Raw genomic sequence first — 86935 nt, 5'->3', positions numbered from 1 at the left:
CGGTCGTTATCAGAAATATGTAGTGGCGATGATGTTCTCATGCGGCCATTGTACTACAATCTTTTTAATTACTTAACTTTCCGCATGGCCCACTAGGCCGGTATTAGATGTGTGCCTTAAGTGTGGAAGTTAGCAAATCTGATTGGCCGTATAGCCACTTTCTTTGAAATCCTGCAATGCCATTATTGCTGAATTAACCATATCTACAGAGGCCTGACGTGTGAAGAATGAATGGTGCGTTGTTATCTGGACGTTATCCATGTTTAACAGTGTGTTAAGGCTCTTGTGAGTGATTTCTTTTTCGCTATAGTCATAACGGAAAAAGTCGAGTTCATCTTCAATTACATCCAGTGCAGCGGCTGATACTTTTCCACTTTTCAGTGCATTAATTAATGCTTCCGAGTCAATTAACTCCCCGCGGGCGTTATTGACGATGCAGACGTTATCTTTCATCGTCTTGAACGCACTCTCATCCAGAAGGTGGTATGTCGATTCAAGCAATGGAGCATGCAGTGTTATTACGTCAGACTGTTGCAGTACTTCCTGCAGAGGAAGATATTCCACTAAGCCCTTAACTTCGTTGCTCTCATGTAGGTCATGCGCAATGATTCTGCAACCGAAACCAGAAAGCCTTTTTACGACGCTTTGGCCTATCTTTCCCGTTCCTATGACGCCAACTGTTTGGTCGTGGAGTTCTCTGCCTTCTAAGCCAAACAGGGTAAAGTCTTTTCTTCGTAATTTACTTTGAGAAAAAGATAGTTTTCTTAGCGACGTTAAAATCGACATCACGGTAAATTCACCCACTGAATGTGGTGAATAGCTGGAGTTGCTAAACCTGAGTTCGAGTTCTTTGCAGGCTTCCACGTCTAAGTTTTCATAGCCGACTGCTTTTGTCGAAATATACTTAACGCCGTAGTGCTTCAGCTGAGTCAAAACATCTCTGCCCAGATTGCACTTTCCAGCACAAGATATCGCTTCATACCCTTCAGCAAGGTGTACGTTTTCCATACTAAGCGGCGTATTGACAATATCAACCTCGACGCCACGTTGTGCTGCAATCTCTTCAACGTCAGCTATTTGGTTTTTGAATACGCTAAAAAATAGTATCTTCATTTGATCTCCTTAAGTGCAGAAACCAGTATTTTGTTTTCGCTCTCAGTACCTATTGTAATGCGAACAAACTTACCCATTGGTCTGATAATGCAGCCTTTTTTAAGTAGCTCTTCGTAGATGTGGCTTGCTTCAGCCTTCATGTCTACAAACAGGAAGTTGGCTTCTGAAGGAATAATATCAAAGCCCATGGCGCTAAACTCTTGAGTTAAGAATTTCTTGCCAACTTTGTTTACTGTGTTTACTTCTTCCAAAAACTCATCATCGTCTAGTGCGGCTTCCGCCGCTGCCAGTGCTGGACTACTTGTAACGAATGTTTGATGAGCCTGGTAAAGGGTATCTATGATTTGCTTACAGGCGAGCCCATACCCGATTCTTAAGCCTGCCAAGCCATAAATTTTGGAGAAGGTTCTTACAATGAGTAGGTTATTATGCTGTTTTAACCCCTTAAGTGAATCTGCCTGATCTCTGTTTTCTACGTACTCAATGTAGGCTTCGTCTACTATAATCAGAATGTCTTTAGGTACTTGCTTCAGGAATTTTTCGATTTCGGCAAAGGTAAGAATTGTTCCGGTGGGGTTATTAGGGTTGCAAATAATAATCAGCTTTGTTTTTTCTGTAATGGCTTCTGCCATGCCAGCTAAGTTGTACGCGTAATCTTTGGTCAGAGGAATTTCGACCGGAATTCCTCCATTTCTGACAGTATTGTTGTAATAGGCAGGGAAAGTTGGTTTGCTGTATACAACTTCGTCACCTTCCTCAATCAGTATTTCGGTTACTAACCTTAAAACACCACTGGCACCATTAGATACAATGACTTCATCTTTTGAGACTCCAAGCTTACGACCAATGGCCTCTCTTAAAGAAACAGCGCTTGGATCTGGGTATATGTTAACAACATTAGCCATGTTGTTGAGCGCTGCTATACCCTTTGGTGAAACGCCAACCGGATTTTCATTAGATGCGAGTTTAATCAGAGATTCTAATCCGTACTCCTCTTTCTTTTGGTCAATATTGGCGCCGGGAATATAAGGGCGCACTTTAGAAAAAGCACGATTTGTTCTTTCAGTTATCATATTCATTGTTCCTAAATTCTTATTGGTGGTTAATGTAGTCGTGCCATATAGCTACATTTGCAGATCGATTAACTTGGCTAGACACTCATCTATAGCGTTCATCTGCTCGATTTCGATAAACTCGTTGGCTTGGTGCGCCTGGTTAATACTTCCGGGGCCAAACACGACGGTAGAGAAACCTGCCTCCTGGAAGTGGCCTGCTTCTGTACCAAAACCCACTGCACCTGAAGGTCTTGGGCCTACCAGAAGTTCACAGATTTTTACTGCCTCGCTGTTCTCTTCGGGCTTAAACGCTGGAATGTTATTTTCGATAACCACTTGGGCTGAGCATTCTGGCGCGTGATTCTGCATTCGCTTTTCAACATCAGAAACGATTCTTTCAAATTTAAGTTTGTGAGTGCCTACTGTTTCTGTAGGCATGAATCGTGTAGCCAACGTCATTTCGCAGTTTTGCGCGAAGACATTTGGTGCCGTTCCGCCAGAGATCAACCCCGTATTGATAACCGTATAGTTTGGATTAAGGGCACTATCTTTATACGGGCTGGCCTTTAATTCGTCAGCATATTCCGAAAGGCCCTGTAATACTTTTCCTGCGTAATGGATGGCACTAACCCCCAGGCTTGGTTGGCTCGAATGGCCCGCTTTCCCGGTTAAGCAGATCTTGCTCCGGAACGAGCCCTTGTGCTGGGTTATTGGTTGCATCTCGGTTGGTTCGCCGATAATTACGGCTCTCGGGCGCGGAATTATATCGGCGATGTCGTCGATTAAACGCGGGACACCCAGGCAACCAATTTCTTCATCGTATGAAAGAGCAAGGTAAAGTGGTTTAGAAAGGGGTTGTGCACTGGCTTTTATCAACGCGGCCAACGCTGAGGCAATAAACCCCTTCATATCGCAGGTGCCTCGTCCGTACAGTCGGCCATCTCGTTCGGTTAACGTAAATGGATCGCTTTTCCATTCCTGACCCACTACAGGAACAACATCGGTATGCCCACTTAAAATAACGCCACCACTAACCCGTGGACCTACGCTGGCAAATATATTTTGCTTTGTGCCTTCATCATTTGTGGTTAGGCGATATTCGATACCATGTTTACCCAGCAACTCGGTCACCCAGGAAACAAGTTCTAAATTAGACTTGCTGCTGACCGTATCAAACGAGACAAGTTTTTCTAGCAATTTGATACTGTTCATTTAAGCCTCTTCTGGTTGTAGGTTTTCGTTGAATTCTGGTTCGCTTTTACTTTCTTTCGGCTGCTTAGGTTTGTTGTTTTTTTTTCGTATGTTTAGCCAATAGACTGCAAAAACAGACATTCCGAACAGAACCAATGCAACAGGGTGGTTAACGAGGCGCAGTGGGTCTCCCCGTAGAATGGCAGCAGACTGACCGAGCGCCAGTTCAAACCTAGGGGCCAGGAAGAAGGCTATTATAAAAACAACAACAGGATAATTTAGCGCAGTCATGACAAGACCGATCAGGGCGAAAATCAACATGATGTAGACGCCAAAAATACCACCGGTCGCTAGGTAGACACCGGCTACACAGAAAACCATTGCTGCTGAAAAAATCAGAGATTCGGGCGCTGTAATTAGTTTTGCCCATATACGTAAACCAAATAGACCGATGATGAAATTGCACAGATTCGCCATTAGCATCGCGCCAAACAACCCGTAAACAAGCTGCCCTTGAGATTCAAACAACAGTGGACCCGGCTGAATGCCTTGGATAAGAAACGCACCGATTAACATCGCTGATGATGCGGAGCCCGGCAGCCCAAGAGTAAGCAGAGGCATCATGTCGGCCCCGGCGACAGAGCTGTTGGCACTTTCAGTTGCTGCAATACCGCGTATATCGCCTTTGCCGAATTTCTCAGGCTGCGCAGAAGATTGCTTCGTAGAGGCATAGCTCATAAAGGCGGCTGCAGTGGAGCCCATGCCGGGTACCGCCCCGATGCCGGTTCCAATTAAGGCGCCGCGTAACAATACAAACTTACAACTCCAATATTCCTTGAAGCTAATGCGCTTGTCTTCCCGCGGTTGGTCTTTAGGGAAATTTACTGCTGGTCGAATTTCACCTGTCATCGAAATAAGGCGACGGATGATTTCCGCAAATGCCAGTGTGCCAATAGCAACTGCGGCTATCGGGAACCCATCGTAAAGGTCGTAAAAACCGAATAGAAACCTCGGGGTCGAGTGTTCAGGGTCTAAGCCCACCGTCGCGGCTAACAGTCCCAATGCTGTGGCAATGATACCTCGGGTTACAGAGGCACCGATCAATCCGGAAATCAGTGAAAAAGCAAAGACCATCAATGCGAAGACTTCGACAGGCCCCATTTTTAGTGCAATAACCGCCAATGGTGCAGCAACGGTAATCAGAACAATATCACTGAAGGTGTCTCCGGTGACTGATGAGTACAATGCCATCTTCAATGCTTTTAATGGCTTTCCCTTCTTGGAAAGAGGGTGGCCATCAATTGCTGTTGCGGCTGCGTCGGGTGTACCGGGCGTATTAATTAGAATGGCCGGTATAGCGCCACCAACCAAGCCGCCTTTGTTGATCCCGATTAACAGACCAATGGCAGGCAGCGGATTTAAAACAAAGGTGAACGGTACTGCAATGGCCATTGTCATTACCGGGCCAATGCCGGGCATTGCACCAACAAATTGCCCTACAATGACACCCGCAATCACATAGAGCATGTTTGTTAGTGTGAGTGCGTCTGAAAAGCCTGCGAGAATTACTGAAAAGTCAGTCATGATTCACTCCTACATTAAAACCCGGTCAAGTACATTTTCTACCAGTAGCCAAACAGAAATAGGAATCACTGTGCTGCCCAGAAAAAGCCAGTGCAACCGACGTTCACCAATACCCAGCATGACACCAAGCGCCAGAATGGGGGCTCCGTACTCGAACCCGAAACGCGTCATGATGGTGATGCTGGTAATAACAAAGATCGCGAAAATTGCCGCGCGCAAACAAAGAGTTGGGTTAAATTTGACGCTTACCTTGGTCGAAAAAAGCTGAAATACTGCCGCGATAATGATGATCCAAATTGAGATCGTTGGAACTGTAGCGGGTACGATTCGGGCGTTTTCAATATGGTCGATTTGCCCAGGCATAATGACGAAATAGAGAAAAAGCATCCCCAGAATAAGTATGACTGTCTGCAATCGTTCTAACGTCATTGACATGGTCTCCTGCATAAAAAGGGGTTGCTGCGCAGCGAAGCGCAGCTATTTTGTTTACTTAGAATCTGCAACTAGCTTGGTCATCATTGCCAGGCTGTTTTTCAGCTCGGCCTCGGTGCCAGCAGGGCCAAGGTTTTGCGCCTCTGTTTTCATGGTGTTTTCGATCAATTCAATGACGGCTTCAGATTTAAGTGCTTCCTCCAGCGCTGCTGAAAGTGCGGCTTTAACGTTCTCTGGCAAGCCTTTCGGTGCCGTCAGATAGAAATATGGGTTCAATGAGTAGTTAAAGCCCTGCTCGATAAGAGAGGAGGTTTCAGGTGAATAGGGCTGTCGCACATTAGTAGCCACGGCCAGCATTTTTAAGTCACCAGACTTCAGGTATTCAATATGAGCGCCCGCTCCAAAACCCGCCTGTATTTGCCCACCGAGCAGGCTTTGAATTTGCTCAGAGCCGCTTTTATGGCTGACTGTCACAATATCAGCGCCGGTATCTGCATTAATGGCGTTGATGATTAGCTTTTGCGGTCCACCATCGAACCCTACTAAATAGCCGCCGTTGGCTTTCGATTGCTCAATAAACTCAGCAAATGTATTAAAAGGTGCATCAGCACGGGCGATGACGGCTAAAGGACTGGTGACAACCGTACCGATGTAGTCAAAGCTATCTAAGTTGAATGGCAGGCTGTCACCACGGGTTGCGATATTCATCAGTGTTGCCATCGTTACGCCCAAGCCTATTTTTGTACCATCGGCTTTGTCGCGCGCTAAACCAGAGAGCATTGCCACACCACCACCGCCGGGTTTGTTTTCAACAATGACATCCCAACCGTTGTTAGTTTCAATGGCCGAGGCGATTACACGACCGATAACATCAGTGGCACCGCCTGGGCCAAAGCCAATTTTCAGTGTAATGGGGCCACTCGGAGTCCAATCACTTGCTATTGCTACCCCGGAAAGCAAAAGTGATGTCGTTAGTACGATTTTTTTCAACAGGTGATTGATCTTCATTTTTTTTCCTTCAATTTAAATATGAACAGTCGGATTGGCGTTGCGTCACGATTCAGATTGTTCGTTGTTTGAATGATTTTTTGTCGCGGCTTTGGCTACCTTTGCGCTGAGGCTAACAAAGGTTTCAAGCTCAGATTCTGTAAGTGCGGCCGTCAGTTCGTCATGGAAGTTATCTATGATTACACTGAGTTTTTTGTGGTAAGAGATACCACGTTTGGTAATTGAAAAACTCCATGTGCGTTTGTCATGAACTGATCGTTGAGAGGTTACGAATCCTTTTTTCTCTAAGTCTGAAAGCGCCCGGCTCATTTGGCCTTGATCAACATTGGCGAAAATGACCAACTCTTTTTGCGATGAGCTTCCAAACGTAGACAGCCCTCTAAGGGCGCGCCAGCTGGCTAAATTAAGGTCTGAATTATTTTTAATAAGGCATTCAAGTTCAGACAACAACAGGTTCGATAGTTTGTTAGTAACATGTGTGACGACGGATGTGCCAGGGGTATGGCCTCTGCCTATCGAAGGTGTTTTTTCTAAAATATCTTGAATTGACGTGTTCATGACTTGTCCATGTAAATATATATGTGTTGACATACTATGTATCAACATATGTACAATTCTCATGCCAATTGCGGGGATGCCTTTAAACGTGGACGTTAAGGTCTTTGATGAGTCAAAAGGAGTCGTCAGGTATTTTTAAAATGATAAATATTGATGCAAAGGATTACCCCCAGTGCACAGTATTAGATCAATATCTGGCAGTAATACTTTGCTGTGCTGGCCTCTGGTGGGTAAGCAACCGGTAAGGCCGTTCCGTTAAGAGTCGGCTTGGCTTTAAAGGTGCAGACAGAGGGTTCTGAGTTCTTAGATTCTCGAAAATCGATAAGTACCGACCAGCTATTTCCGCTATCGTATCTGTGTTTGCGTATGCTACAGGAGCATAACCATGCTAAAAGTCTTAATCTACGGCGCTACCGGCATGATCGGCTAGGCGGTGTTGCGTGAGGCGGTGAACGCTGAGGATGTTACCCAAATTCTCTGTGTTGGCCGCAGTGCGGTAGAGCACGCCAGCCCCAAAGTCCGGTCGCTGGTTCTGGCGGATTTGTTTGATCACTCGGTCATTGCCGATGAGCTGGTAAACTTTGATGCCTGCTTTTATTGCCTTGGCGTTTCTTCGGCGGGGCAAGCGGAAGAATTTTACAGTCGCATCACCTACGACCTTACCCTGAGCATTGCCGATGTACTCGAACCCCGTAACCCAAACATGACCTTTGTGTATATGTGCGCCCAGGGTTCCGACCCTACCGGCAACAGCAAGGTGATGTGGGCGCGGGTGCGCGGCCGTCTGGAAAACAGTCTGTTTGAGCGTAGCTTTAAAAAGGTGTATTCATTGCGGCCGGGTTACATTCAGCCGATGGATGGTATTAAGTCGCGAACAGCGCTGTACCGGGTAGCGTACGATGTTTTTGGTTTTATTTACCCGTTGCTCACCAGGCTCATCCCGGATTCGGTAACGTCGACACGCGCCATCGGAAAAGCCATGCTGAACTTGGCGCGTGGTTACGAAAGTCCGGCAGCCTTGGCACCGGCCGATATTAATCGCCTGGCTAAGGCTGAAGAAAATTGAAATAAAAGTATGCACCGTTATTCATGCATATGTATGTGGTTTTTACTTTGTCTGCCAGTGTATTGTTGGCTTTGAACGACGAATTAGGCTAACTCCTTTTTTGCATGTAACCAATGCAAAATGACTCGCTAAATTTGACGTGCATTCTTTAAGCTGTCGCTCATAGCCAGCGACCTTAAAAGGCTCTCTAAATTTAGTGAAGCTAGTTATTCAAACACAAGTTAACTCCACATTTTTCTATTCGTGTCTTCCTTAAATTAATTAAGAATAGATGCCCCAAAATAATTAGGCTTAGCTTAATTCCGCACCAAAATGAGGTGATAATTTAAATCGACTTATTTCGATATATAAACTAGAGATTTGCATGAATATTTATGAAATACTGCCAAGAGACAGATTGGCTAAACAGTAATGAATTGAGGATGGAATATGAAAAAATTTAAATCGCTTTTAGTTGTTGCGATGACAGCTCTACCTATTTTTGCAAGCGCCAGTGATCACAGAACACTTGTTGTTTCTACCTGGGATTACGATGTTGATGCTCTTAAAGAATTCCTTTTCACTCCTTTCGAAGAAAAGCACAACGTCACCATTGAGCTGGATTTGGGGCGTGATAGCGACCGATACACTAAGTTGCAAAATGAGATTTATATTACAGACATTGATGTATTTCTTGCGACTCAAGCCACTGCGCAAAAAGCGATTAATGATGGTCTTTTTGAAACAATGAATAAGGCCGAGCTGAAAAACTATGGTAGTCTTTTTGAACAGGCTAAAAATCCTAATGGCGAGAATTACGGCCCAAGCTATACCATAAACAGACTCAGAGTTGCCGGAAATTCAGAAGTCATTCCTTCAACCTGGGCGGAAATCCTTGCCGACAAAGACAGCAAGATTGCCATTCCCCATATGACGTCAACTTTTGGCCCAATGGTACTTTATGGAACAGGTGATGTTTCTGGTGACGCTTCAGCAAATGTTGAAGCCATTGAAAGTTGGGTATCCAGTGGGAAGGTGAGTGCTTATGTCAGTACGTTCAGCACAAGAAAAGCCGTCATTAATGGTGAGTTTGATTACGCCTTACTGGCAGACTTCGGATACACGCCAGACCTAAACTGGGGCGACCTGGATAAGGTTATGCTTAATAGCAATACAGTTAACATCGTAAAGGGTAGCAAGAACGCAGACCTGGCTATGGAATTTATTGACTTCTTACTTTCTGTAGAAGTTCAGAACGAATCACTCGATCGCGGCATCGATTCTCCGGTAAATAAAAATGTTCAATTTGAAGAGGGTCAGGAAGATGCCAAAACCAATCTTGCCTCTTTCCCTGATGCAGTGAGCACAGATATTGATCTGGTCAATAAAAACAGAGCAGCCTGGGTTGCTAAATGGAACGAGCTGTTTACAAGATAATCTATGAAAACTCTAATCAAGAATATAACCATTGTTACAATGAATGATAATCTTGATATTTTAAAGAATGCGAATATCTCTATCGTCAATGATGAGATATCTCGCATTTTTTTTAATGAAATATCAGAAGATTATGATCAAATCATCGATGGAACAGATAAGCTGCTGCTGCCGGGTTTCATCAATACGCATACCCACGTACCTATGACTATTTTTAGAGGGCTGGGCGATGATATGAAAGATCGCCTGACAAGACTTCTGTTTCCTCTGGAAAATTCATGTCTGAATGACGAAATCGTGCACGCTTCCTCTCTTCTGAGCCTTTCTGAAATGCTGTTGAGTGGAACGACATGCTTCGCAGATATGTACACCTTTACCGACGCCACCGCCAGAGCTTCAAATGAGCTGGGAATAAGAGCCTTTATTGGTCAGGGCATCACAGATGAAAGATCAGGGGAGCAGCTGAACGCCGACCATGGGTTTGAGCTATTTGAAAATTTCATTGAAAAGTATCGGAATGACCCTCTAATTAACGGAGCCTTAGCGCCTCACTCTGTGTACATGAGCTCTGAACCTTTGTTGCAGCGCTGTAGAGAACTCTCAGATAAGTATGAGGTTCCTTTCCTTATACACCTGGCAGAGCAGCCTTGGGAAGCCGACCCCTATTTAGAAGAGCATGGTTCAGTCGTTAAATACCTGCAGAACATCGGTGCATTGAACAACAGATTCATTGGGGCCCATGGCATTCTGGTGAGTGATGAAGATATGAAGATTCTTGCGAATGTGGGGGCTTCTATTTCTCACTGCCCGGCAGGTAACAGTAAGAGCGGCAGACCTATTGCGCCCATACATGAATATATGCAGGAAGGCGTGAATATTACTCTGGCAACAGATGGCCCCATGAGCGGAAATCATATGGACATGATGAGCGTGATGAATTGTGCGCCTAAGATGCAGAAGGTCAAATACCAGAATAGGGCGCTTTGTCCGGCCAGTGAGATTCTGAAAATGGCCACGATTAACGGGGCAAAAGCCCTGAATATAGATCATCTCGTCGGCAGTGTTGAAGTAGGTAAGAAGGCAGACCTTATGGTTGTTAACCCTCAAACCCTAAACATGCTTCCTCTCTACGATTACTATGCCGCCATTGTCTATGCCATGCAGCCGAACAACATTCAACATGTGTTTGTTAATGGCGATTTGAAGGTTAAGGACTCAAAGCTCGTTCATACAACGGAAGAGGACGTTATACAGAAGTTTTCGGTGGCCTATGACTTTGTGGAAGCAGAAAGCCGGGAATTATTGAAGAAGGCAACTCAGAGTGAATAAAGAGAAGTTAGTTATTTTTTTACCCAGCTTGTGCCTGATAGTCGTATTGGTTTTTATCCCGTTACTTATGCTCGCCCAAAAATCGCTCTCTGTTGACGGTACAATAAGCTTTGCAAATTACCTGGAGCTGTTCGGAGACTCAACGTTCAAAAAAGCCTTGAAAAACACCTTTTCTATATCCTTTTTTGTCGTATTCGCCACTCTGTTAATCGGTTTACCGACGGCCTACTTTATTTCAAGAACGCAGGGCCGTTTGAAAAATGTACTCCTGCTTTTAACCCTCTTTCCGCTTCTGACCAATGCGGTTGTACGAAGTATTTCATGGATGATTATTCTCGGATACGACGGAATTCTAAGCAGGTTAATGAGTGATCTGGGGTTAATAGATGAACCTATTAGCCTTATGTACTCCAAGCTTGCCGTTATTATTGGCTCAACCTATATATTCCTTCCCCTTATGATCGTCTCCCTTATCGGGGTTATGGATAACATCTCGCAAGAGATAGAGGATGCCTCAATAAGCCTTGGCGCATCGAGACTTCAAACTTTTTTTAATGTGATCATTCCAAACTCAATGGCTGGCATTATTGTGGGGGTTGTTCTGGTTTTCACGGCAACACTCACCGCCTATACCACCCCTAATATTCTGGGAGGAACAAGAACTGTCGTGCTGGCTACTCTGGTGCAACAGTATGGAACAACGCTCGGGCGTTGGGAGCTGGTCTCGTCTATCTCAATTTTCCTGTTTGCGTTAACCGTGGTGGTCATCACTCTGATTAATAAATCTGCAAGCCTGGTCGGAGGTAGAAATGAAGAAAAGTAAAGTGCTCACTATTTTCGTCTGCCTTGTGTTTTTCTATCTTCTATTTCCTTTGTTTATAACGGTTGTGGCATCTTTTAACAGCAAGGATATATTGACCTACCCCATCGATGGGTTTTCTTTAAAGTGGTACAAGAGCGCTTTTAGCAGCAGTTACATATCGGGTTTTGCTATCAGCTTCCAGGTAGGGGTTGTGGCAACAATCATCTCTTTGTGCTTTGGTGTTCCGGTTGCTTACGGTTTGGCAAAATACAAAAGTAAATTTACTCGGGCAATAAAAAATGTCTTTTTCTCTCCTGTACTCATACCGGGTATTGTGCTGAGTTATTCACTTTTTTTGGGCTGGGTTTTTATTGCGAAAGAGTTTGATACTCGGTTACCGAAATTACTGGTGTTGATGTTGGCTCATATTATCGTCTTATTTCCCTACACCATCAGGGTGATTGGCGGCGCTTTTGAGAAGTTCGACTTCACTATAGAAGATGCAGCAGAAAGCCTGGGCGCAACCAAGAAAGATTTCATTCTGCATATATTACTGCCGAGTATCACTCCGGCCATAATATCGGCATCGGTCCTTTCATTTATTACATCATTTAACGATATTCCCATTTCAATCTTTCTCTACGGAAGAGGGTCCACTCCGCTTCCTATCATCATGATGCAAGATGTTGAAAAGTATGGTGACCCATCAGTAGCTGCGGTGTCAGTTGTATTACTGTTTATGACCATCGGCATAACATATCTCATTGAAAAGACTTTGGGTCTGAATAATTACGGAAGGTAAAAGAACAATGGCAAGACTGGTACTCAATGATTTAAAGGTATCTTATGACGGCAAAGTCAATATCCTGGAAGACTATAATCTAGAAATTGAAGATGGAAAGCTGGTTTCCATTCTAGGCCCTTCGGGTTGTGGAAAAACAACCACTCTGAAGGCTGTCGCCGGATTTTTACAGTCAACCGGGGGCGAAATTCTTATTGGTGATGAGGATTACTCCAAGGTACCTGTTAACAAACGAAACTTCGGCATCGTCTTTCAATCCTACGCGCTGTTTCCAAATATGACAGTTTTCGAAAATGTATCTTATGGACTGAAATTAAGAAAAATACCCAAGGATGAAATTGAAAAGAAGGTATTGGATATCCTTGAGACGGTTGAGCTCATCGCGCTGAAAGACAGAAAGCCTGAAAACCTAAGCGGTGGGCAAAGACAAAGGGTGGCTCTTGCCAGGGCGCTGGTCATTTCTCCTAAGCTACTGCTGCTGGATGAACCCCTTTCTAACCTGGATGCCAAGTTACGTATTGAGATGAGATCTCAGATTAAAAGGATGCAGCAGAAGTTTAATATAACAACCATCCTGATTACCCATGACCAGGAGGAGTGCTTTTCTATCTCAGATAAGGTGGCCATTATGAATGATGGCAAGATAGAACAGTACGATACGCCGGAAAATATCTACAGTAACCCTAAATCCATCTTTGTAGCGGATTTTGTCGGCTTTAAGAATCTTCTTGATGTGACCCGAATAAGCCCTGGGGTATACAGACTCAGCAATGGTAAAAATATTGAGGCTGAAGATGTAGAGAATGCGAAGAAGATTGCGATCAGACCCCAAAACATAGCCGTAGGCCAGAGTAGTGATTCTTTTATTGAGGGAACTATAAAAGTTAGAACCTACCTGGGCGAAGACTATCAATACGAGGTCGATACGGATTTAGGTGAAATTGTCGTCAGCACGAGTAAGGCGATCGCTCTCAATACCGGCGACATAATCAAGCTGAACTTTCCTAAAGATGGTATTTGCGTACTGGCGAGCTAAAGTAGCCTGCTGAAGCGAATTGAAATAAAAAGTACACGTCGTTATACATAGGTATGTGATGTGTACTTGTTGATTTGCACAGGAATTTAATCAACCTGTTGTAACTAAAGTTGAGCCTGAAAAACTAGAATATCACTATTGATTTCAGTGGATTAAAGAGTAATAGGTGGGTCAAATAATCAACGCAATTCGATCCGAAGTGGGTCAATCCTGCATGCAAATCAACAGGTGCCATTGTTAAGGTGTACTCTAAATTAGCGAGATAGGCCTAAACCCATGTGCCGCGCGCTGCAGTTAAAGCACCAGCCGCGGGGTAACGAAATCCAGAAATGCCTGTATTCTGGGTGAGAGCGCAGTATTACGGTAGTACACGGCGTTGATCTGCTCTCGCTGATTGCCACTGGTGATGAAGCCGGGCATGGCGTCTATTAGCTGTCCGTTTTCGAGGTCTTGCTGAATCATAAAGCGTGAAAGCAGTGCCAAACCCTGCCCTTGCAAACAGAGCTGGCGTACCACCTCGCCATTACTGCTGCTGATTGATGGCGTTACATTGATGCTGTTGTTTTTCGCATAGGGGCAGTTTACCGGCCAGCGGTTCAGCTGTGGCGATTGTGAAAAGCCGATGATGCGATGTTGTCGAAGTTCTGTGGAATTGTTTGGTGCTTTGCTTTGTTGCAGGTAGCCGGGGCTTGCGACAACCATCAATGGGCTGTTGCCTAGGTGGCGGGCGTGCAGGTTTGAATCACTCAGCGGGCCAATGCGAATTGCCAGGTCGGTTCGCTTTTCGATTAAATCAATAAAGTTTTCGTTGCTGACCAGCTCCAGCTCTATTTGCGGGTAGGCGCTATTAAACGCCTGCAACAGCGGAACCAGCTGGTGCAGCATAAAGGGCGTTGCAGCATCCACTCTCAGTCGGCCACTCGGTTGGCCCTGCAATACCTTCAGCTGCTCTTCGGCCTCGCTTAGTACCTGCAGGCTTTCACGAACCTTTGCGCTAAATACTCTGCCTTCCTCCGTGACCTCAAGTTTACGCGTGGTGCGGTTGAGTAGTGAGCAGTTCAGTTCGCTTTCCAGCCGACTGATTGCGCGCGATACCCTAGCCACCTGTATATCCAGGTTGCGTGCCGCGGCAGATAAGCTGCCGCTGTCTATCACTGCCAGCAGAATTTCCAAGTCTTCCGTCCGGGAGGTTATCGTCATGGCGATCTTTGTCGATTATGTAAAGAAGATTTGTTGATTGTGCTGTTTTTCGAGAAAATAGCAATCGGCATACTGCGCGCCAACTTCTCGCATGAATGGTCATGCTGGTTATTTGGAGATCTGTTATGCCTATTGCTTTACTGGCGCTGACGCTCAGTGCATTTGCCATTGGTACTACCGAGTTCGTAATTGTCGGGCTGGTGCCAACCATTGCTATGGATTTAAACGTAACACTACCTTCGGCTGGCCTGCTGGTCAGCTTGTATGCCCTGGGCGTTGCTATTGGCGCGCCTGTACTGACGGCCTTAACCGGACGTTGGCCACGCAAAACGGTTTTGCTGGTTGTTATGACTCTGTTTGTAATCGGTAATCTGTTGGCCTGGATGGCACCGGGTTATCAATCGCTGATTGTTGCCCGTATTCTCACTGGGCTGGCGCACGGGGTGTTTTTCTCGATTGGTTCTACCATCGCAACAAGCCTGGTAAGCAAGAACAAAGAAGCCAGTGCCATTGCGATTATGTTTACTGGGCTGACGGTAGCACTGGTTACAGGTGTGCCATTAGGAACCTGGATTGGTCAGCATTTCGGCTGGCGGGCAACCTTTATGGTGGTTGCTGTGCTCGGGTTGATTGCGCTGATCGGCAGTGCTTTGTTGGTGCCAAAAAACCTTAAGCAATCTGCGCCGGCAACGCTTGCTCAACAGCTGCAGGTTTTAACGCAACCGCGCTTGCTGCTGGTGTACGCCATGACAGCAGTCGGTTACGGCGGTACCTTTACGGCCTTTACCTTTTTAGCGCCTATTCTTGAGGATGTTTCTGGCATTCAGCCTGGTGCGGTGGGTTTAATTATGCTGGTTTACGGTGTGTCTGTTGCCATTGGTAACATCTGGGGAGGTCGCTTAGCGGATCGCCTTGGCCCGGTAAAAGCCCTGTACATTATTTTTTCTGCACTTGCGTTAATCCTGCTTGCTTTTACCTTTACCGCGGCAAACTCGGTTACTTCGGTGCTGACCATTCTGATCTGGGGCGCCTTTGCCTTCGGTAATGTACCCGGGCTTCAGGTTTATGTTGTTCAGCTGGCAGAAAAATATACGCCTCAGGCCGTTGATGTCGCCTCGGGTTTGAACATCGCAGCCTTTAATGTGGGTATCGCACTGGGCTCTATTTTGGGCGGTGTAATTATTGAAGAGATGAACATTATGGATACCGCCTGGATCGGCGCTCTTATTGTGTTGCTGGCGCTGGTGCTGACTCGTTTATCTGGTGCACTCGATCAGCGTGCTAAGCCTGCTACCTGCTAGTAAATCCTCAATCCAGCCTGTCACTTTTTATTTAGTTGTTTGAAAGCAAAAGGCCAGCGCTTTAAGCCGCTGGCCTTTTTTAGATTTCAGAACCGGCACAACCTTACTGCGGCCGCTTCTCGCGCTTCACAAAGTTCCCCCAACCCGGTTCTCCCACAAAATCACCATGATCATAAACCAGCCGGCCACGGGAATAGGTTTGCACCGGGTAGCCTTTCACCTGAATGCCTTCCCAAATGGTGTGGTCGTAATCTGAATGCATGTTATCCACAGAGATCGTGAAGTCGACTTCCGGGTCGTAAATAACGATGTCGGCATCTTTGCCTACAGCGATGGTGCCTTTCTCGGTACAGCCGAAAATTTTTGCCGGGTTTCTCGAGCAAAGTTCAATGGCGCGGTTAAAGGAGATTTTGCCTTGGTTCGCCGCCGAAAGCATATAAGGGTATAGGTTTTCCACACCGGCGCAGCCATTGGGGATTTTAGTGAAGTCATCTTTGCCCCAGTCTTTTTCGTACGACTGGAACGGGCAGTGGTCGGTGGCAACAACGTCAATGCCGCCATTCTTAATGGCTTTCCACAACGCGTCCTGGCTTTCCTGACCTTTCATGGGTGGCGAGCAAACAAAGTTGCGGCCGTCTTCGCGCTTGTAAACATCGCAGGTGAATTCCAGATACTGCGGGCAGGTTTCTACAAATAGATTGGGGTTGTCTTGTTTGGCTTCCAGCAGCGCTTCCAGGCCTTCTTTATCGGCCATGTGTACCAGGTAAAGTGGGGCCTGGTAATGCTTGGCCCAATGGACGGCGCGTTTATCGGCCTCGGCTTCAACGTGTTCTGGCCGGCTTAAATAGTGATACCAGGGCGAGGTTTTACCCTCGGCCAAAAAGCGTTCAATGTTGTAGTCAATCAGATCCGGGTTTTCGGCATGCAGGTTAATCATTGCGCCCACTTCTTTTGCCTTCAGCATCAGCTGCACAAAGGTGCCGTCATCGACCATCATGCCTTCTTTTTTATACACGAAGAAGCATTTGAAACTGGTAATGCCCTCTTCAACGGCCGATTCCATCTCATTCAGAATGTCACCGTCGTTCAGGTCGGTGATGATGCAGTGATAGGCGTAGTCTACGCAGGCATCCTGCTCGCAGATCGCCTTTTTAGAATCGATCACTTCCTTGATGGTCATACCCTTGCGTTGCATGGGGTAGTCGAAGACGGTGGTTACGCCGCCACAGGCCGCCGCGCGCGTGCCCGCTAAGTAGCTGTCGGCAGATACGGTGCCACCAAAAGGCATGGCCAGATGGGTGTGTACATCAATCGCGCCGGGAATCACCAGTTTGCCGTTTGCGTCAACCACTTCAGCGCCATCAACATTGAGGTCGCTGCCCATGGCGATAATCTTGCCATCCTTGATACCAACGTCCGATTTAAACGTTTCACTGGCGGTAACAACCGTACCGTTCTTAATGATTAAATCCATTTCTTGCTCCTTCGTTTTTTATTTTATTCGGCATCGGCTTTTAACATGGCGTTCAATAAGACTGTTGCGCCTGCGGTGCATTGCTCTGGCGATGAATACTCCGGCTCGCAGTGAGAGAGGCCGTCTTTCGACTGCACAAAGATCATCGTCGTCGGCATCATGTAGGCAACAAACTGCGCATCGTGCCCGGCACCGGAATGAACAACCTGATGGGAAACGCCGCTCTCTTTCGCAGCTTCGCTCACATAGCTCACCAGGGTTTCATCCCAGTACACGGTATCGCGGTTCCACATACGCTCAACGTGACAGCGGCAACCGGCCCATGGTTTTTCCGTGCAGGATTTCACTATGGCTAATACCTTTTCACGCACTTCGGCACTTTCGTGACGAACGTCGATGCAAAAGTCGACTTCATCCGGCACGCAGGTATGAACGTTCGGGTGGCATTCAATTTCACCGGTGGTGTAAACCAGGTCGCTGTAACCCAGCTTGTCGATTTCTTCATGTAAATAACAAAGCGCCTGCGAGGCTGCGAACAGAGCGTCCTGACGCTTTTGCATTGGGAAGGTACCGGCGTGAACGGCCTGGCCGTAAAAACGCAGTCGGTAGTTGAACATGCCCAGAACACAATCGACAATTCCGATGTCTTTGCCGGCATCTTCCAGGATGGGCCCCTGTTCAATGTGAACCTCAAACATGCATTTGTAGTTTTCCGGCGACAAGCGGTTGGCAATGTCGCCTTTAAAATCGGAAGCCTCCAGTGCGTCACCAAAGGTGGTGGTTTTATCCAGAACACTTTTGGATTGCAGCATGTCTTCGTATTTAAATTTGCCTTTTACGGTTTCGGGCAGATAGTCGTAACAGAGAATGCCAGAGACCATCATCGCAGGCGGGTACAGCGAGCCTTCTTCGTTGGTAAAGATCATCACGGTCATCGGGTGTTTATGCGGAATATTTTGCTCTGCAATGGTTTCCAAAACTTCCATACCCGACATAACGCCTAGTATGCCATCGTAGTTGCCGCCGTTTTTAACGGAATCGGAATGCGAGCCGGTGACAATGCGTTTCGCGGTTGGGTCGCTGCCGGGCAGCGTTGCATATACGTTGGCAACATCGTCTACTTCGATAATCGCGCCGATGGCTTGCATGCGTTTTATAAATTCGTTTCTTGCCAGAACGTCTTCTTCAGAAAGGGTGTAGCGAGTAATACCGCCGTTGCCGGCGTCACCAAATTTGCTGAAGGTGGTGATCTTGTTGGTCATTCTTTCTAAGCTGCATTGATACATTTTGACTCCTTAGCGTTTTGTTTATCCGAGCTCATTGCCTGTGGTCCGCAATAACCACCGGTCGCACTTTTCAAAGGGCGCTCAAGCACATCCATGTGGCGCTCAGCGACAGACCTCCTGTCTGTCGATGCCTTTGAAAAGTGCGACCGATGTCTATCGCTGTCTGATATGGCTTACGATGTTCTGGTTACAAAATTCCATCCGCAATCTCGAACTCATTGTTTGCAACAATTTCCTGCCAGGTTTTTACGGAACTTGTTTTCGAGACATCAATCATTTTTATGCAGTCCCGCGGGCAAACCAGCGAGCACAGGTTGCAGCCTTTGCAGGTGTCGGTGTTGATCTCCGGAATCGGGTCGCCGGTTTTTGCTTTTCTGCTGGAGATGCTGATGGATTGATAAGCGCCATCATTACAGGCGGTGTAGCACTTGCCGCAGCCGGTGCATTTTTTCTCGTTAATATCGGCGACCACCTTATAGTTCATATCCAGATCGCCCCAGTCTTTGTACTGGTTCAGTGCTTTGCCGCGCAGCTCGTTGACGCTATTCATGCCTTTGGCATCGAGGTATTTCGACAGGCCATCAATCATGCCTTCCACAATGCCGAAGCCGTGGTGCATCACTGCGGTACACACCTGTACCGAGGTGCTGCCCAGCGCGATAAATTCAGCACAGTCTTTCCAGTTATTAATGCCGCCAATGCCTGAGATGGGCAGGTTGAACCAGTCGGTTCGGCCCAGCGAAGCCAGCATGTGCAATGCAATCGGTTTAACCGCTGTGCCGCAATAGCCGCCGTTGGTGGAGCCGTTTCGGCCTTTCGGGTAGGGGATGAAATCGTCCAGATCAACGCCGATGATCGATTTAATGGTGTTGATCAGCGCTGCACCATCGGCACCGCCTTCCACGGCAACGCGGCCCTGTACGGTAATGTCAGAAACGTTCGGGGTGAATTTCATCAGCACCGGCAGGGTGGTGGCATCGCGCACCCAGCTCATGATTTCAGCGGCAACTTCCGGCTCCTGGCCAATGGCCGAACCCAGGCCGCGTTCGCACATGCCGTGCGGGCAGCTGAAATTGAGTTCCAGGCCATCCACGCCGGTATCTTCAACGCGGCGGATCAGTTCTACCCACTCTTCACGGTTGCCGGCCATAATGGAAGCGATCAGCGCCTGCTCCGGGTATTTCTTCTTCACCTCGGCCATTTCTTTCAGGTTGATGCTCAGGCCGCGGTCGGAAATCAGCTCGATGTTGTTCAGGCCAATAATGCTGCCTTTGCCGCGTTTTAAAGCAGCATAACGGCTATGCAGGTTTTTTACCGGGTTGCCCACGGTTTTCCACACCGCGCCGCCCCAGCCCTGGTCGAAGGCGCGCATAATCTGGTCGCCGGTATTGGTGGGCGGTGCCGAGGCTAACCAGAACGGGTTAGGGCTTTTAATGCCGCTGAAATCAATCTCTAAATCTGCCATGTGCTCACTGCCTTTCAGTAACGGGTTGGGTGCGCGTTGTTCGATTTACCATTCGGTAAAAAAGACGCGGAATAAATTAATGACTGGTAACTCTATGGCAGAAAATGTGCCTGTTTTGACCATTTGGTAAAAGCACAGTGGGTGTAACTGAAGTGCTTGAAATACAAGGCCTGCAGGGCCGTTCTAAGGGTATTGACGTGACTCGGGCGGGGCGTTTGTTGTGCAGCTAACAGGGTGGTTTGTGTTAAAGCCAACAAAATGTCGTGAAACGCACCACGGCGTGGGCGGATTATTTTGGCGGACAAATTCCGTTCAGAATCATCTCGGCCAGAAAGTCGCTGGCGCGGTCGAAATCGTCTTGATCCAGTGCTGGCTTACCCATCATCAACCCAATCTGCACGGCAAAATCGGCGTAGGTTTGGGTCATCGCCCAAATGGCAAAGAACAGGTGTTCCGGCTCGGTGGCAGCTAACTGACCTTCATCAACCCAGTGACGCACCAGCTCAACGTCTTTGTCGAACAGTGGCTTCAGGTGCTGCTTCAGGTAATCACTGATCACCGGCGCGCCGGAGATGATCTCTTGAGCGAACACCTTGGAGGCGCAGGGGTAATCACGCGAAAGCTCCAGCTTGCCGCGAACGTAAGCGCGAATGATCTCTTCCGGGGAGGCATTTACATCATTGATGAACGCCATGCGCTCCAGCCAGATATCGACAATGTTCTGCAGAACGGTGCGGTAAAGCGTTTCTTTTGAGGAAAAATAGTAGAGCAGGTTTTGTTTCGAGATGCCGATCTGCTCGGCAATGCGGTCCATCGCAGCGCCGCGAAAACCGGCCTCGGCAAACACCTGTTCTGCACCGCGAAGGATTCGGGATTCCATCGCCTGGCGTGCCGGTGTGGTTTTGGCGGACGATTTTTTTTGCACAAGCTTCTGAGATTTCGGCACTGCTGAGGTTGCTCCTTGCTGCGTTTATCGTTTAAGCCGTTTGGCTTTTTGATTGAAACATCAAGTGGCCGATTCTCAGGGAATCTGCGTTGATTCTCAACTTGAAACCCATAAAAACAGAAAAGGCAGCCGAAGCTGCCTGATTGAATGAGCGCAGTCGGTGCCTACAGCTTACCCGTATAGAACTGAGCCTCACCGAAGCCGAAGCTCCAATCATTTTTGGTGTTCAAAAAGAACGATATCATCAAATCATTCCCCAGAATGCCGCATTCAGCTTCCAGGCGGTCGGCCAGCTTCTGCATGAACTCGACCTTCATTTCCTGCGTGCGCGGGCTACTGAAGACGCGCAGCATAATCAGCTTCTCAGTACGCTCAAAGCCAAGCCCGGTATCCTGAAAAATCATATTGGCGGGCTTGTGTTCATAAACAATCTGGTAACGGTCGCGCTCCGGTACCTTGAAGACTTCCAGCATCACCTCGTGGGTTACGTCGAGGATGGCCTTCATTTCAGCTTCGCTGCGGCCTTCGATTACGTCAAATTGCATTAATGGCATAAGGGTTCCCTAACTTATTTCGGTTTTATGTGTGGTGATAAATTTTTATCGCTGCTGAGCCGGCTTTCGGTAATCGCGTTACTCAGCGTTTTTAATCGATTCGCCCATGGCATTGATCAGGCTGTCGATCTCGTGGCTTTCGGTAATAAACGGCAGACCAAGCTGCAGGGTATCGCCGCCATAACGTACGTAGAAGCCTTTTTCCCACAAATCCATCGCGATCTTATAAGGGCGAATGGCCGGGTCACCGTCTTTATGGGCAATGCTTAAACCGGCGGCAAAGCCGTAGTTACGAATGTCCAGAATATGCGCAAGGCCCTTCAAGCTGTGAATGGCCTGCTCAAAGTACGGAGCCATTTCGGCGACGCGTGGAATCAGCTGATCCCGCTCCAGTAAATCGAGCGTGGCGAGCGCCGCAGCACAGGCCACCGGGTGACCGGAATAGGTATAACCATGCGGCAGTTCAATGTTGTGCTCGGCACCGCCGGCTTCCATAAAGGCGCGGTAGATTTCATCTTTAATCAGCACCGCGCCCATCGGGATGACGCCGTTGGTAATCTGTTTGGCGCAGCAGATCATATCCGGCACCACATCGAAGGCATCGGCGCCAAAGGTGGCCCCGGCACGGCCAAAGCCGGTAATCACTTCATCGAAGATCAACAGAATGTTGTGCTCGGTACAGATTTCACGCAGACGTTTTAAATAACCGACCGGCGGGATGATCACGCCCGCCGAGCCGGAAAAGGGTTCAACAATCACCGCCGCAATGTTCGAGGCATCGTGCAGGGCAATGCGGTCAAGCAGTTCATCAGCGCGCTCGGCACCGTCTTCCGGGCTGCCCTGAGTAAAGGCCTGCTCGGGCCGCCAGGTGTGGTGAATGTGGTCGGCATCCAGCGCATGGCCCCACAGTTTGCGGTTATTGCCAATGCCGCCAAAGCTGATGCCGCCCCAGCTGGCTCCGTGATAGCCCTTGGCGCGGCCGATCAGACGGGTTTTATTGGGCTGGCCACTTTGACGCCAGTAAGCGCGGGCAATCTTGGTTGCGGTATCGGCCGCTTCCGAGCCGGAGTTCACATAAAACACGCGGTTGAGATCGCCCGGTGCCATCGCGGCCAGGCGCTCAGCCAGTTCAAAAGCCTTGTTGTGACCAAACTGAAACGCAGGGGCGTAATCCAGCTCGCCCAGCTGCTTGCTGATGGCGCTGCTGATTTCGGTGCGGTTGTGCCCGGCACCGCAGGTCCAAAGGCCAGAGAGGCCATCGAAAATCCGGCGGCCACGATCATCCATGTAATAAGCACCTTCGGCGCCGGTGATCATGCGCGGGTTGGCTTTAAATTCCCGGTTGGAGCTGTAGGGCATCCAGTAGGCGTCGAGCCCGGCTTGTGTGGGTTGTGTACTCATTTAGGGTTGCTCCTGATGCCAACGCCCGAATTGGGCCGCTGGTTTGACTGTCTAACTTGAGCGCCACTTTAAGCCGGGAATTTTGTTTGATAAATTACATCCTATCGAATTAAAGATGCAGGTTTACGAAACTATGAAGGCATTATTGGGTCAGCTTTCGGATGCGGATATCCGCCTGTTGCGGGTGTTTATTGCGGTGGTGGAGTGCGGCGGCTTGAGTGCCGCCGAAATGGAGCTCAACATCGGCCGATCGACCATCAGCCGGCATCTGAAAGATTTGGAAGTGCGCCTTGGGCTGGTGCTGTGCCGGCGCGGGCGGGGCGGGTTTTCGCTGACCGCCGAAGGTGAAAAGATATTTAACGGTGCCCGGCGGCTGGTGAAATCGATTGAAGACTTCCGCCACGAAGTGAACGACATGCACCGCACGCTGCAGGGGCGGCTGGTCATTGCCATCTTCGATAAAACGGTGTCTAACCCGGCGTGTCATATCCCTCAGGCCATCGCGCTATATACCGAAAAGTTTCCTGATGTGTTGTTGGATATTCACGTTTTGCCGGTGAATGCCATCGAAAAGGGCATTCTTGAAGGCCAGCACCATGTTGGCATTATTCCGCCGCACCGGCGCTCTGCCAGCCTGGAATACATGCCGCTGTTTGGCGAACAGATGTCGCTCTATTGCGGTAAAGGTCATGCCTTTTATGAAACGGATGCGCCGGTCAGCGACGATCAGGTTCGTGCCGAACCCTATGCTGGCTTAAGCTTTTCCAGCCCGAACATGGAGGTCAGCCAGGCACTGGAGCTGCAAAAGGTTGCGGCCGCGAACGATCAGGAAGGCATCGCCACGCTGATCTGTTCCGGCCGTTACATCGGTTTTCTGCCCGATCACTACGCCAAATCGCTGGTGGCCGATGGCTACGTGAAACGGGTGAATAACGAGCGCTTCGGCTATCACTGTGAATTTACGCTGATCCACCGTAAATCGCCGAAGCCGACGCGGCTGGTGCAGGAGTTTTTAGCCGCGTTGCAGCAGGTATCGCCGGCTGCTTAGCGGTTCAGGCCGCCCATGCACAGGTACTTAATTTCCAAATAATCATCCAGGCCATATTTGGAACCTTCACGCCCGTTGCCGGATTGCTTGACGCCGCCAAAGGGCGCTGCGGCATTTGAAATGATGCCTTCATTGATGCCGACCATGCCGTATTCCAGGCCTTCGGCAACGCGCCAGATACGGCCGATATCTCTGGAATAAAAATAAGCCGCCAGGCCATAGTCAGTGTCGTTGGCCATGGCAATGGCATCCGTTTCATCTTCGAAGGCGATAATGGGCGATACCGGGCCAAAGATTTCGTTTTTAGCGATGGGCATCTCGTTGGTCACGCCGCTGAGAATGGTTGGCTGATAAAAGGCATCGCCGGAGCCGTCTTTCGCACCACCAAGAACCACTTTTGCACCGGCAGCAACCGAGGCCTGAACCAACGCTTCAACATCGCTGACGGCATCTGAACTGATCATCGGCCCAACCTGTGTGCCTTCTGCCAAGCCATCGCCGGTTTTTAACGCCGCTACGGCAGCGGTAAATTTTTCAGTGAACTCGTTGAGCACACCTTGCTGAACCAGAATGCGGTTGGTGCACACACAGGTCTGGCCGGCATTGCGGTACTTCGAGACCAGGGCCCCGTCAACGGCGGCGTCAATGTCGGAATCGTCGAACACGATGAAGGGCGCATTACCGCCCAGCTCCATCGAAACCTTTTTTACGGTGGTCGCGCATTGGCTGATCAGCGCTTTACCAACCGGCGTTGAACCGGTGAAGGTGAATTTAGCGATGTCCGGGTGCTGAGTCAGTACCTTGCCCATGCCTTTGGCGTCGTCGCCGATGACCACATTGAAGACCCCGGCCGGAATGCCGGCACGCTCCGCAAGCTCGGCCAGAGCCAGCGCCGATAACGGCGTTTGTGTGGCGGGGCGAACCACAAAGGTACAACCGGCCGCCAAGGCCGCGGCTGCCTTACGCGCAATCATCGCATTCGGGAAATTCCACGGGGTAATGGCCGCGACCACGCCGACCGGTTGTTTGATCACAACAATGCGTTTGTCACCCGAAGGCGCCGGAATGGTATCGCCATAAACACGCCTGGCTTCTTCTGCAAACCATTCAATAAAGCCTGCGCCGTAGGCGATTTCGCCCTTGGCCTCTGCCAGCGGTTTGCCTTGTTCCAGTGTCAGCAAGCGGCCTAGATCGTCCTGGTTTTCCATGACCAGGTTGAACCAGGCTCTCATTAGGGTGGCGCGTTCGTTTGCCGTTTTTGCGGACCAGGCCTTAAAGGCGTTCCTGGCGGCACTCACGGCCAGTTCTGTTTCGGCAATGCCGGCGTTACTGACTTCTGCGATCACTTCGCCGTTAGCGGGGTTAGTGACCGCAAGTGTCGGCTCGCTGTGGTGCCAGCGGCCATTGATATAGGAACAGCATTTAAGCAGTTGCGGGTCGCGTAGTCCGGTATCTTGTAGGGTTTGCATTGTCTGCCTCCAGCAGGGTTTGGAACATTGAATACCAAACTCGCATTCTGTTAAATAGCGCCATTGGCTGATTCTTACAGCGAAGCTGTTTAGCGTGTGTCAGGAGTCAGTGCCGTTAGTTGATCTTTTGCACTATTCGCCACCGGTGCATTGGGTATACTGTGCCTCATAATTAAGGCATTTCTAATATAGTCTATGAAGCCAAAAACATCCCAAGCCATGCTCTCGCTGATCGGCCAGATACGCAGCCACATTCCGTTCGATGAAATGAACGAAGCGCGGGTCTGTGGCGGCTTGTGTATGGGCTGCCCGAAAAAGCTGCTGGAGTATTTAGAGCAGGAAGTCGAATGGTGGGAGGGCTCGGTCAATGCCGGTGATGAGCCATCTTTGGGCGATGTTGAAAAGCTGGCCCGCAGCAGCAAGAAAATCTATAAGGTGCTGCAGAAAAATCAGGTTTTGTGAGTGGGTTTTCAGGCCTCGTCGCCGTTAATGGCTCAATGCATAAAATGGACAACTTCACATATTTAAAATTCTCCGCATTTGCGCAATTCAGTAGCAAGAATTTTGCGCACCAACCCCCAAAATGCCGCCTCTGCTTTTCTTAAACTCAACACTCCTTGCTGGAGTTGAATAATGTTTTTGCTGTTGAGTTAATTTTCAAATCCTGCTTTCTGTTATTCACGGTTATTTCATTTACACGCACAGTAAATATAGAAATATAGGCACCTGTATGAACTCTATTCCATCCGCAGTACCCACGCACAAAAGACACCTTTTAGGGCTGGCCATAGCGGCTGCAGCCTCGCTACTGCTTTACAGCTGTAATTCTGAAACCAGCGCTGAGTCTGTAATCAGCACCTCGGATGACGCCGACGTTTCTGAATCTGAAGCAACCTATGAAGACTTTATAGAATTGACTCTTGAAGAGTCGGATGAAGAAGACACTGCAAAAGCCCTGACCAGTGACGATGAAGCTACGAGTACATCAGATGATGATTTTGAGGTCTACACCGCAGCGGTCTCCAGCTTGTCGTTCAGTGTTGGCCCGGGTTCTGAGGTTAGCCTGGTAACCAACCTGGCCGAGTACGATGCAACGACTGAGTATCTTTTGGTCTCTGAGCAGTCTGAGGGTAATGCCCATACTTACAGCGTTGTCTGGCAGGGTGATGACTTAGACGGAGATGGCAGTAACGATACGGTCTCGTTTGATCTGATTGTAAAAGGCTTCAGCGACTCTGTTTACAGCTACAGCGAAACCGAAGGTGAATCGTCGATGACGGCCTACGGTGATGAAGCCGACGTCGTTGAAAACGATGGCTACTGGAGTATTGCAGATAACGACTTCATCGACGAAGGCGAAACGATCACCTTTACCATTGAGAATGTCTATACCTCGGCTTACGACACGGAACTTGCGTTCACGGGTATTGCCTCGGCTACTCTGTACGAGCCCAGCGCGGGGAACAACCATGCCTTTGTTGTAGGAGAGGGCACCGACCTTGATAGCTTCAGCTTCAGCGCGGGTAGCAGCGAACAAAGCTTTGACGATACCGAGCAGTTAATCCTGACCGGCGCAGGCAGTGGAACCTGGCGGAATGCTGCGGTAGCGGACGTTACTGTTGAATTTGAGATCGTTGAAGACGATACCTGGATGAGTTACCTGTCAGAATTTATGGATGAGCGAATCGGTGGTTTTTCCTGGGATACGCCGCAAAGCTTGGTGTACATTCGCAAAACCGGCACCTGGACGGAAGATGAGATTGACCTGGTGGCTAATTTCTCTTCGCTTTTGGGTGTAGATGATAAAACCGAATTTTCTGAAAAATACCCGGATAAGCTCTACGGTGTGGGTTACATGAACCTGGAGAAGGACTACGGCAGTGGTGATCTGGACAGTGGCCACTACCTGACGAATCCAGAGCACTATCTGTACAACGAAGATGGCTCCGTGGTGACCGGTAATGGTTACCCATACTTCAACCTGGCCGTACCGGAAATGCGAGAGTACTGGTTAAGCGAAGTTGAACGGCAAATTGAAGAGAACAAAGAGCTGGGCTTTGATGAACCGGGCTATTCATTCTTTATTGATGGCTTGTTAAAAGCATACGATGTTGGCAACAGTTTGTACGTCGATTACTGGGGCGAGCCGGTGTCTGATACCTATCGTGAAGAAGCCCTGAAACCTCTGTTGGCTCAAATGCGCGATATGTATGCCGATCAGGTAACCCTCGTGGGGAATTTTTTAAGGCCGAACCGCCCGAACGGCATGATGGATTATGTTCACAGCTATATTCACGGCTCTTACATGGAGCTGTTTGAGCGCTTCACGACCGGTTACGTAGAAAATGCCAATTTGGGTATTCAATACATGCAGGAAGCCGCAGCTGCAGGCAAAATGCTTCAACTCTCTTTAACCAAAACCAAACCAACGCCAGTCACTGAATTAACGTTGGATGAAATGCGTGAAAAAGCCAGTGCTGCCATGCCCGAGTTTTGGGCGCAGCTGGAAACCGATGAACAGGATGAACTGGCGGAAATGTATGCCTACTTCGACTTTAAGCTGGCGCTGTTTCTGATGGGGGCGGGTGAATATTCGTATCTGAAATTCATCGATACACCGCTGGCGAATAGTGCCGGTACCGACTTCTTCAAAAATATCACACCCTTCCCTGAGTGGGATATGGCATTAGGTGAGCCGCTGGAATATGCGCAACAGGAGGGTAATGTTTGGACTCGCCGCTTTGAATATGTCGATATCATTCTGGATTTAGATAACGGTACTGCAACCTATCTCGACCCGGGCTCGCTCGACGCTATGGAAGCGTCAGCTGAATAGAAACGTCACAGGGTTTTAAGCAAAAAAAAGAGCAGCCAAGGCTGCTCCAGACTGATGACAAAGCTACCGCAGCTTTCGAGACGGTGAAAAGGTATCACTTAAATGGACGTCGAAAACATGGATGTTTTCGTCGAGCGTATCAGGTGGTCCGGCATTCCGGCGATACTTGCAGCGGTCCATTTAAGTGATACCTTTTCGGCGGCGGGGTTTATCGACAACCGGGAGCAGCCAAGGCTGCTCTTTTTTGTATTCGTGGCTTGCTTATTAGCTGGCCGCCAGTGCGTCAACAGAAACGGTTGCGGTTTCTTTCTTGCTTGGCTCACCAATAGGCAGAACAGTGCGGCCGTGCTGCTCGTTAATCACCTCGGCCATGGCCAGGTAAATAGCGCTGCTGCCGCAAACGATGCCGACCCAGCCAGCAATGTGACCAATCACTTCCGAGTGCGTGAAGTTGTGAATCGCCAATAGGGCAAACAATACGGTCAGGCTGGCAAACACGAATTGCAGTGTTTTGTTGCCTGGCAGAGTGCCGACCCACATGAAGGCGGTGAAGATACCCCACATTGCCAGGTAACAGCCCATGAACTCAGCTGAGCTTGCTTCTGCCAGGCCCATTTTAGGCATGACCAGCAATACCACCAGGCTGATCCAGAAAAATCCGTAAGAGGTGAAGGCTGTCAGGCCGAAAGTGTTGTTCTTGCGGAACTCCAGAATACCGGCAATAACTTGCGCGGTGCCGCCGTAGCAAAGGCCCATGGCCAATACCATCGCGCTGAACGGGAAGAAGCCCGCATTGTGGATATTTAATAAAACAGTGGTCATGCCAAAGCCCATCAATCCTAATGGGGCCGGATTCGCCAGTTGGTCTTTCATGATTGCAATACTCGCCTTGTGAGTGCTGAAAAAGTGCGCGGAATTTACCAGCAGTTTTTTTTCTGTGAAATAGGGCACGCTCGCTTAATTGTATTACAAATGGTAAATTTTTTGTTTACATTGTGAATTTGACCACTTGTGTACAGGCCGCGATACTGTCTAGCGGTAGTGCTGACTGTCACGTTCGTGAGTTATGTTTATGTAAAGAGCGTGTGCTGGCTCCTAAATTTCAACGACGCTCGAAAATTTCAGGGAAGTGACGCGCAAATGAAAAAGATCCTCATTACCGGCCTTTCAGCCTGCCTGTTGGCGGTAAATACAGTGGCCGATGAACAGTTAAATGTAGAGGCCAAGTATCAGCAGCTTATGGAAGGCGTCTGTGCTGAGAACTCAGCACCGGTGCAACGATCCTCCGGCACTAGTGTTTACAGCTGGAAGGATGAAAACGGGCAGGTCCATTTTGGTGACCGCGCACCTCAGAATGTTGATGCCGAGAAGCACGCGCTGGCCGGCCGCAAAGATTACTTCGATGTCAGTGTTTCTTATCCATCAGGGCCGATCGACAGTAATATTGGAGAGGCGCTGGCGATCGGCGGGCGGGCGATTGCCGATTCGATCAGCCGGTTGTTGCCTGCCGGTACGATGGCCAAATCCGAGATTGATATGCAGGTGTTTGGTAGCCGTAATGCGCTGATGAAATTTATGTATGAAGAAACCGGTTCGGCATCCAGTCAGGCAGATGGCTTTTATTTACCCCTTAACAATAAGGTAGCGGTTCTGTATCGGGGGTCCGACAGTTACGCGCAGCAGGTCGCGTTGCATGAATCGACTCATGTCTTCCAGTTTCAGAATATTGGTTTTATGCCCGGCTGGGTCACTGAAGGCATGGCCGAGTACTTTGAAATGCTGGAGGTGAGCGGAAGCGCTAAGCTTGTGCCGGTCAATCAATCGTGGATCGCTTATATTCAAAATCAGGGTCGGCTGATTCCGCTGCAAACCCTGATGACAGCCGACCACAGCGCCTGGCAGGGCTCACAGGCAGGGCAGTTTTATGCCAGTTCCTGGGCGTTGTTTTACTTCATGATGTTGCCGGAGAATCGCGCTATGACTCAGCAGCTACTGGCCGATATGTCGCAGGATAAGTGCGATGAAGTGCCGGACGCTCACTATATGGATATGGTCGATGACCTTTATCGCGGTGGCCTGGAAAAGCTCGAGAACGATTGGGTCACCTGGTTCAATGGTTCGCACCTGACACCCAACTACCATTAAGCCAAAAAAAGCCACCGGGATTGCCGCGGTGGCTTTAGCGTTCATTCATTGTGTTATTCGGCTGCGACCAGCTCGCTGTTGGCGCAACTGATGTGAATGGCACTTTTACCGGTCAGAATTTGCGAGGTGATTGAAGGTACCTGATGCACCCAGCGGTATTTCCAGTATTCCTGCATCTGATCAATCTGCTGGAAAGCCAGCGTTTCTTTCAGCATATCCAGCTGAGCATGCGTACAGGAAATGATGATGCGGTTAAAGGCCAGCGCTTTGCGTTCAATAAGCATCATCAGGGTAATGAATATCTGATCGATCAGGTGGGTCAGGTCGCCCTTCTCAATGATCTGGATATCATCCTTCGACATCTGATGCGTGACCCATTTGTCTTTAGCCAGAGTGCCACCAATGCGGTCGATCAGGCTATCGTGCACAATCTGCTGGTGCGACCAGCTGTTCAGCTCGGTCATCGACATAATGGAATAGGTTACGGTGCGCTGGGAAAGCTTGTCGAACAGCCCTTTTAATTGGGTCAAAGAAACCAGATCTTCAGGGTCTTTGGTTTGCAGCAGCTTTTGCGCCTGCCACATGATCAGGCTGATACCGCCAAACCAGTTACCGGTCTGTACTTCAAAATACCTGATCATGCCGGTTTTACGGTTGTGCTGTTCGTAAAAATTGACGTATTGGGTTTTCTGAACAACCTGCGCCTTGAGTATTTCCCGGTGCATTTCCGGAAACATATCCTCACGCGGAGCGAAGATGTAGGTGGCGTCGTTTTCGATGGATTGCTCAGCAATGAAATCGGCCCACTTGTGCTCCGGTTCAGCAACAATATGAGAGTACTGATCGCTGGAGCTGCTGCTTAATGCAAAGGACTCGCGCGCTTCGTACTCAAAAGGGTCGGTCAGCAGAGCGCCCTCAGACGAAATATCTGCCAGTTTGAAGGCCAGGTTAGGCATATCGGCATTGCCGAAACAGGACAAATAGGATGTGCTGTCGCCCACTAATTTGATCGAGTTAACTTTACTCATGTGATGTGTTCTTATTTTTAGAGTATTTCCACAAACTTATACCAGATTGTTTGCTAATGAAAAGTGGTTTTAAGGCTAAAGTGCTGCTTGTTTGATATAGCGGTTAAAGTGGACCTGAAGGTCGATTTTTTAGAGGCGAGGAGCGACAAAAATGTGCCGCCAGGATCTGTAGGTTCTAGCCGGTTCAAATAATTGTCGGTAATCGAAGGGTACGCGCTATAGTTGCTGTAGCGAATAGCGCGCACGATTGAGGTGCGTTATTAGAACCTTCCGGATAGTTTTAACGCTGCATTTATAGATGTAGTATCGACGTTAAATTCTTCGGCATAGTCATCGGCATTTTTAAAAGCTAATGCTAAATCTAGGGCTACATATTGCCAGTTGTAGCCAATGCCCGCGCCTAAAAGTAAACCACTGGCCTCATACTCTGTGTAAGGGGTCTCAACGGTTTCACTGTAGTAGCCAGGACCAATATAGGCTTTAAACCCTTCACTTTCTAAGCCAGTACCAAAATATGCAATTATTTCGACGCCACTTAATTCAATCTCATCGTACATGTCATGTTCTAAAGAATAGAAGTTTGCCTGAAATGCTACGTTGTCGGTTGGAGCGATAGTGCCTGAAAACCCGAAGCCAGCGAACTCGTCTTCAGTACCGTAATAATCGTCATAGCCTAAAACTTGAGCCGTAGAGGCTATGCCAATACTAAACATTTTAGTGGTGCTTTCTGATTCAGCGGATACAAATGTTGAGGCGGCAAGTAGTGCCGATGCGATAAACGGTTTGGATAAAAACTTCATGCTAATGTCCTTTTAGGTACTGCGAATAGAGAGGTTGACAAGGGTCGACGACCTGCCAACGCCCGAGAATTCTCCATATTAATTACACAATATCAATGACTTATGGCACTAAAATCCATTATGTTCAATGTCGGAAATAAGTTCACTATACCCAGTTGGGTGATGCGGGTCATTTTGATTTGTTTGTGGCAAGGAGCACTTACTGGCCATCTATTGGCATTGGCTTTCAGAAGTGCGAGCTCATTGCAGGTAAATCTTGCTTAATATTCAATCGCAGGTTAGCCATATCCGACACAATCTTTACCTTTAATTGGTGCCGCCCAAACGCTAGAATAGCGCCCCCTCCAACCCGGACAAAATAGGCCAGTTATGGAACTCACTCCCGATCAGGTTGTAGTTGTCAGCAACTCATCCGATAACCCCTTCGCCATCGATGTTGCATATGCAATGGGGCAGTACGACGATATTGCTGATCAGATCAGCATGAAGCAATTTACCAATTCTGAGTTTTGTCCGCGTTTTATTTCAGATGAGCACGATTTCAGCGATATTGGCAACAGCCTGGAGGGTAAGGTTGTCATTATCGTAAGCACCAGCTGTCATACCCAAAGCCGTCAGGAACTGGCGATGGCGAACTTAATCATAGCCCGCTCAGCGAAAGAAAACGGCGCGGTGCATGTGGTTCTGGTTGAGCCCGATTTGTTCTACAGCGCACAGGATCGTGGTGCTCACCCGGATTTGGGTGAAACCCAGTTTGAGCGCGATATCAAAGACATCAAGAAGTTCGATGGCCAGCCGTTTACCGCCAAGCTGTACGCACAAATGTTGAAATTAGCCGGGGTTGACCGGGTACTGACTATTCACAACCACTCTTATTCGGTGCAGAAGATATTCACGCAGGTCTTCGAAGGGCTATTCCACAACATCATCCCTTATGAAATCTACACCCACTATTTGTTGAATTCAGACATTCTGAACTACGGCAATGACGGTGAAGGCCTGGTGTTCTGCGCACCCGATAAAGGCGCGCGCGATTTCGTAAAAGAGATGTTTGACCGCATTGGCCTGCCTAAAGCCAAGTTCATCATGCTGGATAAAGAACGTACGGCCGAACGCAAGGTGGAAATTACCCTGCACAAAGAGAGTGAGCACACCTTTGAAGGGCTGGAAGAGTGCAGCATCGTATTGTTTGATGACATGGTGCGTACCGGCGGAACCGTGGTGAAATCCTGTGAGTTTCTGCAGCAGTTGAATCCGCAGCGCATGGTCTTCGCTGTTTCTCATTTCTATGCCAGTGATGAAGGCCGTGAGCGCATGGCCAGCAACGCGCTGGGTGAAATTCTGACGCTTAATACCCTGCCGACCATTCTGAACCGTGACCAGCAAGGCCGTTTGCGTAAGAAGATGGTGGTATTGAAGGTAGAGAAGTGGATTGCGCAGGAGCTGTGTTCTATTTTGAATATCGCTCAATCGCAGGAGCAGAACCCTTACAAGATTGACATGTCATCGAAGAACCCGCGCTTTAAACGTAAGATCTGGTTTGGTGATCAGCTCACTCAGTTGCGCGAAAACGCGACAGACTAATCAATCTCTAGTCACCTATCGTCACCCATGTGACGCGAAACGCATGGGTTTGTCGGGCGAATGTGCAATTTCCAAGTAGATTTGCACATTTCCCAATCTGCACATTTCACCGTTATAGCTTGCACAAAAAGCGACCGTTATACTGCGGGCCATGGCTATATCACGCAAACTGTTCCTGTCCTTCATGGGCTTAACCCTGATCATCCTTTTGGCTACGTTATCGTTGGCCCGCTGGAGCTTTAATCAGGGGTTTATCAATTATTTCCAGGCGATCGAAGAGCGTCGGCTTGAGTACATCAGTGAAGATCTGATTGATTTCTACCAGCGCAATGACAACTCCTGGGATGCGCTGACGTCTGAAAGAATGTATGAGATCGTATCGGAGTACTCGGCGACGCAAAACGTATTTCCGGCCAATACGGCCAATGATCCGATCATTCCCGATTTTTTCCGCGATAATCTCAGCGGCCGGGGGGGTGGCAGTGGCCCACCAAGACCCTTTATGGATCAGGCACAGATGCGCCAGCAGCCGCCGCCCGATACACCGCCTTCAGCTGTTTATGATGTCGATGGCAGCTTTATTGCCGGGTTTGATTTTGACCAGTCGTTAAAAGGCTCTTTAGAAGTGGCCATGATTGTCGAGGGTGAATTCATTGGCACGGTGAAAAGTATGGGGGTACAGCATACCGACTTTGATCTTGCTGAAGAGTTCTCTGAGCAGCAGTTGCTGACCAGCCTGCTGATTGGTGTATTCAGTCTTTCGTTAGCCATCGGTATGTCTTTGTGGCTGGCCAAACTCTTTTTAAACCCGATGAAGGTTATCGAGAAAGCCATCACCGGGCTTTCGGACGGTGACTACAGCACCCGGCTGAACGATGCGCGTACCGATGAGTTTGGCCGCATGATGCGCGATATCGATCATCTTTCGGTGACGCTCGAACAGAACCGCAGCACCAAGAACCGTTGGTTGGCGGATATTTCACACGAACTAAGAACGCCGCTGACGATTCTTGGTGGCGAGATAGAAATGCTGCAGGAAGGCTTGAAGCCATTCGATGAAACTCAGCTGGAATCGTTGCATCAGGAAACGCAGCGTATGCGTCATCTGGTCGATGATCTTTATCAGCTGTCGCTCTCTGATATTGGTGGTCTGCGCTACAACTTTGAGCCGGTTTCACTGGCCAGGGCTCTGGGTTCAGCTGCCTCGGCGTGCCAGTCAAAAATCCGGGAGAAGGGCCTCAGCCTTGTTGTGAACAGTTCAGACGACGCCATCATCAGAGCCGATGAAAAACGCCTTGAGCAACTGTTTATCAACTTGTTGATTAATGCAGCAGCCTATACCGACGGCCCCGGCAGGATTGTTGTTGATATTGAGTCCGCAGAAGGTGAAGTGGTTGTAAATTTCAACGACACCAAGCCTTCCGTAACGGAAGATGAATGCCAACTGCTGCTTGAGCCATTGTACCGTACCGATATGTCGAGAACCCGCAGAGGGGAGGGCGCAGGTTTGGGCTTAACTATCTGTAAAAACATCGTCGATGCCCACGCCGGCTCCATCAAATTAATGCCATCGAAACTGGGTGGTTTACACGTAGAAATTAAATTTAAAATTGAAGACAAAAGCTTATGACCAACGCATTAAAAGTTCTGATTGTTGAAGATGAACCAAAGATTGTTCAAATACTCGAAACCTATATGGAGCGCGAAGGCTATCAAGTCTCCGTATTAAATGATGGTATTGACGCTGTAGAGGTCATCAAAGAAACCGAGCCGGAATTCGTGATTCTGGATTTGATGCTGCCCAATAAGGACGGCTTCACCATCTGTAAGGAAGTGCGTCAGTTTTCAACGGTGCCAATCATTATGCTCACAGCGCGTGTTGATGAGATTGACCGTTTAATGGGGCTGGAGTTTGGTGCGGACGATTACGTCTGCAAACCCTTCTCGCCGCGGGAAATTCTGGCGCGTATGCGTACCATTATGCGTCGCCTGGAAGCCAGTGTGCAGAAAGAGGAAGAGCTGGCTTATAAAGGGCTGAAGCTTAATGTTGACCGCTTCCAGTGCCAGGTCGACAGCAAAGATGTTGATCTGACTCCGGTAGAGTTCCGCCTGCTGCAAACGCTGGTATCGCGCCCCGGTGTTGTTCATTCCCGTGAGCTGTTGATGAAGGTTTGTTATGTGGATGAGCGCGTGGTGAGTACCCGTACCATCGATAGCCATGTTAAAAACCTGCGCAGCAAACTGGCGAAGGTATTGGATGGTAAAGAGTTACTGCATTCCATTTATGGCGTTGGTTATAAATTGGAATAATAGATAGCTTAGCTGTAGGTCGGGCTTCAGCCCGACAAGTAAACCTCAAATTATTGGCGGAGCCATGCCGTGTTGGCCTAAAGGCCAACCTACAAAAGTGCCGCTCCTGCAGGTCGGGCTTCAGCCCGACAAGTAAACCTCAATTTATGTGCGGAGCCATGCTGTGTTGGCCTAAAGGCCAACCTACAAAAGTGCCGCTCCTGTAGGTGGGGCTTCAGCCCGACAAGTAAGCCTCAAATTATGTGCGGAGCCATGCCGTGTTGGCCTAAAGGCCAACTTATAAAAGTGCCGCTCCTGTAGGTCGGGCTTCAGCCCGACAAGTAAACCTCAAATTATGTGCGGAGCCATGCTGTGTTGGCCTAAAGGCCAACCTACAAAAGCGTCGCTCCTGTAGGTCGGGCTTCAGCCCGACATGTAAGCCTCAAATTATGTGCGGAGCCATGCTGTGTTGGCCTAAAGGCCAACCTACAAACGTGCCGCTCCTGTAGGTTGGGCTTCAGCCCGACAAGTAAACCTCAAATTATGTGCGGAGCCATGCTGTGTTGGCCTAAAGGCCAACCTACAAACGTGCCGCTCCTGTAGGTCGGGCTTCAGCCCGACAAGTAAACCTCAATTTATGTGCGGAGCCATGCTGTGTTGGCCTAAAGGCCAACCTACAAACGTGCCGCTCCTGTAGGTCGGGCTTCAGCCCGACATGTAAGCTTCAATTTATTGGCGGAGCCATGCCGTGTTGGCCTAAAGGCCAACCTACAAAAGCGTCGCTCCTGTAGGTCGGGCTTCAGCCCGACAAGTAAGCTTCAATTTATTGGCTGAGCCACGCCGTGTTGGCCTAAAGGCCAACCTACAAAAGCGCCGCTCCTGTAGGTCGGGCTTCAGCCCGACAACTCAGCCTCAAGCTGCATCGGCAAAAGTTTTCCTTTGGTTAACTGCTCTGCTTCAAATCTTTCTGAATCTGTAAAAATCCGGATAATCATTTCCGGTTTCTTTTATTTTTAATACGAAGATATCTGAACCAAAGTGTGGAATTTTAGTGCGATAGTTCTGCGTAATTTCTGCGTTCTTTTTATACCTTTTCCTTTGCTAATTTCGATTAAAGAAATTTCCTATTTAGTCGCTCGTGCCAACTAATTAAAACTGCGCGCATTCTCCTTTGCTTTTGCACGATTGAATCCGTTTCTGCATCTATTGTCAGTACCGAATAGGCATTTTTTCAGCGGTGTGGAAGCATTTTAACCTCCAGTCTTTTCCGGTTGGAAACTGGCTTTCAAACACCTTGTCGTTGGAACAGCTTTTGCGATGACGTTCCGGCCGAAGGCGTAAAACCATTTTTAACTAGCATGGCCTGGCTATTTAAAAGAAGGACGCCAATAACGTTACTTTAACGAGGAAATAAAAATGGTAGATTCAATAAGTTCCACCATGATGATGCCGATGCTGTCATCATCCAACAGCCGCTCATCGGATACAGCCTCTTCACTGAGCGATGAGCAGACCACAACACTAACCGATATTTTGTCGAGCTTTGATTCTGAAGCGCTCACCGAGGCGGATGCGCAGGAAATTGTTACCGCGCTGTCTGAAGCCGGCATTGAGCCCGGAGCGGGCCTGGAAGAGGCAATGTCAGAAGCAGGCTTTGATGCCCGAGCTGTTGGCGACATGGCTGGCGTCGGTGAAACCGGAGCGCTGGCCGCCAGCGAAGGTGCAGAAGAGGGTTCGCGACCACCACCGCCACCACCACAGAGCAGCTCAACCGAGTCCGATGACGTTGCCAGCTATATGGCCGACCTGATTTCCGAAACGTTGAGTACCAGCGAGAGCAGTGAGCTGACTCAAGAGGAAATGCAGGAGATACAGGCGCTGGTCGCAGAAGAGTTTGGCCTGGAAGAAGGCGACTCGATGATTGATATTACTGTTTGATCGTGGTGGGTTGTATAAGAAGCAGCCAGCCGGCTGCTTTTTTTATGGTTTCAACACTCTGATACCAATTCTTACGCCGGTTAATGGGTTACAGCCCTGAATCCTGCTTTTTTTTAGTCGGTTTACTTCTATAGTGGTACGGAAAGGCCCTGCTTTTGTGAATATTATTCCCGCATTAAAAATTATTAATTACTCGACTAAGGGAAACTTATGAATATCGTCATTGTAGGTGGAGGCGCCGGCGGGCTGGAACTGGCAACTAAGCTGGGGAACAAGCTCGGAAAGCGCAAAAAAGCCACCGTTACGCTAGTAGACCGCAATACCACCCACCTTTGGAAGCCGCTGCTGCACGAAGTGGCCAGTGGCAGTCTGGATATGGGGGTTGATTCGCTCAGCTACCGCGCCCATGCCTACCACAATCACTTTAAGTTCCGTATCGGGTCACTCGATGGTCTCGACCGTGAAGAAAAGCGCATCTCACTGGCGCCGCTGTTCGATGAAGACGGTAACGAGGTATTACCGGCACGCACCCTGGACTACGACATTCTGGTGCTGGCACTGGGCAGTGTTACCAACGATTTTGGTACGCCGGGCGTGCGCGATAACTCGATCTTCCTGGATGCCTCGCCGCAGGCAGAATTGTTCCATAAGAAGCTGTTAAACGGCCTGCTGAAGCTGAACCGAAAGGCCATGACCGAAACCGATGCCGTCTATCGCATCGCTATCGTCGGTGGTGGCGCTACCGGGGTTGAGCTTTCCGCAGAGTTACACAATACCTTCAACACCATGAAGGCGTATGGGCTCAGCGAACTGAAATCTGAGCAGCTGAAGATTACGTTGATTGAAGCCGGCCCGCGGATTTTACCGGCGCTTCCGGAGCGTATTTCCGGCTCGGCGCACAAAGAGCTGGTTGAATTGGGCGTCGATGTCCGTACCAACACACTGGTCGCAAAGGCCAATCCGGGTGAGTTTGTCACCAAGGATGAGCAGGCGATTTCGGCGGATATTCTGGTGTGGGCTGCAGGCATCAAGGTGCCGGACGCACTGGCGCAGATTTCAGATCTGGAAACCAACCGTATCAATCAGTGGGTGGTCAAGCCGACGCTGCAAACCACAATTGATGACAACATTTATGCGCTGGGTGATTGCTGTGCCTGCCCGCTGGGTACTGAAGGCAAAACGGTTCCGCCGCGTGCCCAGTCTGCGCACCAGATGGCCAGTCACATCTATAAGAACATTCTGAAGCAGATGGAAGGTGAGGCAGAGTTAAAAGATTATGTCTATACCGATTACGGTTCGCTGGTGAACCTGAGCCGCTATTCCACGGTGGGCAGCCTGATGGGGAACCTGACCAAGGGCAGCATGATGATTGAAGGCCGTATGGCCCGGTTGATGTATGTCTCTTTGTACCGAATGCATCAGTTGGCGTTGCACGGGGTACTGCGCACCGGTCTGCGTATGGTGAATGACAGCATCAATAAAGTGCTGCGACCTCGTCTAAAACTTCATTAATAGCCGGCTCATTTTATCTATTAGGTCGCAACCTTCACTAAACCAGGGTTGCGACCGTTCTCTTCTCTTAGCTGCTTTTAGCTGCTTTGTCAGTGAAAATTTACTTCTCAAATCATAATGGGTATGAATATCGTTCTCGCTAATCTGTAATAAAGTTTCAGATTAACGGGTCAGTATAAAACATACTCTGTGCAATCGAGTAGTTTACTTTCAGGATGGTCACTTTTACCCGTCCGGGCTGCAAAGTGGTTTCCTTGGGTAGCTAATTTCCACGCTTGCAACCTCCCTTTCTATCCGTGCAATCTTCTGCGCGTGCGTTTCAGGGTAAATTATTGGCGTCTGATTTCAGGTGTGAGAACCGACCGGCCAGACACAAACGAAGCGTCACAAAAAGAAGAACTGACGTTCAGGTATAGGTATTTTCAGTCATGTTATTCCGCGATTTTAATCCGGCGGAAAGCGTGTTCATGGCTCCTCCCCCGGACCCAAATCAAAACGTCTTTATGTATGAATATATCTGCACATAAAAGAATTCGAGGACTACTCTATGATTAAGACCACGCCTTCAGTGTGCCCGTACTGCGGCACCGGCTGCGGAATAGGATTAAGGAGTGACGGCGACAAGGTAATAGGTGTTGAACCTATCAGCAGCCACCCAATCAGCAAAGGACGTCTTTGTTCAAAGGGCTGGAGTGCAGCGTTTGCAACCGGCCATGAAAACCGGGTAACCAGCCCGATGATCCGGGAAGGGGAAGGCTTCCGCAAAGCCAGCTGGGACGAAGCCTTAACGCTGATTCACGAAAAATTCAGTTACCACCGCGATCACCATGGCCCGGAAACCGTCGGCATGATCAGTTGTGCCCGCGCTACCAACGAAGATAACTACGCCATTCAGAAGTTTGCGCGCACCGTTTTAAAAACCAACAACATCGACCATTGTGCGCGCATCTGTCACAGCCCGTCAGTGGCCGGCCTGCAGCAGACGCTGGGTTCCGGCGCAATGACCAACTCCATTGCCGATGTCGGTAAGGCCGACGTGATTGTGGTGTTTGGCTGCGACCCAACCGAAAGCCATTCGATTATTGGCAGTGACATTATGAAGGCGAAAGAAGCCGGCGCACTGCTGATGGTGGTCGACCCGCGCCGTACCCGTCTGGCGGAAATAGCCGATGTTCACCTGCAGTTGCGTTTGGGGACCAACGTGGCGTTGCTCAACGGCTTGGTGAACATCATTCTGGAGCGTGGCTGGGAAGATAAAGCCTTTGTTGCTGAGCGTGTTGATGATCTCGATGTCATGCGAAAAGCCATTGCGGAATATACCCCGGAGCGTGTTGAAGAGATTACCGGTGTGCCGGTGGACCAGCAGATTCAGTTTGCCCGCCTGTACAGTCATGCGCGTGCCGCTTTCCTCGCCTACGGCATGGGCGTTACCCAGTACGTCAGCGGTACCAACAATGTTATGTCGATCTCTAACCTGGCATTAATTTGCGGTCATGTTGGTAAGCAGGGCGCCGGTATTAACCCGCTGCGTGGCCAGAATAACGTTCAGGGTGCCTGCGATATGGGCTGCCTGCCGTGCCAGTACCCGGGTTATCAACAGGCCAATGATCCGGCCGTGCGGGATAAGTTCGCTAAAGCCTGGGGTACCACCGTTGGCCAGATTCCGGGCATGACCTCACTGGGCATGAACGAAGCCATGCTCGACGATGCCTTCCATGCGCTGATGATCTTTGGTGAAGACCCGGTGCTGACCGATCCGGATCAGAATCAGGTGACCAAGGCGTTGAAGAAGCTCGATTGCCTGGTGGTGGTTGAGATGGTGATGACCGAAACCGCGCAATTGGCCGATGTTGTTCTGCCTGCCGCCTGTTTTGCTGAAAAGAACGGCACCTTCGCCAGTTGCGAACGCCGCGTTCAGCGCGTGCGCAAAGCGGTGAACCCGCCGGGTGAGTGTAAGAGCGACTGGCAGACCATTGCCATGATGGCTGAAAAGTTCGGCGCAAAGGGTTTTGGCTGGGCCAATTCTGAAGAGGTGTTTAACGAGATCGTCTCGGTTACGCCTATCTATTCGCACATGAGCTACCCGCGCCTGGATGAATCACGCGGCCTGCAATGGCCCTGCAATACTCATCATCCGGACGGTTCGCCCGTGCTGCATGAGCGCAGCTTCCCGATCGGTAAGGCGCGACTGATTCCGGTGCATAACCTGCCCACGGCCGAGCAGCCGGATGTTGAATACCCTTATTACCTCACGACGATTCGTCTGCACTTCCATTATGGCTGTGGTTCCATGACCCGTAAGTCTCCGTTGCTGGAACGCGAATCGCCTAAAGGGCTGCTGTTTATGAACCCGCGCGATGCCAACAACCAGAAGCTGTTTAACCATGCGCCGGTGGGTGTGCGTTCGCGTCGCGGTTACATCGAAACCCGCGTGGTGGTGACCGATCAGGTACCGCCGGGCCTGCTCAGTATTCCGTATCACTTCTTCGATACGCCATCGAACCAGCTCACCAACGACGCGCAGGATCCGGTCACCCGTATGCCGGAACTGAAAGCCTGTGCCGTTCGTGTTGAGCCATTAGCGCGTGATGCCGAGCCGAAATCGATTCACACCCTGCGGGCTTTGCATGAAGCTGAACTAGCGGAATAACCGGAACTTAAATGTAGGAAACGAATAATTATGAACGTATATGAATTAGATCGGATTGAGCATTTAAGGGATTGGCTGGCGCTCAGTCATCAGGTTTATCAGGCGGTTGAAAACGACCTGGGTAACTGCAACTGGCAGCCGATTGAGCATGGCGAGGTGGTTAAATTTAAGCCGAATGTGCGGCCGCTGGTGTCGCCAAAAAGCCTGTTCTTTTCAGAGCAGGAAAACATGTTTGTGTTCGATGGTGAAAAATTCAGGGAAACGCTGCCCGAGCATGGGCCTCGGGTTATCTTTGGGGTATCCGCCTGTGATCTGACCGCTATTTCCTATCAGGATAAGCACTTCAGAAAAGACCCTTACTACCAGGCACGACGTCAGCAAACCTTATTGGTCGGCATCGATTGTACAAAGCCTTGTGACGGGGGCTTCTGTCGCAGTGTCGATGCCGGGCCGCATGTGAAGGATGAAATCGCAGATTTGATCCTGACGCCAATGCCGTCGATCGGCGGTGAAAATACCGGCTGGTGGCTGATCTGCTCCAGTGATGCCGGGCGTGCTGCAGTCTCCGGTATGGATCTGCGCCGTGCAGATAGCAGCTGGAGCTCGTGGCGTGAAATGAACCGTCGCCACACCGAAGCCGAATTCAAAAGTGACGTACACATCATCAATGGCATACAGCGCATCAACGCGCGGGCGGTGCCGGATGAGCTGTGGGAGCGTCTGGCGCATCAGTGCATCAGTTGCTCCGGCTGCAGTCAGCTGTGTCCAACCTGCAGTTGTTACGCCACCCGTGACGTAGCGGAAGACACCAACATGGTGCGTCAGCGCGTCTGGGATTCCTGCCTGATGGTTGGCTTCCAGAAAGAGGCCAGCGGTGCCAACCCAGCGGCCGAGGCCGGGCGCAGAATGTATCGCTACTGGTATCACAAATTCTCAGAAGATTACGTTGCACAGATGGGTCGTTATGGCTGTGTGGGTTGCGGTCGTTGTGAATCGACCTGCCCGGGTTCTGTTGGCGTACATTCCATTATGGAGAAGATTTCCAATGCTTGATTTAACACCTCAATCTATCCGTCTGGTCGAGCGCTATGAAGACGGAACCGACATTGACCACTTTACCTTTGAGCCGGTGGATAAAAGCAAAGGCCTGCCTGAGTTTGCCGACCCGGCTAAGGTTGAGCCCGGTCAGTTTTTCATGCTGTCTATTCCCGGTTACGGTGAGGCGGCCTTTACCTATGCGGGTATGCCCGATGACCAAGGGCGCTTCATAGCCCTGATCCGTCGCATTGGCAGCCTCACTGAAGCCCTGTTTCAGATGAAGGCGGGCGACACTCTCGGTGCTCGCGGCCCGTTTGGTAAGGGCTGGCCGGATTTAAACGGCAATAAAGTATTGGTTATCGCCGGAGGCTGTGGCCTTGCGCCGGTCGCGGCTAAGATCGATGCCTTAATCGCTGCCGGTTCCGACCCGGTGGTGTATTTCAGCGCCCGTAATGAAGCCATGCTGGTGATGCGCGAAGAGCGTTCACGCTGGCATAAGCAATGTAAGGTGTATGAGGCGGTCGATGACATCGACAGCGCTAAAGGCAGTTATATGCACGGCCGTAAACTGCCGGATAACCTCAAGCAGATTGAAGCTGAGCAGGGCAAGTTCGACCACATTATCACCTGCGGACCGGAAGGCATGATGGAAGCAGTTTGTCGAATCGTCACCGAAGCCGGGCACCCGGCCGATCATTTATGGCTCTCGCTGGAGCGCCGTATGCATTGTGGTGTTGGCCTGTGTGGCCACTGTTATGTGGCGAACCACCTGGTCTGCGAAGATGGCCCGACCTATCGATGGGATCAACTAGGGGAATTAGTTGTGAAAGAGCGGGCGATTAAGCCGCCTGCTGAGCAAGTCGATATGGCCGTTAATGCGGGAAGTTGTTGCCGGGGGTAGTCAACAGTTCTCTGTATTTGCCTTATAAGAGCCGCACCGGGTGCGGCTCTTTTTTTGTCGGATCGAAGGCTTTTTACTGCAAACCACGCCAGATTTTTGCTGTTTTGTACACAAATGTGAAAAAAAACGGCAGTATTTCCGTCTAATGGTGATCGAATAAGTTGTGTTGAAGGTCATCTTATCTAATATTACGGGCAGATATTACAGGACGTTTATTGGAGACAAGGTGATTTTTGATCTGTTGGCCTCATTGCAGGGCTACCAGCTGACATTGTTTATGATGATGTTGGTTGTGTTTGTTATCACATTGTTTGGCTCATTGATGCTTTCCCTGCTCGATGAGCGCGTATGGAATGTGGACCGAACCCGGCTGGTGCAATCCCGCTATGCGATGCTGACGGCTTTTCTCGGTTTTTCTGTCATTTCCTGTAATTCCTTTTTACCCGAATCCTGGCATATACCCGTGCGGGTGTTGGCGAACTGCCTGTTTGTATCCTTTGTTTACCTGGTGATGGAGTGTAACTTCTCAGATGACCGGGCCGTTCTGAAGAAGGCACGTCAGGTATTCGTAATCGTTATTGTTCTTCAGGGGTTACTGCAGCTGACCGTATGGAACGCGCCGGAGCATATGCTTGAGCGGGCCATGATGGTACACGGCTCTATTCTGGCGTTAACAGCAATTTCAGTCTCTACCGGCCTTATGCGCCGAAAGCAGATGAACAGAATTGATAAGTCTTATGTGTCCATTCAGGTCGTGTTCCTGATCCTCTTTGTTGCCCACACTGTTAATTTTTTGTCAACCGAGGCGGTAGAAATGCTGTCTGTTTCGGCGCTGATGCTGATCACCATTCTGCTGGTGGGTCACCTTTTTACCTCGGTGTCGTCGATAACCTACCAGTCGCTGAGAAAGGTTGAGGAGCTTTCCGAAACCGACTGGCTGACGGGCATGAAAAACCGCCGCTATTTCTTTGAAAACGTTGAAAAGATAATGTCTCTGGCGCAACGCAATTCGTCCAGTTGCGCGCTGGCTCTGTTTGATCTGGATAACTTTAAGCAGCTGAACGACACCTATGGGCATTGTGTGGGCGATAAGGCCCTGGTGCGGTTTGCTGAAACGCTGAGAAAGGCGATTCGTAAACATAACCTGCAGGTACGCTGGGGCGGCGAAGAGTTTCTGGTGTTTTTCCCTATGGCCAGCTCATCAGAGGCACAACATGCGGTTGACCGGGTTTTGGAATTAACCCGTAATATCGAGATAGAGGTGAACGGTGAACTCATTCAAATAACCGCCAGTGCCGGGGTTGCAACGCTGAGCCGGTTTGAACACCTGTCGCAGGCCATTGCCCACGCCGATAGCGCACTCTATAAAGCCAAGGATTTGGGTAAAGATCAGGTTCACACGGTTGAAACCTGCTATAGCTGAGCGCCCCATTATTGGTTAAAATTGCAGCACTTCTTCTTTCTCGCCACCTGAGGGTAAACGCCAACATGAATAACTAATGACCGGTTTTCCAGATCTTACATTCTTTTTTTGGAAACTCGGGGTTAGTGGGCGTTGCTTACATGCTTTACTGTTCTCTCTTTTAAAACCTTTTATGCTCAATCTGTAACGCTCTTTGCTCTCTGTTAGCACCCGGTTTCCGCCTGTTTTGGAGGAAGCAAATGACCGTACTCACAGCAAACCAACTTTCTTTTCAGCTCAGCAGTGGCGATTGGCTGTTCAAAGATCTCAGTTTTACCCTCAGCAGCCCGGTATCCGCGTTAATTGGCCGTAATGGGTCGGGTAAATCGGTTTTACTCTCACTGTTGACCGAAGAGTTATCACCGGCCGCCGGCACTATTGATTGCACTGCAAAAATTGCCTGCTTTAAACAGATGCCGCAGCAAAGCCAGGCATCGGATATGACAATTGCGGGCTTGCTGGGCATTGAGCAAAAGCTCAACGCGTTGCGGCAGATCGAGGCGGGCAGTGCCGCGCCAGAGTACTTTAGCCTGCTTCAGGATGACTGGCTGGTGGAGCAAGGTGCAAACCAGCTGCTTAATGATCTGGGCATTCGCCTGGCCCTTAACGACCCTTGCAGTCGGCTCAGTGGCGGGCAGCTGACGCTGCTGCGCCTGTACCGGTTGTTTCAGTCGGATGCCGGACTTCTGTTGCTGGATGAACCCTCTAACCATTTGGATGCAAAAGCCCGGCAGTGGCTGCTAGAGCAGATCAGGGCCTTTCGTGGCCATATTCTGCTGGTCAGTCACGACCGCTCTTTACTGCGCCATGTTGATACTATTTTCAGCTTGAACAGCCTGGGGCTTTGCCGTTTTGAAGGCGGTTATGATGCCTATGCCGAGCATTCGGCTCAGCAGCAGGCGGCACTGGAGCGCAGGATTGATCACCATAAAAAGGAGCAGAAGCGCATTCTGCGACAGCAGCAACAGGCACGCGAACGCACACAGCAGCGAGTCTCTCAGGGTGTTGCGCAGAGAAAAACAGGCGGTCAGGCGAAAATACTGTTGGATGCCAAAAAGGAATCGGCAACCCAGAATATGGCAGCGCAAAAGACGCAGCATTCCAGACAGCTGGCGGAAAACAGCGAAGCATTAAAGTCGGCCAAACAGCAGTATGAAGTGATCAAGCCGCAAGCTATTTATCTGCAGGATGCCAGTAGCAATAAGCAACCACTGATGCTGAGGCTCAATCAGCTGGTGTTGCACCGGGTGAACAACCGACCGCTGTCGCTGGCGGTGTTTCAGCAACAGCAGGTGCGCATCAGTGGCGGCAATGGCAGCGGCAAGTCGACCTTGCTTAAGGCCATTCATGGTGAGTCGGTGTCTTTCGATGGCGATATCGAATTCCGTTGCCAGACGGTTTACCTGGATCAGCACTTCAGCCTGCTACCGGGCGCATCGACTCTGCTCGATTGTCTTGTGGATAATTGTATCGGCCTGTCTGCGGAGCTGGCCAGAACGCTGCTGGCTGGCATTGGCTTTCGTCGTGAAACCGTTCACCGCAACGTGGCGTGTTTAAGTGGCGGCGAAAAAATGAAGCTGGCCATGCTGCTGGTCAGTCACATGGCTGACTCGCCACTGCTGTTATTGGATGAGCCGGATAACCACCTGGATATAGAGTCGAAAATGGTGTTGGCCACGGCACTGAAGGCCTATCGGGGTGCGTTCTTGTTGGTCTCGCACGATGAAGACTTCATCGCCCAGGCCGGCATCACGCACACCCTCAGTATGGCTGGTGAGTAGGGTTAGTCCTGGCGGATTCTGGCGACCAGAAAATCGACAGCGGCTTTGATCTTGGCCTGCTGGTAGCGCTGCTTCTGGTAAAGCAGGTAGATGTGGCCGCTTTCTTTGGTCGCGGCAACGTAAACCTGAGGGGTCATGGTCAGTTCAACCAGCGCGCCCTGCTGCACCATTTGCGCGGTAAACCAGCGGGGCGCCATCAGCAGGCCACGGCCATCGACGGCCTGTTTCAGCAGCCATTGGCCGTTATTGGAAATGACGGTCGGTTGAGCGCTGACGTTTTGCCAGTGGTCATCATCGTGTACCAGCCAGGATTGAACGCCGCCGGGTGTTCTGAAAAACAGACCATTGTGGCGAGGCAGCTCTTCAGCCTTCACCGGCACACCCCGTTGCCGAAGATAACCGGGCGAGGCAAACAGGTAAAACTGATTGCTGAACAGCTTGATCGCCATAATCCGTTCATTCGGGGCGTAGCCGCCACGCAGGGCAATATCGGCTTCATCGCGGTTAAAGGCAGCCAGCTGGTCGCTGAGGGTGACATCAAGCACCACCTGTGGATAACGCTCCTTAAACTCTTCCAACAGCGGTAACAGCGTGCTTTCACCGAAGCTCACCAGCGAGCTGATGCGCAGTAAACCCTTGGGTTCGGTGTTGTGGCTTCTTGCAGATTCGTTGGCGTCTTCCAGCTGAGTCAGAATATCTTTCGCCTGCTGGTAATACTGTTGGCCTACGTCGGTGAGCTTCACTACGCGGGTTGTTCGGTGCAGCAGGTTGGCTCCCAGGTGAGATTCCAGATCAGAAACGCGGCGCGAAAGCGATGAGGGCGGCACGTTGAAGTAATTAGCCGCCAACGTGAAGCTGCCGGTTTCGGCCACCTTCAGGAAGTATTTCAGGGCTCTGAGTTCGTCCATAGCGTCTACTTTTGTTTTAAAAGCAATAAAGAAACCCAGATTGTGCTCTATATCTAGCTGAAAGTCTTCGTAATACTGTGTTCACTTTCTGAATAAACAGATATGGAGAACAACGATGTCTACCTATACCGCTATTAATCTGATTGCCCGCCCTGGTTCTAACCCTATTGGCCCGGATCTGTTTGAAGTTGTTAGCAAAGAGATCCCACAAGCCGGTGCCGGCGAAATTCTTATCCGCCAGACGCATATGTCACTCGACCCGGCCATGATCGGCTGGATGAGCCCGGATACTGAAAGCTACATTCCGCCGGTAGAGTTGGGTGCGGTAATGCGCTCCAGCGGCCTGGGTGAAGTGGTTGAGTCTAACCACCCGGATTTCAGCGTTGGCGACCGTGTCATGGGTATGTTCGGCTGGCAGGAATACGCCCTCAGCAACGGCCAGGGTGTGAATAAGATTGATGCCAGCCTGCCGGCGGATATGGTGCTGTCTGTGTTTGCGCTGCCGGGCTTAACGGCGACCCAGGGACTGCTGGAAATTGGCAAGCCTAAAGCCGGTGAAACATTGATTGTAACCGGTGCAGCCGGCTCCGTTGGCTCTATTGTGGGTCAGCTTGCTAAAGCCGAAGGTCTGCGCGTTGTTGGTGTTGCCGGTGGTAAAGAGAAGTGTGACTGGCTGGTAAATGAACTCGGTTTTGATGCGGCGATTGATTACAAAGCCGGTAACCTGGAGCAGCGCCTGGCGGAAGAAACCCCGAACGGCATTGATCTGTTCTTTGAAAATACCGGTGGTGAGATTCAATCACTGATTTTTGAGCGCATGAATGCACACGGGCGTATTGTGGTGTGTGGCCTTATTGCCGATTACACCGCCAGTAAGCCTGCACCGGGACCAAGCTGGATGAATCTGATTAAAAAGCGGTTAACCATTCAGGGTTACACCATGCCGGATCACCTGCATAAAACACCTCAACTGCTGGAAAAACTGACTCCTTACGTACAGGCCGGCAAGATTAAGTATCGTGCGCATGAGCTGGAAGGGTTGGAATCGGCGATGGAAGGTTTGAACTACTTCCTGACCGGCGAAAACAAAGGCAAGCTGCTGGTTAAGCTGTAAGCCTGATTGGCTGGGCTGCGGCCCAGCTACGCCATTGAAATGAAGCGGTGAGGGGAAACCTTCACTGCTTTTTTTTGGTGCGCTGATTCATTCATAACGGACGGCTGCGCAAAGATGAGTCAAAATTTAATTCTTACACTGGTCATATCCGTCAAAAAAACTATTCGGTGAGCGTGCAGTAGACGCAGGTGTTGCCATTGTCAAATTGAAGTTGTTCTGAAAGGCACTGTTTTCGGTGCCTTCCGCGCTGTGGCCTGAGTTTCGGAATCATGCTCGCAGGTTGTTGTTTTTTATAGGTTTGTTTCCCCCATAATTTCAAATTCATGGAACAAACCTTGCTCAAGCCCCCTGTAATACCCACTTACAGGAGCAGTAAATTGAAACGTCTGATCTGGCAATTACCAGCGCTAGCCCTGGTTGCAGTATTGAATGTAGTGAACGCTGCCGACGAATACGTCGCAGATCGCCTTAACCTGTTTACGGAAAATTACGGCAGTTATAACTACAGCATTGATGGCCGCGAGTATGAACACGACGGCGAGAACATTGGCGGCAGCTCGACCGAGTTCATCAAAAAACTCATGGACCATGCCGGCATCCCTTACAAGATGAAGCTTCGCTCCTGGCGCGTTTCCTATGAGCGAGCCTTAACCCGCCCGGACTACGGCGTATTTTCAACCGGCCGAACCGAACTGCGTGAAGACCTGTTTGAATGGGTCGGCCCAATTGCCCGTTACAACTGGATTGTCATGGTGAAAAAGGATAGCCCGCTTCAAATTAACAGCCTGGAAGACATTCGTGGTTTAAAGGTCGGTGGTTATAGAAATGACGCCGTCACGGAGTATGTACAGAACGCAGGCATTGAGGTTTCAGACCTGCCGAATGAGTCAGCAAACCCGCATCTGTTGCAGGATGGCCTGATCGATGTATGGGTGACTTCCGATGTCAGTGCCTGGAGCGTTGCCGAAGCCACCGGTTACACCGAAATTGAAGTGGGTTACGTTTTTAAAACCGTGGATATGTACCTGGCCATGAACAAAGATACCCGGCCGGAATGGCTCGACCAGCTGTATGCCTCTTACGATGCACTGGTTGAGGCAGGCGAACTGGAACTGCCGACTTACGAATAGAATCGGTTGTTTTAAAGACAAGAGGCTTATTATTGTTTTCAAAGCCTGCCGGATGCGGTGCGCAGCACGAGCACTGAAGTTTGCTCTGATTGCGCACCGGTTTCCGGCTTAGCTGTTTAGTAATTCGTATTCATCGTTCGACAAATCGAAGTGGCTAAACAGGCTTTCTTTGGCTGCTTCCTGCAGCGAATCTGAATCATCGAGGGCTACCTCCAATAGACTTAGTTTCAGCTCTGCGCTGCGGTTAATGGTGCCGGCGTTGATCGCGCTGATGATCCGTTGTCGGATGCTAAGCGCTTCGTTGGCGTTTAAATAATTCTGCGCCAGTTCCAGTTTCTGATTGGCACCGGAAAACTTCAGCAGGTTACTGAACAGCTGGTCGCGGTCGTTGTCATCGGTATCTCGGCTGTTGAGCGAATCCTGCAGGCTTGCAACGATTTGGCTCTTTGTTGCCGGGTCAAGCCGGAAAGGGTCTAAAAAATCGACCGCCCGGTTTTTGTGTTCTGCTGTGACCGCCTGATAGGCGGCGATATCGACCAGCGCATTAAAGGTGTTGGGATCGTTGCGTTGATCGGGCTGGGCAGAAACCAAAGCTAAAAACTGGGATTGATGGAACGCATCAGTCTGCCCACTGACATAATAAATAAGCTCCCCGATCCAGGCTTGCTTTTGCTGTTCTGGCAGGCTTTTGATCAGCGACAGAGCGTAGTTGAACTCGATGCTGTGACTTGAAAAGTCCAGCATATAGTCGGCAAGCCGTTGCTGATTTAACTCCGAATACATCAGTAAAGACTGCAGCTCATCCCGATGGCGCTCTAGCACTTCGTAGTCATCACCGCGGTTGGAAGCTTCAGCCAGATAACGGTTCAGCAGAGTGATGATATCGTCGTTCAGGTTAGTTGTGGCCGTCGTTTGTGCAGGCGTCTGTTGATCCCGGCTGACTGTCTGCTCAGGCTCCAGCGGTATAGTGGCCGCGCTGCTTTGAACAGGGGTGATGTTAGCTTCTGTATTACACAGTTCAGCTGCTGGTTGTGCGGTTGTGGTCGTAAACAGCGAAGGTTTGACCGCTGCATCGACGGGGCTTTGTTGTTGGTGTTGGCCGAAGAAATACCCGGCCATGAAAACCAGCGTGCCGATGGCAATGCCACCGATCATTTCTTTAATCATGATTGCCACCTGTTACTGTTGTTGTTTTAAATGGCGTTTAATCGATTCAGGCCGCCAGCACTCTGTGCGAACAGTTCGCGGACATCGCGCGTGTTCCACACCAAGGTTACCAGCTGCCAGTTTGCTTAAGGCCTGTTATTCACCTTCCCAGAACTGAATATTTTTATAACTGATGCTGATTGGGCCGTAACCGTCGGTCAGCTTGTAGGCGCCAATTTTGTAGTAGCCCTCGTCGTCACCGCCGCCCTCAATGTTTTCTTCCCAAAGTATTTCGCCGGTGGAAGAATCTATCAGCCGGCCGTTTTCATAAGAATCATCAACGCCGCCGACATAAGAGCGGACTCGCAGCTTGTACCAGGTGTCCAGCTCAATTTCGACGGTATCAAAGGTACTGTAACTGTTGCTGGCATCGGTGGTGTCACCCTGTACGCCGAACTCCCAATTGCTGCCGTTTTTACGCACCTGATAGATGGCGAATACACCTTCGGAACCGGTTTGATCATCATGGTTTTGGGCGATGCCTATCTTGTCGAAATCGTCACTGTAGTCAGAATTGATTTTGAAATAGACGGTCATGGCCATCAAACCGGAGCGACGTTCGTACTTCCATTCCTGGCGCTGTGTTGTGCTGCTGTCGCTGGTGCTGATGATGAAGGTATAGGTATCCATACTGTTTGTGGCGCCGCTGGTGCTGGGCGTGGTGCCACTGCCGCTTGTATCCTGTGTAGGGCTGTTGCTGTAATCCTGTGTCCAGGTGACATCAGAGAAGCTTCCGGCGAATGCCGCCGAAACCAGGGTGAGACTGCAAGCGAATATCAAACTTCTTCGGGCTAAGAGTGGAAAGGTTTTCATTTGCTGTGAATCCTATTGGTGATTTATTTTTATTGGTTTAGGTCATAACTGACCCGTCAATCACTGTATTAAAGCGGTCGGCAATGCCAAAGCAGATTCGGTAATTTCTTAGAGCCAGTTCGCGTATCGAACGATATCTTTAGAGTAAATAAGGCGTTTTATGCATTGGTAGGATAGCTGCGCTACGGTTGGTAGGCAGAAAAGAGAAGAGCAGCGAATGTTGCCTTTCAGATTGATGACAAAGCTGCCACAATCTTCGAGACGATGAAAAGGTATCGCTTAAATGGACGTCGAAAACATGGATGTTTTCGTCGAGCGTATCAGGTGGTCCGGCATTCCGGCGATACTTGCAGCGGTCCATTTAAGCGATACCTTTTTGTCGTCGGGGTTTATCGACAACCTGAGGGCAGCGCATGCTGCCCTTGTTGTTTTGCGTTATAGCGTTAACTTTTAGCCAACCAGATCAAAACGGTCGGCGTTCATGACTTTGGTCCAGGCGGCGACGAAATCGCGGATGAACTTCTCTTCATTATCCGACTGGCCATACACCTCTGCGTACGCACGCAGAATCGAGTTAGAACCGAACACTAAATCGACACGGCTGGCTGTGTACTTCACGGCACCGGTCTTGCGGTCGCGCAGTTCATAGCTGCCATCTTTGGTTGGGTTCCAGGTGTTGCCCATATCCAGCAGATTCACGAAGAAATCGTTACTCAACACACCGGCACGATCGGTGAATACACCCAATGGGCTGTTGCCGTAGTTGGCACCCAATGCGCGCATACCACCCACCAAAACGGTCATTTCAACGGCGGTTAAGCCCATCAGTTGCGTACGGTCGAGCAGCATTTCTTCTTCACTGACGGTGTAGTCGGCTTTCACCCAGTTACGGTAGCCATCGTGCAGCGGCTCCAGTACCTCAAAGGATTCATTATCCGTCATATCTTCCGTGGCATCGCCGCGGCCCGGTGCAAACGGTACCGTGACATCGTAACCGGCAGCGGTAATGGCTTTTTCCAAAGCGACATTACCGGCCAGAACAATGGTATCGGCAATGCTGGCGCCGGCTTTTTCTGCAATAGGTTCCAGAACATTCAACACCTTCGCCAGACGCTCCGGCTCGTTACCTGCCCAGTTGCGTTGCTGAGAAAGACGAATACGCGCACCGTTGGCACCACCGCGGTTATCCGATTTACGGAAGGTGCGGGCGCTGTCCCAGGCGGTTGCGACCAGCTCACCCACCGACAGGCCGGATTCAGCAATCTGTGCTTTAACAGCATCGACATCGTAACCGGTGTTGCCAGCCGGAACCGGGTCTTGCCAGATCAAATCTTCGCTTGGTACATCCGGGCCGATGTAACGGACTTTTGGCCCCAAATCACGGTGCGTCAGTTTGAACCAGGCGCGAGCGAACACTTCCGAGAAGTACGCCGGGTCTTTCATAAAGCGTTCGGAAATCTTGCGGTATTCCGGGTCCATTTTTAACGCCATGTCGGCATCGGTCATCATTGGGTTGTGGCGGATGGAAGGGTCTTCCACATCAACCGGCTTGTCTTCTTCGGCGATATCAATGGGCTCCCACTGCCAGGCACCGGCCGGGCTCTTCTTCAGTTCCCAGTCGTACTTGAACAGCATTTCAAAGAAGCCGTTATCCCACTTCGTTGGGTGGGTTGTCCATGCGCCTTCCAGACCACTGGAAACGGTATTACGGCCAATGCCACGGGATGTGTGGTTAATCCAACCCAGGCCCTGTTCTGCAATATCGGCACCTTCCGGATCCGGGCCCAGCTCTGCTGCATCGCCATTCCCGTGCGTTTTACCCACGGTGTGGCCGCCGGCGGTTAAGGCCACGGTTTCTTCATCGTTCATCGCCATGCGTTCAAAGGTAACGCGCATGTCCTGAGCGGTTTTCAGTGGATCTGGGTTGCCATCGACACCTTCCGGGTTTACATAGATCAGGCCCATCATCACGGCCGCTAACGGGTTTTCCAGATCGCGATCACCGGAATAACGGCTGCCTTCAACGCCGCTCGGGGCCAGCCATTCTTTTTCAGAACCCCAGTAGGTGTCCTTTTCAGGGTGCCAGATGTCTTCGCGGCCAAAACCGAAGCCAAAGGTTTGTAAACCCATCGATTCATAGGCAACGGTACCGGCATAGGCGATTAAATCAGCCCAGCTCAGCTTGTTGCCGTACTTCTGTTTAATGGGCCATAACAGGCGGCGGGCTTTGTCCAGGTTGACGTTATCCGGCCAGGAATTCAGCGGCGCAAAACGCATGTTGCCGGTACCTGCGCCACCACGGCCATCGGCTGTTCGGTAAGAACCGGCAGAGTGCCATGACATGCGGATCATCAGACCGCCGTAGTGGCCCCAGTCTGCGGGCCACCAGTCTTCGCTGTTGGTCATCAGATCGGTTAAATCTTTTTTCAGGGCGGCGAAATCCAGCTTTTTAACTTCGTCACGGTAGCTGAAGTCCGGGCCCATCGGGTTTGTCTTGCTGTCGTGCTGATGCAAAATGTCCAGGTTGAGCGCTTTTGGCCACCAATCCATAACGGATTCTTCGGTAGAGGTCATTGCACCGTGTGCAATCGGGCATTTGCCGGCTGGTTTATTTGTAGGCTGAGTCATCGTGTTGCTCCTGTTGTATTTTTTAACCAGAGACTGACGGGAGTTAAACCGCCCGTTCAGTGTAGTCAGCTAAAATGAAATTTGTGTTATTGCGTCAGTGCTCTAAGCATCCACGCGGTTTTTTCGTGTACCCGCATGCGGTCTGAAACCAATGATGCGGTCGATTCGTCATCGCCTTGCTGTGCCGTTTTCAGTACGCTGCGCGCGGTCTTAACCACCTGTTCATTGGCTTTGCTGAGGATCACGATCATCTCCTGAGCGCTGGGCACGCCTTCCACCTCTTTCACCGCACTCAGGGTGGCAAACGACCGGTACGTACCCGGCACCGAAACGCCCAGCGTACGAATGCGCTCGGCAATATCGTCGACTGCCGTGGCAAGCTCGGTGTATTGCTCTTCAAACATGAGGTGTAAATCTCGGAACTGTGGGCCAACCACGTTCCAGTGGAAGTTGTGGGTCATCAGGTACAGGGTGTAAGAGTCTGCCAGCAGCCGCTTCAGGCCATCGGCAATGCTGATTCTGTCCTTCTGCTCAATGCCGATATCGATGTCAGTCATTGGAATTCTCCTGCCGTTTAGGCTCGTTCATGTATGCCACACAGTGTCTATTTGGCGCGACTTTAAGTAAAAGGAGATATTTTGAAGTTAATCTTCGGGAAAATTGAATGCAGGCGGCAGGTCCGGGTCGCTGCTACCTTTTTCTAACAGACATGTGCAACGGAGTAGCGAGGACACCCTCTGGTTATGGTATGTTGAACTTCGGCATCAAAGAGCCGCCTGTGTTGAGGCGCAAGCTGCTCTTGCCCCTACTGGTTGAGTAACGGATAAGGAAGCAGCATGAATTTAGACAAGGCGAAAAAGCGAATCGCGAAACAAGTCAACAAAGGCTTCAATGGTTACCCAATGATCACGTTAGCCTACTACGGCAGTTCCAAAGATTGCGCAACGGAGGTTGTCGTTCAGTTTACCATGGCCGAAGGTGAACCTGCGCAGGAGGAACGCTTCTCTTGTGACACCGAGATACGGGAAAGCGAATTGATTCAAACGACGGTGTTGAAGATTATCGAGAGAGCTAACGTCAATTCAGTTATGGAGGTTGAGGGCGTCACAGTTCGTTAGTGGATGAGTGCCCCTACGGTATAGATGAAACGGAATGTTTGTGATTATAAGGACAGCCAAGCGCGAAGACTTAAATCAACTGGCTAAAGAACGTACTCTGGCTTGGGGTTTTGATCGGATAAAGCTAAACCTCGCATAACTGCGCCACAGTCTTCATTGGCAGGAACAGCCGGGTTCTGTGACTGTGAATATTCAGTTTTTGAAAGTCATATTGTGCATAAAAGCTTTCAACACCATCACCCAGGGTGTCCACGATCACAGCAAAGGAAGGCAGGTATTTATTAATCTCGTACGCATGCTCCAGCGCCCTGATCAACATCATCTTGCCTAGCCCCTGCCTCTGAGAATTCTTATGGACTGCAAATTGGGCAATCAACATAACGGGGATAGGGTAAAATGGGAGCCTTTTCGCTAAAGATTTTGGCAGGGCTTCTCGTTTGATTTCTGAGTGAGTCAGTGTGTAATAGCAGCAGGTTTGCGACTCATCTTCACTTGCAGGGAGCAAAATGGTTTTGCTGATCCCAGCCTCCCTATGGCGCACAACATACTCGGTCAAGCTTTTCATACCTTATAGAGCGGCAGCCTTTTCAGCAGAGGCTTTAAGCTCTCCATTTATTCTCATATCTATGCGTGACGTAGCCATTTCATATACCTCAGACTTAAATTACGCGGTGAAGTTAATATACCATTGCTACCTAGTTTGTACGGCATGATCCCGTACATGTGGAGGTGTGGCTGTTCAGAAGGCGATATTTTGACGTTCATCTTAGGGATAATTGAATGACCTCTACGATAGGCTGCATGGCGTTTACAAACAGTGGTCGGCAGTTCAGTATATCTTGCCTGATAAGGGGGCTACGCCAGTTTGAGTGAATGATTTTTAAGGTGCGACAGCTATGGATGGAAAACCTAGTATGAAAATAAGAGCCGCTAACACAGCAGACCTTAATCAATTGGTGGCATTGAACCGCGAAGTGCACGATGTTCATGTAGAAATTGAGCCCTCGCTTTTCTGCAGCGCCAGTGAAGAAGTCTTTAAGAGCTTTTGGTTTTCGAAATTAAAAGATAATGATTCAGTCGTTCTTGTGGCACAGTGGCGGGGTACGGTTGTTGGTTATCTTTTGCTGCGAAAAAGGTTTCGCCAAAAAAACGATCTTATGCAAGAGCGTAAGTGTGCTTTTATCGAGCAGGTCTGTGTGCTTGAAAACCATAGGGGGCAGGGTGTTTTTCAACAGCTATTGGTACGGGCAAAAGAGTTGGCCGTGCAAAGTGGGTTTTCTCGGCTTGAGCTCGATGTATGGTCGAATAATTCCGACGCAAAGAATGCATTTCTTAAATCTGGGTTCATGACATATAACGAAAAAATGAAAGTAGACTTTTAGGTTCTCCGCAATGGGTTATTAGCTAAGCATTGCTTCAGTTATTGCCAAAGTACAGGTGTATACAATGACTATTTTTATTCGGTTAGCTAAATCAGAAGGCGCTCAGGGTTTATCGGATTTGAACTACATGTTTAATAGAGTCAGAGTATCGGCTACGCATGTGGTTAGGTCTTTAGAAAGAAACTTATCTGAAAAAGTCTTTGTGGCTCTGGTTAATGATGAGTTGGCCGGGTTTGCCTGCATCGATGTAAAGCATTCTTTTTGTTATGAGACTGCTGATGCTGAGTTGACAGAGATTTTTGCTATAGATCAATTTCGTGGTTTTGGAGTGGCGACAAGTTTGGTAAATGAAGTAGTGAAATACTGTGTTGTAAATGAATTTGATGAACTCTATTTGCGCACGAGTCCTACCAATGATGCGGCTAATTTGTTATTTATAAACCTTGATTTTAAATTAGGTGAGACGAATGTATATTATGCTTTAAAGTAGAAAAGTTTACTCTTCGTGTGCACCAAAACGCTATTCAATTAAATTTCGTCTTTGTACCAAGGTAATTAGGAGCCTACGTTGAATTTAAATAGATTGATGGATGATCTTGAAGAAATATCTGAGGGGTATGCTCGTAAATTTGGCATTGAACGAACCCCCGATTGGTACATGATGAAGCTTACTGAAGAGTTAGGCGAGTTGATGCAGAGCTATCTGAAATGTGCAGGCAAGGCTCGTTTAGACGGAGAATCAAGCCTCGAACTGAGACAAAGCATGGAAGATGAACTGACGGATGTGATCGGGATGGCATTGCTGACTGCAAGGAGCCAAAGCGTTGATTTAGAGAAAGCATTTAAAAGAAAGTGGTTAAAATATCTGGAATCACCGAGCTCCTTAGATTGATTGGCGTGGATATTGTCCCAAACTGGCTAATACGGGTATCAGTATTTTTTGGGGAAAGTCCCAGCGCCTATGTGCCTTATTCTATGTCTTAGAAAGGAGGATTTTTGATAGTCATAACGCGGCATGGAGAAACGGAATGGAATCAATTGGGTCAATTTCAGGGCTGGAAAGATTCTGCTTTAACCGAAAAAGGGAGGTTTCAGGCAAAATCAGTCGCTTTAGGTGTCAAAGAGCTCGTTCAGAAAACTGAATTTAGAATGGTATCAAGCCCTCTGGGTCGAGCTGTTGAAACATCTTCAATTATTGCGAAGGTGCTTGGTTATCGTGGTGCAGTCGAGTTAAACCCTCTGTTGAAGGAGCATTCCTTCGGAGCGTGGGAAGGGCTAACAAAGCTGGAAGTAAAACTAGATAGAGCCGACGAATGGAATCAAAGGCTGGCTGACAAATGGAACTACATCATTCCAGCGGGTGAAAGTTACTCATGCATTATGTACAGAGCCACTAAATGGTTGAATACATTGGCCAAAGATAGAAGTTTTGTTGTAACAATACACGAAATGATGAGCAAAGTTATACGGGGTGCTTATTTAGGTATTGATCCATGCGAAATGCCAGCACTTAGCCATAAAAATAATGAGATTTTTATTCTTAAAAATGGCGTTCAGTACAAAATGAGCTGCTAAGGCTGTGGAAGTAGACAATTATCTTTCCTCGTCATTCTTAAATAGAGATAAAAATCTATGTACAAAGCAATTGTTTTCGACTTCGGCAACACGCTGGCTCAATCCGCTTCATTAGCTGAAGCACTTAAAGCAGTTGTTGATGTCGATAAAGCCATTGTTATTGGTGAAAGTATTGAGGCTGAGATTGCTGCGCTATATAAACCTGATCAGCAGGAACAACCCGATTGGAAGGTTATTTGGGATCGCTGTTTTGCTGCAGCTGGATTAGCCTTTCAGGAAGAATTAGGGCGGCAGCATTTAGAAAGATTTTGTAGTTTGAATCAGACCTTTCAAGGCATCCCCGAATTGCTTTCAGAGCTAAAGCATAGGGGTATGAAGTTAGGGTTGCTTTCTAACGTCACCGGTCCATATGAGATATTCCAAAAAGACCTTGAACACAGAGGTTTGGCAAAATATTTTGATGCGATTGTCTGGTCGAGTGCGATTGGCTATCGAAAACCCTGCAGTCTTGCGTTTGAAGCCGTATTGGCAAAGCTGGGGGTAGATCCAAAAGAGGCGCTCATGGTGGGTGACTCTGAAATAGCGGATATAGAAGGCGCCGCGAAGGTAGGGATGGCGACTGTCTGGGTTACCAGCCAACCTAATAAACATACCGCAGACTACAGCACTTGCCCGCAGCGGCTGGCTACGGACGTTCTGTCCATCGCGGGTGCAGCTCGCCTGAAATAGCCTATATTGCTTTGCAACTTCCCGAACCCGAACCTGTCTATAAAAGGCTAACCCACAGGAAGCTTCATTACGTTCAAGCGAAAAACTACTGATCACCGCTGTATCTCTGATGCTGTTCTCTCTGGCATCGGCTCATCATGGCTGGCGCTGGACAACCGGCGATAACATTGAGCTCACCGGCATTATTACCGACGTTAAGCTGGGTAATCCTCATGGCGTGTTGAAGGTGCGGGCCGAACAGGAGGTGTGGACGGTGGAAGTGGGTCAGCCATACCGCAATGCGCGGGCAGGCCTTGAAGAGGGTGATTTGGCCGTTGATGTTGAGGTGAAGATTGAAGGTGAGCCTTCTGCCGATATTACCGAGAAGCTGATGAAGGCTGAACGCATCTGGATAGACGGTCAGCTTTACGAACTCTACCCAGAAAGAGATTAAGACCATTTTGGATCATTGGCTGGAGGCGCTTGCCGCAACGCCACTCGCTGAATGGATGCGCTATTCCCGCTGGGGTTATGCGGCCATTAATACTTTGCACGTATTTAGCGTAGCATTGCTGGTTGGCGCAATTGTACCGTTAGATTTAAAGCTGATGGGCTTTTGGCGGCGCCTGAATACTGAATTGATTGCTCAGGTGCTGGTGCCGGTCGCGATTACCGGTTTGCTGGGGGCCATTGCCTCGGGTGTTTTGCTGTTCCTGGCCGGGCCCGCCGACTATGCTGGTTTAAAAATCTTTTTAATCAAAATGCTGCTGATTGTTCTGGCCACGCTAAATGCGCTGAACCTTCATTGGCGTATTGGCTACGCCGGTCGGCAAGGCGCTTTGCGTGTTGCCGGGGCTTTGTCTTTATTGCTGTGGCTGGGTGTGTTGGTGGCAGGCCGGATGATTGCCTACGTTTAAGTTTTTATGAGTGACTAGCCGCCGGTAACTATCTGGCTGAGCGCATAAATGCCATAGCCGAAAGCGGTGCAGAGCAGGGTGCCTGAAAGGGCTATTTTGATCAGAATATCGCGTCGCCCAACGGTGGTGTGATCTTCAAACGGTTGAGTGAACCTTTTTCGGGTGTAAGGAATATTCAGCGCAGGAAGCAGCAATAATGCCCCGCCAATAACCTGTGGCAGCAAATGCCCGTGGTGCTGGCCGGTTTTAATTAATAACAGGCCAACACCCAGCATTAACAGATGGGTTCTGAACCAGGCCATCGACGTTCGTTCAGATTGCAACCCAGCCTTGGTTTGGTTATCGCTCACAGTAAAATGACCAGTGCCAGAATGAAGGTAAAAGCAAGCACCATAATGCTGATCACCTTAAGAAAACTGGTGTACTTCAAGTCTTCCTTTTTCCGCATCGACTCTTCATTCGCGGCCCAGCGCTTATAGGCAAATACCGCCAGCAAGCCGGAACAGGCACAAAGGAACGCAGAAAGCAGACCGCGGATAACCACATTCGCTAAATCGGGCGTGAGCTGGTCAATGGCAATGGCCCCGGCTAACAGTGCCAGGGCGGTGCGAATCCACGCCAGATAGGTTCGTTCATTGGCCAGAGAGAACCGATAATCTGGCGCTTCACCTTTGAGTCGCCAGTTGATTTTGGTTTTTTTGATTTTTTGGGTCATTGAGGTTCATCCAACGCTGTCTTGCTCCGTCTGAGTCTGGGGTGAATGCTGTTGCCGGTTTACATCTCTTTATCCAGGATGAACCGCACCAGCGCCTCGCTGTGGCACTTCAGGGTATCGATCAGTGGAATGGAACAGGAGGCATCCTTCAACAGAATCGGAAATTCCGTGCAGCCGAGAATCACCGCCTGGGCGCCTTGTGCCGTCAGCGAGTCGATAATCTCCAGGAAGATCGCCCGGGTTGGGTCATCAAATACACCGACCGACAGTTTGTTATACAGCAGATCCTGAATTTCAGTTTGCCCGGCAGCTGAGGGCACAAGGGCTTCGATCTGATACGAATCCCGCAGGCGGTCTTTAATGAAACCTTCCGACATCGTGAAGCGCGTACCGATCAGCCCTACCGTATCGAGCCCCTGTTTGCGCAGCTGAGCGCCGGCGGCATCGGCAATGTGCAGTATAGGCGTGGAAAGCGCGGCCTGTACTTGCTCATAAACCTTGTGCGGCGTATTGGCGCACAGGGCAATGCCATCGACGCCAACGCTCTGCAGCTCCAGTGCAGCCTCTGTCACGATATCGGCGATTGCATCCCAGCGGTCAGCCCGCTGCAGATCGTGAATTTGCTTTTGGTTCAGGTTAATTAGCCGAAGCGGCGGGTTGGTGTTGTCACCATAATGGTCATTGATGGCCTGATTGAGCATCGCGTAGTATTCAACGGTAGAGTGCCACGATGTTCCGCCAATAAGCCCCAGTTTTTTCATTTGTAGATCCTAAAAGTATGCATTGTCATGTGGGCGATTGCTCAGGCCGGTCGCTGCTCGATAACCCGAATGACAAAGTTGTCACACAACGCAGTACGCTGCTTCATAGGCTTCCGTTATAAATCCAGCAAATGAAACGTATTCAGAGCCTGCTGACAGGCTTGAGGATAGGAAGCGATGAAAAAGATAACCAATAGCTTGGTTCATTGCCAGTTTAAGTATAAGAGCGGCATTGGAGCCAACGGTCACGCAACAGAACCCTACGTAACCGGCACAGCAAGCGTACCCACGGAGCCGGCCACTCTGTGATCGCAGCGCGGCAGACTCCGTGTTTTGTTCGGTTATTGGCTTATTGCTTTACAAAGACCCGTTCAAAATTTAAGGCGTTCGGCCGGAGTTCCGCACTAGAGGCGTCATTGATGCCAGAGTCATCACCGACATAAAGCGCGGTGCCGTCGATGTAATAAATAGTGTATTCATCGATGTCAAATTCAGCGCCATTGTATATTTCAATGTGAGTGTCTATCTCTGTTGCCTGCAAACCACCGCTGGTGGTGACATCACTGCCTAAACTAAAATAACCGCTGGATGTCGGGTTGGGTGCATAATCAAAGGAAGTCAAGCAAGATGAGTCAGTGTAATTCTGAATGCTGGAACTGAATGTACTGCCGGTAAACTCCAGCGCAACAATATCGTAGAGCGTTTCCGGGTCTTCCTGATCCACAGCGCTGCAGGATTTTAGCCATGAGCCTTCCAGTTCTGTGGTGGATGGAGTGTTATTTTCGACGGTTGAGGGTACAGCCTCATCAACGGTGCTGCCGCCCTCACTGCCACAACCGGAAATCAATACTGCTGAAGCCAAAAAGCTAATGAATTTATTGTTCATACTCTGTCCTTTGAGATTAATAATTTTTTTAAAAACTCTCTGCAATCCTGATCACTTACCTGTGTCACCATGCACCCAGACGAATCAGGCCGTGCCTGACTTTTCAGAAGGGCAGTCGCTGTTTGTCTCTGGGTTAAAACGGCAGTACAGGGGCCAGTTGTCTGGGTTGATGGGCAAAAAAGCCTGCACGGGTTAGCGTGCTAGAGAAAACTGGAAAGCAGGTGCACAGCCGGGTTGGTTATCTCCGGCTGCGTAAGAAAAATTATACACTACTTGTGAATTGATTCATCTACGTGGTTATTCTATGTGTATATTTTCAGAGTTAGAGGGTGAGCTGCCCAACAAACAGTTTGTTGGGTGTCGTCAGCCATGGTCGATGCGCTTACCGGTCTCCACATCAAACAGGTGCAAATGTTTAGGCTCAAACACAACCCCCAATTGATCTTCACTGTGCTGATCAAAGTGTGGCAGGTTCAGGGTGCAATCGGTGCCGGCAATTTTACCGTGCAGCAGTTGGCTGGTGCCCAGTTCTTCCGAGAGGCCGGTTTCAAAATTCAGTAGCGGCCGCTGGCCGTTCTGTGTCAGTGCTAAATGCTCGGGGCGAATACCCACAGTGACGTTGCGGCCCGGTTCAACCCGGTTTGCCATTTCGGCAGGCAATTGAATGGTCTGGCCGTCATTCAGTGTCATTTCGTTGGCCGATGTGACGCGGGCTTCAAACAGGTTCATGGCCGGTGCGCCCAGGAAGGTCGCGACAAAAATATTCGCTGGTTGATGGTAAACCTCTTTGGGTGTCCCCACCTGTTGAATCTCACCCTGATTCAGTACCACCAGTCGGTCGGCCAGCGTCATGGCTTCGACCTGATCGTGGGTTACAAATACCGAGGTGGTTTTCAGCTTGCGTTGCAGCTGTTTAATCTCTAAACGCATTTCGGCGCGCAGGCGGGCATCCAGATTGGAAAGCGGCTCATCAAACAAAAACAGTTTGGGGCTGCGTACCATGGCTCGGCCCATCGCCACACGCTGGCGTTGCCCGCCGGAAAGCTGGCTGGGTTTGCGTTCCAGGTAATCTGTCAGCTGCAGCATTTTTGCGGCTTCGGTGACTTTGCTGTTGATCTCTTCTTTGCTGACGCCCCGGTTTTTCAGCCCGTAAGCCATGTTTTTGTACACGCTCATGTGCGGGTACAGGGCGTAGTTTTGAAACACCATGGCAATGTCACGCTTGGCGGGCAGGCGTTCATCCACGCGCTCTTCTGCAATATGAATTTCACCCCCGGTGAGCTGTTCCAGCCCGGCAATGGTGCGCAGAATGGTCGATTTTCCACAGCCGGAAGGGCCGACCAGTACCAGGAACTCGCCCGGTTCTATTTCCAGTGAGACACCCCGCACAGCGCGGTGGCCGTTCGGGTAAGTTTTTTCAATGCTGCTGAGTTTTAATGCACCCATGATATTCAGGCTCCTATAAATCTGTAATTACTTTTCACTGTCAACCAGGCCCTGAATGAACCAACGCTGAAATATCACCACCACCGCAACCGGTGGCAGCATGGAAAGAATGACCATGGCAAAGGCCACGCTGTAATCGGGAATGCGCGCTTCACGCATGACGCTGAGTATGCTCTTAATGCCCATTACAATGGTGTAATAGGATTCTTCCGTGGTCATCATCAATGGCCACAGGTATTGGTTCCAACCGACTACAAACATAATGATGAACATGGCGGCCATCATGGTGCGCGAAAGCGGCACTAAAATATCTATGAAGAAACGGAACGGCCCGGCGTTATCCAGTTGCGCCGCTTCCAGCAGTTCATCGGGAATGGTTTTATAAAATTGCTGGAAGTAAAAGGTGGCGGTGGCCGAGGCAATTAATGGCACGATCAGACCGGTATAGCTGTTAAGCATACCCAGCTGGCTGACCACTTCGTAAGACGGCACAATGCGCACCTCCAGTGGCAGCAGCAGGGTGCTGAAGATGATCCAGAACAATAGCTGCGCAAACGGAATGCGGAAGTAAACCAGCGCATAGGCCGCACACATAGAAACAATAATTTTGCCGATGGCAAAGCCCAAACCCATGATGGCGGAATTCAGCAACATGCGTGCGCCGGTGGCCACATCGGTAAAGCCGCTGGCTTCGGTCAGTGCAATTTTGTACGCGCCGAAGCCCTGACTGCCCGGCAGCAATTGCAGGCCATCTTTAACAATGGTTTCAACGGTATGGGTGGAGCTGGCGAACAGCAACCAAACCGGCAGCAATAGAAACAGAACGCCTGCCCACAAAATAATATGATCAATAAGACTGATTTTTTTCATCGTTATGCGCCTGTCAGTAGTGAATTTTGCGTTCAATAAAACGGAACTGAACGAAGGTGAGCGAAAGCACCAGCAGCATGAGCACAACCGATTGGGCAGAGCTGAGGCCTAAGTCGGCACCCAGGAAGCCATCCTGATAAACCTTATACACCAGTGTGGTGGTGCGTCCGCCGGGGGTGCCCTGGGTCAGGGTGTCGATAATGCCGAAGGTATCGAAGAAGGCGTAGGTGATGTTAATCACCAGCAGGAAGAAGCCGGTGGGTGCCAGCAGCGGGAAGGTGATGGTCCAGAAGCGGCGGCGTTCGTTGGCGCAATCGAGCGCGGCGGCTTCGCGCACGGCTTTGGGTATGCCCTGCAGGCCCGCGAGAAAGAAGACAAAGTTCACAGGTATCTGCTTCCAGACAGACACCAGTATCAGCAGGGCGCTGGCGTCAACGGCGTCGGCCTCGGGGTTAAACTGCCAGCCAAGGCTGTTTAAGAAGTCGTACATCACGCCGATGTGGCGGTTAAAGATAAAGTAGGCGGTAATGCCGGCTACGGCTGGTGCAATGGCGTATACCCAGGTAATCAATACCCGGTAGGTCGATTGCATATGCAGTACAGCGTTGGCTTTAACGGCCAGGATCAGGGCCGTGCCGAGCGATAAAAACGCCACCAGTGCCGAGAACACTATCGAGAAGCCAAACGAGTATAAATACTCGGCCGAATTAAACAGGTACTGGTAGTTTTCCAGCCCGACAAATTCGCGTGACATGCCCCATGGGTCTTCCAGCATAAAGCTCAGGTAAGCCGCCTGCAGTGCCGGCCAAATAAAGAATATGGCGATAATCAGCATTTGCGGGGCAATAAACAGGTAAGGGATGATCGGGTGCGAAAACTGTACGCGTTTGTTAGCCACAAAAATTCCTTTCGGGTAAAGCGGTGTGTTTAATTTTTACGGGGTGTTGCCGATTACTGACGGAGACTCTTTTTAAAGGTCGCTGTAAATTCATCCTTGTACGCTCGGCTTTGCGCATTCGCGCGCTCAGACGCCTTTAAAAAGAATCTCCGTTAGCAAACTTCAGGTTTGTACTATTTTTCGGAACGGGGGCTGAGCACCTGAAAAGGCACCCAACCCCGGAAGTCGTTCTTGTAAATTTAAAAACGACAGAACTTATTTAACCGTACGGGCAAAACGCTCCAGGTTACGGTTAGCATCGGTTTCAATTGCTTTTAAGGCAGCCTCTACAGTTGTTTCACCCGACATGATGCGATCCATCTCGCGATAAATAGACTCACGCGTCTGTACGTAAAAACCTAAGCGGTAGCCCTTGGTCCATTCACCCTCATCCAGGCTCAACTGTTTAATACCCACCTCGGCATCCGGGTTTGCTGCATAGTAGCCGTCGTCTTTGGCCAGGTTGTAAGCGGCATTGGTGATCGGCACGTAACCGGTTTCTCTGTGCCAGAAGTACTGGGTTTCAGGCTTGGTCAGATAGTTGAAGAAGGCGGCAACGGCTTCGTATTCTTTATCGGTATGGCCGGCCATAGCGAACAGCGCAGCGCCGCCAATAAAGGTGGTGCCGGCATCTTTATTGATGCTTTCCCAGTAAGGCAGGTAGCTGGTGCCGAAGTCGAAATCAGCCGAGGTTTTCAGACCACCGAACGAGCCGGAAGAGCCGATCCACATAGCCACTTCTTTTTTCACGAAGGCATTCTCGTTATCGCCCCAGACCCGGCCGTAATAGCCGTAATAGCCTGCGTCTTTCCATGCTTTTACATGTTCCAAATGCATTTTCAGGTGCTTATTGTTGTACATCACCTTATTTGGCAAACCGGAAAAGCCGTTGTCTTTATCCGCCATTTGCAGATCGTGACGGGAGTGAAAGTTTTCAAAGAAAATCCACGGCGTGTGCGATTGTGCCAGTGCAACATAGCCCTTCTGCTTCAGTTTTTCTGCCGTTGTTTCAAATTCTTCCCAGGTTTTTGGTGGCTTAACACCGGCGTCTGCCAACATGGCTTTGTTGTAGTAAAGAACCGGAGTAGAGCTGTTGAATGGCATGCCGATCATCTTGTCATTCGCGTCGGCATAGAAGTAACGGACACCCGGTACATAGCTGTTAATATCGAACTCATAGCCGTTATCAACCAGTATGTCTTCAACTGAAAGTGCCGCGCCTTTTGCGTTGATAATGGTGGCTGCACCGGCATCAAAAATCTGAATGATGGCTGGGGCTTCACCGGCACGGAAGGCAGAAATACCGGCGGTGATTGTTTCTTCGTAACCACCTTTGTAGATCGGCGTGATTTTGTAATCAGATTGCGAAGCGTTAAACTCGGTTGCCATTGCATTCACGGTATCACCGAGAGAGCCACCCATGGCGTGCCACCATTCAATTTCGGTCGCAGCAGAAGCCAGGCCGGATAGTAAGCCTGCACTCAAGGTTAATGCCTTAAGAGTTTTGTTCATCGGTCAGATCCCTTTTTATTTCAGTAGAGAATTTTTTGGTGCTGGTTCACAGCGCCATGAAAGAGGGGAGAATGTAGAAGACGCAGATGAAATTCGTATGTATATTTTGTGACTTTTTTATGGCAGAAAGGTGCTGTTTTTGATGCTATTGAGCAGCGCCTGTCGATGTCTGGTTTTGGGATCCTTTTACAGGTAAAACACTCAAATAGTTGTTAATTTGGCGCTCTCTGTCATCGGGTGAAACAGTCTGTCATGAAAAACTGTGGGCAGTCCGGTTGCAAAACCCGTATCTTTATCAGGTTTTAAATTGAGTTAATTGAAGGAGTGAAATGTGATGTTTTTTAAAAGGCTGTTTGCCACTATTGCTGTTGCGCTGTCTTTCGCCGGTGCCGTACAGGCCGATGAACAGGCTAAGGCCTGGCTGGAGCAGGGTGTACTCATTGATACACGAACCGAGAACGAATTTAACGCAGGCCATATCGAAGGTGCGGAGCTGATCCCGTACGATGAAATCGCCATGCAGATCGCCTCCATCGCTGAAGATAAGTCCACCCCGATTCTGCTTTACTGCCGCAGTGGCCGCCGTGCAGGCGTTGCCGAGCAGGCATTGCAAAGTTTGGGCTATACCAATGTGCGTAACTTAGGTGGTATCGATCAGGCCAAAGCCGCACTGGCCGTCAACTGAGCCGTTCTATTTAAAGAACTGCAGCATGGGTAAAAGGGTAAACGCCAGCACGATCACAATCAGCAGTAAGTAAGCCAGTACCTGCAATGGGGATTGGCTTAACAGCTGCCAAAAGCTGGCTACCTTGCCAGCCTTTTTATCCTGTTCATACTGCTGCTGAACCCTTTCCCGGTGTTCTCGCTGAAACGCCTCTATCAGCTCACGCGCGACACCGAAATCGTCATCATCCTTCACCCAGATTGCACCAATGGATATGCCCCAGCGCCCCGCATCGGTTTCAAAAAACTCAATATCCTTGTCGGTGAGCAGAGCCCGAATGGCGTCGGCTTCTTCTTCAGGTACATCTTTCAGGCGGAATACAATTTTAGACACGGTGGCTCCCAGGGTTATTGGCGGGGCTATGGTAGCTGCTGGGTTTTCGACATTCCACTGAACTCAGGTAGAATCGTTGCAACTTGTCAGGTCTGAAGGTAGAGGAGTTCAGCTTGCAGTATTCAGTTTTGAACAGCTGGCCACGATTGATTGTTCGTATTCTGGAGCAAAAGGGCATTAATGCTGTGACACTGCTGAACCGGTTGGCGATCAGCCCCGATGCTCTGGAAGACCCGAACGCCCGCATTCGCACCATCGACGTGCTCAAGCTTTGGCACCTGGCCGCAGAAGCCTGCGGTGAACAGCTGCCCCTGCTTATCGCCAAAAACGTCAATGCCAGCACCTTTCATGCGCTGGGCTTTGCCATGGCAACCTCGGCGACCGGCTACAGTGCCATTAAGCTGTTTGCCCGCTATTACCCCATTATGACCACCTCGATGCACATTCAGTTGATGGAAACCGATGATCGGGTTGGCCTGCGTATTTCTGCCTCCGAGCTGGTCAATGTGCTGAAAGACCGCAACGACTTTCAACAGGTGAGCCTTGCCATTCAACAGATGCGCGAAGCCGGTGTGCTAGGGCTGATCGCGGTTTGCCGGAATCTATTCGGCGTGCATTTCAGTGCAGAGCGGCTCAAGCTGAGCCGCAGCCTGGGCGATATGTTCGGGCCGTATCAGGCGTTTGTGCAGTGTGAGCTGACCGATGGCACGCAGTTCGATGAAATCTGGCTGAACAAAGCACAGCTGATGAAGCCGCTGCCGTCATCCAACCCGCAGCTGGCCAAGGTGAACGAGCAGATTCTGAAAAGCTACATCAACATGATGCGCAGCGACATCGGCTCGCTGGTGGTTTCGGAGATTATCCGGCAACTGCCCGATGGCGGCATTACCCAAACTTCGGTGGCCGAGCAGCTGAACCTGTCGTCACGCACGCTGCAGCGGCGTTTGGCGGAGCGTAAGCTGAGCTTCCGTAAGCTGCTGAACGATACCCGGCGCGAACTGGCGTTGCAGTATATTCAGCATGAGAACATTCCGGTGCTGGAAATCAGCTACCGGCTCGGGTTTTCCGAGCCGGCTAATTTTACGCGGGCGTTTCGCCAGTGGACCGGTGCTTCTCCTGCCACCTACCGACTACAACAAAGCGCAGTAGCAAACCAAGGCTGAGCCAGATAAAGGCGTTGCGCCAGCCCTCGGTCAGGTCTGGCCGGTGATTCAGATAAGCCACATCGAGCAGGGCATTGATGCCCCAGGTTGAGGGCAGCCACTGGGAAACATAGACCAGCCAGTCGGCCATGCCCAGCTCCGGCCAGCTCACGCCCGAGATCATCAGCAATGGCACCGAGATGGGCAGGCTCCACACCAGTGCCGTTTCCTGTTCACGGAAGAACGCCGTGAAGGTCATGGCAAAGCCGACGGCTCCGAGCACAAAGGGCAGGGAGACATCCAGAAACGCCAGGCCGTTGCCGGTAAAGAAGATGGATTGCCGCGGCAGCATCAGCCGGAAGAAAAAGGTAATCAGCGCCAGCCCAATCAGGCTGTACAGCACCAGGTGCGTTACCCAAACGCCAAACGGGTGACCCACCGGCCGGTTCATTTCAAAGCGGTAGCCCCAGTGCATGCCAATGCCCATCACCAGTATCTGATGCACCATCACGATGAACACCGCCGGCACCAGGTATTGAAGGTAGCTGGCCTCGGGGTTAAACAACTGGGTAATGTTGACGCTGATAGGGTTGGCCATCGCCTCGGCGCTGACCGAGTTGCCTTCCAGCGAGTAAAAAACACCCAGCCGGATGTCTTTGTTTATCGCCTGAATGGTTAGGGTAAAGGCTTTAGCGGCGGTGCTGTAGACCAGAAAGTTATCGGTTTTACCGCCGTAGGGAATGGTCACCTGTTGCTGCAGACCAATGCGCTCGCTGGTATCGGCCGGGAAGTGACTGAAAAACTGCGCCTCAGGGTAGGCCGCCCAGTCGGCTTCGTTCGGTTCGCCGGGCAATACCGCGATGACCTTCAGTTGCGGTGTGGCATCCAGCTTGTGAATCCACTCGCGGGTATCCACGCTGTTTTCGTTGTCCCAGACGATCATCGGTACATCATCGACCACGGCGTGCTCGTAAGGCAGCGGGTAAAACAACGAATAGGTCAGCGGTGCGACTATCAGAATAACCAGCACGCCCTTGTGGCGGTACAGCCAGGCACATTCCTGTAAAAAACTGCTCATCGTACTCATAGGGTGTCCTTAGTGCTGATACCAGAGGGCTTTGTTGTAAATTCGCTTCTTCAGCGCCAGCAGAGCCAGCAGGCTGTACACCAGTGTGAAACCGGCCAGCGGCAGCAGGTAGGGCACAACATCAACCAGTTTTGCCTGCCAGTGCAGGATCGCATTTTGGGCTTCGTACAGGTGCGTTACCGGCAGAAAGGCGCGCCAGGTTTGGGAAAACCAGTCCATGTTGAAAGTCGGGTAGGTAATGCCAACAAACGAATAGGCCGGCGTGGTGAAAAAGGCGCCCATGCTCAGCGACATACGGTAGGAAGAAAACAGCGCAGCGAAGCTCATGCCAATGGCCATATAGCACAGTTGGGTCAGCAGCCCGGAAACGATCAGCGCGCCCAGCGAGGCGTAAGCATGAGCATCGAGCAGCGCGAACACATAAACATCGATGGCAATGAGCCACAGCGCCAGAACCACGGTGGGGATGAGCATTTTCGAGAAAATGGCCGTCAGGAAGTGTTTTTCCGAGGTTTCGTACCAGTCGGCAATGGTGCCGTCTTTCAGCTCTTTACCAAAGACAATGATAGACACCGTCATCACCATAATGTGCCAGATGTGCGGCAGCAAAGTAGCCAGCAGGAAGGATTGGTAGTTCAAATAGCTGTTGCCCAGCTTGGCGCTGGTGGTGGCAATGGGGATCACATTGGCCAGTGCCTGATCATAGCTCTGACCGGCGGCCATCAGCGAAACCACGCTTTGAGACAACGAGCTGCGAATAACACCGCCCAGCACCTCACCGGAAAGCACATTGCCGAGCATCAGGCTCTGCTCATTCACATAGGCGTTAATCTCAATCTGCTCGCCGGTTGAAAGCTTGCGCTCCAGGCCTTCCGGCAGAATCATAAAGCCAAAGGTTTCGTGGCTTTTTACCCGCGCGATCGCCTCTTCGGTGGTGTTCAGTACCTGTCGCAGGTCCACCTTGGGGCTGGCATTGATGTTAAAGATGGTATCCCGTGAAGAGGATGAGCCGTCCAGATCGACAACATCCATCGGCACCTCATAAACCGTGGGCACGCTGTAGATGCCGGCAAGCAGCACAAAGCACACCATCGGTAACAGAAACAGCGCCGCCCAATAGGTGGGTTGGCTGATCAGGCGCAGCCATTCACGCTTTAAACCGGCGGTAAAACCACTCATTCGGCAGCCTTAGGCAGGGTGATCACGGCGGACATACCGGCGCGGTAACCCGGCTCAATGACGGCCGGGCGGGCACGCACTTCAAAGGTTTTCAGATCGTATTCGCCCGGTTTGCTGGCCTGCCAGGTGGTGTAGCTGCCCATGCTGGACACGTAATAGACCGTGAAGGATACGTCTTTATCAAAGGAAGGCAGGTAGGCCTCAAACTCGGTGCCGTTGCTGAACAGGCTCAGCAGATCTTCAGTGATGTGGAAGCGGATGTAGGCCTCGCTCATATCGATCAGCGTCACCACCGGGAAGCCGGCCGGTGCAATTTCGCCTTCGTTGATCAGGATAGAACTGACTTCACCGGCTTCAGTCGCGGTAATGCGGGTTTCCGCCAGAGCGACCTGCAATTCGGCCATTTGCGCCTGGGCTGCTTTAAGGTCGCTTTCGGCGGCATCTTTCAGTTCTTCTTCGGTGCCTTTTAACGCCATTTGATATTGCTCATTGGCCGCTTCTTTCACGTACTGAGCCGATTTTGCCTGAGCCTTGGTTTCATCCAGTTGCTGTTCAGAGATCAGCCCGTCGTCAAACAGGTTCTGTACCCGGGCCAGCGATTTCTGGGCCAGCTCGGCGCCGGCTTCGGCGCGCATCAGGTTATCTTTCGCCATTTCAATCTCTTCAGAGCGGGCACCGCGATTGGCGCGATCTTTCATCGCTGTTTTTGCTGAGATTAACGCCTCAACCTGTGCTTTTTTCGCATCCAGCTCGGGGCTGTCGAGTGTGAACACCAGATCACCCGGCTGCAGAATGTCGCCCTCTTTAACCTCAACGCTGCCGACACGGCCGGCAAGTTTGGCGCTGACCCGTTGCTCCGGTGCATCGAAATGCGCCTGAATGATGTTGCTCTGATCCTGATCCTGTGTGAAATAGCCGAAGCCGATAAAGGCCAGCAGGCCAATCAGATAGAGTACGGTGATGATACTGGTTGAACGTTTCATAGTGCTTCCCGAAGAAATTAGGTGTCTGGGCTATTGGGTTTGGATTATGGGTTTACGCCGTCGGTAAACCCGGGCATGTCCTGCATAAACTGCAGGAAGCGATCTATCTCGCCGGTCAGCGCGGCTAAATCAGCCAGCGCGGTGTAGTAGTCGTACAGCGCCTTGTGGCTTTCCAGCTGAATGCCGGTGACCAGCAGGTGGGCGTCCACTTCATCAAGCGCGGTGCTTACCCCCTGAATAAAGGCTTTTTGCTGCAGGCGTAAGTTTTCATCGGCCAGCTCTTTGCTGGATTGCAGCGACAGGTAGCTGTTCTCGGCGCTTTCTAACGACAGCACTGCCTGAGTGGCATAGAGCGTTAAATCGCGTCGCACCTGCTGGGCTTTTAAATCGGCCGATTCCGACAGCGCTAAGTAGCTCAGCTTGGTGGCCGAGCGGTTGCCGCCGCCGTACAGCTTCCATTGCAGGCTGGCCCCGACCACCCATTCCGGCTCCAGTGCGGTGAGGTCATCTTTGGCCAGCTCCATTAACCCGAACAGCGCCACGGTGGGCTTCATGGCGCCTTCGGTGGCCTTCACGCCGGCATTGGCTTTATCCTGATTGGCGCTGATCTGCGCCAGTATGGGGGAGCGTGACAGCACCATGTCGCTGATGCGGTGTTTTTCCGGCAGCGGAATATCGACATACACCAGCCGTTGCGCCGGTGCGATGGCATCAGATTTAAACATCGCCTGGTACGCCGACAGCGCCAGTTCGTAATCATCGGCCGCCTGCTGCCATTCGCGTCGGGCTTTATCGCGTTCCACTTCCGATTGCAGGCGCTGGGTATGGGCAATGCTGCCTTCCTGCTCCATGCGGATGGCGCGCTCCAGATGTTTCTGCAGGTTGTCTAGGGCCAGCTTGCGGGTGGCCAGGTTTTGCTGCGCCAGCTCCACGCCCAGGTAACGGCGAACAAAGGTGGTGAACAGAGCGTCTTCAATCTGCTGTTTTTTGGCGGTGCTTTCGGCAATGTCGGCCTGTGCCGAATCAATGCCGGCGCTGATCTGGCCGCCGGTATACAGCGGCATGGTTACCGTAAGCTCGGTATTCCAGAAGGTCTGATCCTGCACCTCGTAGTCGAGGTTGCCCAGGCCATAGGCGCTGAGATCCATCGACAGCGTAATGTCATCGTTCATCACGTTGTACTGGCTGGCAAGGCTGACCGTCGGCTGACGCAGGTCTTTGGCATTCTCCAGCTGCGCCTGTTCTGATTCGACAACCTTCTGTTGCGAAGCCAGATCGGCATTTTCCTGCTTCAGCAGCGCCCAGGCGTCAGATAAGGCATCGTTGGCAAAAACGGAACTGGTCAGGGTAAGAGCCATTGCCAGACGGCAGGCAGACCGGAAGTGAGCGTTCATTCGTACTCCTTTTTTCAGATGCGCAGAGTGTACTTGTCAAAATCTGCCACCTCTTATCCCTTTGCGCCAAACGCTTGTCATTTACGCTTATTTTATTTGCGCACGTCGGTCACACCGGTTCGCGGAGCTCGGGGCGGTTTTGGGCTATATTTATTGCATCAGGTCAGCCGTTTTTTTGGGTGAAAACAATGAAAAATGTAAAAGCTGTGCAACCTGTTCTGAGCTATAAAATTGCGGAGCAGCTCAATAGTTGCCGGGCGCTGGAAAACAGCATCGCTGCGGAAGGGCGGGATATCGAAACGCTGCACGATTACCGCGTGGCGTTGCGTCGCTGCCGGGCTCTGCTGGGCCTGTTCCGCGAAGCCTACCCGCCGCCCTTCCGTAAGGTGCTGAGCCAGGGTCTGAAGGAGCTGGCGCACAATACCAGTCAGCTGCGTGATCTCGATGTATTCCTGTCTCTGCATGCGCAGTATCAGTCTTGGGTGGCGGATAAGCGCGTACCAGATCTCGATTTATTCTTTGGCGCGATAGCGGCTAACCAACAGCAGCAGGCAGCGCAGCTGCAACAATGGCTGGGCAGTTACCGTTACAAACAGGCGATGCAACAGCTGGTGGAGTTTTTCACCACATACAGCCAGAGCCCGGAAGCGTGCCGCGATGACAAGCAGGTGAAAAAGGCCGTGAAAGCCGCCATCGCTCGCCAGCGTAAAAAAATTAACCGCATCACTGAAGCCATTGAGCGTGACGGACGGGAGCAAGAAATTCATCAGTTGCGCATTGAATACAAAAAACTGCGCTACCTGCTGGAAGCCTTTGGCTATCTGTTTAAAAAAGATAAGTTTCGCGAGCCGCTGCGGCAGTTAAAGCAACAGCAGGAAACGCTGGGTCAGTTTAACGACTGCGCGGTTCAGCTGGCATCGATCGAGAACTTTTCCGCGCTGATGCCGGAACAGGTCGACCGCGGCTTTATCGCCAGGCTGCAGAAAAAACTGACCGGCAAAAAGATTAAGCTGCAGGTGACGATTCTTCAGCAGTTGGCTGCGCAGGCTTGAGCTAAGCCTGCTGATTACGCTCTGGCCACCAACTGAGGCTGCACTGGCGTTCGGTTACCTGAAAGCCCAGGCTCTGATACAGCAGGGTGGCGTGATAATGCTCGTCGGCGACGATGACCAGTGTTTCCACGTGCGGGTTTACCTGCTCGATAAGCCGGGTCAGCAGGGTTTTGGCCACCTTGCGGTTTTCGAACTCGGGGATGACATGCACACTCTGAAAGCGTGCAATCTTGTGCAGATGATAAAGCCCGGCGTAGCCGATCAGGCGTTCACCAGCAAAGGCGCCCATATATTGACCGTAACCCCTGGCTTCGAGCTTCCGGTATTTATCGCGCTTTGCGAGGAGGTAAGGGCGCAGGCTGCTTTCGTCGTGTTCGGTATTCATTTCCTGAATTGAAAGCTGCATCCACTGTTGCCAGTCGGTATCGGATGTCAGCGGGCGCAGGCTAACCTCGGTATTCAGGGTTAACGGTTTTGTGAACGTGCTTCTTGGCTGCGTCAGGATGTGGTCTTCTTCGTAGGCGAAGTGATCTTTGGCAAAGTCTTCCAGACTATTGGCATTGAACTGTTCACAGCGCGGCCAGCTGTAGGTTTCGTGCTTCACCTTTGGCATATCGGCAAACGCCTGCTGAAAGGCCTGTTGCCACTCGCTTCGGCTTTTGCTGTGCAGCGGAACCTTCAGCGCGAGCATGTTGCCGAAGTAGTAGTTGGGGTTATCCGGCGTTCTCAAAACAGTGAACTCATCGTGCTCAATCACTTCGCAGCTGAGGTGATTAATTACATACTCGCTCTGAAAGCCGAGGCCTGTCGTCATAAGGAGATCCGCCTGTTTTTTTCGGCACCATACAAAAGCAACACTGTTTAAGCAACCCATGTAAAAGCCGTCTAAACTGAAAAATAAAAGAGTACTGCATGGTTAGAAGACTGTTCCTGTTCAGCGGCTTAATCTTTTTGTTCGGCTCACTGTGGTGGACTTCTCACGTTCAGCAAATCGGTGCCGGCGTCGCCATCTTTTTGTTTGGCATGCTTTCTATGGACGAAGGGTTCCGTGCGTTTACCGGCGGTACGCTGGAGCGGCTGCTCAGCGTCAGTACCAACCGGCTGTGGAAATCCGTCAGCTTTGGTGTGCTTTCCACCACGCTGGTGCAATCCAGTTCGCTGATCTCGGTGATTACCATTTCGTTTTTAAGCTCGGGGCTGCTGCAGCTCAGTCAGGGCATTGGCATTATTCTCGGCGCGAACATCGGCACCACAACCGGCGCCTGGCTGGTGGCTGCGGTGGGGCTGAAGGTTAAAATCAGCGCCTATGCCATGCCCATGCTGATGGTGGGTATTGTGCTGGTGATGCAGTCGCACAAGTCGCTCAAGGGCATCGGCCACATCCTCACCGGGCTCGGCTTTTTGTTTTTGGGCATCTATTTTATGAAGGAGGGCTTCGATGCCTTCCGCTCGGCGATTGATTTAACCCGCTTTGCCGTGGAAGGCTGGCAGGGCTTATTGCTGTTTACCTTCTTTGGCCTGTTGGCCACGGTGATAATGCAATCGAGCCATGCCACGCTGGTGCTGATTATTACCGCGCTGGCTTCCAACCAGATAACCTACGATAACGCCATCGCGCTGGCCATTGGTGCCAATATCGGTACCACGGTCACCGCGGTTATCGGCGCTATCGGCTCTAATGCGGCTGGCCGGCAACTGGCGGCTGCGCACCTGGTATTCAATGGCATTACCGCGCTGGTGGCACTGATTTTTATTCAGCAGCTGATCCAGAGCGTGGAGTTTTTATCCGCCCTGTTTGGTATTGGCGCAACCGATTACACCCTGAAGCTGAGCCTGTTCCACACCATCTTTAATGTGCTGGGGGTGGCGCTGATCCTGCCGTTTGTGCATAAGCTGGCGGCGTTGTTGCGGCGCATAATCAGCGATGACCGTCGACAGCAGTTAACCCTGCCGGTGCACCGCAAAGATATGCGCAACGAAGAGGTGCAAACCCAGTTCCTTTCCAAAAGCGTTATGGCGCACCCCGATACCGGGGTTAAAGCTATTTTGAGTGAAACCGGGCGACTGTGGGATAACGCCATCGCCGTGATCGCCTACTCGCTATACCTGAACCGCAGCGATATCGAATCTGAACAGAAGATTGCCCTGGCTGTTATCAGTGTGGATGCCAACGCGGAAAAGACCGATGTTGAAGAACTCTACAGCCGTTACATTCGGCCGCTGAATGCCGCCATCTTCGAAGCTGCCAATCAGTTGCCCAAACCCCTGTCGGAAGCGCAGGCGGAAACCATATTTAAAATTAAACTGGCCTGCCGGGATTTGATGAACGCGGTGAAAGATACCAAGCACCTGCAGAAGAACGTGCATAAGTTCAATCAGCACGAGAATGTGGAAATCCGCAAGCAATACCGCAACATTCGAAAGCAGTTGGCAACGGTACTCAACCGCCTGCAGCAAATTATGGTGATCCCGGAAGAAGAAGAGGCACTGGTCGCTTTTGCTGAAGTGCAACAGGCGCTGCAGAAGCAGGATATCCTGTCCAATGGTGAGCTGGATCAGTTAATCGCGCGCGGAAAAATACCGCGTACGCTGATCTCGTCTTTAATGAATGACAGTCAGTACTGTCTGGATATTGGTCAGCGTCTTATTCAAATGGCGCAAACCCTGTATTGGTGTAGTTCCGGTAATGAGCGCTCCGCTGCGGAAAGCCTGATACTGGAAAACGATGAAGTGGCCTGATGGGAGTAAACACTCATGGCAAAAGATAAAAAGCGTCCGGACTGGCTGGAAAAACTGAAAAAGCTGATGAAGGACCCGGACGGTTCCGATAAGAAAAAGCTTAAAAAGACGCTGGCCGAGCTGAAGCAGAAATCCAATGATCTGAAGGATCAGATCGACCAAGAGAAAGATGCCGGGCACCGTGCCGAGCTGAAAGAAAAATGGGCGCTGGTCAATAAGCACCGTAAAAAAGGCATACGGCGCCTGGAAGAACTGAATAAAAAAGACTGATGTTTCTGCCGGTGGAACAGGTTATTCCGCCGGTGGCACGTAGCCTTCTATGTCGTCCACTTCTTCGCCATTCAAAAACTTATTCATCTGGTCAGCTAAGTACTTTCGGTGTTCTTTATCGGTAGCGCTGAGCTGCTTTTCGTTAATCAGCCGGGTCTGATGTGCCTGCCATTCCTGCCACGCCTGGGCAGAAACAGTCTGGAAAATTTCCTGGCCTTTTGGGCCGGGGAAGGGCGGTTTCTCGAGCGCCGGAAGCTCTTGCTTGTGGCGGCTGCAATGCACGGTATTGGTCATAATCGCTTCAAATACTAAGGTTCTGGTCTATTGTACTGCAAGGCAAAGAGCTGTGGCATGCACCTTTTTTCGGATGTTTTAGGCCCGGTTCAAAGTTGTCCTAATTACTTACTGCGCCAGTGGCGCTTTATTGGCAGTATAGGGGCGTAAGCGCACGCCTGATTAGTGTTTGAAATGTTTGTTGAATTTCCTGTATTTGGTCGCTGAGGCATTTATTTTCTATGGATTGGATTTTGTTAGCCCTGGTTGTGAGTTTGTGTATCGCGCTGCTGTTCTGCGTGAACCAGCTGTATGTGCGTAACACCGAAAATAAAAAGCTGAAAGATCAGGTTGAGCTGTTGAACAAGGCGGTCAGTGCCGCCAATGCCGGTATTTTTTATTACAACGTGGCTAAGGGTGAAACCGTCTGGGATGAAAACTCGCTGGAACTCTTCGGCCTGGGCGGTGAACAGCGGGTTATTGATAAGGGCACCTGGGAACGACTCATCCACCCGGAAGATCGTGAGCGGGCCACTGCTAATATGAATAACCTTATCGACGGTAAGGGTAATATCTTCAAGCACAGCTACCGGATTATCCGCCCGGATGGTGAAGAGCGCTGGATATCCGCCTCCGGCTATATTTTGCGGGTCGATAACGTGCCTATTGAGCTCTCCGGTTTCCACTTCGATGCCACCCGGCAACGGCTGCATGAGCAAATGCTGGAAGAAACCAAAGCCCATGCCATTCAATCGATGAACGCCAAAGGCCGCTTTATTGCCAACATGAGCCATGAAATCCGCACGCCGATGAACGCCATTATGGGCGTCATCGATCTGCTGCGGGCCGAGGCCTCTGAAACACAAATGCCGTACATCGAAACCCTGAAGAACAGCAGCGATGTTCTGCTGCGCATCATCAACGATGTGCTCGATCTCAGCCAGATTGAAGCCGGTAAATTCAAGCTGGAAAACCAACCGGTTGAGCTGCGCAAAGTCATCAGCCAATGCCTGGCGGTGTACAAGCAGCAAAGCAGCAGGAAAAGAATTCTGCTGGCCGGCCGGGTGGATGCCCGCGTACCGCTGAAAATATTGGCCGATTCCGCGCGCCTGCAGCAGGTGCTGATGAATCTGATCAGTAACGCCTTTAAATTTACAGACCACGGCCAGATACTGCTTAGGGTTGATGTTAAAGACGAAAAACTGGTCTTCTCTGTGTGTGATACCGGCATTGGTATCAGTGAAGAAAACCTCGATCAGCTGTTTAATCGTTTCAGTCAGGCCGATGCAACAGCAACGCGGAAATACGGCGGCACTGGCCTGGGGCTTTCCATTGCTAAAGAAATTGTCGAACTTTGGGGCGGTGAAATCAGCGTGAACAGCAAGTTGGCTGAAGGCACCTCCTTTACCTTCACCATGCCCTGTTTGGATCCGGAGCTGGCTATTCAGCCGAGTCACGATACCGTTTTATTCTGTACGGCTTCGAAAATTCTGGTCGACTTGTGGCAGGAAGACAGCAACGCACCCGCTGTTATCTGGGTAAAAAATGTCGCCGAATTTAACAACGCCATGGCGCTGCCTAAGGTGGATCGATTAGTGGTGGATTGCCGGTTCCCAGAGGCCAGCGCTTCGGATCTGGCATCTAAGGTGCGCAATAGATTCGCCGGGGTGGATGTAACCTTCATCGGCTGCGACAGCAGCATGCAGAAAATTCATAAGCGTGACCCGCGTGATAAGTTTGCCAGTTGGCCGTTGCTGGTCAGTAATTTATGGCTGGCCAATAAGGTTTGCAAGCAACCAAAACCGGCTGGGGTGGCGAAAAAGAAAATACCGGATTTCAGCCACATCACAATTCTGGGTGTCGACGATAACGCCACCAACCTGCTGGTTTTATCCGGGCTGTTAAAGCGCTTTAAGGTGAAGTGCCTAACCGCGGAGAGTGGTAAAAAGGCCATTGAGCTGGCCGGCAAGCATCGGTTCGATATGGTGTTGATGGATTACGACATGCCGGAGATGGATGGCCTGGAAGCGACCCGCAGAATAAATGCGATGAATCAAACGCTGGTGATTGGTCTTTCAGCGCACGTGGGTGAGTATTTTGAAAACGAGGCACTCACGGCCGGCATGGCCGGATTTTTAACGAAGCCGATAAATCAGCGGGATCTTGAAAAACTTTTGCTGAAGCATTTTAAGCCGATGAATGACCCGGTTGTGAAAGCGCTATAACTTGCCACAACCAATACAAAACGGATTACCTGGCGGCAACTCAACGGCTTTTACGCAGCTTCCCCGGCGATAAATTAAAAAACTTTTTAAACGCTTTGCTGAACGCCGCTTCCGATGAATAACCGCTTTCCAGTGCAATCGCCAGCATCGATTCTTTACTTTCCATGAGCCGCTTTTTAGCGCGCTGCATGCGTGTATCGGTTAAATACCCCTTGGGTGAAACGCCCACCATTTTGGTGAATTTATCAGTAAAGGCAGTACGCGACATAGCGGCGTTTTTTGCCAGCTGATCTATGCTCCAATACGCCTCTGTTTCGCCATGAATGCAATTTAATGCCTCGCCAATTTGCGGGTCTATTAGCGCTGATAGGTAATTTATATCTTTAGGGTGCTCGGCCACATGCAGCCGAATGAGCTGAATAAACAGCGCCTCGGTGAGTTTATCGATCATTGCCTCACTGCCGGGTGAAGGCGACTTCGCCTCTACAGCAATCACCTGCGTCAGCGACCGTAACCAGTCAAGGCCCGGTGTGCGCTCTGCCTTAATGTGAATAAAGCAGGGCAGGTCTTTCACGAAGGGGTGCTCAATGGAACTGTCGTAATTGAAGGTGCCGCACAGCAGGGTGATGTCGGCATCGTCATTTTCATTGAGCTGTTCGGGTGAATTCAGCTCATCGGAAAGTGTATGCGCACCGCCGGCAGGGAAGGCAATGATATCGCCGGTTTTCAACTGTACCGGTTCCGCGCCCTGCTGCACCAGCCAGCAACCGCCTTTAACCACCACGTGGAATGCGCCGGTGTTGTGGCTTTCCGGCCAGGCCATTTTCCAGGGCGCGTCAAAGCCGCCGCAAAAATAGGTACTGCCCTTCAGGCGAATGGCTTTAAGAACATCCGTTAAGGCGTCGGTTGAATCCATGCCGTCGATTCCGAAAAAATGACAAAAAACACCGACATTATTGCATAGTTTGTCCAGTTCACAGCCCCCATAATTTCTTCATCGATCCAGTTGGGAGAACGAATCATGCAGCACCAAACCCAGGTTAAGCATTTGTCTTTATATCATTACAACAGTTGTCCATTTTGTCTGATGGTGAAAATGGACATTAAACGCGCCGGCCTCAGCATTGAGAACCGCGATATTCAAAAGCACAAAAAGTTTGAAAAAGAGCTGATCAAAGAGGGCGGTAAGCGCCAGGTGCCGTGCCTGCGCATTGAAAAGAGCAACGGTCGCGTACAGTGGTTGTATGAATCGAGTGATATCATCCAGTGGTTAAGAAGCTACCAGCCAGCCTAAGCCCAATAACAGGAGCAGACGATGAGTGACGTAAGAAATTTAACTGTTGATGTTGCCATTATTGGCACCGGCACTGCCGGCATGGGTGCTTACCGGGCCGCTAAAAAACACACCAACAGCATCGCCGTGATTGAAGGTGGAAACTACGGCACAACCTGTGCGCGGGTTGGCTGTATGCCCAGCAAACTGCTAATTGCCGCAGCCGAGGCCGCGCATCAGGCGCAGCATACCGGCCTGTTCGGTATTACAGTGGATAATGTCAAAATCGACGGTAAAGCCGTCATGCAACGGGTAAAAGCCGAGCGCGATCGCTTTGTCGGTTTTGTACTGGAAACCATCGACGAGTTCGACCCAAACCATAAGGTTCAGGGCTATGCAAAGTTCATGGATGCCCACACCCTGCAGGTAGACGACCATACCCGCATTACCGCCGAGCGCATTGTTATCGCAACCGGTTCACGACCGGTTTACCCCGGCTTTTTTAAGGCAGCGGAAGACCGCCTGCTGACCAACGATGATATTTTTGAACTGGATGATCTACCGGAATCCGTCGCCGTATTTGGGCCGGGTGTGATTGGTCTGGAAATTGGACAGGCACTGTCGCGCTTGGGTGTAAAGGTGAAAGTATTTGGCGTTCGCGGGTCGCTGGCAACGCTTTCCGACCCGGCTGTGAAACAGCAGGCTTACGATATTTTCTCGGATGAGTTTTATTTAGATACCTACGCAGAGGTGGAAACCATTAAGCGGGTGGACGGCGGCGTAGAGATTTTCTACAAAGATAAAGCAGATGTAATGCAGAAGGAGGTATTCCAGTACCTGATGGCCGCTACCGGTCGTGCGCCCAATATCGATAAGCTGGATATTGAAAATGCCGGTGTGACTGTTGATAAAAACAGCGTACCGGAATTTGACCCCTATACCCTGCAGACCAGCCAGCCGCATATCTTTATTGCTGGTGATGTAAACAACCAGCTCACATTGCTGCACGAAGCGGCCGACGAAGGCCGCATTGCCGGCGGCAATGCCGGGCGTTACCCCAATATTCGAGCCGGGCATCGCACAGTGCCACTGGGCATTGTATTTACCGACCCGCAAATGCTCACCGTGGGTGAAGGATACGCCGCGCTCGAAGCCCGTCAGCCCGATTGCTATGCCGTGGGCAAGGTTGAGTTTTCCGGTCAGGGGCGCAGCCGCGTTATGGGCAAAAATAAAGGCATACTGCGGGTTTACGCCCAGCAGGGCACCGGCCAGTTTTTGGGGGCAGAAATGGTTGGCCCCGCGGCAGAGCACATTGGCCACTTGCTGGCCTGGGCACTGCAGCAGAAGCTCACGGTGAACGAGATACTGGCCATGCCTTTTTATCACCCGGTTATTGAAGAGGGTGTGCGCACCGCCTTCCGTGATGTCAGCTCGCAGCTGCACCTGGGAGCCGAGCTGGTGAAGGGGTGTATTGATTGCGGGCCGGGGGCTTGATTGGTTTTCTGGACTGTATGGTAAGCGCATACAGATGCGGATGCCGGTGGCGGGTTTGTCGGGCTGAAGCCCGACCTACAAATGAGTCGAGGTTGTAGGTTGGCCTTCAGGCCAACACAGTTTACCTCTGAACTTGGAGTTGGGTTGTCGGGCTAAAGCCCGACCTACAAATGAGCCGCAGTTGTAGGTTGGTCTTTAGGCCAGCACAGGTTGCTGCTGAATTTGCGGTTGGGTTGTCGGGCTAAAGCCCGACCTACAGATGAGCTGTGGTTGTAGGTTGGTCTTCAGGCCAACACAGATTGCCGCTGAACTTGGGGCTGGGTTGTCGGGCTGAAGCCCGACCTACAGATGAGCTGTGGTTGTAGGTTGGCCTTTAGGCCAGCACAGGTTGCTGCTGAACTTGGAGTTGGGTTGTCGGGCTAAAGCCCGACCTGCAGATGAGCTGTGGTTGTAGGTTGATCTTTAGGCCAACACAGTTTAGCTCTGAACTTGGGGCTGGGTTGTCGGGCTAAAGCCCGACCTACAAATGAGCTGTGGTTGTAGGTTGGTCTTTAGGCCAACACAGATTGCCGCTGAACTTGGGGCTGGGTTGTCGGGCTGAAGCCCGACCTACAGATGAGCTGTGGTTGTAGGTTGGCCTTCAGGCCAACACAGGTTGCTGCTGAACTTGGGGCTGGGTTGTCGGGCTAAAGCCCGACCTACAGATGAGCCGAGGTTGTAGGTTGGTCTTCAGGCCAACACAGGTTGCTGCTGAATTTGGGGCTGGGTTGTCTACCTGGCTTTGATGGCATGAGCTGTAATATGGCAATGGCCCTTCCGTTGGAATACCCGTTTGCTTAAAAGCTTCAGCCCGGCTTCGGCGAGTTCAACTTCCAATTCGTTCGCCGTAGTAATTTGTCGGTAAGGTAAGCCATTCCTATAGGTTAAGTAGCTTTCTGCTTCAGAAGTGCAGAGGCTGCTTACAAAGAATACGCCGTTTGGTTTTAGCGCCTTATTCACATTATTCAAAAAGATTGATCGATCATCATCGATAATGCAGTGTAGGCAATTGCCGTCAATCACTACATCGAATTCGGTTTCAAATTGATAGTTTGGTTGAGTTAAATCTCCTACCGAATAGTGTCCAGAAATACCGAAAGACTGAGATTTTTCCCTGGCCCATTCGATAGCGGTTGGAGAAATGTCTATGCCGAAAGTTTCATAACCACGCTCAGAAAATGCCCGGCAATGGTGGCCTTCTCCGCAGCCAAGTTCCAGTAACTGACCCAGTGGCAATGGCTGATCTATCTCGAAAAAACGATCGATCAATTGGGCGTTGAGTAATCGCTGGTTACCACCCCAGCCATTGAAGCCTTGCTTCCTAATTTCAACGTAGATATCGTCATGGACTAAATAATTTGGTTTCATGTGTTTTGTTATTGGCTCACTGTTGATAGCTAAATTATAACAGCCCTGCGGCAAATGAATCTGCTGCGGATGCCTGAACTTAACCCTATCTATTAAACCTCACCAGAAAATTTTTATATAGCAAAGGAGCCTTCATTGAACTATGACGCTGAGGTCATCGGCTGGCTAACGGACGATAGCTACCGCATGGAAGCATTAGCCGCAGCAGCAACGCTAGAGTTAAACGATTGGTGCCTGGCTGCGGGCTTTGTTCGTAACCTCATCTGGGACAGGTTGCATAAACTAAAGCAACCCACGCCACTCAATGATATTGATCTGATTTATTTTGCTGCTGACGAGACCTCCGCAGAGCAGGATTTAGCATACGAGCAGCAACTGCAGGCATTAACCGATCATCCCTGGTCGGTAAAGAACCAGGCGCGCATGCATCTGCGTAATCACGACCGGCCTTATACATCTACGGCCGATGCGATGAGCTATTGGGTAGAGGTGGAAACGGCCGTTGGTGCCCGGCAATTGTGTGATCAGCAGATTGAAATCATCGCCCCGTTTGGTTTGGCGGCAAACTTTGCGAATACTATTACGTTGAATGCTAAGCGGCCCAAGCCACGAGATTTTATGACGCGTGTTGAAGGGAAAGGCTGGCAGGAAAATTGGCCGAATTTACAGCTGGTCATGTCGGGCTGAAGCCCGACCTACAGATGAGCCGAGGTTGTAGGTTGGTCTTTAGGCCAACACAGGTTGCCGCTGAACTTGGAGTTGGGTTGTCGGGCTGAAGCCCGACCTACAGTTGAGGCGTGGTTGTAGGTTGGTCTTTAGGCCAACACAGTTTACCTCTGAACTTGCGATTGGGTTGTCGGGCTGAAGCCCGACCTACAGATGAAGCGTTGTTGTAGGTTGGTCTTTAGGTCAACATAGGTTGCTGCTTAATTTGCGGTTGGGTTGTCGGGCTGAAGCCCGACCTACAGATGAGCCGAGGTTGTAGGTTGGCCTTTAGGCCAACACAGGTTTCTGCTGAATTTGGGGATGGGTTGTCGGGCTAAAGCCCGACCTTCAGATGAGCTGTCGTTGTAGGTTGGTCTTTAGGCCAACACAGGTTGCCGCTGAACTTTGAGTTGGGTTGTCGGGCTGAAGCCCGACCTTGTATCTCTCCAGGGAAGTTGTTTAGCTGATAACTTTCCGAGAGCCAGGTGAATCTGAGACCGACCTTAGTGCTTTGACACTGCTTTGTAGA

81 protein-coding genes and 1 pseudogene are annotated in these 86935 nt (G+C 50.4%); 41 read left to right on the top strand and 41 right to left on the bottom strand.

The genetic code is table 11. The features are described from left to right. Positions 1-129 precede the first annotated feature (129 nt). From BCF53_RS15185 to BCF53_RS15155, 7 genes are read right to left on the bottom strand one after another with little or no spacing between them, the layout of a single operon-like run. Positions 130-1113 carry an NAD(P)-dependent oxidoreductase gene (locus BCF53_RS15185; protein WP_132702888.1) on the bottom strand — a complete coding sequence of 328 codons (984 nt, stop codon included), beginning with the start codon at positions 1111-1113 and terminating at the stop codon, positions 130-132. Then, positions 1110-2186 carry a histidinol-phosphate transaminase gene (gene hisC / locus BCF53_RS15180; RefSeq protein WP_165901937.1) on the bottom strand — a complete coding sequence of 359 codons (1077 nt, stop codon included), beginning with the start codon at positions 2184-2186 and terminating at the stop codon, positions 1110-1112. The genes BCF53_RS15185 and hisC overlap by 4 nt, the downstream gene beginning before the upstream one ends. A gap of 51 nt (positions 2187-2237) precedes the next feature. Next, positions 2238-3380, bottom strand: coding sequence for an acetylornithine deacetylase (argE, locus tag BCF53_RS15175; RefSeq protein ID WP_132702884.1), 1143 nt, complete (start codon positions 3378-3380; stop codon positions 2238-2240). Further along, positions 3381-4943, bottom strand: a complete 1563-nt coding sequence (locus tag BCF53_RS15170) for a tripartite tricarboxylate transporter permease (RefSeq protein WP_132702882.1) — start codon at positions 4941-4943, stop codon at positions 3381-3383. Positions 4944-4952: 9 nt separating this feature from the next. After that, positions 4953-5372 (bottom strand): hypothetical protein, encoded by a 420-nt coding sequence (locus BCF53_RS15165; RefSeq protein WP_132702880.1) that lies wholly within the window; start codon positions 5370-5372, stop codon positions 4953-4955. Positions 5373-5429: 57 nt separating this feature from the next. After that, a complete protein-coding gene (locus BCF53_RS15160) occupies positions 5430-6383 on the bottom strand; it encodes a tripartite tricarboxylate transporter substrate binding protein (RefSeq protein WP_132702878.1) in 954 nt (317 codons plus the stop codon). Positions 6384-6428: 45 nt separating this feature from the next. Further along, on the bottom strand, positions 6429-6941 hold the full coding sequence (locus tag BCF53_RS15155) for a MarR family winged helix-turn-helix transcriptional regulator (RefSeq protein WP_165901936.1): 513 nt from the start codon (positions 6939-6941) through the stop codon (positions 6429-6431). A gap of 448 nt (positions 6942-7389) precedes the next feature. On the opposite strand from BCF53_RS15155, the gene BCF53_RS15150 reads away from it, so the two are divergent. The 6 genes from BCF53_RS15150 to BCF53_RS15125 all read left to right on the top strand — a co-directional run bounded on the left by BCF53_RS15150 (position 7390) and on the right by BCF53_RS15125 (position 13392). Next, entirely contained in the window at positions 7390-8007 is a 618-nt protein-coding gene (locus BCF53_RS15150) for a hypothetical protein (RefSeq protein ID WP_207902751.1), read from the top strand. Positions 8008-8436: 429 nt separating this feature from the next. Further along, positions 8437-9423, top strand: a complete 987-nt coding sequence (locus tag BCF53_RS15145) for an ABC transporter substrate-binding protein (protein ID WP_132702874.1) — start codon at positions 8437-8439, stop codon at positions 9421-9423. Positions 9424-9426: 3 nt separating this feature from the next. Next, complete coding sequence (locus BCF53_RS15140) at positions 9427-10752, top strand: amidohydrolase family protein (RefSeq protein WP_132702872.1); 1326 nt, start codon at positions 9427-9429, stop codon at positions 10750-10752. Beyond that, a complete protein-coding gene (locus BCF53_RS15135; RefSeq protein WP_132702870.1) occupies positions 10745-11575 on the top strand; it encodes an ABC transporter permease in 831 nt (276 codons plus the stop codon). Before BCF53_RS15140 ends, BCF53_RS15135 begins: the two co-directional genes overlap by 8 nt. Further along, the gene (locus tag BCF53_RS15130) at positions 11562-12356 is read left to right on the top strand and encodes an ABC transporter permease (RefSeq protein WP_132702868.1); all 795 of its coding nucleotides are present in this window, start codon (positions 11562-11564) and stop codon (positions 12354-12356) included. Before BCF53_RS15135 ends, BCF53_RS15130 begins: the two co-directional genes overlap by 14 nt. A 7-nt stretch (positions 12357-12363) precedes the next feature. Then, a complete protein-coding gene (locus BCF53_RS15125; RefSeq protein ID WP_132702866.1) occupies positions 12364-13392 on the top strand; it encodes an ABC transporter ATP-binding protein in 1029 nt (342 codons plus the stop codon). 294 nt (positions 13393-13686) lie between these two features. Here the strand turns inward: BCF53_RS15125 and BCF53_RS15120 are convergent, their stop codons facing one another. Continuing rightward, positions 13687-14592 (bottom strand): LysR family transcriptional regulator, encoded by a 906-nt coding sequence (locus BCF53_RS15120; protein WP_132702864.1) that lies wholly within the window; start codon positions 14590-14592, stop codon positions 13687-13689. A 125-nt stretch (positions 14593-14717) separates the two neighbouring features. On the opposite strand from BCF53_RS15120, the gene BCF53_RS15115 reads away from it, so the two are divergent. Then, positions 14718-15893, top strand: a complete 1176-nt coding sequence (locus BCF53_RS15115) for an MFS transporter (RefSeq protein ID WP_132702862.1) — start codon at positions 14718-14720, stop codon at positions 15891-15893. A gap of 103 nt (positions 15894-15996) precedes the next feature. Here the strand turns inward: BCF53_RS15115 and hydA are convergent. The 6 genes and pseudogenes from hydA to aptA all read right to left on the bottom strand — a co-directional run. After that, positions 15997-17370 (bottom strand): annotated as a pseudogene (gene hydA, locus BCF53_RS15110) (dihydropyrimidinase); the annotation flags it as partial. 20 nt (positions 17371-17390) lie between these two features. Further along, a complete protein-coding gene (locus BCF53_RS15105) occupies positions 17391-18653 on the bottom strand; it encodes a Zn-dependent hydrolase (RefSeq protein ID WP_132702858.1) in 1263 nt (420 codons plus the stop codon). Between the two features lie 187 nt (positions 18654-18840). Further along, positions 18841-20118, bottom strand: coding sequence for an NAD-dependent dihydropyrimidine dehydrogenase subunit PreA (gene preA, locus BCF53_RS15100; protein WP_132702856.1), 1278 nt, complete (start codon positions 20116-20118; stop codon positions 18841-18843). A 289-nt stretch (positions 20119-20407) separates the two neighbouring features. Then, positions 20408-21064 carry a TetR family transcriptional regulator C-terminal domain-containing protein gene (locus BCF53_RS15095; RefSeq protein ID WP_243645844.1) on the bottom strand — a complete coding sequence of 219 codons (657 nt, stop codon included), beginning with the start codon at positions 21062-21064 and terminating at the stop codon, positions 20408-20410. 164 nt (positions 21065-21228) lie between these two features. Beyond that, positions 21229-21618 carry a tautomerase family protein gene (locus tag BCF53_RS15090; protein ID WP_132702854.1) on the bottom strand — a complete coding sequence of 130 codons (390 nt, stop codon included), beginning with the start codon at positions 21616-21618 and terminating at the stop codon, positions 21229-21231. Between the two features lie 78 nt (positions 21619-21696). Continuing rightward, a complete protein-coding gene (gene aptA, locus BCF53_RS15085) occupies positions 21697-23019 on the bottom strand; it encodes an omega-aminotransferase AptA (protein WP_132702852.1) in 1323 nt (440 codons plus the stop codon). A 133-nt stretch (positions 23020-23152) separates the two neighbouring features. Between aptA and BCF53_RS15080 the strand changes: the two genes are divergently transcribed. Next, complete coding sequence (locus BCF53_RS15080; protein WP_132702850.1) at positions 23153-24067, top strand: LysR family transcriptional regulator; 915 nt, start codon at positions 23153-23155, stop codon at positions 24065-24067. On the opposite strand, the gene BCF53_RS15075 is transcribed toward BCF53_RS15080, so the two are convergent. Then, entirely contained in the window at positions 24064-25536 is a 1473-nt protein-coding gene (locus BCF53_RS15075) for an NAD-dependent succinate-semialdehyde dehydrogenase (RefSeq protein ID WP_132702848.1), read from the bottom strand. The two genes, BCF53_RS15080 and BCF53_RS15075, sit on opposite strands and share 4 nt — an antisense overlap. Before the next feature lie 195 nt (positions 25537-25731). Between BCF53_RS15075 and BCF53_RS15070 the strand changes: the two genes are divergently transcribed. Both BCF53_RS15070 and BCF53_RS15065 read left to right on the top strand, forming a co-directional pair. Continuing rightward, entirely contained in the window at positions 25732-25998 is a 267-nt protein-coding gene (locus BCF53_RS15070) for a hypothetical protein (RefSeq protein WP_132702846.1), read from the top strand. A 268-nt stretch (positions 25999-26266) separates the two neighbouring features. After that, positions 26267-28372: a putative glycoside hydrolase gene (locus BCF53_RS15065; protein WP_132702844.1), complete on the top strand. Its 2106-nt coding sequence runs from the start codon at positions 26267-26269 to the stop codon at positions 28370-28372. A gap of 264 nt (positions 28373-28636) precedes the next feature. On the opposite strand, the gene satP is transcribed toward BCF53_RS15065, so the two are convergent. Then, positions 28637-29245: an acetate uptake transporter gene (gene satP / locus BCF53_RS15060; RefSeq protein ID WP_132702842.1), complete on the bottom strand. Its 609-nt coding sequence runs from the start codon at positions 29243-29245 to the stop codon at positions 28637-28639. 267 nt (positions 29246-29512) lie between these two features. Here satP and BCF53_RS15055 point away from each other — a divergent pair, with 267 nt between their 5' ends. Then, positions 29513-30517 carry a DUF1570 domain-containing protein gene (locus BCF53_RS15055; protein WP_132702840.1) on the top strand — a complete coding sequence of 335 codons (1005 nt, stop codon included), beginning with the start codon at positions 29513-29515 and terminating at the stop codon, positions 30515-30517. Between the two features lie 53 nt (positions 30518-30570). On the opposite strand, the gene BCF53_RS15050 is transcribed toward BCF53_RS15055, so the two are convergent. Together BCF53_RS15050 and BCF53_RS15045 are read right to left on the bottom strand one after the other, a co-directional pair. After that, positions 30571-31545 carry a hypothetical protein gene (locus tag BCF53_RS15050; protein WP_132702838.1) on the bottom strand — a complete coding sequence of 325 codons (975 nt, stop codon included), beginning with the start codon at positions 31543-31545 and terminating at the stop codon, positions 30571-30573. 260 nt (positions 31546-31805) lie between these two features. Next, complete coding sequence (locus BCF53_RS15045) at positions 31806-32345, bottom strand: hypothetical protein (protein WP_132702836.1); 540 nt, start codon at positions 32343-32345, stop codon at positions 31806-31808. Between the two features lie 369 nt (positions 32346-32714). Between BCF53_RS15045 and BCF53_RS15040 the strand changes: the two genes are divergently transcribed. The 10 genes from BCF53_RS15040 to BCF53_RS14995 all read left to right on the top strand — a co-directional run bounded on the left by BCF53_RS15040 (position 32715) and on the right by BCF53_RS14995 (position 47500). Further along, positions 32715-33929, top strand: coding sequence for a phosphoribosyltransferase family protein (locus tag BCF53_RS15040; RefSeq protein WP_132702834.1), 1215 nt, complete (start codon positions 32715-32717; stop codon positions 33927-33929). Between the two features lie 151 nt (positions 33930-34080). Beyond that, a complete protein-coding gene (locus tag BCF53_RS15035; protein ID WP_132702832.1) occupies positions 34081-35559 on the top strand; it encodes an ATP-binding protein in 1479 nt (492 codons plus the stop codon). Next, positions 35556-36239, top strand: a complete 684-nt coding sequence (locus BCF53_RS15030) for a response regulator (RefSeq protein WP_132702830.1) — start codon at positions 35556-35558, stop codon at positions 36237-36239. Before BCF53_RS15035 ends, BCF53_RS15030 begins: the two co-directional genes overlap by 4 nt. Before the next feature lie 1395 nt (positions 36240-37634). Next, a complete protein-coding gene (locus BCF53_RS15025) occupies positions 37635-38156 on the top strand; it encodes a hypothetical protein (RefSeq protein WP_132702828.1) in 522 nt (173 codons plus the stop codon). Positions 38157-38366: 210 nt separating this feature from the next. Further along, complete coding sequence (locus tag BCF53_RS15020) at positions 38367-39668, top strand: NAD(P)/FAD-dependent oxidoreductase (RefSeq protein WP_132702826.1); 1302 nt, start codon at positions 38367-38369, stop codon at positions 39666-39668. A gap of 547 nt (positions 39669-40215) precedes the next feature. Next, positions 40216-42318: a formate dehydrogenase subunit alpha gene (gene fdhF / locus BCF53_RS15015; protein WP_132702824.1), complete on the top strand. Its 2103-nt coding sequence runs from the start codon at positions 40216-40218 to the stop codon at positions 42316-42318. 30 nt (positions 42319-42348) lie between these two features. Next, a complete protein-coding gene (locus tag BCF53_RS15010) occupies positions 42349-43371 on the top strand; it encodes a 4Fe-4S dicluster domain-containing protein (protein WP_132702822.1) in 1023 nt (340 codons plus the stop codon). Continuing rightward, positions 43364-44257, top strand: coding sequence for an iron-sulfur cluster-binding protein (locus BCF53_RS15005; RefSeq protein WP_165901935.1), 894 nt, complete (start codon positions 43364-43366; stop codon positions 44255-44257). The genes BCF53_RS15010 and BCF53_RS15005 overlap by 8 nt, the downstream gene beginning before the upstream one ends. Before the next feature lie 226 nt (positions 44258-44483). Then, complete coding sequence (locus BCF53_RS15000; protein ID WP_132702818.1) at positions 44484-45680, top strand: GGDEF domain-containing protein; 1197 nt, start codon at positions 44484-44486, stop codon at positions 45678-45680. 239 nt (positions 45681-45919) lie between these two features. Continuing rightward, a complete protein-coding gene (locus BCF53_RS14995; RefSeq protein ID WP_132702816.1) occupies positions 45920-47500 on the top strand; it encodes an ATP-binding cassette domain-containing protein in 1581 nt (526 codons plus the stop codon). A 2-nt stretch (positions 47501-47502) separates the two neighbouring features. On the opposite strand, the gene BCF53_RS14990 is transcribed toward BCF53_RS14995, so the two are convergent. Continuing rightward, positions 47503-48408, bottom strand: coding sequence for a LysR family transcriptional regulator (locus BCF53_RS14990; protein WP_132702814.1), 906 nt, complete (start codon positions 48406-48408; stop codon positions 47503-47505). A gap of 115 nt (positions 48409-48523) precedes the next feature. Here BCF53_RS14990 and BCF53_RS14985 point away from each other — a divergent pair, with 115 nt between their 5' ends. After that, positions 48524-49522 carry an NADP-dependent oxidoreductase gene (locus BCF53_RS14985; protein WP_132702812.1) on the top strand — a complete coding sequence of 333 codons (999 nt, stop codon included), beginning with the start codon at positions 48524-48526 and terminating at the stop codon, positions 49520-49522. Between the two features lie 377 nt (positions 49523-49899). After that, positions 49900-50652: a substrate-binding periplasmic protein gene (locus BCF53_RS14980; protein WP_165901934.1), complete on the top strand. Its 753-nt coding sequence runs from the start codon at positions 49900-49902 to the stop codon at positions 50650-50652. Between the two features lie 108 nt (positions 50653-50760). Here BCF53_RS14980 and BCF53_RS14975 read toward each other — a convergent pair whose 3' ends face one another. Both BCF53_RS14975 and BCF53_RS14970 read right to left on the bottom strand, forming a co-directional pair. Continuing rightward, positions 50761-51819, bottom strand: a complete 1059-nt coding sequence (locus BCF53_RS14975) for a hypothetical protein (RefSeq protein ID WP_132702808.1) — start codon at positions 51817-51819, stop codon at positions 50761-50763. A 135-nt stretch (positions 51820-51954) separates the two neighbouring features. Next, positions 51955-52671: a hypothetical protein gene (locus BCF53_RS14970; protein ID WP_132702806.1), complete on the bottom strand. Its 717-nt coding sequence runs from the start codon at positions 52669-52671 to the stop codon at positions 51955-51957. Positions 52672-52954: 283 nt separating this feature from the next. Between BCF53_RS14970 and BCF53_RS19235 the strand changes: the two genes are divergently transcribed. Beyond that, a complete protein-coding gene (locus BCF53_RS19235) occupies positions 52955-53125 on the top strand; it encodes a hypothetical protein (protein ID WP_165901933.1) in 171 nt (56 codons plus the stop codon). On the opposite strand, the gene katG is transcribed toward BCF53_RS19235, so the two are convergent. Both katG and BCF53_RS14960 read right to left on the bottom strand, forming a co-directional pair. Further along, complete coding sequence (gene katG, locus BCF53_RS14965) at positions 53122-55299, bottom strand: catalase/peroxidase HPI (RefSeq protein ID WP_132702804.1); 2178 nt, start codon at positions 55297-55299, stop codon at positions 53122-53124. The two genes, BCF53_RS19235 and katG, sit on opposite strands and share 4 nt — an antisense overlap. Before the next feature lie 86 nt (positions 55300-55385). Beyond that, the gene (locus BCF53_RS14960; protein WP_132702802.1) at positions 55386-55856 is read right to left on the bottom strand and encodes a Dps family protein; all 471 of its coding nucleotides are present in this window, start codon (positions 55854-55856) and stop codon (positions 55386-55388) included. A gap of 279 nt (positions 55857-56135) precedes the next feature. Here BCF53_RS14960 and BCF53_RS14955 point away from each other — a divergent pair, with 279 nt between their 5' ends. Further along, on the top strand, positions 56136-56417 hold the full coding sequence (locus BCF53_RS14955) for a hypothetical protein (RefSeq protein WP_132702801.1): 282 nt from the start codon (positions 56136-56138) through the stop codon (positions 56415-56417). Between the two features lie 124 nt (positions 56418-56541). Here the strand turns inward: BCF53_RS14955 and BCF53_RS14950 are convergent, their stop codons facing one another. After that, positions 56542-56796: a GNAT family N-acetyltransferase gene (locus BCF53_RS14950; protein WP_341539414.1), complete on the bottom strand. Its 255-nt coding sequence runs from the start codon at positions 56794-56796 to the stop codon at positions 56542-56544. A 517-nt stretch (positions 56797-57313) separates the two neighbouring features. Between BCF53_RS14950 and BCF53_RS14945 the strand changes: the two genes are divergently transcribed. From BCF53_RS14945 to BCF53_RS14915, 7 genes are all read left to right on the top strand, one after another. Beyond that, positions 57314-57799: a GNAT family N-acetyltransferase gene (locus BCF53_RS14945; RefSeq protein ID WP_132702797.1), complete on the top strand. Its 486-nt coding sequence runs from the start codon at positions 57314-57316 to the stop codon at positions 57797-57799. Positions 57800-57863: 64 nt separating this feature from the next. Further along, positions 57864-58289, top strand: coding sequence for a GNAT family N-acetyltransferase (locus tag BCF53_RS14940; RefSeq protein ID WP_132702795.1), 426 nt, complete (start codon positions 57864-57866; stop codon positions 58287-58289). A 78-nt stretch (positions 58290-58367) separates the two neighbouring features. Then, on the top strand, positions 58368-58691 hold the full coding sequence (locus tag BCF53_RS14935; RefSeq protein WP_132702793.1) for a MazG nucleotide pyrophosphohydrolase domain-containing protein: 324 nt from the start codon (positions 58368-58370) through the stop codon (positions 58689-58691). A gap of 104 nt (positions 58692-58795) precedes the next feature. Then, positions 58796-59374 carry a histidine phosphatase family protein gene (locus BCF53_RS14930; protein ID WP_132702791.1) on the top strand — a complete coding sequence of 193 codons (579 nt, stop codon included), beginning with the start codon at positions 58796-58798 and terminating at the stop codon, positions 59372-59374. 57 nt (positions 59375-59431) lie between these two features. Then, on the top strand, positions 59432-60103 hold the full coding sequence (locus tag BCF53_RS14925) for an HAD family hydrolase (protein ID WP_132702789.1): 672 nt from the start codon (positions 59432-59434) through the stop codon (positions 60101-60103). 109 nt (positions 60104-60212) lie between these two features. Further along, a complete protein-coding gene (locus BCF53_RS14920; RefSeq protein WP_132702787.1) occupies positions 60213-60536 on the top strand; it encodes a DUF6152 family protein in 324 nt (107 codons plus the stop codon). A 7-nt stretch (positions 60537-60543) separates the two neighbouring features. Continuing rightward, a complete protein-coding gene (locus BCF53_RS14915; protein ID WP_132702785.1) occupies positions 60544-60999 on the top strand; it encodes a hypothetical protein in 456 nt (151 codons plus the stop codon). 14 nt (positions 61000-61013) lie between these two features. On the opposite strand, the gene BCF53_RS14910 is transcribed toward BCF53_RS14915, so the two are convergent. The 8 genes from BCF53_RS14910 to BCF53_RS14875 all read right to left on the bottom strand — a co-directional run bounded on the left by BCF53_RS14910 (position 61014) and on the right by BCF53_RS14875 (position 68126). Then, the gene (locus BCF53_RS14910; RefSeq protein ID WP_132702783.1) at positions 61014-61349 is read right to left on the bottom strand and encodes a DUF202 domain-containing protein; all 336 of its coding nucleotides are present in this window, start codon (positions 61347-61349) and stop codon (positions 61014-61016) included. Then, the gene (locus tag BCF53_RS14905; RefSeq protein ID WP_132702781.1) at positions 61346-61714 is read right to left on the bottom strand and encodes a YidH family protein; all 369 of its coding nucleotides are present in this window, start codon (positions 61712-61714) and stop codon (positions 61346-61348) included. Before BCF53_RS14905 ends, BCF53_RS14910 begins: the two co-directional genes overlap by 4 nt. A gap of 59 nt (positions 61715-61773) precedes the next feature. Then, complete coding sequence (locus tag BCF53_RS14900; protein WP_132702779.1) at positions 61774-62475, bottom strand: aspartate/glutamate racemase family protein; 702 nt, start codon at positions 62473-62475, stop codon at positions 61774-61776. Positions 62476-62824: 349 nt separating this feature from the next. Further along, the gene (locus BCF53_RS14895) at positions 62825-63361 is read right to left on the bottom strand and encodes a hypothetical protein (protein ID WP_132702777.1); all 537 of its coding nucleotides are present in this window, start codon (positions 63359-63361) and stop codon (positions 62825-62827) included. Between the two features lie 363 nt (positions 63362-63724). Beyond that, a complete protein-coding gene (gene ugpC / locus BCF53_RS14890) occupies positions 63725-64807 on the bottom strand; it encodes a sn-glycerol-3-phosphate ABC transporter ATP-binding protein UgpC (protein ID WP_132702775.1) in 1083 nt (360 codons plus the stop codon). Positions 64808-64834: 27 nt separating this feature from the next. Then, the gene (gene ugpE, locus BCF53_RS14885) at positions 64835-65677 is read right to left on the bottom strand and encodes a sn-glycerol-3-phosphate ABC transporter permease UgpE (protein ID WP_132702773.1); all 843 of its coding nucleotides are present in this window, start codon (positions 65675-65677) and stop codon (positions 64835-64837) included. 13 nt (positions 65678-65690) lie between these two features. Next, complete coding sequence (locus tag BCF53_RS14880) at positions 65691-66512, bottom strand: ABC transporter permease subunit (protein ID WP_132702892.1); 822 nt, start codon at positions 66510-66512, stop codon at positions 65691-65693. Between the two features lie 318 nt (positions 66513-66830). Continuing rightward, positions 66831-68126, bottom strand: coding sequence for an extracellular solute-binding protein (locus tag BCF53_RS14875; protein WP_132702771.1), 1296 nt, complete (start codon positions 68124-68126; stop codon positions 66831-66833). Between the two features lie 334 nt (positions 68127-68460). On the opposite strand from BCF53_RS14875, the gene BCF53_RS14870 reads away from it, so the two are divergent. Continuing rightward, on the top strand, positions 68461-68811 hold the full coding sequence (locus BCF53_RS14870) for a rhodanese-like domain-containing protein (protein ID WP_132702890.1): 351 nt from the start codon (positions 68461-68463) through the stop codon (positions 68809-68811). Positions 68812-68817: 6 nt separating this feature from the next. Here BCF53_RS14870 and BCF53_RS14865 read toward each other — a convergent pair whose 3' ends face one another. Further along, on the bottom strand, positions 68818-69183 hold the full coding sequence (locus BCF53_RS14865; protein ID WP_132702770.1) for a DUF6164 family protein: 366 nt from the start codon (positions 69181-69183) through the stop codon (positions 68818-68820). A 113-nt stretch (positions 69184-69296) separates the two neighbouring features. Here BCF53_RS14865 and BCF53_RS14860 point away from each other — a divergent pair, with 113 nt between their 5' ends. Then, positions 69297-70346 carry an AraC family transcriptional regulator gene (locus BCF53_RS14860; RefSeq protein ID WP_165901932.1) on the top strand — a complete coding sequence of 350 codons (1050 nt, stop codon included), beginning with the start codon at positions 69297-69299 and terminating at the stop codon, positions 70344-70346. Here the strand turns inward: BCF53_RS14860 and BCF53_RS14855 are convergent. Genes BCF53_RS14855 through BCF53_RS14840 form a run of 4 tightly spaced genes read right to left on the bottom strand, consistent with a single transcriptional unit; the run spans position 70264 to position 74968 of the window. Then, positions 70264-71412 carry an ABC transporter permease gene (locus BCF53_RS14855; protein WP_132702766.1) on the bottom strand — a complete coding sequence of 383 codons (1149 nt, stop codon included), beginning with the start codon at positions 71410-71412 and terminating at the stop codon, positions 70264-70266. The genes BCF53_RS14860 and BCF53_RS14855 overlap by 83 nt on opposite strands. A 9-nt stretch (positions 71413-71421) precedes the next feature. Continuing rightward, a complete protein-coding gene (locus tag BCF53_RS14850; protein WP_132702764.1) occupies positions 71422-72591 on the bottom strand; it encodes an ABC transporter permease in 1170 nt (389 codons plus the stop codon). Beyond that, positions 72588-73574 (bottom strand): HlyD family secretion protein, encoded by a 987-nt coding sequence (locus tag BCF53_RS14845; RefSeq protein ID WP_132702762.1) that lies wholly within the window; start codon positions 73572-73574, stop codon positions 72588-72590. The genes BCF53_RS14850 and BCF53_RS14845 overlap by 4 nt, the downstream gene beginning before the upstream one ends. A gap of 44 nt (positions 73575-73618) precedes the next feature. Next, complete coding sequence (locus tag BCF53_RS14840) at positions 73619-74968, bottom strand: TolC family protein (RefSeq protein WP_132702760.1); 1350 nt, start codon at positions 74966-74968, stop codon at positions 73619-73621. Between the two features lie 188 nt (positions 74969-75156). Between BCF53_RS14840 and BCF53_RS14835 the strand changes: the two genes are divergently transcribed. Then, positions 75157-76020: a CHAD domain-containing protein gene (locus BCF53_RS14835; RefSeq protein WP_132702758.1), complete on the top strand. Its 864-nt coding sequence runs from the start codon at positions 75157-75159 to the stop codon at positions 76018-76020. Position 76021: 1 nt separating this feature from the next. Here the strand turns inward: BCF53_RS14835 and BCF53_RS14830 are convergent, their stop codons facing one another. Then, positions 76022-76834, bottom strand: a complete 813-nt coding sequence (locus BCF53_RS14830; protein ID WP_165901931.1) for a GNAT family N-acetyltransferase — start codon at positions 76832-76834, stop codon at positions 76022-76024. Between the two features lie 98 nt (positions 76835-76932). Here BCF53_RS14830 and BCF53_RS14825 point away from each other — a divergent pair, with 98 nt between their 5' ends. After that, complete coding sequence (locus BCF53_RS14825; protein ID WP_132702754.1) at positions 76933-78759, top strand: Na/Pi cotransporter family protein; 1827 nt, start codon at positions 76933-76935, stop codon at positions 78757-78759. A 15-nt stretch (positions 78760-78774) separates the two neighbouring features. Further along, complete coding sequence (locus BCF53_RS14820; RefSeq protein WP_132702752.1) at positions 78775-79029, top strand: hypothetical protein; 255 nt, start codon at positions 78775-78777, stop codon at positions 79027-79029. Between the two features lie 21 nt (positions 79030-79050). On the opposite strand, the gene BCF53_RS14815 is transcribed toward BCF53_RS14820, so the two are convergent. Next, positions 79051-79323, bottom strand: coding sequence for an oxidative damage protection protein (locus tag BCF53_RS14815; protein WP_132702750.1), 273 nt, complete (start codon positions 79321-79323; stop codon positions 79051-79053). A gap of 221 nt (positions 79324-79544) precedes the next feature. Between BCF53_RS14815 and BCF53_RS14810 the strand changes: the two genes are divergently transcribed. Then, on the top strand, positions 79545-81527 hold the full coding sequence (locus BCF53_RS14810) for a PAS domain-containing hybrid sensor histidine kinase/response regulator (RefSeq protein WP_132702748.1): 1983 nt from the start codon (positions 79545-79547) through the stop codon (positions 81525-81527). A gap of 40 nt (positions 81528-81567) precedes the next feature. Here BCF53_RS14810 and BCF53_RS14805 read toward each other — a convergent pair whose 3' ends face one another. Beyond that, positions 81568-82443 carry an AraC family transcriptional regulator gene (locus BCF53_RS14805; RefSeq protein WP_132702746.1) on the bottom strand — a complete coding sequence of 292 codons (876 nt, stop codon included), beginning with the start codon at positions 82441-82443 and terminating at the stop codon, positions 81568-81570. Between the two features lie 105 nt (positions 82444-82548). Here BCF53_RS14805 and BCF53_RS14800 point away from each other — a divergent pair, with 105 nt between their 5' ends. After that, positions 82549-82821 (top strand): glutaredoxin family protein, encoded by a 273-nt coding sequence (locus BCF53_RS14800; RefSeq protein WP_132702744.1) that lies wholly within the window; start codon positions 82549-82551, stop codon positions 82819-82821. Between the two features lie 21 nt (positions 82822-82842). After that, a complete protein-coding gene (locus tag BCF53_RS14795; protein WP_132702742.1) occupies positions 82843-84294 on the top strand; it encodes a dihydrolipoyl dehydrogenase in 1452 nt (483 codons plus the stop codon). A gap of 771 nt (positions 84295-85065) precedes the next feature. Here the strand turns inward: BCF53_RS14795 and BCF53_RS14790 are convergent. Next, positions 85066-85701 carry a class I SAM-dependent methyltransferase gene (locus BCF53_RS14790; RefSeq protein ID WP_132702740.1) on the bottom strand — a complete coding sequence of 212 codons (636 nt, stop codon included), beginning with the start codon at positions 85699-85701 and terminating at the stop codon, positions 85066-85068. Positions 85702-85836: 135 nt separating this feature from the next. Here BCF53_RS14790 and BCF53_RS14785 point away from each other — a divergent pair, with 135 nt between their 5' ends. Beyond that, positions 85837-86388, top strand: a complete 552-nt coding sequence (locus BCF53_RS14785) for a nucleotidyltransferase family protein (protein ID WP_132702738.1) — start codon at positions 85837-85839, stop codon at positions 86386-86388. Positions 86389-86935 lie beyond the last annotated feature (547 nt).

Source organism: Reinekea marinisedimentorum, from assembly GCF_004341165.1.
Classification (GTDB): Bacteria; Pseudomonadota; Gammaproteobacteria; order Pseudomonadales; family Natronospirillaceae; genus Reinekea; species Reinekea marinisedimentorum.
Note: the sequence above shows the minus strand (reverse complement) of the source record. Positions and strands in the feature narration are given on the sequence as shown.

Excerpts from the sequence above, each read along its gene's own strand:
- BCF53_RS14950 (WP_341539414.1), bottom strand. The coding sequence starts at position 56,796 with ATGTTGATTGCCCAATTTGCAGTCCATAAGAATTCTCAGAGGCAGGGG.
- BCF53_RS14800 (WP_132702744.1), top strand. The coding sequence starts at position 82,549 with ATGCAGCACCAAACCCAGGTTAAGCATTTGTCTTTATATCATTACAAC.
- BCF53_RS15120 (WP_132702864.1), bottom strand. The coding sequence starts at position 14,592 with ATGACGATAACCTCCCGGACGGAAGACTTGGAAATTCTGCTGGCAGTG.
- BCF53_RS15145 (WP_132702874.1), top strand. The coding sequence starts at position 8,437 with ATGAAAAAATTTAAATCGCTTTTAGTTGTTGCGATGACAGCTCTACCT.
- BCF53_RS14970 (WP_132702806.1), bottom strand. The coding sequence starts at position 52,671 with ATGAAAACCTTTCCACTCTTAGCCCGAAGAAGTTTGATATTCGCTTGC.
- BCF53_RS14995 (WP_132702816.1), top strand. The coding sequence starts at position 45,920 with ATGACCGTACTCACAGCAAACCAACTTTCTTTTCAGCTCAGCAGTGGC.
- hisC (WP_165901937.1), bottom strand. The coding sequence starts at position 2,186 with ATGATAACTGAAAGAACAAATCGTGCTTTTTCTAAAGTGCGCCCTTAT.
- BCF53_RS14795 (WP_132702742.1), top strand. The coding sequence starts at position 82,843 with ATGAGTGACGTAAGAAATTTAACTGTTGATGTTGCCATTATTGGCACC.
- BCF53_RS15035 (WP_132702832.1), top strand. The coding sequence starts at position 34,081 with ATGGCTATATCACGCAAACTGTTCCTGTCCTTCATGGGCTTAACCCTG.
- BCF53_RS15025 (WP_132702828.1), top strand. The coding sequence starts at position 37,635 with ATGGTAGATTCAATAAGTTCCACCATGATGATGCCGATGCTGTCATCA.
- BCF53_RS19235 (WP_165901933.1), top strand. The coding sequence starts at position 52,955 with ATGGACGTCGAAAACATGGATGTTTTCGTCGAGCGTATCAGGTGGTCC.
- BCF53_RS15105 (WP_132702858.1), bottom strand. The coding sequence starts at position 18,653 with ATGTATCAATGCAGCTTAGAAAGAATGACCAACAAGATCACCACCTTC.
- BCF53_RS15165 (WP_132702880.1), bottom strand. The coding sequence starts at position 5,372 with ATGACGTTAGAACGATTGCAGACAGTCATACTTATTCTGGGGATGCTT.
- katG (WP_132702804.1), bottom strand. The coding sequence starts at position 55,299 with ATGACTCAGCCTACAAATAAACCAGCCGGCAAATGCCCGATTGCACAC.
- BCF53_RS14825 (WP_132702754.1), top strand. The coding sequence starts at position 76,933 with ATGGTTAGAAGACTGTTCCTGTTCAGCGGCTTAATCTTTTTGTTCGGC.
- BCF53_RS15075 (WP_132702848.1), bottom strand. The coding sequence starts at position 25,536 with ATGCAAACCCTACAAGATACCGGACTACGCGACCCGCAACTGCTTAAA.
- BCF53_RS15020 (WP_132702826.1), top strand. The coding sequence starts at position 38,367 with ATGAATATCGTCATTGTAGGTGGAGGCGCCGGCGGGCTGGAACTGGCA.
- BCF53_RS15045 (WP_132702836.1), bottom strand. The coding sequence starts at position 32,345 with ATGAAGTTTTTATCCAAACCGTTTATCGCATCGGCACTACTTGCCGCC.
- BCF53_RS14855 (WP_132702766.1), bottom strand. The coding sequence starts at position 71,412 with ATGAGTACGATGAGCAGTTTTTTACAGGAATGTGCCTGGCTGTACCGC.
- BCF53_RS15125 (WP_132702866.1), top strand. The coding sequence starts at position 12,364 with ATGGCAAGACTGGTACTCAATGATTTAAAGGTATCTTATGACGGCAAA.
- BCF53_RS15115 (WP_132702862.1), top strand. The coding sequence starts at position 14,718 with ATGCCTATTGCTTTACTGGCGCTGACGCTCAGTGCATTTGCCATTGGT.
- aptA (WP_132702852.1), bottom strand. The coding sequence starts at position 23,019 with ATGAGTACACAACCCACACAAGCCGGGCTCGACGCCTACTGGATGCCC.
- BCF53_RS15170 (WP_132702882.1), bottom strand. The coding sequence starts at position 4,943 with ATGACTGACTTTTCAGTAATTCTCGCAGGCTTTTCAGACGCACTCACA.
- BCF53_RS14840 (WP_132702760.1), bottom strand. The coding sequence starts at position 74,968 with ATGAACGCTCACTTCCGGTCTGCCTGCCGTCTGGCAATGGCTCTTACC.
- BCF53_RS14895 (WP_132702777.1), bottom strand. The coding sequence starts at position 63,361 with ATGAACAATAAATTCATTAGCTTTTTGGCTTCAGCAGTATTGATTTCC.
- BCF53_RS15005 (WP_165901935.1), top strand. The coding sequence starts at position 43,364 with ATGCTTGATTTAACACCTCAATCTATCCGTCTGGTCGAGCGCTATGAA.
- BCF53_RS14990 (WP_132702814.1), bottom strand. The coding sequence starts at position 48,408 with ATGGACGAACTCAGAGCCCTGAAATACTTCCTGAAGGTGGCCGAAACC.
- satP (WP_132702842.1), bottom strand. The coding sequence starts at position 29,245 with ATGAAAGACCAACTGGCGAATCCGGCCCCATTAGGATTGATGGGCTTT.
- ugpE (WP_132702773.1), bottom strand. The coding sequence starts at position 65,677 with ATGAAAAAAATCAGTCTTATTGATCATATTATTTTGTGGGCAGGCGTT.
- BCF53_RS15070 (WP_132702846.1), top strand. The coding sequence starts at position 25,732 with ATGAAGCCAAAAACATCCCAAGCCATGCTCTCGCTGATCGGCCAGATA.
- BCF53_RS14880 (WP_132702892.1), bottom strand. The coding sequence starts at position 66,512 with ATGCTGATTATCGCCATATTCTTTATTTGGCCGGCACTGCAGGCGGCT.
- BCF53_RS15160 (WP_132702878.1), bottom strand. The coding sequence starts at position 6,383 with ATGAAGATCAATCACCTGTTGAAAAAAATCGTACTAACGACATCACTT.
- BCF53_RS14790 (WP_132702740.1), bottom strand. The coding sequence starts at position 85,701 with ATGAAACCAAATTATTTAGTCCATGACGATATCTACGTTGAAATTAGG.
- BCF53_RS14940 (WP_132702795.1), top strand. The coding sequence starts at position 57,864 with ATGACTATTTTTATTCGGTTAGCTAAATCAGAAGGCGCTCAGGGTTTA.
- BCF53_RS15050 (WP_132702838.1), bottom strand. The coding sequence starts at position 31,545 with ATGAGTAAAGTTAACTCGATCAAATTAGTGGGCGACAGCACATCCTAT.
- BCF53_RS15130 (WP_132702868.1), top strand. The coding sequence starts at position 11,562 with ATGAAGAAAAGTAAAGTGCTCACTATTTTCGTCTGCCTTGTGTTTTTC.
- BCF53_RS14975 (WP_132702808.1), bottom strand. The coding sequence starts at position 51,819 with ATGATTAAAGAAATGATCGGTGGCATTGCCATCGGCACGCTGGTTTTC.
- BCF53_RS14835 (WP_132702758.1), top strand. The coding sequence starts at position 75,157 with ATGAAAAATGTAAAAGCTGTGCAACCTGTTCTGAGCTATAAAATTGCG.
- BCF53_RS14925 (WP_132702789.1), top strand. The coding sequence starts at position 59,432 with ATGTACAAAGCAATTGTTTTCGACTTCGGCAACACGCTGGCTCAATCC.
- BCF53_RS14905 (WP_132702781.1), bottom strand. The coding sequence starts at position 61,714 with ATGACCCAAAAAATCAAAAAAACCAAAATCAACTGGCGACTCAAAGGT.
- BCF53_RS15010 (WP_132702822.1), top strand. The coding sequence starts at position 42,349 with ATGAACGTATATGAATTAGATCGGATTGAGCATTTAAGGGATTGGCTG.
- BCF53_RS14960 (WP_132702802.1), bottom strand. The coding sequence starts at position 55,856 with ATGACTGACATCGATATCGGCATTGAGCAGAAGGACAGAATCAGCATT.
- BCF53_RS14985 (WP_132702812.1), top strand. The coding sequence starts at position 48,524 with ATGTCTACCTATACCGCTATTAATCTGATTGCCCGCCCTGGTTCTAAC.
- BCF53_RS14875 (WP_132702771.1), bottom strand. The coding sequence starts at position 68,126 with ATGAACAAAACTCTTAAGGCATTAACCTTGAGTGCAGGCTTACTATCC.
- ugpC (WP_132702775.1), bottom strand. The coding sequence starts at position 64,807 with ATGGGTGCATTAAAACTCAGCAGCATTGAAAAAACTTACCCGAACGGC.
- BCF53_RS14810 (WP_132702748.1), top strand. The coding sequence starts at position 79,545 with ATGGATTGGATTTTGTTAGCCCTGGTTGTGAGTTTGTGTATCGCGCTG.
- argE (WP_132702884.1), bottom strand. The coding sequence starts at position 3,380 with ATGAACAGTATCAAATTGCTAGAAAAACTTGTCTCGTTTGATACGGTC.
- BCF53_RS15080 (WP_132702850.1), top strand. The coding sequence starts at position 23,153 with ATGAAGGCATTATTGGGTCAGCTTTCGGATGCGGATATCCGCCTGTTG.
- BCF53_RS15140 (WP_132702872.1), top strand. The coding sequence starts at position 9,427 with ATGAAAACTCTAATCAAGAATATAACCATTGTTACAATGAATGATAAT.
- BCF53_RS14845 (WP_132702762.1), bottom strand. The coding sequence starts at position 73,574 with ATGAAACGTTCAACCAGTATCATCACCGTACTCTATCTGATTGGCCTG.
- BCF53_RS14850 (WP_132702764.1), bottom strand. The coding sequence starts at position 72,591 with ATGAGTGGTTTTACCGCCGGTTTAAAGCGTGAATGGCTGCGCCTGATC.
- BCF53_RS14820 (WP_132702752.1), top strand. The coding sequence starts at position 78,775 with ATGGCAAAAGATAAAAAGCGTCCGGACTGGCTGGAAAAACTGAAAAAG.
- preA (WP_132702856.1), bottom strand. The coding sequence starts at position 20,118 with ATGGCAGATTTAGAGATTGATTTCAGCGGCATTAAAAGCCCTAACCCG.
- BCF53_RS15065 (WP_132702844.1), top strand. The coding sequence starts at position 26,267 with ATGAACTCTATTCCATCCGCAGTACCCACGCACAAAAGACACCTTTTA.
- BCF53_RS14900 (WP_132702779.1), bottom strand. The coding sequence starts at position 62,475 with ATGAAAAAACTGGGGCTTATTGGCGGAACATCGTGGCACTCTACCGTT.
- BCF53_RS14955 (WP_132702801.1), top strand. The coding sequence starts at position 56,136 with ATGAATTTAGACAAGGCGAAAAAGCGAATCGCGAAACAAGTCAACAAA.
- BCF53_RS15185 (WP_132702888.1), bottom strand. The coding sequence starts at position 1,113 with ATGAAGATACTATTTTTTAGCGTATTCAAAAACCAAATAGCTGACGTT.
- BCF53_RS14870 (WP_132702890.1), top strand. The coding sequence starts at position 68,461 with ATGTTTTTTAAAAGGCTGTTTGCCACTATTGCTGTTGCGCTGTCTTTC.
- BCF53_RS14805 (WP_132702746.1), bottom strand. The coding sequence starts at position 82,443 with ATGGATTCAACCGACGCCTTAACGGATGTTCTTAAAGCCATTCGCCTG.
- BCF53_RS14830 (WP_165901931.1), bottom strand. The coding sequence starts at position 76,834 with ATGACGACAGGCCTCGGCTTTCAGAGCGAGTATGTAATTAATCACCTC.
- BCF53_RS15040 (WP_132702834.1), top strand. The coding sequence starts at position 32,715 with ATGGAACTCACTCCCGATCAGGTTGTAGTTGTCAGCAACTCATCCGAT.
- BCF53_RS15055 (WP_132702840.1), top strand. The coding sequence starts at position 29,513 with ATGAAAAAGATCCTCATTACCGGCCTTTCAGCCTGCCTGTTGGCGGTA.
- BCF53_RS15030 (WP_132702830.1), top strand. The coding sequence starts at position 35,556 with ATGACCAACGCATTAAAAGTTCTGATTGTTGAAGATGAACCAAAGATT.
- fdhF (WP_132702824.1), top strand. The coding sequence starts at position 40,216 with ATGATTAAGACCACGCCTTCAGTGTGCCCGTACTGCGGCACCGGCTGC.
- BCF53_RS14945 (WP_132702797.1), top strand. The coding sequence starts at position 57,314 with ATGGATGGAAAACCTAGTATGAAAATAAGAGCCGCTAACACAGCAGAC.
- BCF53_RS14815 (WP_132702750.1), bottom strand. The coding sequence starts at position 79,323 with ATGACCAATACCGTGCATTGCAGCCGCCACAAGCAAGAGCTTCCGGCG.
- BCF53_RS14920 (WP_132702787.1), top strand. The coding sequence starts at position 60,213 with ATGCTGTTCTCTCTGGCATCGGCTCATCATGGCTGGCGCTGGACAACC.
- BCF53_RS15155 (WP_165901936.1), bottom strand. The coding sequence starts at position 6,941 with ATGAACACGTCAATTCAAGATATTTTAGAAAAAACACCTTCGATAGGC.
- BCF53_RS15090 (WP_132702854.1), bottom strand. The coding sequence starts at position 21,618 with ATGCCATTAATGCAATTTGACGTAATCGAAGGCCGCAGCGAAGCTGAA.